This window comes from Microbacterium sp. NPDC090007 (assembly GCF_044748345.1).
In the GTDB taxonomy this organism is placed as follows: Bacteria; Actinomycetota; Actinomycetes; order Actinomycetales; family Microbacteriaceae; genus Microbacterium.
In genome coordinates this window covers 403,797-519,139 of record NZ_JBIVFV010000001.1, presented here as the reverse complement: position 1 = coordinate 519,139, position 115,343 = coordinate 403,797, and the positions used below count along the sequence as shown (strand labels likewise).

Below are 115,343 nucleotides of genomic sequence, written 5' to 3'. Positions count from 1 at the left end.
ACCGGCACGGAGCGCGCGCTCCGCGCGTGGCAGAAAGCGGTCGGGTACCCCGTCACCGGGATCGTGTCCGTCGGGGACATCATCTTCGTTCCCGAGCTCCCCAGCCGGGTCGTCATCGACTCGAAGCTCGTGCAGCGTGGCAGTGTCCTCAGCGGTGGGGAGAACGTGCTCAGCACCCTCTCCCCCGCACCGACGTTCGCGTTGCCGATCACCGCCGCCCAGGCTGATCTGGTACCCGACGGCACACGAGTCGAACTCACTGCACCCGACGGGCTGACCTGGACCGGTCAGGCGCAGGGACGGCGCTCCGACCCCGCCCAACCCGATACCGTCACCGTGCTCCTAGCCTCGGCCAACGACTCCCCCATCTGCGCCGAGGCCTGCGCGAGCCTGAGCGCCACCGAGCAGTCCATCCTCCCCGCCCGCGTTGTCACCGTCCCCGCGGCCGAGGGGCTCACCGTGCCCACGAGCGCATTGTCGACGCAGCCGGACGGATCGACCCAGCTCATTCTCGACACCGGCCAGCACGTCACCGTCACCGTGCTGTCCGCCGCGAGAGGTGTGTCGCTGATCGAGGGCGTCGCCGAAGGGACGCTTGTACGTCTCCCCACGGTGGAGGACTGACGTGCTGGAGGCGCGCGGACTCACCTTCGGCTATGTCCGCGGCGCGGCTCTGCTCGACGGGTGGTCTGCCGCATTCGAGACTGGTTCGCTGACGGCTCTGACCGGACCGTCCGGACGAGGAAAATCGACCCTCCTCTACCTCCTCGGCCTTATGCTCACCCCACGTGCAGGCGACATCCTCGTGCACGGGCGTTCGACACGCCGGGCCACCGACCAGGAGCGAGCGCGGCTGCGGGCGGAGCAATTCGGTTTCGTGTTCCAGGACGCCGCCCTCGACGCCACTCGCAGCGTGCTCGACAACATCACAGAAGCCTCGCTCTACAGGGGCACGTCCCGCAGAGCCGCTGCCCACCGCGCGAGGGAACTGATGGACGAGTTCGGCGTGAACGTGACGCCGGAGCGTCGCCCAGGCCAGGTGTCCGGCGGGCAGGCACAACGCATCTCGCTGTGCCGGGCGTTGCTTGGGAATCCCGCCGTGATCCTCGCCGACGAGCCGACGGGGAACCTCGACCCCGCCAGCAGCGATGTCGTCGTTGCCGCGCTGCGCGCGCAAGCCCGTCGCGGGTGCACCGTAGTGGTGGTCACGCACTCCTCGGCGGTAGCGGATGAATGCGACGAGGTCGTGCAGCTGTGAACCGCGTCCTGCCGCTAGCGCGGGAGGCGCTCGCGTCGGCCCGGGCGCAGCCTGTTTCCTCAGTGCTGACGGCACTCATCGTCGCGGGGATGCTCCTCGCTGTCATGTTCACCACAGGTAGAACCGTCGGTGCTGAACAGCGGGTTCTCGCGACCCTGGACTCCGCGCAGACGCGGACGATACTCATCCGCGCCGATGATGGAGCGGGAGTCCGCACCGACGTTCTGAAGCGCATAGCCGCCCTGCAGCAGGTCGAATGGGCGGGAGCATTTGGTCGTGCGACCGACGGGGTGAACGCCGACCTGCCATCAGGCGAACGGGTTCCGGTCCGAGCCGTGTACACCGAGGACCTCGGTGCCCTGGGAATCCCGACGGCGCGCTCCACGAGCGGGACCCCGGACGTGTGGCTCTCCGCGGACGCAGCCCGCGAGCTCGGCTTGAGCGCATACGCGGGTGCGGTGCAGGTCGGCAAAGCCACCTGGGGGGTGGGCGGTGAGCTGGATGCCCCGACCTACTTGGACATCTTCGAGCCCCTCGCGCTGGCCCCGTCCGAGGACGGGAATGCGGACATCAGCGTGCTACTCATCGTCGCGACGGAGTCCCGGTACGTCAGCGCAGTCGCCGCGACGGTGTCGAGCCTTCTCGCGCCCGAGGACCCCGGGAAGGTCTCGCTTGAGACATCGTCCGGGCTGACACAGTTGAAGGAGGTCGTCCAAGGTCAGTTGGGGACCTTCTCACGGGGCCTGGTGCTCGCGCTGCTGGCCGTGACCGCCGTGCTCATCGGATCGGTGGTCTATGGTCTTGTGACTCTGCGGCGCCGCGACTTCGGACGACGACGTGCCCTGGGTGCCAGCCGGGCAGTCGTGGTGTGGTTGATCCTGGGCCAGACTTTCGCCCTGTCCCTGCTCGGCGCTGCGATAGGGACCGCGCTGGCGTGGATTCTGCTGACGGTGTTGAGAGACCCGCTCCCGGACTGGTCCTTCACCGTCGCCGTGTCGGTGCTGCTGGTGTTGGCGGCGACGCTGTCCAGTCTGCTGCCAGCCGTCGTCGCCAGCAGGCGCGACCCGGTACGCGAGCTCCGGGTGCCCTGACACGCCAAGACGGTCATCCTCGACATCCCTGACATAGCGTCTACAGCCGGCGGCGGCACTCAGGTCATGAACAGGTGCCCGGGCCGCATGACGGCTGGCCGCTCGCGGAGCCGACATGCGGGCCGCACGCCAGTTGGGAACCCGCCAGCGACGTCCGATCTTCGACACTCGGAGCCGCTCGGTCGCGGTCGTCTGATCGGATGAAAAGGCGGATGTGTTCTCCGGGCGCAAACCCGGGATCAGAGCCCTCCCGGGCCGCCGCAGGGTGACGGGCGAACGCCTTCGCGAACGGAGCAGGAATGAACCGGTGCGGCGGGCGGGAAGAGGTCGTCGTGTGTCCAAGCAGTCATGACCACGCTATGCGGCTGGTGGCACTGAGCTCTCGCGCAAGCCGCGGCGCGGCGCAATACAAAGGTCGCGCCGCCGCGACGCCCCAGCCTGATCCCCCGCTGGTGCAGATGCAGACGAGGCAGGAAGGCGCCGCGAGCGTTCGGGCATTCCGATAGCCTCCCTGGGCGCGCCGGCGGGGAAACGGAAGATCCTCGGCTTGACCAAGCACACTCGCGACGGCGGTGACCCGACATCAGCCACAACTCGGAAGGACCGACACCATGATCAGCTCCCCCTCTCCCGGAGTCGGAGGCGCCCACTCTGAGGACATCGCCGGACGCCGGCCGGATTCGCGAAGGTGACGTGGTCGGCGCGGCGTACGCCACCGAAGCCAGCGGTGTCGCCGAGCACCTGCTCCTCAGCGGAGAGAACCCCTCTGCCGCTCATGGGTTCTTCAGCCTCGAGGCAATCGCCGTGCACCCCTCCTTGCGCCGCTCCGGTCTCGGCACGCAGCTGCTCGCCTCCGTCGCAGAGCACTCTCGCCGCGACAACGCCGCGAGACTCCTCCTCGCACGTATCGAGAAGGGCGACGCCGACCTCATCGAGTGGTACCGCGCCCGAGGGTTCGTCATCTGCGAGCCCGACCAAGTCCTTCGCATTGGCCCGGTGCAGATCACGCCGTCGGAGGGTCATCGCGACTCCTGGATGGACCTCGGCCGTCTCCAAGCCTGACGCGTGACCGCCACCCGCTGCTGACTGCGTAGAGGTGATGCTCTGGACCGCCGCGCGCGGGGAGCGGCACATAACCCACCTGCGCTTCGCTGGGCGGCGCTCACCCCGTCCGAGCCGACGAAACGTCCCATTTCGGCAGGGGACCATCCGCTGTCCGCCGTGGCAGGATGACTCCAAACCTGGAGGTTCCGTGAATGGTCGAGCTGACGGCGACAGAGCTGGCGACCCGCTTCGGCGTCTCGCGCCGTCACGCTATTGAGCTTCTCGCCGACGGGGCCATCACTGGCAGGCAGCTTTCCTCCAGTGCTTGGCTTGCCCATTCCGACTCGGTGCTCCTCTACGAAGCGTCAGCGCAACGGGGCAGTGGTGGCCGGCTATCTGTCTCGACTGCCTGGGGCCTGCTGTAGGAATTGAGCGGCCTTCCCACCCCCTGGCTCTCCGCTTCGACGCTGTGGTGCGTGCGCCGGAGATTGGGGACGACGAACGCTGAGGAGATCGCACGTGCGGTCTCACACAGAACGCGACTCCACCGCTATCGGGCGGCCAATCCGAGCAGGGCCAGCACGGGTCTCATATCCACCGGGCGAGCGTCTGCGAGCCTGCTGGGGTCGGCCTGATGGACGACACCCGTCAGGTGTGCGGCTATCTTCCTCGAGACGTGGACGCTGAGGACTACGCGGCTTCTCATTTCCTGGTGGCCGACCCCGCCGGGCCCGACAGTCTCTACGAGAACACCCTGCCGGTGCACTGCGAGGGCGACGTCATACCCACGTCCGTCATCGCCGCGGACCTTGCGGTCAGCTCGAACACCCGGGAAAGGAGCGGGGGTCTGCGCGCGTTAGAGGACCTGCGTCAGCGGTGGCTTGCGGGTGTCGACTGATTGACGCCGCGACGGTGCCGCGAAGTCGTGGCGTGTGTTCGAGACGTGCAGCTCGGGTTCCAACGGCGGTGCGCGGAGGCAGTGGGTTGCTCGTGGGTCTGTGCGAGTCCCAAGGCGAGGGCGCCAGATACGACTTCCCGCGCTCTGGGCCCGTCACATCGCATCTTTGAGGCCGCGGACGTATATCGGCACCAGCACCACCCATCCCGCGGCCAGCAGCCCGGTGGCGACGAACATCGCGGCTCTCAGATCGAATAGACCCACTAGGGCCGAACTCAAGAGGCCGCCTAGAGCGAGCGCGCCGTAGGCGAACATCCGGTAGGCGGCGCCCGTCTTACCTTGAGCGTTCACCGGCATGTTCCGCTGTCTCATCGAGATGGCCTCGACGTTGTACGCAGTCAGTCCCGCCCCGTAGAAAAAGAAGACCGCCAGAGAGATGCTCACCGTCGCCAGGTTGTTCTGTTGTAGCCAGGCGAGGGTCATCGGCGCTACTGCCGAGATTCCGGAGTATACGACCAGGCGGGATATTGGTGTCCGCCGTCCTCTCGCCATTCGGCTAGCGACCGCAGCACCCACAACCGCTCCGATTGCACCTCCTCCGAGAACGAGCGCTACGTCTGTCGAATCGAGGCCGACTTCTCGGACGGCGAAGACGAGGAAGGTTGTCATGAACGCCTGCTCGAACGTGTTGAACCATGTACTGCTCATCAGTAGTGTGCGAAGAACTCGACTACGGAACGCGATTCGCACACCCTCGGTCAGGCGCGACACAAATGGAAGGGCCTGGCGCGGTTGCACGATCTCGACGGCACGGTTGCGCAATAGGAGCATCGCAGCGAAAAGGAAGCCCGCGGCAAAGAGCGCTGTAGTCGGCCACGGGGTGCCAATGGCGATCAGACCCGCCCCCAGCAAAGGGCCGAGCACCTGTGCGAATGAGAGAGATCCTTGGATGCGCGCATTCGCCCAGGTAAGACCGTCGCGGGGGACGGTGTTGGGAACGAATGTCTGTATGGCGACATCAAACGCCGCGGTGAACAACCCCGCGCACAGCACCAGCATCATGAGGGTGGTCGTTGACATCGCTCCTACAGCGAAGATGGCTGTGGCGACAATGAAGACCAGGCTACGTCCGAGATGTGCGCCCACCATGAGGGGGCGACGCCGCACCCCGTCAATGTAGGCCCCGAGAAGCGGCGTGATGACCAGCACGGGCGCGTACTGGAGTGCCGATAAAAATCCAACCTGATCCGACGGCGTCTCGAGGTAGGTGATCGCGAGCAGCGGCACCGTGACCGTGATCGCCTGTGTGACGATCTGACTCGCGGACTGACTCACCCAAAACCGGTTGAACTCACGGCGCCAGTCAAGCGCAACGCCAGTCATCATGCGTGCCATTCATGGAGCGTGCCCGAGCCAGGCTCCAATCCGAGCTCCATTGCCCTCCGCTCATTGTGGGCAGTCACGGATCCTCGATGAACGGCGACACCCTGCGGTGGTCTGAGCAGAGACCATCGAGGTTCGACTTCAGCGCCGCGGTGTCTCTTGTAGGTGCTATTGCCAGCGCCGACACTGATGTGCCGCAGACCATGTTCAGCCGCATACGAAACAGGCCCGTAAACGAGCACTCCCGGGTACCGGCCCGAGGTGTCGCCGGCCGGACCGTAGTCAAGACCGACGAGGCGCACCCAGAGACGCCCAGCTTCGACAAGCGCAAGCGAAAAGGCGACCGGATTCGCTCGCGGACCGTAGTAGAAAATGATGGAGGCGTCCGCGGCCGACACGCATCTGGTCAGATACCGCAGCATCCCTTCCACTGTGCTGGACGCACCATGCCGCGATTGTGTTTGAACCGCGAGAGGCGCGCAGGCCGCAAGCAAATCAGCGCTTCCCTCGTCGACCATCTCCCACGCCGGCATTCCCTCCGACTGTCGTAGATCACGACGGACGCCGTACCGGAGCTTGCTGCTGAGACCACCCAGGTAACCGTCGAAGTCGTCGAAGTGAACGGGAATCGAGCAATCCAGCTCCGACAGGACGGGAATGAATGCGTCATCCGATCCGATGACCAGCTCAGCCGTTTGCGTATCCGCGTACAGCCATGCCATGGACGACGACTCAATCTGCCGGAGGCTCGCGAAAAGTGATTCCAGTGCTCTCACATCGCGTCTCGGCAGGTTTGCCGGGTTGTACTGGCCGTTTCGAGCACCCACCAGCAGTTGGGGGTACCACATCTCGGGGGCGCCCTCTGCCAGGTCGCCCATAATGCTCGGCGCGTCATACACGGCGTTCGAGGTACGGTGCGACAGCAGATGCGAGATAACCCACCCTTCCACTTCGTGATAGTTCTCGGAAACGTGGAGCGTCGCGTGGCCGTTTGGCTCAGCGAATGCGTTATTCCAGCGAAGACTCGAGTACAGGCTTTCGCTCACGAAGGTGTTTTCGCCGGCGGGGTGCGGAAGTGGAACCCGTGTAGTGACCCACTCAGACATCTCCCACCGCCAGCAACGGGGGGATCAAGGATTCCGCGGCGGCTCGTGCGGCTGTGGCGGATAGTGAGGGGGTGGGTGCGAGCGCGCGGACATGGGCGACCGAACCTCGAAAATCCGCGGCGGGCGCAAGGATCGCGCCAGCGTGTACGCCGCCGACCATGTCCACCAACCAGGGGTAGGCCCGAGCCTCATCGACGCGTGACGACTCGAGGGCGCGGCCGCGCATCGGCGCATAGGACACGTACCCGGATGAGAATTTACCGTTGAGGGCGGGGGCCGCAATAGGTAGCCCGACAGCAGAATCGTGGAGCATTTCGTAGAGGTCGCCGTTCAAACAGTCGCGCAGCATGGGAACGAAGAATCCGCCGGGAAGACGTGCATTGACCTCCACGAGGTGCGACGTTCCAGGCCTGAGAATGAACTCTGTATGGAGGAACCCCTGGGGTATATCGAGTGCCCGAACTATCTCGCGCACAGCATGCTGCATGGCGTCGCGGTGCGCAGCGGTGACTTCTGTCGGGAAGGTGTAGCCCACCTCGGCCATGACAGGCGGGGCGGTCAGCTGACGGTCCGTGACGCCCAGAAAGATCGGTCGCCCCTCGGTGACGAGGGTCTCCATGCTGACGAGAGGCCCCGCGACGAACTCCTCCATCATAAGATCACCATCCAGCCAGCGGGGCCGGGAGGACATCTCTTCCCACGCCGCCGCCGCAGTGGCCGCTGTCTGGGCGAACGCAACGTCCATGCTCCCGCTACCGGCGACGTTCTTGATGATGACCGGTCCCCCGACCGTTTCCGCGAACTCCTTGGCCTCTGCGACGCTACGTGGGGACGCCCAGCGCACGTGGCCGACGTTCAGTTCGTCGAAGAGCTCACGAGCGCGTCGCTTATCCCGTAGCCGCGCCACCGCCTGCACGCTGAGGAAGGGAGCCCCGAGAGCTTGCGCCAGGTGTGCGGTGTAAGGCAGGTACTTATCGGAAGACGAGATAACCCCGTGCGAGCGCGCTGGGGACGGCAGCCACGACGGGACACTCCAAGACGTTGTGTCTGCCACATGCAACCGCCCCCGTGCGGAGAGCTCAGCGATGACATGGCTTCCGGGGCTTGTCGCGTAACGGTCCGGGAGGTTTGTGACGAATGCGACGTCCCGCCCTGCATCGTGGAGGGCAGCAAGCAACGTCAGGCCAGCGCCGGTGGTGGCGGCCTCAACGAAGAACAGCATCGACCTGGCCCCCTTCCCGAAGCACGCCCACGCGATCCGAGAGCAGCCGCTGCACGATGCGGTTAGAGAGCAAGCCCAGGCAGCTGAGATTCGCAAACCCCGGCCCTTGGGCAAGCGTGGCCAGGGCCGGTACGAAAAGCGGCTGCGGGAGGCCGGCAGGAGAAAGGTCATGACCAACCGCGTGAGTCAGCCCCTCCGCCGTGAGGGGTACACCAGCTGATCCCGTGACATACGCGAAGGCGTTGGAGTCGAAGAGACCGCGTAGTTGGCTGACCGTATCGAACCCACTGCAGTTCACTACAACGTCCGCAATCAACTTCTGAGCCCGCGGACCGAACGATACTTCGAAGGCTGAATCGCTGGTGCGCGTGACTTCGCTGACTTTGCCTCTAACGAAGGTGACACGTTCGTCTGAAGTGAGGGTTTCCAACATGGTCGGGCTCATCACGCCCCGGTCAGTGCGTTTGATGAACGCAGCGCGTTCGGCAAACGTCATGCTCGTCCACCCGGCTGCCGTCGGATCTGTGTACACAGCGTTATCGAGGAAGGTCTCGGACCGCTCCCGCGGATGGGTGGGGGCTATGAGCGATACGTGACCCGATGCTCCCAGGCGCCCGAGAACGGTGATGGCTGCGCTTGCGGCGCTTTCACCTCCACCGACGACGACGACGTGGGCGTCGTCTGTCACCACAGACGCGGCAAGATCATTGCGGGTGGAAGCGGCGGTAAGAATCTCCCCCATCGCGTTGCCCGGCACCTCTCGCGGTGAGCCCGGTCCGGTAATCAGCAACGAACGTCCCAGAGCTGTGTGCGTTGCGCCTCCCGGTTCAGTGAACTCCACCTCCCAGAACGGCTCGTCCCGGCCTATTCGCGTGATCTGCCCGAGGGAGGACGCGACTCCGTTTGTCGCCTGCGCGTGAACCCATGCCAGGTACCGACCGAAGCGGTGGTGTGTAACCGCCGGGGCACCGCGATCCACCCATCGCGCGTACTCGCCCTCGGCCCGCAAGTACGCAGACCAGGAGAAGCGTTGCATCTCCCGTTCAACGCTCCCCAGATGTTCAGGGAACGCAGCGTCGCTCGCGTACGGGTAGCCAACATCCTTCTCCGGCCGGGTGCCCAGTCGTTCTGTACCCGACGTGAAGCCATCGTCGCCCAGCCAATGCGAGGCCGGCTGCTGCTTCTCCAGAATGAGTGCGGTAAGGAGCCGCCGGCCGCTGACTTCGTTCACGGCGTGGATCTTCGCTGCGACTGCTGCAGCTTTAGCCCCTGCGCCGAGGACGATGATGTCGTAGATCACTGTGCCCTCCCTGCAGTTTCGGGGACGACGCTCGCCTTACGAAGGAGGGCTACGGCGTCTTCGGCCAATGCCGGCGCCAGCCTGATGCCTGAGCCGTGTGTGGCCGTGATTAGGACGACTCGTTGGTTCCCCGCTGCGACAACATGGGGCGTCGAGTCCGGGGTGTAGGTGTCCACGTGGACGCGGGGCCGAATGTCCGACAGCCCGCCCCACGTCGTCAAACGGCGGACAGCGTCCACACCTTTATCGCGCACCTCGCGAGGTAGATCACCCGGCCCCGCGTCGACGTCCCACTCCGCGTGCCGAATGCTCATCGCGATCTCGTCTCGGCGCGTGGTGGGCAGGATGAAAATGGCCTGTTCAGCATCGGCGAAAGCCGACGTCCCGCGTCTACCGGGCTCAACCTGCGCGCGAAGGCCGAACACACGTTTGGTTCGAAGACCGAGGGCGCGCGCGGCGGAGGCCCAGCTGTTATCGGCGGCTGTGATCCAGGGCCCGACCGCGACGATCACCCCATCCGCCTGGATGTCACTGCCGTCGTCCAGCCGCACCAACACTCCCCCGCGCGTGGGGATGGTGTCGGCCGCTTCTCCAATGATCTCAGTGAACCGTGGGTCCCGTCTGAGATCGCGCAGCAAAGACGCGCCATGCGCTAGAGGCGAAATGCGATATGCCCAGGATGCGGTGATCTGCGGCAGCACGTCCGGGTTCACATCACGCCGCAGCGGCGCGCTCAGGTCCGAAGGCGCTTGGCTCATCGGAACCGTGCCACCCCAGACAGAGATCGACTCGTCGGCGTCGAATCCGTTCCAGGCAACGGGATGCCGCGTCCGCCCATCGGAGCTGCTGCGTCCGAGGTGGTGGCTCCAGGACCGTTCGATGAGGTCGCGGTGACGCTCGGACCAGAAGATCGGCAGGTCGCCAGCGCCGGCTTGGCCGCTGATGCCGGCCAGTGGCGCGGTCTTCTCCACCAGAATGACCCGGGCGACGTCGTCGTCTTTCAACAGGTGCATCGCACTCGTGAGCCCAAGGATGCCCCCGCCGATCACCACGTATTTGACGCCGCTCATTTCTGGTCCTTCCACCAGAAGCTGAGGATCACGAGCTCCTCCGCGTCTGCGAACACTCGATGGTGGGCATCAGGGGTGATGACGAGCGGAACCTCCGAGGGGACCAAGTCGTAACGGATGCCGTCGATCAGCACGTGTCCAGTCCCAGCCCTGACAATCCAGAGCTCGCGACTTGGATGAGAATGACCGCCGGTGCTGGCGTTCGGGGGAACCGCGAAAATCATGCTCCCCGACGTCGTCGCGCGAGCGCTGAACTCAGTTTCCGCAACTACGGTGCTCATCGGTTGCTGGCCTTCCCTGAGTCTGCCGGTATCCGGTCCAGATCTAGTTCGAATACGACGGAATCCCGGAGGCTTCCGTCAGCGCGCTTCATGTCGGCGTGACGCGTTTCCACCAGGCGCGCTCCCAACTTCCGGATGGCGCTTTGAGACCGAGTGTTCCGTTCATCGGTCTGCAAGATGACCCTTTCGACTCCGATATGGTCCCGGGCCACTTTAAGAAGGGCTTGCTTGACTTCGCTGTTCGCGCCGCTGCCCCATCTGGACGGAGTCATCATCGTCGAACCGATCTCCACCGAGCTGGGGTTCAAATTGATGAGAGAGGTTGTGCCGATGACCTCCCCTGCTTTGTCCATGATCGTGAACTGAACTCGGTCCGGGTCGAGGGCGCGGAGCTCCAGCCGCTGCCGCAGAGCACGGGCATCTGTGGGACGGCCGCTCGGTATGTGCGTCCAGACCTCGCTGTGGTCGAGGGCGCGGAAAAGAACCTCTGCGTCCTGCTCGGCATCGAGCAAGCGGATGGTGAAGCCGCCGGTATCCACTGCAAAGTCTTGCTTCTCTGACACCTGCCGCCAGCGGTTGGCACGTATCTGGATCGTCGGGAGCACTTGTGAGGCGTGTAGAACGTTCCGGAATTCAGGCATAACGGGGGACAAAGCTGTCTCTGCGAGCCGAAGCGCCCTCAATTGGAGCACCCAGCGCCCCGCGTCGCTAGCACCCGACGCGACAGACCTCCGGGCGGCATCGAGCGCAGCATCTACGACTGCCAGTCCTTCCAATGCCAGCAACCGGGGGTTGAAGGTGCGCGCGCTTGAGTATCGCCCGATCCTGGTCGCCGCGACCTCCAGAGACTCCTGCAGGTGGTCACGTTCTGCTTCAGAACCCCCGCCGATACTCGTGCTCGCGACATCGAGCGTCAGCAACCGCAACCACTCGTCGAAGTTGCCCCGCGTACGCTCGCTCGCTTGTTCAAGCTCGCGCACCGTGAAATTCGTTCGCTCGATCTCAGGCCGGGTGACGCTCACATACAGGCGGATGTCGTCGAGGGCGTGGTCTTCGAGAAGGTCGTCTCCCCAGACGACATGGTTCCGAGATGTGGAGAACTTCTCACCGTCGAGGTTGTAGAACTCATTGCTGAGATACGTCAACGGCGCAGACAGACCGTGGTCCTCCAGGGCGAGAAGCATCGCGGTGAAGACAACGGCGCGAAGGTAGGCGTTATCGAACCCGAACAACACGACCAGATCCGCGCCAGCATGCAGCCGCAGCTCCTCCCGCCACCCTCGTCCATGTTTCTCCGCCACCGCGTCGATGGCCGTGACGTATCGACCGACCAGCTCGAAGCCGGAGTAGAGAACATGCTGACCCGCACCAGGGGTGGGCACGGGCACGCCATCGGTACCCGGGATGCTGACGGGGAAGTCGGGCAGGACGCGGTCGAGAACCGCCCCCAAGTACCGACGTAGCGTCGGTGTGGACTGCGCTACGTCGTGATGCGTCCGGAGTCTTTCACGCAGCGATTCAAGGCGCAGCATCCAACGCTCGATGGCGACGAGCTCCGTTTCACTGCTGCACACGGAGCAACGCGCGTCGACGAGAGCCGCTTCGTCGTAAGGGAGCGCACACTGCTCGCACTCAATACCCGCAGTCTGCGTGGACGAGCAATGCGGACAACGGCCGGTGAGGAAAGCCTCGAAGCGGGGTACCGCGCACCGCGGGCAATGGTGCGTGGGGACGGCGAGATACTCCACATACCCGGCGTCCAGGAGAAGATCGAACACCTCGCGGCTGAGGGCGGGATACTTCGGGTTCCGGGGCTGCACGAATACCGCCGGCTCAATGCCAAAGCGTTCGAGAGTGCCACGAATAAGCGTGGTGTTGCTGTCCGCCTCCTCGTAGAACGTTCGATTGGCGAGACGTGCCGCCGCGGCGACCTGACTTTGGTGCCCCACCGTTCCCATCAGCAGCTGCGGGTCGCGGCCGGCATCCTGCAACGCGCGCCGAAGGACATCGGCGGCGATGAACGGTCCAGCGAGGTGGCCCACGTGCAGACCACCGTTCGGTGTCGGGAACGAGGGGAGGATCCACACCCTCCGCTCCTGCGCTTTCATCTCGTCCGTGCTCATCGGCAACTCCTCGGGGCTGACCTCCCCGGCGAGGTGGGGAGCAGACCCGACTACAGCACACGTCCAAGATGAAGCCCGCTCACACAAGCGCAGGCGAGGAGTCCGCCGTGTCGCCCTCTCCCCCGTCATTCCGGGCCTGCGGGGATCGTCGCACTGCAGCGGGCGGACGGTAATTCATCAAAATGGACGAGAGCAGCTGGGAGCGCCGTCCGACCCTCAGATCGGGCACACAGAGTGCCTAGACCCTCGCTGCGCCTCAGCGAGTGACATCTCCGTGAAGCAGTGCAGACAGAGCTTTCCGTGCTTCTTCTCACAGCCGCATGCCCCGCAATCGGGGCAGATGTACTCTCCGCACCTGTCGCAAAACGTCGCGTCGGCGCGTGCAAAAGCGCTATCGCAGGTGGCCGACACGCACGAGACCATGTCGCGATCCCATTGCGCGCTGCCGAAGCGGTAAGTCGGCCGAGCAACAACGAAGATGTTCACTCCTGGCGCGTCCCACCCCCAGTCATAGGTGACGTCCGACCGAGCCGACCCAGTGCCGTAGACGAGCCCCTCCGTCGCACCGACTGACTGTTGCTGACGGGACGTCAGTGTTCGCAGGTCAGGTTGCACGCTTCCTTTCGGCGGACGCGCGAGCGCGGAGTGCTCGTCGCTCACGCTTGAGAAGACGACGCCGCTTATCGGGTCTGCGACGATGACGACCGCGTGTGGGTCCTCGACCGCCGCGTACGCGGACGCCCTCATCGATGCTGCCTGTCTCGATACCTTGCCGCCTTGGGTGAGGGCGAGTATGAAACCCGGGGTCAGCCGACCGCACCATGCCGACTCAACGACGTGGTCGGGCATGAGGACTTTCACCGCAACCCGATTGCTGACGGCTTCCTCAACGTGCTGCGAGACGGTGGGGTGATCCCGGCGTGAAGGTGCAAGGACGTCGAGAGCCCACTCTGGATCGGAATACTGCAGATGATGACCGAATTCGTGCGCGGCCGTGAAGTTCGCTCGGGCCGTGCCCTGTTCTCGCGAAACGCGAATTCGTGCGGGCCTTCGCTGATACGTGCCATGCAGCTCGCAGACCGTGCCTTCGGGTGCGCCCCATTCGAATTCCAGGTCGCTCGAGTCGGTGAGAGCCCTCGTGATGTCCGCCTCGACAGCTGCTCGAGGCTGATCGAAAGTCATGTTCGAGAGCAGATGCTCAGCTACAGCCTCAACCGTCGGCGGGTGCAGCCATTCCCCGATCCCTCGAACCTCAGGAAGCACTTGAGTCCGCAATCAGGGTGCGGATGGCGTCGGCCGCTCGGGAAGCTCGGCGGGCGGTGACGCTATCCGTGCGCGCCGCGAGGGCGTATGCGTCGCGTGCGGCGTTGCGCGCTTCCCTCTCCGAGATACCGCGCGTTGCGCATAGCTCAAGGACGAGTCCTTTCACCTCAGGCGACGTCAGTTCTCGAGTCGGTAGGTCCACCACCTCCGTCGTCCACGCGTCTGCGTTTTCCCCCAGCGCCTGACGCTCCTCCGGAGTGAGGATCAGACCGCTCCACAACTCGAGGATTCGCCCCGGTTCCCATCCGGTGTGTTCCTGGAATTGGCGTGGCGTCATCTCTGTCGCCGCGATGTCGAGGGTGCTTTCCTCGGCGGATGGCCATTCGATGAAACAGCGCCGTTGGAAGTCCCTTACAAGGTGGTCCACAGTGGATGAATCCTCCTCGCCGTCGCCGGGAGCGAAGGTGGCGAGGTCGCCGCGCCCGTGAGCCCATAAACGCAATTCGCGAATCCGGTCGTCGCTCAGCACGGTTCCCAGCCGGCGATGAAGGAGAAAACGTCCCAGTCCCGTCTCGAGGCGCGGCCAGACGGTGATGGACGACCCTGCGAGAGGCACGACAACATTTGCGGGCCCCGCTGGTCCGGCCGTAACCGGCATTCCGAGAACGTAATCATCGCGAACGACGGCGACGACGACGATGCCCTCATGAAGGCCATTCCAGGACAGTTCCCACACGTCGCCCGACGCAGGAGTAGATGCGGGATCGTCGAATCCCGCTGCCCACTCAGGGGTGTTTTGTACGGCCACGTCCATGATCCCTTTCTGAAGCAAAGTTTGCCAGCCTAGCGGACGACTCAGCTATGCGCGGTGCCGTCAGAAACCCAGCATTCGGTCCCAGAATCGGCGCAGGTTCATCGTCTCGCTTTCACTCAGCGTTCCGTAGAACTCGCAGTCGTTTTCGTTCGCGAAATGCGCCCTGAAAATGCTGTGCTGGAAGCGCGTGCTGAACATGCCGGGAAGGTCGAGTCGACACGAGTCGTCCCTGGCGCTGAGCACGCAATCCTCCTCGGAGTACGACTGCGTTTGCTTCGTTCTCCCAAGGACAGTCACCACGTCAATCCGGGGGTGCACGACCACGTTTCGACGGGGTGTGTCGTGGGCGTCAGGGACGACGTGAACGCCGACCCCGTAGATGTCAGCGAAGTCGGGATCCTTGCCGGGCATGGACGGATATTAGCGGCGAGGTTCGATCCGACCGTGATGCGCGAATTCCTTTGGTCTTCGGCGCGTGTCCATTGAATAAGCGATCCGCGGCGCTCACCCCGACCTCGTTCCGCCACAGCAGGGAAGCTGGTGACGGAAAAGACCTCGCGCGTTGTCAGAGCCGGCGCTGTTGAGCACGTCAATGAATCATCCAATCGGACGAACCTCGACACCCGTTGCCTAAGCGCACGACGATTGTGCCGTCATGCTGCGCTCTGAGCCGGTGACCGCCGAGTCAGTTGGAAGTTGACTTGGTCGCCAGCTTCGGAGAGACCACCTCGTCACACCATTCGTGGTCGGATTCACGTGAGGCTCGCACCCCATCGTCGACGGGCACCAGAAGCAGGTCGAGCCGCGCGGTGTCGACATTGTCCTCACCCCAGCGCACCGTCCTGAACGCCTCGTGAGGCACCTGACCGCCGTCGAGCAGTGGCGCAGCGATTGCGGCCGGTCAGGGGGGGGACTGGTCGTGACGCTGAGCCAGCCTTGTCGCATAGAAGAAGGTTTGAAAAATGTCTTCACGGCTCAGGCGATGCTTGCCGCTGGGTTCGTCCCCTCCGCTCGCGTAGACCGGTTTGAATTTGCTGTCGATGACACGCACGGGGACCCCACCGTCGTAAACAAGGTCCGGCCGAATGGAACGGTAGGTGCGCCCAAGACCGTCGACGAGTGCCTGGCCCTCCGAAGTCTGTCGAGTGACCTGCAAGCCGCGGCGCTTGTACGCGAGCGCCGCGATGTCTTCGACGAGTGTCTCGAACAGCAGCGCGAGGTCGAAGGTCGGAGCGTCAATGCCCACGTCTGCACGATCCGGCTCGAAGTTCAGTCCGAACAGAAGCGCTCGAGCTAAAGCCAGGACAGGTCTGTACGCCTCGGTTAGACGGTTTAAGCGGCTCATCGCTCTGTCGAAATCGTGTTGAGCAGGGACGACCGGCTCCGCCAGGGATCTCCACACAAACTCTTGCGTCCGCAGCTGCACCGCACCGGGAAGCCACCGTTGCGCGCCTGCGATACCCGCGAGGACAAGCCGGTTCTCTAAGACGTCCGTCGTCTTCTCGTCGAAGCGCGTCAAGACCGTCCCGTCCTGGGGTCGACCACCTTATCGGTGCCACAACGGACGACCGCGTACCACTCCGAGGCGTTCGGTGCGTTGCGCGTAGGACTGAGCAATGTGGGCGGCGGCGAGCCTTTCCGCCTCACGGCCCATCAATAACGCCAGCACCGTCATGATGCTGCGATGTCCTCGGTCGTGTCCGGATGTTGCGAGCTCATACGCGCTGTCCGCTAACTCGGGGAGTCCACTGCGTCGAAGTAGCAGGTAAAGAAAAGCTGCTGCGCTGAACGGAGGCTCGATCCACAGCGTGAGCGAGCTTGTCGCGCTGGGCCCTAACGATTCGCCAGCGAGGTCACAGTGCCTCACCCCACCCGTTCGGACGAAAACGAACGCGACTTCATCCTTCGACGCTCGCGCGTAAGCGGCGCCACCGTTGGCCGGGAGCCGATCACGCAACCGCTCATCGCTCTCGACAGGACTCCACACACGTGGCGGACCCCGCAAAATCGTCACATGAAGGCCGACACTGCGCACACTTTACGTCCACCCATCGCGACGATCTATCAGAACTCAGACCAGGTCGCCGGGATCCTGCAACAGATCGTTCGCCAACCGCTGCTCACCGAAGAGTCACGCGAGATGAACACCTTCGTTGTCGACGATACGAACGCCACAGGTAAAGCGACAGGGGCCGCCGAGGCCAGAGCTCGAATGCCCATTCTCGGAAACGCGTCCGCAAGAGGCGAGGTGACGGCGGGGTTGTCGTCGAGTTGGACACAGAGCAGCGGAACAGCGTCACGCCAACAGTTCGTCTACTCGCAGGCTTACAACCTGCACCTCGTCCGGGAATACCTCCAAGCCGGAGGGCACCTGACGCAGATGGCCTCTATGGAGGACGCGGCGGCTCTCGCTCCCGGAGCTTTTGTGGAATTCACCACAACATTCGACCCCGTCGAACTGACGCTCGCCCTCGATGTCATCTCCCCCCAACTCGTGGAGGCGGTGACGCGCTTTCAGGTGAGACAGAGCTACAAGGACCAATTCCCCACCGATGGAGGGCACGAGGCGCGCGTTCGACACGCTGAGCGGATGCGCATGGAGGAGGAGACGAAAGGTTCCCTCGCCCGCGCGATTACCGACGCCGTTCGTGCCGACGCGCGCCAGGAGACGACCAGGGAATACTACGCACGGGTCGCGGGCGCGCCCCCGCTCACGGCCATCACCATCTGCGACCTCGCTCACTTCATCGTGGACGACCCCGACAGGCTGTTGGACGGGACGTTCACGGTGCTGGGGAAGGTGATCTCCGCTGTCGAGCACGACGTGCCGACGTTCGCGCGCAACAAGCTCCTTCGCAACCTCGCTCCGAGTGCGCTCGATGTCGGTGTGGCGAAGCTCGAGGAGATGCTCCAGCACGCCCCCGAGATGGGAGGGGTCTCGGCATCGACCTACATCGACCTGAAGCTGAGTTCTCGCGTTGACGGTGCGTCTGTGCGCGTGATGCCTCTCGCCATCTTCTCCTGACGGAGCCCCGCGGCGCCGGTCGTGGTCGGCGACGGAACGGTCACCCGAGCAGGGCGAGAACCTGAGGGATCTGTGAGGCGAGGTGACCGCCCAGCGCTCCCGTCGCCGTATCTGCGAGGAATACTCCGATGGCGTTCAGGGCTCGACGAACTCGAGATGAATCGCCGGCAACCGTTGCGTCATGGGCCTCCCCGATGAGAGGCGCGAGTGCCCCTTTCGACCCCTCCGGCAGAGCTGGCACTGCATCGGCGAGGACATCGAGCAGCCGTGCGACCTCCACTCCCCATTCCGTGCTCGCCGTGAGGGACTGTGTGAGGTGGGAGCCCCCGACGTTCACGTTCGTGCCTCCCGTGACGATAGCGGTGACGTTGTTCACTCGCGCCTCGCGTACGATTTCTCGTACAGACCGGTTGTTCTCAACGGCATTCATCCCCGCCGATGTCACCGCGGACGCTCCCTCTTCCATCAAGCCGCTGGCGAGCAAGCGCGCGGCTGCCCGGGCGAGTTCGGTGAGCGTGTAGTCGACACCGAGATAGCCCGCGCCGGTTGCCAAGAACGCATCGATGCTCGGGGTGAGGCCCTCAGTCTCGGAACGGATATACGCCCACCTGAGAAGCTCATCCTGCAGGGCGAGCAGACGTCGAATGGGGTCGATTCGTTCCCGCTCGAAATCGGCGATGGCGTCTTTGCCCGCAGGTTTGATGAACACGGCCGAGAGTCCACCCATCGTGAACGCGCCTTTCACGAGACCGCGCTGATCTAGAAGGTGCACATGGTCTTCGAGCGTGTGCTGCGTGATCCCGAGATCTTCCGGAACAGACCTGAGGAGAACGGCACCGCTGACGCTGTCCGTCGACTGCTGTTCGGTCAGCTCGACGATCTTGGACAGAATGCGCAGACGTGTTACCAGTTCAGGTTGCATCGAAACCGCTTTTCGGTGGGACGGGGGCGGGCAGAGTCGCGGACCCGTCGATGACGGAAATTGGTGGCCGCGTCGACGTCAGCCGGGTGCACGAAATCGGCGGCCCGACTGACGTCGAGGCGTCACCGGCAGAACTGAACGGACGTCGTGCTGAAGCACTGGAAGTTGCTCACGGTGCTGGCGAACATCTGCTTCTGCTGGCCGTCACGCTGCTCGAGCGCCTGCAAAGAAAGAATGTGACCCATCTCTCTCACCTCCCCTCGTTATCTGTGGTCGGTTCGATCACCGACACAACCGACCGGGGGGAGGACAGAAAAGGCAGAAAGACGGGGTGCGTCTTGGGCTCTGCCTGAGTACAGCTTCGAAGGGCGACAAGGGCGGAAAGAACACCAGCGCTACCCGTCGCCAGGTCGGCCGATAAACGCAGCAAACCCTTACCGGGAAAGGAGATCCCTTCTGGGCGCTCGACCGCATGGAGTCCGAAAAGTCCAGCATGGTTGTCGAGTAGGGCGTCCACGTCACTCGTGTGTGCGGCGCGGGCGGCGAGAAGGAAGTGGACGAGGCCAGCCCGTCCCTCCAGGAGACCGGAGTAGGCCACGAACGCGGGAGAAGCAGCCCGAACTATCCCGCGCAGGAGGGTCGCATGCCTCGCGTCGTGCCGAAGGGTGAGAAGTTCGGCGAGGACCACACCCACACCGGCGGAGCCGCTACCCAGGTAGGGCATGAGACGCCACCCTTCGTCCACCTGAAGCGAACCGTCATTCGCGAACCGGCAGACGGCGATATCACGTTCGACAGCGTCCACGGCCAACTTCAGGTGTTCCGGCGCTTGGGTTCTCGCATAGAGACGGAGTGCGAAAAGTGACGCGCCTGACCAGCCGTTCATGAATCCCGCTTGACCCGTCGCGGCTGTGTTACGTCTCACCTCGGTAGTGAACAGCTGCTCTTGCAGGTCCTCCGCGACCCGCAGGCAGGCCCTGATGGCAACCGGGGTGTCGCCCATCTCGAGCAATGTCAGGCCGAGCCCCGGGCTCCCTTGGTACAGGCCTGGGCCCAACCCGGAGAGGTCGGCTGCGTACAGCCGTTCCAATGCCCGCGACGCTCCGGCCGCGTCTCCCAGGACGTGACGCGCCCAGGCGACACCTGCGACGCCGTCCATCAGTCCCAGCGCCGGGTGATCCGAGTAGAGGAGGCTCTCGGCGGCGGCGTGAAACCACTCCGTAGCGCCGTCGGGCGCGGTGATGTCAGCCATGCGCAGGGCGAGTAGCACGCCACCGGCGCCGTGCGCGAGTGAGGCGGGGGACTCTGCGAATTGCGCTGGGTCGCCCGGCCACGCTCGGTCGAGGCGTTCCAACGACACGTCCGCGCACACTCCCGCGCCGATCTCATCGACGTCGGGGACAGCAGGTGACGTGGGGACCGGCCGTCGATCCCTGCGCGTCTCGACCGCCGGCGTCTCGTAGGAAAGCTCACGAGTCACTTCGTCCACCCAGCTGGGGCCGAGTTCGAAAACCTCGTCCGCCCACCGCGCGAGGCTCGCTGCCTTTGCGCCATCCAGGTTGATGAGGGAAGTGAGGGGGGCAAAGAGGAACACTCGCAGGCACGCCAGCGCCCACCGGTCCAGCGCGACGCCTGTACGTCCGTCCGGCGGAAGGAACCCGGGGGCACCCAACAGCGCCGGGGCTTCGTCTTCGACGGGTCGCGCCATCTCGAAGTCGAGCAGCACGACGGTCTCGTCGTCGAGGACCATGATGTTTCGCGGGTGGAAATCACCATGGGTGTAGCCGGCCGTGTGAACGCGTTCGAGGGCGTCCGTCACGCGGGCGACGACGCTGACCACCCAGTCGCGGTAGGACTCCAACGCGGTGGGCGTCGGGTCGGCCGTGATGAGTGGATAGCGTTCGAAAGCTATTTCATGCAGGGAGCGTCCTGGGATGCGGTCCATGACGAGGAATTCGTGCCCGTGAGCGCTGAAGCTTCGCCGGGCGGTGACCACGCAGTCGAGGTGCTCGAGCTTTTCAAGAACTTGAATCTCGCGGCGCAAACGTGTTGCTGCGTCCGCACCGTCGGGTGTGAGACCCGCGTACGGGCGAGCCTCTTTCACGACAACGCGTGTTCCATCGGGCTCAACTGCTTCATAGATCCCTCCCGCGTTGGAGTGATGAATAGCCGCAGTCACATCGGGGAAGGCATCGGGGACAGGTTCGGCGGACAGTGCGGCGGCTTGCTCGCTGATGAACCCGGGCGGGACGACCCAGTCCGGAATGACGAAGGCGGGTGAGCGAACGTCAGGCACCAACTCCCCTGTGGAGTTGCGTATGGCGAGTTCCTCAACCCCGTCGACACGTATCGTGCGGGCGATGAAACTGCCGTATCGGACGTAGAGCGGACCGTTCCTCCATCGAAGATCCGATAGGACGTAGGGTCCCGGTTCGCCTGCGAGCTGCTCGTCCAGGGCCAGAAGCGTGGAGTGGAGCCGCGACTCGTTCTCCGGGTAGATGGTAAGGAATTTCCCCGACGCTGCCCGGTCTGCATCTTTGCTGTTCGCGAGTTGGAGGGTGGCGGCGCTCACGAGGTGTTTGAACGTCAACGCATGCTGGTTGCAGTAACTCGCCACCCGCTTGAGGACGGTTTCGGCGTTGTCCTGCGTGGCGCTGACATGGATCTTCCACCCCTGCTCGGGGAGCGTCGTTCGCGGTGGCATCCAGCCAGCCCAGTGCCCGTCATCCGACTCGGACCATGGGGACCAGTCGAGGTCGGCGGGCAGAGTGAACCGCAGCCCTGCGCTTCGCGCATCACGGGCGGGCACGTCATAAAAGAGCGGGTGCGCGCGCGCGTAGAGAGGGTAGATCGGATCCACGGCCCCCGCGTTCTTCCCGAGCCCCCAGTGATGGGCTGCCGGGCCATCTTGAACGCAGCGAACGAAGGGTGAGACGAGGCGGCGGGCCGAACTTGCGCCTACGCAGGTACTGCGTTGCGCGCGTGAGAGCCGGGAATCCGCCCATTTTCACCGCGCCGAACGGCCCGGACGCGGGTGAGGAGAGGACTCCCAGTTGAGGGGTTTTCATCCGAAAGGACTACTCCTGAGTCTCACCGAAACCATTGCGGTGACCCCAGAGGGCCAGCTGCGTCCGATCCGAGAGACCGAGCTTACGCATGGCTGACGCCGCGTGCGTGCGAACGGTGTTCACGCTCAAGGTGAGCTCTCTTGCAATGTCCTCGTTGCTCGTGACTCCGCGACTGAGCTGCTCGACAACTCTCACCTCAGCGCGCGAGAGAAGCCTGCGGTCAGCACCCGCCGGCGGTGAGGTCGAGCTTCGACTCGCCAGCTCTCTGAGAATTCGGGGTGTCATGCGCGATGAGATGGTGGCATCTCCTCGGGCGACACCTCGAATGACCTCAACGAGCTGGTCGCTGTCGTGATTTTTGAGGAGATACCCGGAGGCGCCAGCACTCAGTGCGTCGAGCACGAAGGCGTCGGACGCTTCACTGGTGATGAGGATGACCTTCACCGTTGAGCCACTCGCGGACAGCAGTGCGCGCGTGGTCTCGATCCCATTCATTCCCGGCATATGCAGGTCGACGAGAGCGACGTCTGTTTTTTCCGCCGAGGCGACCATGAGGGCGTCCCGTCCAGACCCAGCCTCTCCGACGACGGTGATGCCAGGTGCGTGCTGCAGGCGCATGCGCAGTCCTCGCCGGACGACCTTGTTGTCGTCAACGATGAGCACTCGGAGGGTCTCGAGCGAGCTAGTCACGGAATGTGATGTCCGACGAGCTGATCATGCAGCGGTATGGAGAACTTCATTAACCAACCCCCCTCGGGTGTTGCGAAGGCGGTGAGCGAGCCATTCAACATGCGCAGCCGGTCCTGCAGACCGTCCAGGCCCCAGCCGAGACTCAGGACGTCCGCCGACGGTTCCGTTGCAACCCGGGCCGGTCCGTTCACGATGGTTGCTCGAAGCGTGGCCGCTGTAACGACGACATCGACGGCGACAGCTGCACCGGCGGCGTGTTTGGCGCAGTTGGTGAGGGCCTCTTGCACAGCGCGGTACGAGGCAGTGGAGACTGCGGCGGGGAGGCCGTCAACGTCACCGCACACCTGCGTCCTCAGTCGCATGCCGCGTTTGGTCCAGTACGACTCCAGTTCGGGGAGGCTTCGAACATCCGGGGTGCGTTCAACGGCGCTATGGTCCACCGCATCGAGGTCGCGCAGGGCCGCGTACAAGCTGGCTGAGGCGAATTTACCTTCGCTGCGCATGTCTTCGATGAGCTCCACGGCTTGACGGGTGTCGCGAATCTCGATCTCCACAGCCGCGTCCGCAAGCGAAAGCATCCCAGCCAGGTGCTGACCGGCGACGTCGTGAAGCTCCCGAGCGATTCGGCCGCGCTCGTGGACGCGAGCGTTTTCGACGCGCTCATCCACTTCCCGTGCGCTCGCCTCAGCAGCATCGTGGACGGCTCGCACGCGCGCGGAACGTCTTTCCCACCAGATTCCGAGGGCGGTGGCCCCCGCGACCGGGGCTGCAAAGGAGACGATGCTTTGGAGAAGGAAAGCCCAGATGACACCGAGCGAGGCTCCGGTGGAGAGAGACCACCCAAAGAGACCGACAGCGGCGATGAGAACGACAAGACCGAAGGTGCTCAACGCGACACCGGCTCGCTTTCGTGCCGCTTGGAGGAACATGGCCACGGCAACAACGAGCGGCATCGCCGCGACCCACGTAGGTACTTCGAAGACTGCGGCGACGGCGACGTACGCAAGAACTGCTACGACCGCCGCGAGTCCGGGCCGGGTTCCGCTCAGCAGGAGCGCGGCGGCCTGCACCGCGCAGGCGAGCACGCACCCGATGGTGACAACGGCGAGTGGGATGGGGTACTGCCACGGCGTCTCATCGATGAGGACTGCAAGCGGGTTCGAAAGGACCTGGACGGTCGTTGCCAGGAACACGATGACAGCAAGGCTGACTCGCGCTCGACCGCTGGCAAGCACCTCCCCCAGCTGCGGCGCGGGAGCTGACCCCGCGGCGCCCTGCCGGCGGTCGGGGCGCACTTCGAGCCCACTGTTCTGCATGTCCATCACTCCACATTCGATCATCGACGGTGAAGGCGCCCCTGCGGGATGCCCATCTGGCGGGCTTCATCCACCCGCCCCGTCAATCGCTGACACTCGATGCCCCCATGGCCTCAGCTGGTTTACGTCTCAGACAGTTTCGCCGATTCGGGCAGCAGTTCGTGCGGCCGGACGCCGAAGGCGTCGGCTATGCGATAGATCGTGGTCATCCGAGGATTAGATGCCGGGCCGTCGGCCTTCGAACTGTTACGGCCGGCTTCGAGAAGCTGAACGTGGTTCTTGGTGAGGCCGACGAGGTGGGCGAGCTGCTCTTGAGTGAGCTCACTCTGAGCGCGCAATTTCCTGACGCGAGCGCCAAACTCCTGGGCCTCAGGCCGACTCCACACCACTTCTATATGGTCTGCATCCGTGTCCGGCGCGTCGACCATACATATAGGGATTGTTGTGCGGGGTCCTTATCGGACTACTCGGCGTGCAGGCGCTATAGACAACATCACCAGGAGCAGGTTGGGAAGCGATATCCCCCTGGCCGCCATCTCGGATACCTGATTCGAAGGATCAGGCAAGGACTGAAAGGTGGGGCAGAATGCATATATGGCAATCCGGCGCATTACCCAACTTGTCGACGATTTGGACGGCTCCGTCCTGGAGGATGGGGAAGCCAAGCGACTCACATTCTCCATTGACGGTCGCGCCTACGAAATGGACGTCTCGTCCGAGAGTTATCAGAAGTTCAACGACGCCGTCGCGCCTTTTGTCAGCGCGGCACGTCGCACGGGCACCCACACTTCCTCGCCGCGACGCCGCGCGAACCAGAAGGCCCTGGATTTGAGTGCTGTGCGAGCCTGGGCCCGTGAGCACGGTCACGCGGTCAGCGACCGTGGACGCGTCCCCGCGTCCTTGCTAGACGAGTACCGCGCAGCGACAAGCTGACGCTCGCTATAGTCGGATCGCGGACCTCTTCTTAGTCGCTACCGCCTGCCGTCGAAGACCTTTTCGCTTGCCTCGCAGAGTCCTTCGTGAAGCACTGGCGGGCCCGTCCGGGATAGGCCTCAGTCGAAGCCGCTGACAGATACGCTGACGCCATGTCGGCACCCTCGCAATATGAGCAGGACGCATGGTCCGCTGTTCGAAAGCACCCGGGCAGACCCCTTTCGCGAACGCTCTGGAAAATTAGCGATAGCGCCGCCAAAGGCGTGGCGGCCGCTGGGCAAAAGGCGGCGGAGTACATCGAAAGCCACCCCGCGGCTGACTCCGCGGTGGAGCGGGTGAAAGTCTTCGCCGCAAAAGGCGCGACCGCGGTGAGCGCGGCGACCAAGAAGGCGGCTGACACTGTCCCCGCCGGTGTCGGCGACTGGACAGGTGCAGCGCTCGACTCGGTGAAACGCACGGCGGCCCGCGCTTCCCGAGTCGGACTATCCGCCAAGAGGGTTGTCGAACTTCACCGCAAGAAGGGTCACCCCGTGAGCGAGCTCGCGGATGTGCGACGCCTGGACCTCCAACAGGTGGACCGTGTGGGCCGCCGAGGCTCGGACATCTACTACCCAAGCATCGCCGCCCTCACGGGGGCCGGCAGTGGACTCATCATCTCGGGCGGCCAGCTCGCTACAGCGGCGACCGCGGGCGCTGCCGCGGCCCCCACGACCGGCGCCGTGCTGGGAGCTTTCGCCGCAGATGCCGCAGCGGTGCTGACACTCGCCACGCGCGCTGTAGGTCACGTGGCCCTCCTGTACGGATACGACCCCGAGGATCCGAGCGAGAAGATTTTCGCGCTCTCCGTCGTCAACGCAGGAACAGCTGTGTCCGCCAGCGCTAAGACCGCCGCGATGGCCGACGTCTCACGGCTCACGCAGGCGCTCATTCGAGGGAAGACCTGGGACATTCTCAACCACAGCGTGTCGTCGAAAGTGACAGGTCAGTTCGCGAAGGCGTTCGGTGTTCGCCTGACCAAGAAAGGCTTGGGCAAAGTCGTCCCCCTCGTGGGCATAATCCTGGGCGGGGCATTCAACTGGGCGACCCTCGAGGGCATCTTCGACGCCGCGAACACCGCGTATCGACGGCGGTTCCTGCTGGAGAAGTACCCCCAGCTCGAAGCGGATCTCGAGTCGGACATCGACTCTGATCCGGATTTCCCCGATGAACCGGACGAGCGAATCAGTGTGCTGGATGAGCTCGCGGAGGCGGGCGGACCGGACCTGCGGGATAACCCCGGTCAATGGGCCTGAAAGCAGGCGAGCGGCTCTCGATTCACGACGCCACCGGCACGGCAAGACCTTGCAAGTAGCCCCACCACGTCACCTGAAATGCCGTGAAGCGCTCGACCTGCTGGTCTCGAACCCAGGACCCCACGTCGAGAGGGACGGTTGCATCATCTCTTGTCGGCCAGGTGCGGGTCTGGCGGAGGTGCCGTTGCAGAGCGAGGGCTGAGTCGCACCACTGTCGTCGCCGACCACAGCGACCCAATCCGAGTATCGCGTCATCGAATGCCGCCAGCCACCGGCGCGTCTCCGCTTCCGCCGGGGTCAGGGTCGATTCCGCTTTAAGCCAGATGTGGTCGAACTGTCGGTACCAGAGCATCTCCATGCAGTTCGCCATGCGCGGGCGCCCAGGGATGCTTGTATGCGCCCGCACGCCCATAACGCTGTCCGTTGAACGTGGTGCTCATTGCACGTACGCGTCACCGCGCCCACGCCCACGCGGTGTGCCTTGCTTCCAGCTTGGTCGACTCGAACGCCCCCGCCCACAGGTCGTCGATGTGCCGACCCGCACTGTCCGTCTCGACGTTGAGCCACTGCGCCCACGTCCACGGATCGTTGATGCCACCCCTCAGGGTCTCCAGGATGGGACGAAGTTGCGGGACGATCTCCCCATCGCGAACTTGAAACGACGGCAGGAGCTCGACGCCGTCCAGCGTCATCAGCACGAGCACTCGTAGTTCGGCAGCCGCAGCCCTGACTTCCTGTTTGGTCGTACCCGTCGCTCGGGCAAACGATGCGACCGAATAGCAAGGTCCGACAATCTCCGCCCACGGGCTCCGTTCCTCGACCACGATGTCCTCCTCCATCGACGGCAGGTCCTTCTCACTGGGGCACCGACGGCTTCTCGCAGTGTCTACGGGCGCCCGGGGCGGTCTCCGCGTCATCGACCAGGTACATATGGTTTCTACGCTCTTGTGCCACGTCGAGCAAGGGGATGCATCTCACGCCAGCGCTGGAAGTGACACCGCGCTCCAACGTTGGATCCTCATCGGGAACCCACGTGCCTAGGAAGCGCGCTCGTCCAAACGGATGAGAACCGTTCCACAAAATCGTCCCGCTCGGGCCAACTGGGTTATCCACAGCATGGGCCCCGTTCAAGACAAACGGGTTCGACGGCGTCCTCGGTGACGGCCAGCCGTGCCGACTCGTTGGCATACCTCGCGCCAGAAACCCCGGATCCCAGGTGTCGAGCGGGTTCCAGCCGTAACCGTGGCCCCTGTTGTGCGAGTTATCCACAGGACTATCCCGTTTTAAATCGACCCCGGTAATCCGGCCGCTCCGCGGCGCCGAGGCCTTGATATACAAGGGGAGTTCTATTTAAACGAAACGAGGACTGCCGGTGCTGGAGCGAACCGACGACGAACGCTACATCGATGACTTCCTCGCTCAGGTCGAGAATCGAGACCTCGAGTTCAAACGAGCCGAGAACAGCTTCGACTGGAACAAGGCACTGGCGTACTGCGCCGGCATCGCCAACAGCGGCGGCGGCTATCTCATCCTCGGCGTGACTGACGACCGCACCGTGCACGGCACCGCGGCCTTCTCGGACCCCAGACAACTCGAGCTACGCGTCCACGAGAAGCTCAGCCTCGCCATCGCCATCCGCGAGTTCCTGTACGAAGGCAAGCGAGTCCTCGTCATTCAGATCCCCAAACGCCGACGGGGCACTCCGGTGAGCTTCGACGGCCGCTACTACCTGCGTGTGGGAGAGAGTCTCGTCGACATGAGCGCACATCAACTCGGTGCGATATTCGACGAGCTACGCGAACGCGCGGGGCTGATCGTCGTCACTGACCACCTCACGGCGGCTGAAGTGGAGGGCCTCCTTCACCTCGACACCTATTTCCGCCTGTTGGAAGTCCCCCGCCCGGCCCAGTTGGTCGACGCCCTGGCTGTGCTGACCGCCAAACACCTTCTTGTGTGCAACGACAGTGGGACATACGGCATCACCGCAACCGGGGCGCTCTTCCTGGCACACGATCTCGCCCGGCATGGACTCTCGTGGCGTCGGATCCGACTCATTCGGTACGCCGCGACTGACCGGGTCAACGCGGTCTTCGAGCACCTGGATTCCCGGGGCTACGGGCTGTGCTTCGAGGACATCCTCGACTTGGTACGAGCACACGTACCGGTGGTGGAGATCATCGAGGACGGACTCCGACAAGTCCAGCCGATCTATCCGGGCACTGCGATCCGTGAGTTCCTGGCGAACGCACTCGTGCACCAGGACCTCGATGAGCAGGGTGTGCAGATCACGGTTGAGATCTTCGAAGATCGTGTTGAGATTCGAAACCCCGGCAAGCCGCTCATCGACGTCAAGAGGTTCGTTGACGAAACGCGGTCACGAAACCCTGAGCTTGCGGAGATCCTCCGGCTCGCAAACATCTGCGAAGTGCGCGGCAGCGGAGTAGACCGAGCTCTCATCGCCATCGAAGATCTCATCCGACCGGCACCAAACTTCACAGCCGGTGAGAGCGCGACGACCATCGTCCTGCACAAGGAGCGCGGCTTCGACGAGATGAACCTCGACGAGCGGGTCTGGGCGGCGTTCCTTCACGCCTCGGTTCGGCATGCCGGCAGCAGCAGCCTCACCAACTCGTCCCTACGCGCCCGATTCGGGTTGCCCGATTCGAAGGCGGCTGTGGTGTCTCAGGCCATCGCCGCGGCGGTGGAGTACAACCTGCTCAAATTGGACCCACGCTCCGGGGCGTCCCGGCGTCACGCTCGCTACCTGCCGTACTTCGCCTAAGCGCCGGGGCGGGCCTGGCCTGTCCTTAGACATGTCCAACGGCGCGTCCTCGAGGAGATCGTCAAAAATCCCGGTAGACATGGAATTTCGCGCGCGCTAACTTCAGCGCATGGACGAGCGCGGAGGCCGGTCGAGCGGGCTTCGCGCGCCGGGGTCATGTAGGGCCCCTAAAGCCGGGTGCCACGATGTGACGTACCGGGTGAGCGCCAGGGCGACGGTCGGAAAATGGCCCGCCCAGTAAGCGATGTCGGCGAACTGCGCCATCGTCTCGCCCCGCAGCAAACGCTGCTGGCGATCCGCGCTCAGGCCCTCGGCCCCATTCGCGTGCTCGATGTGAGCGTTGACAGTAGTGCCGTTCATAACCACCGCCTCACGAACGGCGTTCGCCAAAAGGTGTTGCAGCATCGCCGCACGGTATCGCGGACTGGTTGGGTCGACCCCCTCGGCGGGCTCGATGGGAATCCCTACCTTGCCGAATGCGGCGCGCTCTTTCACAAGTGCTCGTGGCTCGAAGACAGCCCCAAGGCCTGCTGGTACTCGCCCCAAAAGTCTCGACCCCCACAAAATGCACCGGCTTGGTGCGTGATTAGACCGCGGCAGCTGGCTCGAGATCGTATTGAGCCCGCACCGACTCCGCTGGAGTGCATAGCCCCACCACTATGCCCCAACCTGACATCTTCTATCTGCGCATCCAGAAGCTGGGACCGACCGACGTCGCCCGCACGCACGCGGCGACCCTGCGCCCCCTCCTCGGACGCTTCCGCACCCACACGCACCCCAAACGCACCGAGCGGCTGCTCGCAAAGTGCAGTTACGCGTCCCTCCCGCCCGAGGCACGTGCGATGACTGAGACCTGGCGCCCCGCCGAGGGCTTTGGCCTGGGCCCGGAGGGGGAGGCGTTCGTCCGCGACGCGGTGTCCATCGCAGCCCCTCACACCGCCTACAGCGCGAAGCTCTGCATCAACTACACAGCCCGGTACGTCCACTGGTGCCGCATGCGCGGGTACCCGCTCACCGCAGAGAGCATCTGGTCGCCCATCTCCATCGACCTGTACTCCACCACCGCGAACCTCGACCGAACGGAAGGCACCCGACGCAATTACCGCGCCGTGCTGATGCGCATCAGTGAAACGCTGCTGCCGGAAGCTCATCCGGATAAGGTCACGGCCCTGTCAAAAAAGGCGACCATCGAGCCGTACACAGCGGAGGAGATGGCCGGGTTCCGCGACTGGGCTGGGATGCAGCTCACGCCGCTGAAGTCGCACCGCGCGCTTCTCATCCTCGTGTTGTGCGCCGGGGCGGGTGTCCGGACCTCTGAGCTCGCGCAGCTGCGCGCCGAACATATCGTCCGAGACCATGCCGGAACGCTCGTGGACATTCCCGGTGACCGCGCCCGCGTGGTCCCCCTCCTCACCGAATGGGAGGAGTGGGTAACCCCGATGCTTGAGCGGCGGCCGAACACTGAGCTGTTGTGGGGGAACATCGCGCGCCGCGACACCAACAACATCGTCTCCGCGTTCACTCAGTACTCCAACGGCACCCCACCACGCTCGGACCGCCTCCGCAACACCTGGATGGCGACGCATCTGGTTGCGGGCACGCCGGTGAAGATGCTGATGCGCGCGGCCGGGGTCGAAACTCTCAACCACATCAACCTGCTGCTCAAGCACCTGCCGGATATCGACGAAGCGCAATACCTCCGCGCCCTCCGAGGGGAGTCGCAGCGATGACCCCCAAAGAGGAAGCCGCCATCAGCCTCTTCGAGAGCCGCATGCTCGAGGCCACGGGGTACACGTCGGAGGAGTATGGGAAGGTCCGCGGCGTCGGTCCTACCTCGCTCGCGCACGTACAGCTGTACGGCAAGCTCATCGACGAATCCGGCGTCGTCACCCTGCTGGAAAAGTGGTTCGCCGAAACTCGCCGCTCCAGTGCCGGGCGGAAGCCCATCATCCCGTTCCGCGCTGCGCTGATACTTCACCTGATGCACTCGGGCAAAGGCAATATCCGCTACCACGACATCGCCCGCACCCTCTACGCGCAGCTGCCTCCGACCGCGTTCGAATACCTCGGCATCACGACCACCGTCGGGGACCACGAAGAGTGGTACATGCGATTCTGGAAGGCGCTCAACCGCATCCTCGCTCTCCTCAGCCCGTGGGACGTGCCCCGCAACACCTTCCTCTCCGCCGAGGCGTACCGCCGTGCGCATGAGACGTACTCGAAGGAGCGTCGCGACCGGATGGACATCATCATGAACGCACTCGCCCACACTTCCGCCCGCCGGCTCCCAGAGGCCATCCGAAAGGACTACAAGGGCAACGTCGCCCTCGACGCAACCGCTGTGTATCTGACGGGCCGCCCGAATCCCCGCATCTACAATCTCGATAGCCCCCGCTACAACCTCGACGCGATGAGCGGGCCATATACGCGTGAGGGGGCGCACGAAGGTGACGGTCGCCGGTCTGACAGCCCGGCGTGGGAGGTGGAGACCGTCGTTACCGTTCCGAACACGCCGGGCGATACCGAGAGCTTCCCGTTCCTCACCACCGGTATCACCATGCACGCACCCGGCAAGGTGAAGCACGGTCCGCTCATCGCAGTGAGGTTCCACACTGAGCTCTTCGACGAGCGCGGGTTCATCCTGGTGGACCGCAACTACAACAACCTCAAGTCGCACCGCTTCCAGAACCCGACCCGCATGATGGGGTTCCGCCACGTCTACAACTTCAAGGACAAAAAGCGCGAGGCCGTCGAAGGCGCCATCGGCGATGTCATCGCTGTCGACGGATGCCTCTACGTGAAGTGGATGCCCATCGACCTCATCAACGCGACCTACAACTTTCACCACGAGGACCCTGAGCAGCGCATCGACGAGTCGACCTACCGCGAGCACCTTCGCTCCCGGACGGCATACCGGTTGAAGAACCTCGGGTACCCGGACGCCGAGGGACGCCAGCGCTTCATCTTCCCCGACCTGTCGAAAGTCGCTTGCTTCGACACCGTCATCCGAAATAAGCCTGTCCGGCCAAAGCTCACCCAGCGCACCTTCACCCTGGCTCCCGACTCGGACGAGGCCATGCGCATCATCAAGCACCTGATGCACTTCGAATACCGCAGCCCCGAATGGTTCAAGTGGGCCGGGCAGCGCTCGCATGTCGAAGCCAACAACCAATACCTGAAGCGCGAAGGTGGCAGTGACCTCGGCGACCCCCGCCGGCGGCGGCCCCGCGGATACGCCTTTCAGGCCCTGGCCATCGCCGCGGCCACCGCAGTCAGCAACATGAGCCGCATCGTCACATTCCTCGAAGCGGCAGTGAACCGTGTCGTCTCAGCGACCGACAGGCGGCGAGTACGGCGCCGACGCGACGAGCACGGCAACCGGCTGGAGCACCCGACGCGTATATAGAGGACGCGCGCGCCCGAACAGAACACGACTCGAACGACCCCGCCCCGGAAGGGGCTATTGGTGTTGGTGCGGCGGATTTGCGCTGTGCTCGGGCGGGCTGTGCGCGGGGTGTTGGTGGCGGGAACGACGAAGCCGGCCAGGAAAACTACTCCTGACCGGCTTCGTTTTTCGATTTGTAAAGAACAGTCCTATCGAAAGATAAAGACCGCCTGTTGTGCGCGAGGGGGGACTTGAACCCCCACGCCCTTGCGGGCACTGGCACCTGAAGCCAGCGCGTCTACCTATTCCGCCACTCGCGCGAGTCACGGCACGGATGCCACGAACTCAACTTCCCGAGAATATCACGGCCGCGACCACCTCACGAAACGCGGCCGCGAAAGTCCGCTTCCATGACCTGTCCAGCCGTGCTGACTACGATGTGCCTACTGGTCTGCCTGCCTGAAGGAGTCTCGTGGGGCTACTCGACAGTTTCGAGAAGGGTCTCGAACGCGCCGTCAACGGTGCGTTCGCGAAGACCTTCCGCAGCGGCATCCAGCCGGTGGAGATCGCCTCTGCGCTGCGCAGTGAGCTCGACAAGAAGGCCGTGGTCGTCACGCGCGACCGCATCCTCGCGCCCAACACGTTCAGCGTGCGCCTCTCCCCCGTCGACGACGACAAGATGAGTGCGCTCGGGTCGACCCTGGTGTCCGAGCTCGACACGCTCGTCAAGAAGCACGCTCGCACGCAGGGCTACTCGTTCGCGGGTCCCGTCGCGATCTCGATCGAACGGGATCCGTCGCTGTCGACCGGAACGCTGCGCGTCGATTCGCAGACCACCGAGGGGCGCATCGCGTGGCGCGGGGTCGTCGACATCGACGGCACGCGGCATCCCCTCACCGGAGCGCGCACGGTCATCGGGCGCGGCAGCGACGCCGACATCACCATTCCCGACGCCGGCACCAGCCGCAAGCACGTCGAGATCCTGTGGGACGGGGAACGTGCGATGGTCCGCGACCTCGGCTCGACGAACGGCACCACCCTCAACGGTCGCAAGGTCTCCGAGGCCGCTCTGCCGCCCGATTCGACGATCTCGATCGGCCGCACCAATATCGTGTTCCGTGTGGTGGCGCAGGCGCAGCCGCCGCGGCGCCCGTCGGCGTCCGACGCCACGCGCATCTTCGACGCACGGGAACGGGGACCCCTGTCATGAGTCCGTTGACTCTCCTTCTTCTGCAGGGCGGCTTCCTCGTCCTGCTGTGGTTCTTCGTATTCGGTGTGGTGTACTCGCTGCGCGCCGACCTGTTCGGCGTCAAGGTGCGCAAACTCCCCGAGCCCGCGGCATCCCCCGCTCCGATGGCGGCCGCCCCGACGGCGGCGCCCGACGCGGTGACCACCCAGGTCAAGCGGCCCGCGCCTCCCGCGCCCGCTCCGGCGGGCGGTCTCGCGACCACGTCGGCCGTCTCGCGCATCGTCATCACGAGCGGTCCGAAGGCGGGCCTCGAGCTGCCGCTCGGCACCGAGCCGCTCACCATCGGTCGCTCGAGCGAGTCCGGCCTGGTCATCCGCGACGACTACACCTCCAGCCACCACGCGCGTCTCGTGCTGTGGGGCGATCAGTGGATGCTGCAGGACCTCGACTCCACCAACGGCACCTCCCATGACGGCGTCCGCGTCGCCGCTCCCGTGCAGGTGAAGGTGGGTGCACCCATCAAGGTCGGCGCGACCACGTTCGAGTTGAGGAAGTAACGCTCCTCCATGGTCTTCCAGGGCTCGAGCGCCGCCATCTCCCACACGGGCAAGGTGCGCTCCAACAACCAGGACTCCGGCTACGCCGGGTCCAATCTCTTCGTGGTCGCCGACGGCATGGGCGGTCACGCCGGGGGTGACGTCGCCTCGAGCCTGGCGATCGGCCGTCTCACCGAGCTCGACCAGCCGTTCTCGACGCCCGCTCAAGCCGAGCACGCCATCCGCGACGCCCTGGCCGACACCGCGGCCGAGCTGATCGACACCGTCGCGCGTCGTCCCGAACTCGCGGGCATGGGAACGACCGTCAGCGCCCTGGTGATGGTCGACGACTACGCGGTGATCGGCCACATCGGCGACTCGCGCATCTACCTCTACCGCGACGAGACACTGACCCAGATCACCGCCGATCACACGTTCGTGCAGCGCCTGGTCGACTCGGGTCGCATCACCCCCGAAGAGGCGCGGTACCACCCCCGCCGTTCGGTGCTGATGCGCGTGCTCGGCGACATGGATCCCGACCCCGAGGTCGACAGCTTCATCATGCCGACGCAGGACGGCGACCGCTGGCTGCTGTGCTCGGACGGACTTTCCGGCGTCGTCGACGACGATCACACCGCCAAGACCCTCGCCCTCGGTATGCCCCCGGCGCGCACGGCCGACGCCCTGCTCAAGCAGGCGCTCGACGGCGGCGCACCCGACAACGTCACCGTCGTCCTGGTCGACGTGGGCGGTCAGCATCCCGTGTTCATCGGCACACCGACCATCGTCGGATCCGCGTCGAACCCGAGCGGGGTCGTGGTCCCGGCAGCGCGTCCCGGTCGGTCGAACTGGCTGCACCACGCGCGACAGGTCGCCAACGAGCCCACGCATTTCGAACCCGCCGCCGAGTTCCTCGAGGAGCTCATCGAAGAGGACCGCCGACGTGCGCGACGGCGTCGTCTGGGGTGGCTCGCGGCGCTGCTGGTCGTGCTGATCGGCATCGGCGCCGGTCTGTTCGCGGGGTACAACTGGACGCAGACGCGGTACTACGTCGGTGCCGACGACGACTCGGTCGTGATCTACCGCGGCATCCAGCAGTCCATCGGTCCGATCTCGCTGTCGACCTCGTACGAGGACACCGACATCGTGCTCGCCGACCTTTCGGCGTTCGACCGCCAGACGGTCGAGGCCACCATCTCGGCGCGCTCTCTCAGCGATGCCGAACAGATCGTCGATCGGCTGCGGCCGGCGGCGGAGGAAAGCGGATGACCGACCAGAAGCTGACCCGATCCACGGATGCCGTGTCCACCGACACGGCGGTGATGCGCGCGCTGAAGAAGATCCGCGTCCCCGCCAAGCAGCGCAACCGCGAGTTCGGCCTGCTCGTCTTCGCGATCGCCGTCTACGGCGCGGCGGTGGTGCTCGTACAGCTCGGAGCCACGGGAGCGGTCGAGACCGGCTTCCTCGTACTGGCGGCGGTCCCGGCGGTCCTCGCGCTCGTGACGCACATCGTTCTGCGCCTGCGCGCCCGCGACGCCGACCCGTTCGTCCTCCCCATCGCCACCGTCCTCACGGGCCTGGGCATCGCGATGATCTACCGCATCGACCTGGCCGGGCAGGTGAGCGGGTGGGATGCCACGGGCCACCGCCAGATCGCCTGGGCCGCCATCGCAATGGTCGCGGCCCTGGTCGTGCTGGTCTTCGTCCGCAACTACCGCGTGCTGTTCCGCTACACCTACCTCTTCGGCCTGGTCGGCATCCTGCTGCTGCTGCTGCCGTTCGTGCCGGGCCTGGGCACCGATCAGAACGCCGACGTGTGGGTGTCGCTGGGATTCGTGTCGTTCCAACCCGGAGAGCTGGCCAAGATCTGCCTCGCGATCTTCTTCGCCGGCTATCTCGTCCGGACGCGCGAGAGTCTCACCTCGACGGGCACGCGCTTCCTCTTCATGACGTGGCCGCGAGCGCGCGAGCTGGGTCCGGTGCTCATCATCTGGCTCGTCTCGCTCGGGATCATCGTGCTCCAGCGCGACCTCGGTACGGGACTGCTCATCTTCGGCATGTTCGTCGCGATGCTGTACGTGGCGACCGGCAAGACCAGCTGGGTGCTGATCGGCCTGGTGCTGGTCGCGAGCGGTGCGTTCCTGGCATCCCGCGTTCTTCCCTACGTCAACGGCCGGTTCGCGAACTGGCTCAACGCCTTCGATCCCGAGGTGATCGACCGCGACGGCGGAAGCTATCAGCTGGTGCAGGGCATCTTCGGCCTGTCGCACGGGGGCCTGTTCGGCACCGGACTCGGACAGGGCCGGCCGTACATCACCCCCCTGTCGCAGAGCGACTACATCGTCCCGAGCCTGGGCGAGGAGCTCGGCCTCGTGGGGATCTTCGCGATCCTCGCCCTCTACATGGTGTTCACCAGCCGTGGCATCCGCGTCGGCCTGGCCGGACAGGACGACTTCGGCAAGCTGTTGGCGACGGGCTTCTCGTTCACGATCGCGTTGCAGGTGTTCATCATGGTCGGCGGTGTGACCCGCGTCATCCCGCTGACCGGCCTCACCACCCCGTTCCTGGCCGCGGGCGGCTCGTCGCTCATCGCCAACTGGATCATCGTGGCCTTCCTGCTGCGGATCTCGGATGCCGTCCGCAGCCGGCCCCGGGTGGTGATCGGCTGATGATCCCCCCGTCCGCACCCGTCGTCATCCCTATCCGCGAGGAGGCACCGTGACCAAAGAGCTCCGACGCCTCAGCATCGTCATGCTGGCGATGTTCCTGGCCCTGTTCGCCTCGACGAGCATCATCCAGGTCGTCCAGGCCAACGCCCTGACCAACACCTCCGGCAACACCCGTGCGCTCTACGACTCGTACGAGGTGCAGCGCGGCTCCATCATCGCCAGCGGCACCCCCATCGCGCAGTCGGTCCCCTCCGACGACGTCTACAGCTGGCAGCGTCAATACACGGATGCCGCGATGTGGGCGCCCGTGACCGGCTACGTGAACCCCGTGCTCGACTCGCGCACGGCGATCGAGCAGGCCGAGAACAGCGTGCTGAGCGGTCAGGATTCCAACCAGTTCTTCTCGCGGATCGACCGGGCCATCACCGGACAGGCCCCGCGCGGTTCCAACGTCGAGCTCTCGGTCGACGCCACCGTGCAGAAGGCGGCGTGGGACGCCCTGGGCGACCAGCAGGGCGCGGTCGTCGCGATCGAGCCGTCGACGGGACGGATCCTGGCGATGGTGTCCACGCCGAGCTTCGACACGAACGCCCTCGCCTCGCACGACACAGCGAGCGTCGACGCCGCGTACGAACAGCTGGTCGCCGACGCGTCGAAGCCCCTCGACAATCGCGCGATCGCGGGCGACCTCAACCCGCCCGGGTCGACCTTCAAGTTGGTCGTCGCCTCGGCGGCGCTGGCCTCGGGCCGCTACACGCCCGAGTCAACGTTCCCCAACCTCGCCGCCTACACGCTTCCGCAGTCGACGAACGTCGTCCGCAACGCCGGCGGCGGCGCCTGCGGCGAGGGCGACACCGTGACCATCGCGACCGCGCTGCGCCTCAGCTGCAACATCCCCTTCGCCGAGTTGGCGGTCGAGCTCGGCGACGACGCCATCCGCGCCGAGGCCGAGAAGTACGGCTTCGGCTCCTCGTTCACGATGCCGCTGCAGTCCACGGCATCCACCTACCCCGCCTCGCCCAACGCCCCGCAGACCGCGCTGAGCGGTTTCGGTCAGGGCGACGTGCGCGCGACGCCGCTGCAGATGGCGATGGTCTCGGCGGGTATCGCGAACGGCGGGGTGGTGATGAACCCGCGCATGGTCGACCGGGTGATCAACCCCGACCTGTCGGTGTCGTCCGAGGGGACCGACAGTGAGTTCGGCCGAGCACTCGACACCGACGTCGCCACGCAGATGGTGACGATGATGACGGCGAACGTCCAGGACGGCGCGGCATCGAATGCAACAATAGACGGGGTCCGGGTGGCGGGTAAAACCGGCACCGCGGAGAACGATTCCCGTCCCTACACTCTCTGGTTCACCGGCTTCGCACCGGCGGACGACCCCCGGGTCGCCGTCGCCGTCGTGGTCGAAGACGGCGGAGGCCGGGGGCAGAACGGGAGCGGCAACGAGATCGCCGCCCCGATAGCGAAGAAGGTCATGGAGGCGGTGCTGAGCAAATGAGACCGACGCAGGGTGTGACCTTCGGAGGACGCTACGAGCTGGATTCGCGGATCGCGATCGGCGGGATGGGCGAGGTCTGGGAAGCGACCGACCACGTCATCGGACGTACCGTCGCGATCAAGATCCTCAAAGACGAGTACATGGGCGACCCGGGCTTCCTCGAGCGCTTCCGCGCCGAGGCCCGCCACGCCGCACTGGTCAACCACGAGGGCATCGCCAGCGTGTTCGACTACGGCGAGGAGGACGGCAGCGCCTTCCTCGTGATGGAGCTCGTCCCCGGCGAGGCCCTGTCCACGATCCTCGAGCGCGAGGGCTCGCTGTCGACGGACAAGACGCTCGACGTCGTCGCGCAGACGGCTGCGGCACTGCAGGCCGCCCACGCGGCCGGTCTCGTGCACCGCGACATCAAGCCCGGCAACCTGCTCATCACCCCCGACGGCCGGGTGAAGATCACCGACTTCGGTATCGCCCGCATCGCCGACCAGGTTCCGCTCACCGCGACCGGCCAGGTCATGGGGACGGTCCAGTACCTCTCGCCCGAGCAGGCTTCGGGTCACCCCGCCTCGCCCGCCACAGACACCTACTCGTTGGGGATCGTGGCGTACGAGAGCCTCGCCGGCAAGCGTCCCTTCACGGGCGAGTCGCAGGTCGCCATCGCGATGGCGCAGATCAACGAGCAGCCCGCTCCGCTTCCTCCCACGGTCGCGGTGCCGGTGCAGAACCTCGTCATGGCGATGATCGCCAAGAAGCCCGAGGACCGTCCCGCCTCGTCGGCGGCCGTCTCGCGCGCAGCCACGGCGCTGCGTCGCGGCGACCTCGCCGCTGCGGCCGCCGCCGTCCCCGCGGTCGCGGCCGGTGCCGCCGCGGCCGACGACGCGACGCAGCTGCTCACCGCAGGTCAGACCTCGGCGACGACGCGGCTCATGCCCGCGGCTGCCGCCACCTCGCTCCTAACCGAGGAGCACACCGAAGAAGACCCGGCCCCGCAGAAGAAGAAGCGCAGCCCCTGGACGTGGCCGCTCGTCGCACTGATCGTCCTGCTCGCGCTCGTGCTGGGTGGCACCCTCTTCACTCTCCTGGGCAACCAGGGAGAGCCGGATGCCGCGCCCACCAGCGCGACGCCGACCGCGGCGACACCGAGCGCGGCACCGTCCTCGCCGTCGCCGACGCCCACGCAGACGTCGCAGCGTGTCGAGGTCGCCTCGCTGGGCCTGCAGGGCAGGACCTGCGACGAAGCGCGCGCGATCCTGGATGAGAACGATCTCGTCGCCGACTGCCGCGTCGGCAACGCCGCCACGTCGGCGAACGACGTGGGTCTCATCTACGACGTGAACCCGACCGGTCGCGTCGACGAGGGAACGACCATCACGGTCACCACCTATGCCGACCAGACCGAGCTGCCCACCCCCGGCACGCCCACTCTCCCGGGTGCGTCGGTCTCGGCCGGCAGCACCGTCCAGGTCTCGTGGCAGCAGTACACCTGCCCGAGCGGGACCGGTCAGGTCACCTCGTACAATTTCACGGCGACCAACGGCACCTTCGCGACCAACGGCCAGTCCACGGCGTCCTTCGCCCCCGACGCCCGCAACGCGCAGTTGCAGGTGAGCAACTCCGTGGGGCAGACGCTGCGGGTCACCTATACCGTCAGCTGCTCGGGTACGGGCGACCGTCAGGCCGGCCCGTCCGGCGAGGCGTCCGCGACGATCGCCGGGGGCAGCACGCCGTCGCCGTCGACGACGGGGAACGGCGCCGCCGCCACCCCCGTCCGACCCTGATCCCACGACCCCGACGCCAGGAGTTCCCTCTCGTGACCACTGAGACGCGCGTCCTTTCCGGGCGCTACCGTGTCGACGACCTCATCGGTCGCGGCGGCATGGCGAGCGTCTACCGCGGCTACGACGAGACCCTCGGGCGCACCGTGGCCATCAAGATCCTCAAGAGCGATCTCGCCGGCGACGCCGCCTTCCGTACGCGCTTCCGCCTCGAGGCGCAGGCGGCGTCGCGCATGGCCCACCCGACGATCGTGCGCGTCTTCGACGCGGGCGAGGATGCCGAGACCGGACGCGACGGCGTCCAGCGGCCGGTGCCCTACATCGTCATGGAACTCGTGCACGGTCGCCTCCTCAAGGACGTCATCGCCGAGGGCCCCGTCCCCACCGACGATGCGCTGCGCTACACCGACGGCATCCTGGAGGCCCTGGAGTACTCGCACCGCGCCGGTGTCGTGCACCGCGACATCAAGCCCGGCAACGTGATGATCACCGACAGCGGGCGTGTGAAGGTCATGGACTTCGGGATCGCTCGCGCGGTGTCCGACTCGTCGTCGACCGTCGCCGAGACCACGGCGATCGTCGGCACCGCGGCCTACTTCTCGCCCGAGCAGGCGAAGGGTGAAACGGTCGACGCCCGCGCCGACCTGTACTCCACCGGCGTCGTGCTGTATGAACTGCTCACCGGTCGTCCCCCCTTCCGCGGCGACACCCCGGTGGCCGTCGCTTATCAGCACGTCAGCGAGGCGCCCGTCCCGCCGAGCGAGATCGACGAGAAGATCCCCCGCGCCCTGGATGCCATCGTCCTGCGCGCCCTGGCGAAAGACCCGTTCCAGCGCCCGCAGGATGCCGCGAGCTTCCGCGAGTCCCTGGACGAGACGATCGACGGCAAGGCGCCGACCAAGCGTCAGATGTCGGCGCTGTCCAACGAGCTCTACGGACCCAACCCCCGCCAGGCCGCCGAGACGGCGAGGTCGCTGCGTCAACTCAGCACCGACACCACCATGCGGCGTACGCAGCCCGGTCCGCCTGTCGCGTGGATCTGGGGCGGGGTCAGCGTCCTCGCGGTGCTGCTCGTCGCCGTGTTCGTCTGGGTCACGCAGATCCAGCCGTCCGCCGACGTGCCCACGGCATCCCTCGCCGTTCCCAATGTCGTCGACATGTCGTACGAACGTGCCGTCGAGACCCTCGAGGCCGAGCAGCTGACCGCGAGCCGTGTGAACGAGTCCGACGAGACGATCGCCGCCGGCAACGTCGTCGAGACGGTTCCCGCGGCGGGGACCAGTGTCGCGGCGGGGCAGAAGGTCACCGTCTACGTGTCCACCGGTCCCGACACCGCGACGGTCCCCACGCTCGAGGGCATCACCGAGAGCGAAGCGCGCACCGCGATCGACGAGGCGGAGCTGTCCCTGGGATCGATTCGCCGGCAGGACGACCCCGCGCTGGCCGCGGGCACGGTCATCTCGGCGACCCTCGAGGCGGGCACGAGCGTCGCAAAGGGCACCACCGTCAATCTCGTCGTCGCGAGCGGTCAGGTCGTCATCGTCGATTACACCGGTTACACCCTCGACGGAGCCCGGCGCGAGCTGGAGTCCGAGGCGAAGCAGCTGACCGTGCAGACGCAGGAGGATCCCGGATGCCGGGCGGCCACGCCTCCCACGGTGACGACGCAGTCCCTCGCCCCGGGCGAGGTGCCCGTCTTCAGTGAGATCACGCTGACGGTCTGCTCGGGGACCTGAGTCCGCGCGGGTGCAGCTCGCCTCCCCGCGCGGCGGCGCCGGGCAGGCCGGCATCCTGCAGCCATCGGCCGAGGAGCGCGTGCCCGCCCTCGGTGAGGACGCTCTCGGGGTGGAACTGCACACCCTGGATCGGCGACCGGCGGTGTCGGATCCCCATCACCACACCGGTGTCCGTCCACGCCGTGACCTCGAGCTCGGCGGGGAGGGTCTCGGCGATCACCGACAGCGAGTGATAGCGCGTGGCCACGAAGCCGTCCGGCAGATCGCGGAACACCCCCGCGCCGTCGTGATGGATGACGCTGGTGATGCCGTGCAGCAGCTCCGGTGCATGGTCGACCCGCGCACCGAAGGCGGTGGCGATCGCCTGGTGGCCCAGGCAGACGCCGAGCAGCGGCATCCCTTCGTCATGCGCTCGGCGGATGACGCGCACCGACTCCCCCGCGTCGTCGGGGTGTCCCGGGCCGGGTGAGACCAGGATGGCGTCGGCCGCGGAACCCACCCGTTCGGGCACCGTCGGGTCATCCGCCGACAGCATGACCGTGTCGGCTCCCAGGTCGCGCAGGTAGCCCGCAAGGGTGTGGACGAAGCTGTCGCGGTTGTCGACGACGGCGACGCGCCACGCGGTCACTCGACCGTGACCTCCGACGGGTAGACCAGGTCGCTGACCCAGGGGAAGACGTAGAAGAACAGTCCGTACAGCACCGCGGCCAGCAGCACGAGGACGATCAGCAGGCGTACCCACCACGGACCGGGGAGGATGCGCCAGAGGGCTCCGTACATCAGGCTGCTCCAGAGGTGAGGGACATCGGCGGACCGGCTTCCGTCCGCGGGGTGTAGGACTCGAAGACGCCGTACGCGATCGCGCGCTCGGAGAAGCCGTAGCGCGGGCTGCAGGTGGTCATGGTGATGACGCGGTCCGTCGCCTCGACCTCAGGCTGCTGCGGCAGGGGCAGCAGCACATCGACGCCGTCGGGCCGGACGTATTCGAGGTTGCGGTAGCGGTAGGTGTACCAGCCGTCCTGGGTCTCGACCACCACCGCGTCGCCGACGCGCAGCGACGGCAGATCGGCGAACGGAGCACCGTGACTGCCCCGGTGGCCGGCGATGGCGAAGTTGCCCACCTGACCGGGCATCGCGGTGTCCGGATAGTGACCGAGACCGATCGGGTCCAGCGTGCGGGACGAACTGACGCCGCCCGCGAGCGGGAACTGGTAGTCGGCGCCGAATCGGGGGATGTGGACCACTCCGAAGCGCTCCGCATCGCCCGGCTGCGGAAGGGCCGGGGGATCGGCGATGGGAGGGACCGCGGGCTGCACGGGGTCGGCGGTCGTCGTCGGGGCAGGGGGGAGGGGGTCCGTCGCCCATTGCTGGCTGAGGCTCTTGCCCTCGTCCTTGAACTGCGCGCCGATGATGGCGTCGCCGATCCACAACTGCCACACCACGAACAGCAGCACGAGCACGCCGGCGGTGACGAGCAGATCGCCGATGATCCCGACGATCGAGATGCGGCGACGCGGCGCGGGAGCGGGTCGGTGACCTCGACGGGTCTGCGGCTGCGTGTCGGACTGCACGGGGCCGAGTCTAGTTCCGTGGGTTCACGGGCGCCTGAGCATTAGACTGTGCGGCATGGCTCGAACTGGCAAAGGCGAAGACCCGATCGCCGAGCGCAACGACGCAAACGCAGCTCCCAACCCGGTGTGGTTCCTGCCGATCATGATCGGCCTCATGCTGGTGGGCCTGGTCTGGGTGCTGGTGTTCTACCTCAGCGGCTCGCAGTTCCCGATTCCCGGCATCGGCGCGTGGAACCTGGTCATCGGGTTTGGCATCGCCTTCGTCGGCTTCCTCATGACCACCCGGTGGCGCTGAGTTACACGCGTGTAATTCATCCCCACCTGTGGATGGGGCTGTGGATAACTGTCAGAAGTAGGCGATTGCCGGCACGGCGAGCAGCGCGATGAGCGCCGCGGTGAAGGCGATCATCAAGCCGGTCTGCAGGCGGCGCTGCGACGCGGCACGCGTCCGGGAGTAGATCAGCCCGACGACCGCGCCCGTCAGCAGTCCGCCCAGGTGCGCCTGCCACGAGATGCCGATCGCCGCGAGCGAGCCGGCGAAATCGCCCGAACCGATCGCGTTGAAACCGGCGAGCACGAACGGCCACGCGAAGTTGATCGCGATCAGGATGCCGATGACCCGGATGTCGGCGCCGATGTGGCGTCCGATCACGAGGAGCGCCCCGAAGAGCGCGAAGATCGCCCCCGAGGCACCGACCGTCCACACGCCCGGAGCGAGCAGCGCGACGGCCACCGAGCCGCCGACGGCCCCGAGGATGTACAGCGCCAAGAACCGCCAGCGACCCAGGAGCGGCTCGAGGCTGCGGCCGATGAACCACAGAGCCAGCATGTTCAGGCCCACGTGGAAGAACCCGTCGTGCACGAGAGCAACGGTCACGAGCCGCCACGGCTGGATGAAACCCGCTTGCGGCAGCAGGAAGATGCTGTTGAAGGCGAGCAGGCTGCTCAGCACACCTCCCACCCCCGGGATGATGCCGATGATGTAGGCCAGCCCGGTGACGGCGATGATGCCGAGCGTCATCCGGGGGCGGTCGCCGGACACGACGGCCATGGGCCGCGATGCCCAGCGGCGCTCCGCCTTCTTCTGTGCGGGGGTCTGCGCGGCTCTCTGCTCGGCCATGCACTCCGGGCAGATGACGCCGACGGCGGCGGGGGTTCGGCACTCCGAACAGACGGTGCGCATGCACCGCTGGCACAGCACGAAGCTCTGCCGGTCAGGATGCCGGTAGCAGAAGTTGTCGCTGTTGCGACGGAACTCCTCGGTGGAAGACACCCGCCGCCGTCCGCAGGGTCAGACCGAGACGACGTCGACCGACTGGAGCACGACGGGCTCGATCGGGCGGTCGCCGGCGGCGGTGGGGACGGCGGCGATCTTGTCGACGACGGCCTTCGAGGCGTCATCGGCGACCTCGCCGAAGATGGTGTGCTTGCCCTGCAGCCACGGAGTGGGGTCGGTGGTGATGAAGAACTGCGACCCGTTCGTGCCCTCGGCCTGACCGGTGATCGCGTTGCGGCGCAGACCGGCGTTCGCCATGGCGAGCTTGTAGGGGGCGGTGAAGTCCAGTTCGGGGTGGATCTCGTCGTTGAAGTTGTAGCCGGGTCCGCCGATGCCCTGACCGAGGGGGTCGCCACCCTGGATCATGAAGTTGGGGATGATGCGGTGGAAGATCACGTCCGTGTACAGGGGACCTTCACCCTTGGCGCCGGTTGCCGGGTTCGTCCACTCTTGCGTTCCATCGGAGAGACCGACGAAGTTGCGGACGGTACGCGGCGCGTGATCGCCGAACAGGTTGACGACGATGTCGCCGTGGTTGGTGTGCAGGGTCGCGACGGCGGTGTGGTTGGCCATGGGTACATTCTCTCAGAGTTATCTGCAAGGGTCGGCGGCGTCGACGGCCCGTTCTGGCAAGATGAGGGCAACGTACATCCCATCGATAGGGAGGATGAGCCGTGGGCCTCAGCCGCAAGAGCAAGAAGGAACTGCGCAAGCTCCAGAAGCACGCCGCCAAGGTGTGGGAGTCGCAGCAGGTGCTGCTGGGCGAGAGTGGGAAGGTCGCTCGCGAAGCAGGCCACCAGCTCGGTCGCTTCAGCCGCGAAGATCTCGTCCCCGCCGTTCAGGACGGCTACAGCAAGTACGCCGCGCCGTACGTCGACAAGGGCGTGAAGGGCACGAACCGCTTCCTCAGCCACAAGGTCGTCCCCGCGGCGGGCGCCGTGGTCGGCGGAGCGATGTCGGTGTGGGATGCGGCGGGCGACACCCGTGACCGTCTCGCGAAAGGCCGTGGGTTCGAGCTCGACACCCACAAGTACGCCAAGCGCGCCGAGAAGTACGGCAAGCAGGCCACCAAGCGTCTGAGCAAGAAGCTCCCCTCGCAGCACGACGGCATCGGAGCCGGTGGCGTCATCGCCATCATTCTCGGCGTGGTCGCGGCCGCCGGCGTGGCGTACGCCGCATGGCAGACGTTGCGTGCCGACGACGAGCTGTGGGTGGCCGACGACCCGCTGCGCGCGCCGGACGCGTGAGCGACCCCACCATCAGAGTCAGAGAGGCCGCGCATGAGCGCGGCCTCTCTGTCGATGTCCGCGAGCGTCCCGCCGCTGCCAGCCTGGACGAGGCGGCCGAGCTGCTCGGCATCCCGCCGGCATCCATCGTCAAGACCCTGGTGGTCAAACGCTCCGACGACACGTACCTCTTCGCGCTGGTGCCGGGCGACCGTGCCATCTCGTGGCCGCGATTGCGGGCGGTCGTCGGTGCGAACAAGCTCCGCCTGCCCGAACCCGACCTGGCCCTCGCCGCCACCGGGTACGAGCGGGGCACGATCGTGCCGATCGGCAGCTCGACCGCCTGGCCCGTGTACGCCGACGAGCGCATCGTGGGTACGCGCATCGCGATGGGTGCGGGAGCGCACGGCGACAGCCTCTTCGTGGAGGCGGACGACCTGATCGCGGCGTACGACGCCGTGGTGGCCGACATCACCGTCGAGCGCGCCTGACACCGGTCAGCCGCGGGGCAGTCCCGCCATGCGGAACGCGACGTCGACGAGCTGCACACGGCGGAGCCGGCGTGCCGCCGCCATGGTGAACCACTCCGCGCGATCGGTCGATCCGTCCCTCTCGTAGCGCAGTCGACCACCGACGACCCGGGCGCGGTACACGATGCGCAGGGCGTGCAGCGGGTCGGTCGCTCCGTCGGCCAGGCGTGCCTCGGCCGGGATGACACGCGAATGGATGCCGAGGAGATCGCCCACCTCGACGCGGAACCCCGTCTCTTCTCGCACCTCGCGGCGGACCGCGTGCACGGGATCCTCGCCGGCCTCGAGACCGCCGCCGGGCAGAGTCCACGCGGCGCGACGCCCCTCGACCCAGTGGGCGAGCAGCACGCGGTCGTCGTCATCGGTGATGACGGCGTACGCGGCGACCCGCATGTCCATGACCAGACTCTAGCGACCCGCATCCGCCGCACCCGGCCGTCGACGTGCGGGTGAACGCGAAGAGCCGGCCCGTAGGCCGGCTCTTCGTCACGATCGTGGAGCCTAGGAGATTCGAACTCCTGACATCCTGCTTGCAAAGCAGGCGCTCTACCAGCTGAGCTAAGGCCCCGGGAAGGGAAGGGGTGGGGCTACCAGGACTTGAACCTGGGACCTCTTCATTATCAGTGAAGCGCTCTAACCGCCTGAGCTATAGCCCCGTCTCGCTGACGTGATGTCAACCTCGAAGACTTTACCGGAATCTCGAGGTTTTGACGAATCGACGTCAGTTCGAGGTGAATCCGACGAGCAGACCGCCCGTCACCTTGACCGCGAGGTTGTAGATGCCCGCCATGACGGCGCCCATCACCGTGACGATCACCAGATTGAGGATGGCCACGATCGCGGCGAACGCCATGACCTGCGGCAGTCCCACGTACTGCGACAACGTCGCCCCCCCGTCGGTGAAGCTGGTGAAGAACTCGTCGAGCCTCGTCAGCAGCGTCGCAGACACCACGAGATAGATGAGGAAGTACGACACCACCGTCACGATCGAGACGGCCACCGCCACCAGGAACGACAGCTTCACCGCCGACCAGAAATCGATGTACACCAGCCGCAGACGCACCTGCTTGGCAGGGGTCTTGTGAGTCGACTTCTTGGCGAGTTTGTCGGCTACCGTGCTCATGCGTCAGTACTTTCCTCGGGGGTCTCGGGAGTGGAGGCGGTGGCCTCGTCCGCGTCATCCGCGGCGGGCTCCCTGGTCGTCTCCGTCGTCTCGGCCAGGTTGCGCTCCGCGTTACGGGCGATCGCGATGATCCTGTCGTCGCCTCCTGCGCGGGCGAAAACGACACCCATCGTGTCGCGTCCCTTCGCGGGCACCTCGGCCACGGAGGAGCGTACCACCTTGCCGCTGGCAAGAACCACAAGGACCTCATCGGTCTCGGACACCATCATTCCGCCCGCGAGCACCCCGCGATCGTCGGTCAGACGAGCCACCTTGATGCCGAGTCCGCCGCGGTTCTGCATGCGGTATTCGGTGACGGCCGTGCGCTTGGCGTAGCCGCCCTCGGTGACGACGAAGACGAACTCGTCGTCGCGGGCCACGGATGCCGAGAGCAGACTGTCGCCCTCTCGGAAATCCATCCCCTTCACACCCGACGTCGACCGACCCATCGGGCGCAGCGCGTTGTCGGTGGCGGAGAAGCGCAGGGACATGCCCAGGCGGCTGATGAGGAGGATGTCATCGCCCTCGTCGACCAGCATCGCGCTGACCAGCTCGTCGGCCCCGCCCTGCTCGGTGTCGTCGGCGTCGTCAGAGACCTGGCCGCGCAACTTGATCGCGATCACTCCGCCCTGGCGGTTCGTGTCGTACTCATCGAGCCGCGTCTTCTTCACCAGACCGCCGCGCGTGGCCAGCACCAGGTAGGTCGCGACCTGGTAGTCGCGGATGTCGAGGATCTGGGCGATCTCTTCGTCGGGCTGCAGCGCGAGCAGGTTCGCGACGTGCTGGCCCTTGGCATCCCGCCCCGCCTCGGGGACCTCGTATGCCTTGGACCGGTAGACGCGTCCCTTGTTCGTGAAGAACAGCAGCCAGTGGTGGGTCGTGGTGACGAAGAAGTGCTCGACGACGTCGTCGGCGCGCAGCTGCGCACCCTTGACGCCCTTGCCGCCCCGGTGCTGCGAGCGGTAGTTGTCGCTGCGCGTGCGCTTGATGTAGCCGTCGCGGGTGACGGTGACGACCATCTCCTCTTCGGCGATGAGGTCCTCGATCGACACGTCGCCGTCGAAGCCGTGCAGGATCTCGGTGCGGCGATCGTCGCCGAAGCGGTCGACGATGGCCGTCAGCTCGTCGCGGATGATCGTGCGCTGACGACCCGGGGTCGCCAGGATGTCGTTGTAGTCGGCGATGCGGGCCTCGAGCTCGGTGGCCTCGTCGACGATCTTCTGACGCTCCAGGGCCGCCAGTCGACGCAGCTGCATGTCGAGGATGGCCTGGGCCTGGATGTCGTCGATGTCGAGGAGCTTCTGCAGGCCCTCGTTGGCATCCTGAGCCGTCGGCGAGCGACGGATGAGCGCGATGACCTCGTCGAGGGCGTCGAGTGCCTTGAGGTATCCGCGCAGGATGTGCATGCGCTCTTCGGCCTTGCGCAGGCGGTAGCGCGTGCGCCGCACGATGACCTCGACCTGGTGGTCGATCCACAGACTGATGAACCCGTCCAGCGACAGGGTACGCGGCACACCGTCCACGATGGCCAGCATGTTCGCGCCGAAATTCTCCTGCAGCTGGGTGTGCTTGTACAGGTTGTTCAGCACGACCTTGGCCACCGCGTCGCGCTTGAGCACGACCACGAGACGCTGGCCGGTGCGACCCGAGCTCTCGTCGCGGATGTCGGCGACGCCGGTGATCTTGCCCTCGCGCGCCAGATCGCCGATCTTGACCGCGACGTTGTCGGGGTTGACCTGGTAGGGCAGCTCGGTGATCACGAGGCACGTGCGGCCCTGGATCTCTTCGATGTTGACCACGGCGCGCATCGTGATCGAGCCGCGACCGGTGCGGTAGGCGTCCTTGATGCCGCGGGTGCCCAGGATCTGCGCCCGGGTGGGGAAGTCGGGCCCCGGGATGCGCTGCATGAGCGCCTCGAGCAGCTCATCGCGCGTCGCATCGGGATTCTCGAGCGCCCAGAGGGCTCCCGCGGCCACCTCGCGCAGGTTGTGCGGGGGGATGTTGGTCGCCATACCGACGGCGATGCCGACCGAGCCGTTGACCAGCAGGTTCGGGAAGCGCGACGGCAGCACCGTCGGCTCCTGCGTCTGACCGTCGTAGTTGTCCTGGAAGTCGACGGTCTCTTCTTCGATGTCGCGCACCATCTCGAGTGCGAGCGGCGCCATCTTCGTCTCGGTGTACCGCGGGGCGGCGGCGCCCTGGTTGCCCGGGGAGCCGAAGTTGCCCTGGCCGAGGGCCAGCGGATACCGCAGCGACCAGGGCTGCACCAGCCGGACGAGGGCGTCGTAGATGGGGGCATCACCGTGCGGGTGGTAATGGCCCATGACCTCGCCGACGACGCGGGCGCACTTCGAGAACGACTTGTCGGGGCGGAACCCGCCGTCGTACATGCCGTAGATCACGCGGCGGTGCACGGGCTTGAGGCCGTCACGGACGTCGGGCAGGGCGCGCCCGACGATGACGCTCATGGCGTAGTCGAGGTAGCTCCGCTGCATCTCGAGCTGCAGGTCGACCTGGTCGATCTTGCCGTGGTCGTGAACCGGCTCGCCGCGGACTTCTTCGGGTTCGGGCGTGGTGTCGTCAGCCATGTGTTCTCAGTTCCGTAGTGCGTGCGTCGTCGGTCGGCGCCGTGCGTCGGCGCTCCGGGTCAGATGTCGAGGAAGCGGACGTCTTTGGCGTTGCGCTGGATGAAGCTGCGCCGCGACTCGACGTCTTCGCCCATCAGGACCGAGAAGATCTCGTCGGCCGCGGCCGCATCGTCGATCGTGACCTGCTTGAGCGTGCGGGTCTGGGGGTCCATGGTGGTCTCCCAGAGTTCGTGGTCGTTCATCTCGCCCAGACCCTTGTAACGCTGGATGCCGTTGTCTTTGGGGATGCGGCGACCGGAGGCCTGACCGTCGACGAGCAGTCCGTCGCGCTCCCGGTCGCTGAAGGCGTACTCGTGGGGGTGGTTCGACCACTTCAGTCGGTACAGCGGGGGCTGGGCGAGGTAGACGTAACCGGCCTCGATGAGCCCGCGCATGTAGCGGAAGAGCAGCGTCAGCAGCAGCGTCGTGATGTGCTGGCCGTCCACATCGGCGTCGGCCATGAGGACGATCTTGTGATAGCGGGCCTTCGCCATGTCGAAGTCCTCACCGATCCCGGTGCCGAAGGCCTGGATCATCGCCTGGACCTCTTTGTTGCCCAGCGCACGATCGAGACGGGCGCGCTCGACGTTGAGGATCTTTCCGCGCAGGGCCAGGATCGCCTGCGTGTGAGGGTCGCGGCCCTGCACGGCGGAACCGCCGGCCGAGTCACCCTCGACCAGGAAGATCTCGCTGATCGAGGGGTCTTTCGAGGTGCAGTCCTTGAGTTTGTCGGGCATGGCGGCCGACTCGAAGACGCTCTTGCGGCGAGCGGTCTCTCGGGCCTTGCGGGCGGCCAGACGGGCGGTGGCGGCGTCGATCGCCTTGCGGATGATGTTCTTGGCCTGCGCGGGATTGCGGTCGAACCAGTCGCCGAGCTTGTCGCCGACGACCTTCTGCACGTAGGCGCGCGCTTCGGTGTTGCCGAGCTTGGTCTTGGTCTGCCCCTCGAACTGCGGCTCGGACAGCTTGACCGAGATGACCGCGGTGAGGCCCTCGCGGATGTCGTCGCCCGTGAGGTTGTCGTCCTTCTCTTTGAGGAGGTTGTTGGCCCGCGCGTAGCGGTTGACGAGCGTGGTCAGCGCTGCGCGGAAACCTTCTTCGTGCGTCCCGCCCTCGTGGGTGTTGATCGTGTTGGCGTAGGTGAAGACGTTCTCGGTGTACGCCGTCGTCCACTGCATCGCCAGCTCGAGCGCGATCTTGCGCTCGGTGTCCTCGGACTCGACCTCGATGATCTCGTCGTTGACGACGTCGGCCTTGCGGACGCGATTGAGGTGCTCGACGTAGTCGACCAGCCCCCGCTCGTACAGGAACGAGTCGTGCCGGGCCTCGGTCACCTCTTCGCCGGGGTCGCCCTCGGTGATGAGCGACTGCGGCCGTTCGTCGCGCAGGCTGATCCGCAGCCCCTTGTTCAGAAAGGCCATCTGCTGGAAGCGCGTGCGCAGCGTGTCGTAATCGAAGTCGACGGTGTCGAAGATCGTGGCATCCGGCCAGAAAGTGATCGCCGTTCCGGTCTTGTCGCTCTTTTCGCCCTTCTCGAGCGGAGCGAGCGGGACGCCACCGGTGCGGAACGACTGTCGCCACACGTGCCCCTGACGCTGCACCTCGACCTCGAGACGCGTGGACAGCGCATTGACGACGGAGGAGCCCACGCCGTGCAGACCGCCCGAAACCGCGTATCCGCCGCCACCGAACTTTCCACCCGCGTGCAGCACCGTGAGGACGACCTCGACGGTCGACTTGCCCTCGGTGCGGTGCATGTCGACCGGGATGCCGCGACCGTTGTCGACCACGCGAACGGCCCCGTCGCTGAGGATCGTGACATCGATGGTGTCGCAGTAGCCGGCGAGGGCCTCGTCGACGGAGTTGTCGACGATCTCTTGCACGAGGTGGTGCAGGCCGCGCTCCCCCGTCGAACCGATGTACATGCCGGGACGCTTGCGGACCGCCTCGAGTCCCTCGAGCACCTGGATGGCGTCTGCCCCGTACTCGTTGGGAACCTTCGCGGAGGTGGTCGCTTCGGGTTCCTCGGAAACGGTGTCGGGGTTCTCGGACGTCATGAGTGAACGCGCTCCAGATCGATTCGTTAGAAATCCCATCCTATCGCGCGAGGCATCGTCGCACGGCGTGTACGCCCCGGAGCGGGGATAAATCACGTCTGACCGTGACCGACCATGGATCAGCCGTAGGTATCGCGCGGACCGCGGCCTGGAACGGCTCTAGGCCCCCATTTCCACGAGGGGACGTCCGGGCCCACGAAACGGATCGCTTCGACGCCCGCCTCGGGAAAGCGACGGGTGATCTCGGAAAGGATGTGCGCGCGCATCAGCTGGAGCTGCTTGGCCCATGCCGTCGAGTCGGCCTGAACGGTGAGAGTGCCGGCCTCCAGGGCCACGGGGCGGGTGTGCGCGGCGGTGTCCGCCCCGGCCACCTCGTCCCACGTACGCACCAGATCCTCGCGCGACAGCTGGGCCTCCCAGCCGGCCGACCGCGTCAGCGCCGAAAGGACGTCCCCGAGGCCGCGAGGATCGCGCCCGGGCGAGAAGGGGGCGTTCTCGCCGTCATCCGCCCGGCGCCGCTTCTTCTTCTTGCGGTACGGCGACGGCTCGAGACCCCGCAGGCGCAGATAGGTCGAGAGGGTCTCGGGCAGATCGGGCTCGTCAGTCATCGCCCGCCCCGGTGATCTGCCCGGCCTCTACACGGACGACGCGGGCCCGCAGGCCCTCGGGGATGTCCTCTTCGACAGCGGAGGTGACGATGACCTGCTCGTATCCGCCGGCGAGATCGGCCAGGCGCGCCCGCCGGCCCGCATCGAGCTCGGCGAACACGTCGTCGAGGATGAGTACCGGATCACCCAGACGGGACTCCGCCCGCAGCAGCTCCGCGGATGCCAGTCGCAACGACAGGGCGACGGACCACGACTCTCCGTGCGAGGCATAGCCCTTCACCGGCAGACCGCGCACCTTCAAGACCAGATCGTCACGGTGCGGCCCCACCAGGGTCAGACCACGCTCGATTTCGGCGGAGCGGCGGGCGGCCAGAGCTGCGCGGAACTGCTCCGCGAGGGGCGCCGACGATCGGACGCCGTCCACGGCTTCGCCCTCTTCGGGATCGCCGCCACCCACCGACAACGCCCACGCCAGGCGCGGGTCGTGATCCGCGCCGGCGATGGCCGCATACGCGCGGGCGACGGGCGCGGAGAGGTCGGATGCCAATGCGAGGCGCGCCTCGATCACCTCGGTGCCGAGGGTGACGAGCTTGTCGTCCCACACGTCGAGGGTGCTGAGGGCATCGCCGCGGACGCCGCGCGCCCGCGCGGACTTGAGCAGGGCGCTGCGCTGACGCAGCACGCGGTCGTAGTCGGCGAGCACCGCGGACATGCGCGGTGTGCGCTGCACGATGAGCTGATCGGCGAAACGACGGCGGGACGACGGGTCTCCGCGGACGATCTGCAGGTCTTCGGGGGCGAACAGCACCACCTGCGCGTACCGAGGCAGCTCGGTGGTGCGGACGTTGACGCCGTTCACGCGCGCTTTGTTCGCCCCTTGACGGTTGAGCTGCAGCTCCAGCAGCACCCGGCGCTCACCGTGGGCCAGACGGGCGCGGACGATCGCGGCATCCGTCCCGTCGCGCACCAGGGGGGCGTCGGCGGAGACGCGATGCGAACCGAGAGTGGCAAGGTAGGCGACGGCTTCGACGAGGTTGGTCTTGCCCTGACCGTTACGACCGACGAACACATTGGCCCCGGCGGAGAGCGTGACGTCGGCACCCGCGTAATTGCGGAAGTCCTTCAGTCCGAGCTGCTCCACGATCACCGAGTCAGACTACCCGCCGCCTCCGACACGGTGAGCGGCCGAGCCGCTCAGCGCAGCAGCAGGTTGGGCTGCAGCAGGTACTTGAACGAGCCTTCGCCGCCCTTGTCGACCGAGGTCTGCGGGGTGACCAGGACGGGGCTGAGCTTGTTGGCGTTGTCGCTCGAGGTGAACGTGATGCGTGCGAACTCGCTGCGCACCGCTCCCAGCGATTCGAGCAGGTACTGGGGGTTGAGACCGAGGGTCACCTCGTCGCCCAGAAGCGTGGCGTCGACCGACTCGGTCGCGCGCGCCTGCTCCGTGCCGGACGCGTCCATCGAGACCCCGTCCGGGCCGAACGTGAAGCGCAGCGGCGCCGACCGGTCGAGCACCAGCGCGACGCGGCGCACGGCCTCGGCGAGCTCGGCGGTGTTGACCACGCTGTGGTGCTCGGTCTGAGCGGGGAAGAGCCGGCGCACAGGCGGGAAGTTGCCCTTGATCAGCAACGAGGTCACCGTCTTGTTCCCCGACGAGAACGCGATGATCTCGCGATCGCCGGAGCCGGAGAACGCGATCGAGATGTCGCCGCCGTGCGCGAACGTCTTGCCGACCTCTTGCAGGGTGCGTGCGGGCACCAGGGCGGTGGTGGGCTCCTCGGATGCCGCGGCCCCGCCGTCCCACGGGATCTCGCGCAGCGCGACGCGGTAGCGGTCGGTCGCGACCAGGCTCAGCCGCGTCCCCGAGGCCTCGAGCTGCACGCCGGTCAGGACCGGGGTGACGTCGTCGCGCGACGCGGCGAACGCCACCTGCGCGATGGCGGTGGCGAACTCGTCGGCGGGCACCAGACCGGACTCCCCGGTGACCTCGGGGATCGCCGGGTATTCCTGTACGGGCATGGAGGCCAGGGTGAAGCGTGCCGAACCGCAGGTCAGCAGGATGCCGCCGTCGTCGTCGACGGCGATCTGGATGGGCGCGTTGGGCAGGCGGCTCGCGATGTCGCTGAGCAGGCGCCCGTGGACGAGGATCGTGCCCGGCTCATCGACGGTGGCCTCGATGGTGGTCCGCGCGGAGGCTTCATAGTCGAACGCCGCGAGCGTGAGTCCCTGCTCACCGGCCTCGATGAGGACGCCGGCCAGGATCGGTTGCGGGTTGCGCTGAGGCAGGAGCTTGACCACGAACGAGACGGCTTCGCTGAACACATCGCGATTGACGTGGAACTTCACGGGTGCTCCCTTGACGGCGGGTATGGCTTACCCATGCTAGTGCCCCCTTCCGGCGGACTCTGCCGAGGGGTCTGCGCACCACGAGGTCATCGAATCTCTTAACAATGATTTGGGATCTTCATCTTGTTAACAGCTGTGGACAGTGTGGATAACTTCCGCCTCGCCTGTTAACTGCAGGGAACACGGGGGTTGTTAACTGTGGACGGGTTGCGGAGAGCCTGGGCACTTAACGCGTCGGCGCCGTGGTTGGCTTCGACCCTCCTCCACAGGGTTAACAGCTCCGTGCACATGTCATCCGCAGTAAATTCGAGTTATCCACAGGTTTTCCACACTGTGTAGAACTCCTCCGAAAAGACCTCGTGAGGCGCCGCCAGAGCCCGAATCGGGCGGGAAAATGCGAAAAGGGCCCGTCCGCGATCGCGGACGGGCCCTGCAGTCAGACGGGCGCTCAGCGCATTCGGCCGAGCTGACTGGTGATCTCGGAGACCTGGTTGAAGATCGAGCGGCGCTCCTTCATCAGGTCGCTGATCTTCTTGTAGGCGTACATCACCGTCGTGTGATCGCGGTTGCCGAAGAGCTGACCGATCTTGGGCAACGACAGGCTGGTGCGTTCCCGGCACAGGTACATCGCGATCTGCCGCGCGGTGGCGACGGCCTGTGAACGGCTGGAGCCGTACAGGTCGTCGACCGACAGCTTGAAGTACTGCGCGGTGGCGGTGATGATGTCGGTGGGCGAGATGACGTTCGCGTCGTCCTGATCGATGATGTCGCGCAGCACCGTCTGCGCGAGGGACATGTCGAGCGTGGACCGGTTGAGGCTGGCGAATGCCGAGACGCGGATGAGCGCGCCCTCGAGCTCGCGAATGTTCGACGACACCACGGTGGCGATGTACTCGAGGACGTCATCCGGGATCAGCAGTCGCTCGCTCTGGGCCTTCTTGCGCAGGATCGCGATGCGGGTCTCGAGGTCGGGTGCCTGGACGTCGGTGATCAGGCCCCACTCGAAGCGGCTGCGCATGCGGTCTTCGAAGCCGGTGAGCTGCTTCGGCGGCAGGTCGCTGGTGATGACGACCTGCTTGTCGTGGTCGTGCAGCGTGTTGAACGTGTGGAAGAAGGCTTCCTGCGTCTCGGCGCGACCCTGCAGGAACTGGATGTCGTCGATCAACAGGATGTCGACGTCGCGGTAACGCGCCTGGAACGCGGATCCGCGGTTGTTGGCGATCGAGTTGATGAAGTCGTTCGTGAACTCTTCGCTCGAGACGTATCGCACGCGGATGCCGGCGTACATGCTCGCGGCGTAATCGCCGATGGCGTGGAGGAGGTGCGTCTTGCCGAGACCCGAGTCGCCGTAGATGAAGAGCGGGTTGTAGGCCTTGGCCGGCGCTTCGGCCACCGCGACGGCGGCGGCGTGGGCGAAGCGGTTGGACTGCCCGATGACGAAGTTGTCGAACGTGTACTTCGGGTTCAGCCGGGTGTCGCTGCGCGAGGCCGGAGTGATCGGCTCGGGCGCCTGCTCGGTGATGCTGCTCGAGGCGGCGGGCGCCGATGAGCGCTCGGTGCTCGCCACCGGCACGGGGGCGGAGTCGCGGTGGGACTCGACGAGGTCGGGATTGACCACGACGCGGAAGGTGCCCACCTCGGGGTCGCTGCCCTGCACCTGGGCGAGGGCCTCGAGGATCGACGCACGCATGCGCTTGTTGAACTGCGCAGCCGTCAGATCGTTCGGCACGTCGAGGTAGAGCGTGCCGCCCATGACACCCTGCGGGACGGCGAGGTTGAGGAACCCGTGCAGCTGAGGGGTGACACGGTCATCGGTGAGAAGATGGTCCAGCACAGCCGACCAGACGGGGACATCCGGTACTTCGTACAGAGACATGTCCCCTCCGGGATCTTGACGCGACGGAGATCGACGAAGTCGCGTCGAACCTGTGGATAACTTCCGGGGCCACGCTAGTTCGCGGCTCTCGCGGAGCAAAATCCACTGTAGGACCCGGCCGCGTGTCTTTGCCACGCTTGTGGACAACGCCTGGGGATAATGAGCGGTCGGCCGCTCGGTTTGAGTTAACGCCGGACTCGACGTAGCCTTAGTCGGTTGACTTATGCCTATACGGCAGTCCCGACCCCGTCCCCGGCAGAAGAGCATCGGGCGACACCACCTCCGGAGTGACCCATGAGCAAGCGCACCTTCCAGCCCAACAACCGTCGTCGCGCCAAGAAGCACGGCTTCCGTGCCCGCATGCGTACGCGTGCCGGCCGCGGCATCCTCGCGGCGCGTCGCGCCAAGGGCCGCACCGAGCTCTCGGCCTGACAGACCCGGTGCTCGCGAAGCCGAACCGACTCACCCGCGGATCGGACTACAAAGCCACAGTCCGACGGGGTTCTCGGTGTGCCGCAGCGCACACCGTGACCTACGTCGGATCGTCGGCCGAGACCGAGACGCCACGCTTCGGCTTCATCGTGAGCCGACAGGTCGGCTCCGCAGTCACCCGCAACACCATCCGCCGCCGCCTCAAAGCGGTGTGCGCCGAGGCGCTCCCGTCGATTCGCGGGGGCGCCTCGATCGTCATCCGCGCACTTCCCTCTGCGGCGACCGTCGACTACGCCACTCTGCGCGCCGAGGTCGTGCGGTGTCTCGAGCGAAAAGCATCGGCATGAGCGTTTCCACACTTCCGACGTCGTCCACCGGATCCGGTCGGTTCACGGCGGACGGGGTTCTGGCATCCGTGCCCCTGCTCCCCCGTAACGCGGGACTCGCGCTCCTGCACGCGTATCGGGCGACGATCTCTCACGTCTACGGCGACGTGTGCAAGTACTACCCGTCCTGCTCCGCCTATTCGGTGGGCGCCGTGCAGCAGCATGGACTCGTGAAGGGCATCGCGTTCACCGCGGCCCGTCTCGCCCGCTGCCATCCCTGGGCTCAGGGTGGCATCGACGACGTCCGTCCTCACCGGGCCTTCCGCCACGAACTCACCCGGCACGGTTTCGTCGTGCCCGCCCGAAAGGACTGATCGTGCAATTCGATCTCATTGGGACCATCCTCTGGCCGCTGAAATGGGCGGTCGAACTCGTGCTGGTGGGATGGCACGCCCTGTTCACCGCGGTGGGCCTCGCGCCCGCCGCCGGTCTGACCTGGGTGCTGTCGATCGTGGGCCTCGTGCTCGTGGTCCGCGCCGCCCTCATCCCGCTCTTCGTCAAGCAGATCAAGAGCCAGCGCAAGATGATGGAGATCGCTCCGGAGCTGCGCAAGGTCCAAGAAAAGTACAAGGGCAAGCGCGACCAGCTGTCTCGCGAGGCGATGAGCCGCGAGACCATGGCGTTGTACAAGAAGCACGGCACCACCCCGGTGTCGAGCTGCCTTCCTCTCCTCGTGCAGATGCCGATCTTCTTCGCGCTGTTCAGCGTGCTGAACGATGTGTCCAAGCACGCCAACAGCGGTCAGGGTGGTGTGGGTCTGCTCACCCCCGAGCTGACGCGCGAGTTCTACGACGCCCGGTTGTTCGACGTGGCATCCATGCACGTGAATCTCGTCACGGCCTGGGGCCAGTCCGACGGTCAGGTCACGGTCGCCATTCTGCTGACGCTCGTCGTGCTCATGATCGCGTCGCAGTTCTTCACGCAGCTGCAGATCATCTCGAAGAACCTGTCGCCCGAGGCCAAGACCGGCCAGGCGTACCAGATGCAGAAGATCATGCTGTACATCCTGCCGCTGGCGTTCATCTTCTCGGGTGTGTTCTTCCCGCTCGGTGTCGTCATCTACTGGTTCGTCAGCAACCTGTGGACCATGGTGCAGCAGTTCATCGTCATCCGTGAGATGCCGACACCCGGATCGGATGCCGCGAAGGCTCGCGAAGAGCGTCTGGCGCGCAAGGGCAAGGCGATCGACTCGTCCGGCAAGGTCGTCTCGATGGAGAAGTACGAGGCAGAGCAGCAGCGTCTGCTCGAAGAGGCCGAGCGCGCTCGAGCGGCGGCCCCCAAGCGTCAGCAGCCCGTGGGCAAGCAGCGCGCGAAGAAGCAGCAGTCCGCCAAGAACCCGAGCGCCGGTGGTGCCTCCGGTTCGTCCTCCCCCGCTTGACCCGGAGATCACGATGACGACGTCCGATCAGATCGCGCCCGAACAGAACGCCGCCACCGAGGAGCAGCTCGAGCAAGAAGGCGACATCGCCGCCGACTACCTCGAGGGGCTGCTCGACATCGCCGACATCGACGGCGATCTGGCCCTGGATGTGCGCGCGGGGCGCGCGTACGTGTCGGTCGAGGCCGACGACGCTGCGGCGCTGTCGACCCTGTCGCACCCGGAGACGGTTCAGGCGTTGCAGGAGCTCACACGACTCGCTGTCCAGAACTCTACGGGGCGGTTCTCGCGTCTCATCCTCGACATCGGCGGGTCGCGCGACGCGCGCCAGCGTCAGCTCGAGGACCTGGTCGATCGTGCCATCGCCCGACTCGACGAGGGAGCATCGCAGGCGTCGTTGCCCGCGATGTCGAGCTACGAGCGCAAACTCGTGCACGACATCGCGGCTGATCGGGGCTACTCGTCCGAGTCGTTCGGCGAAGGGGCGGATCGCCACACCGTCCTGCGTCGAGGCTGAGCGACGGATGCCGGAACAGCTCGAGTCCGAGCCGGCGGCGGCCGCGCACCTCTTCGGCGATCGGATCGAGATCGCTCGTCGCTTCACGCAGAACTTGGCGGTACACGGCGAGGAGCGGGGTCTCATCGGTCCGCTCGAGGTCCCGCGGCTGTGGACCCGGCACATCTTGAACAGTGCCATCGCCGCACCGTACTTCCACGGACGTGCGGTCGACGTCGGCTCGGGGGCCGGGCTTCCGGGCCTGGTCCTCGCCATCGCACGACCCGACGTCGAATGGACGCTCATCGAGCCGATGGAGCGACGGACGGCTTGGCTGTCGGAGCAGGTCGCCGAGCTGGGGCTCTCGAACGTCACCGTCGCCCGTATGCGCGGAGAAGAGTGGACCGAGGGCCGCGTGTTCGATGTGGCCACGGCGCGAGCGGTGAGCGCCGTGCGGACGCTCCTGCCCATCACCGCGCCCCTCGTGCGCCCCGGAGGGCGTCTGGTGTTCCTCAAGGGTGCGAACGTGGCATCCGAGATCGAGGCTGCGGCGAAAGCTGTCCGTAAACACGGACTCGTGGACATCGCCGTCGAGGTTGTCGGTGAAGGTGTCCTCGACGAGCCGACGCGCGTCTTCCTCGCGACAGTTTCTCGATGATTAGACCTCTGATCAGGTAATTTTCATTCTGCTTCGGTGAATGGCGTGGCGTTGTGCTCGAGAAGCGTTCGTTCGCGTCGCTTCCGCTTCCTCTGAGCGTCTCGGGACCCAGCCCCGGTCGTTGCGCCGGGTTGCCCGATCCGCACCCCTGGGTCGATCCTGTCGTGGGCGCCCCGTCTCTCGGCAGTGGGGGTGCTGCGGGCCGGTTCGGTGGCGGAGCGGCCCGATGTGCCGGCTGTCGCGTCGCGATCGACGCGCGGACGCGGACCGGGTAGGAGTCCCGCAGCACGCTCTGCGGACCGCGCGACTCATTTGTGCTCGAAGGTCGCCCGTTGGCGAACCGCGCGGAACGTCGGTGCATGCGGTCTGCTGCGCTTGACGTGTCGCGGGGACGAGGGTGGGTGACGCGGTCGGCCCGCGAGAATTGGCCCGCGCCGTGGGCTGCCTGCACCTCTCTGGCTCTCACGCGCGCACGGTACGCTGCCGCCGGTTCGACGGGCACACCTCCATCGATGACTGAGCGTGCCCTCCCCCGCCGATCTTCCTTGTGCGCAGGTGTGCGTGTCGTCCACGCCCGTCGGATGACCCGGCTTGTTCTGGGGGCCACACGTGATCGTCATCGAGGTCGAGCTATGCCCATCCGTCGACTCCGGGCGGCGATGCGCAACGGGCGGCGGAGTCGGCCGGACGAGCAAGACGTCGTCACTACCGTCACGCCTGAGCGGCGTTGGGCGGGCGTCGAGGAGGACGTCGATGTCGCGACGATCGGGATCTCGCGTCAGCAGCTTGCGGCGCGCGTCAGCAAATTCCACATGTTCTGCCCGCGGCCGGTACCGCAGGAGTCCGAGCCTCTCTACTCGTGGCGTTTCGGGTGAGATGCCACCGATAAATGCTCGGCCCGCGAGACAAGTGGGCTGTCCCCTGCGGGCGGGTCGATTCGAGCACGAGGCGGAAGACCTGACTCGCACAGTCATTGTCTTGAGTGGGTGCTCGACCGTGGTCTGTTTCACGTGAAACAGTGAAGGCGGCCGCACGCGCAGGAGACAGTGGGATTCAGAGGCAATCACTCCCTCTCGGGTCGGGAGAAGCCACTAGCCGGCGCGGCTGGGTGGTCGCGCCGAAACCCGGCTGACAGGCCTTCGCATCGTTCGACACGCTCGCGTGTGCGAGGGCCATTACTTTCTACGGCTGCGCGTTCGTGCCGGCACCGGGCTGGGGCGCGCTCGCATCGCTCGACACGCTCGTGTGTGCGTCTGAGCGCAGGGCGGTCATCCCCGTCATGTCGGGTATCGCGAGGCATCCTCTGTGGAGGCGACAGGCGAGGGGGGGCGCTACGGTGTGCTCCCCGACCACACCTAGCTGCGCTCGTTCGCGACTGACCGTGAGCGTCACGGGCGCCCTGAAGGCACCACGGTGTGCATGTGAGGGCGACCGTGGTTTCAGATCGGAACGCGCGTGCTCACGAGCTCCCTCTCGTTACGCAGGCGTCGTCCGATGGGGCACGAAAGCTCGGAAGGTGCGGTCTCGGCCTACACCCCCTCGCAACGCACGGTGCAACTCGAGACGATTTCGGCCAACTCACGCGAGACCCTGCTTGGACGGGTCGATCGAGGTGTGGCCTGAGCCTTGCGGCTGTATGGACTTCCCTGCCCGCCTGGAGAGGCGCCTGGGCGGCGGGTCTTCGGCGGCCTGTCTGGACGTTGAATGGCGTGCGTCCGTGTCCGAATCGGTGCGCGTCGGATGCGGTTCGATTCTGGATCAGGTCCGGCAGCTTCGGCATTCGACGCGTGGTCTTGTCTGGTGGCTCCGCTACGTCTCCGACGCGGTGTTTCACGTGAAACATCCCCGCATCCGCGGTTCCAGAACCCGGGTACTCAGGTCGCGGACGTCAGCAATTGTTGTGGGTCGGGTTCGAGGGCATCAGGACGAGACATTCCCCTCACCTCCTCTGCTCTGCGTGTTCGCTGGGTGGACTGTTCGCTTGCTCCGTTGTGCCGGTCGCGTGTCTGCGCATCGCGGAGGAGAGATTCCAGCTTGATAGGCCGCGCTCGCACGACTCCCCGGCTGAACCGGGCAGGGTGCGGTTCAACCTCCACTCCCCCTCGTTGCTCACTCAGCGAGCCGGCGTGTCCGTGTTCTACACGATGCAACTCGTGTACCGAGCCCGCACTGCCTTGCCTCGACCGCCGGTGATCGGAAGGCGGGATGAGCGTGAAAGCCGCGGGGAAGTGCAACGAGCAGGTGGCCGTCGTTGATCCGTCCAGACGCTGACAGCGGAGTCTCACGATCAGTCTGTTCGACACCAGGCTCGGCGCCCGGCGCGATCCATTGGACTGACTTTTGTGGGATTGGGGAGGACGTGTGTGACACCCGCGTGAAGTGAAGCCGCCGATGCAGCGCGAGTGCCACGTCCGTCGAGGCCCCCAAGGATGACGACGCTATCCAGTGCGGCGGATTTGGTCACTGCAGCCTGCACGGCAGCGAGATGCGTTATCCCCGATTCGTGCGCTGATTTGCGCCGTTCGTTGCACCTCAGGCGGCACACCTCGGCGTCGTCGTGGTCATCACGCCGGGCCTCATGCGCATGTGAGGAAGGAACGTGGATGATCAGCGGCGAGGGGTCATGGTGGAGTCGCGCCGATGCTGCGGCGGCGACAGGCTTCGTCGTCGGATCACATGAGGAACACCGTGAGGCAGATCGAGTGTCCCAGCGGCTCGATATGGTGTGTTTCACGTGAAACATCGGTCGCGGCATCTGCTGCCGAGTCTTTGGTGGGCGGGAGCTGGGGCCGGTCGGGTGCGCGCCTCAACTGCCCTGCGAAGACAATCCGTGCCCACGGTAGCGACTCTTTACTCACTGCTGGAAGAGCTGGGGGCATTCGCTCCTTCGAACCAGATCCCTGGGCGTGTGTTCCGATCGCCTGGATGGTGGGCTGAACGTCCTCACGAATCTCCACTCACACGGGGCATGACGTCAGGTCTTGTGTCAACGGCGCGCATCCCTCTTGCAGGCTGAGCTCCGACGCCATCTCTTAACTCATCCACGGTTGTCGGCGCAGCCGGTAAGCAGACGCGTTGCTGTGCAAGTTTCACGTGAAACATTGACGTGAACTGTTCCGTACGCGTCGTTCAGGAGTCGGATTGCCATCCCTGAACTGCATCTCTTCATGAACTCATTCGAGGTCGACTGTGTCGCGTGGGCTACATCCCCGGATCGCAACGCGCTCTGTTCGAGGCTCGTGATCTCCCCGGTGGACTCACTGCGGCCGGGACCAGACGTGACGGGGTCCCTGTGTTTCACGTGAAACACCCAGCGGGTGGGAATGCGTGGATGTACCTCGCGATGAGCGCACGACGGTCAGTCCGATTCCCCTCCTCGGTTGGCTGACACCCGGAAGACTCCCAGAATCTTGTCGCCCCAAATTGCCACGTGGCCGTAGTCGATGGGCACATCGACGCACCGAGCGATCACGTCGCGAGACACCTCGTTGTTAACTCGTATCGCGCCCCCAGAGGCGCACCGGAGTCGGCTTACCGCGGGCATCCACGCGCGTCACGACCGGGCTGGACGGAGACGATCGTACGAGTGCGATGTCGTCTGCGAGGTGCGCGCGAAACCGACGTCGGTGGCGCCGGTCGATCCTTGGGGTCCCGGGCGCGGGAGTCGGGTTCGCTTTCGCGCGCCTCGCGCGCGTAACCACTGGTGGAGCATCGTTCGAAGCCTGGCCACGAGGTCGCGGATGATTGCAGAACCTCTGCTGACCTCCCCGTGCAGTCGTGGACGCCGCCGGTTCACACTCCTCATACCGTTCTCGCGCCTCTCTGCCTCCGGGGGGTGAGCGACACCGGTGGAGGTGCGGAAGCCTCGCAGGTGCGTCCGCATGCGCCACCGGGGAAAGCGCAGGGGAGTTCCGCACGCGGATGCGCTGGGGTGGGGCCGCCGTGCGCCCGTGCCACACGAAGCTGTCGCCGCGTCGCCGCCCTCCACTCATCCTGGCGACCTGGTGATCTGACTGCCGCGTCGGCGGCAATGTCAGACCCGACGGGTAGACTGAGCGGGTTCGCGACGGTGAGAGGTGTGTTTCACGTGAAACAGTCCGATGAGACGCCCGCGTCGTCATCCTTCGACGACTCCCCCATCGCACGCGAGATCGCACACCTCTCCGCACGACGTCGCGCGCTGGAGACGAAAAGTGTCGAGCTGTCGGGTCGTACGCGCATTTTTACGGTCTCGAATCAGAAGGGTGGCGTCGGTAAGACGACGACGGCGGTGAATATCGCGGCCGCTCTCGCGTCGGTGAATGCGCGGGTTCTGGTGATCGACCTCGACCCGCAGGGCAACGCCTCGACGGCCCTGGGTGTGGCTCACAACGCTGAGACGCCGAGCATCTACGACGTGCTGATCGATGACTTCCCGCTCGCCGATATCGTGCAGCAGAGCCCCGAGTCATCGCATCTTTTCTGCGCACCCAGCACGATCCACCTCGCCGGCGCAGAGATCGAGCTGGTGTCGCAGGTCGCTCGAGAGCACCGCTTGCGCGGGGCCCTGCGGGATTACCTCGCGATCGAGGGCAATCACTTCGACTTCGTGATCATCGATTGTCCGCCGTCCCTCGGACTGCTGACCATCAACGCATTCACCGCGGCCGATGAGGTCATGATCCCCATTCAGTGCGAGTACTACGCACTCGAGGGTCTGAGTCAGTTGCTCGGCAGTGTGCAGATGATCCAGAAGCATTTGAACCCTGCTCTGCACGTGTCGACGATCCTGCTCACCATGTATGACGGGCGTACACGTCTGGCGCAGCAGGTGGCGGAAGAGGTGCGATCGCACTTCACCCACGAAGTGCTCGACACCGTCATCCCCCGTTCCGTCCGCGTGTCCGAGGCGCCGAGCTTCGGACAGACGGTGATCGCGTACGATGGCCAGTCAGCAGGGGCCATCGCCTACCGCGAAGCAGCGGTCGAGATCGTCGCACGAGACACCACGAAGAAGGATTCCTGATGGCGAAGAGGACCGGACTGGGCCGCGGTATCGGCGCCCTGATCCCTACGGCGGAACCGTCCGAGGCGCGCCCGGTCGACGTGTTCTTCCCGGATGCCGGAGCGGCGGCGAAGGAGGACGCGAAGTCCTCGGAGGCTGTGGCCGATCTGGTGAATGTCCCTGGTGCGCGGCTGATCCACGTCGACCCGAAGTCGATCGTTCCCAACCCCCGACAGCCCCGCACGCACTTCGATCCCGACGACCTGGCCGAATTGATCCACTCGGTCCGCGAATTCGGCGTGCTTCAGCCCGTGGTGGTCCGCGACAAGGGTGACGGCACGTACGAGCTGATCATGGGTGAGCGTCGTACTCGTGCGTCACGCGAAGCCGGACTCGACACCATCCCGGCGGTCGTCCGCGAGACCGACGATGAGTACCTTCTGCGCGACGCCCTGCTCGAGAACCTCCACCGGTCTCAACTGAACCCCCTCGAAGAGGCGTCGGCTTATCAGCAGCTTCTCGAGGACTTCGGGATCACGCAAGAAGAGCTGGCGACGCGCATCGGTCGCTCCCGTCCGCAGATCAGCAACACGATCCGTCTGCTCAAGTTGCCCGTCCCCGTCCAGCAGCGCGTGGCCGCCGGCGTCCTGAGCGCCGGTCACGCGCGGGCCATCCTCTCGCTTGACGATCCTCGCGAGATGCAGAAGCTCGCCGACAAGATCGTCAACGAAGATCTGTCGGTGCGTGCCGCGGAGGCGGCTGCGAAGATGCCGGGGGTCGCACCCGTCCGCCAGAAGCCGACGGCGGGTTCCCGCCGCTCCGGCCTCGACGACGTCGCCGATCGGCTCGGCGATCGCCTCGACACGAAGGTGCGGGTCTCGCTGAATGCAAAAAAAGGCCAGATCAGCATCGATTTTGCCACCATACAGGACCTGAATCGCATCTTGGCTGCGCTGGGAGAAGACAAATACACCGGCTGACGGGCAGCATCTCGCGGCCAGCGAACACCCCGCGCCCCCGTGTGTCGGTGGGTCGACGTACGCTGGAATGGTGACTGCGAACGATGACAACCTGCGCCGTCGCGCCAGCCTCGAGCTCCTGCGCGCGGAAGCCTCCGACGAGCTCGCGGTCCTCATTCACGAGCGACTGCGCGGTGGCGAAGACCCGTGGGACTTCATGGAGGATCTCCCGAGTGTCGATGAGCTGGTCGTCCTGACGCTGCGCGCTGAGAACATCGCCGAGAACGGGGGAATGCGCCCGAACCGTTCACGGAACTATCGCGTGCTCCGCCAGATCGCGCTGCAGTATCCCGCCCTGACGCGCGCTGTGTGGCGCATCCTGGGCGAAGAAGAGCCGCACCGGCGGTGGGACGCCAGCGTCCGTCTCGACGCGTCCTGACGGCGCACAGCGCCCGACTCGCGGACACGGGCGCGGAGTCACCCGTCGGCCGGCAGCAAGAGGGTGTTGCGACGCTCCGTTGGCTGGGCCGGGCCGCGGCATCCGGATATGCGAAAGACCCCGGCACCGACGTGCCGGGGTCTTTCGAGATCAGGATCAGCCGATGAACGGCGCGAGGTCCTGCTCGAGCGCGTACTTGGGCTTGGCACCGATGATGGTCGTCTTGACCTCGCCGCCCTGGAAGACCTTCATCGCCGGGATCGACGTGATCTGGTACTTCATGGCCAGGTCGGGGTTCTCGTCGACGTTGAGCTTGAGAATCGTGAGCTTGCCCGCGTTCTCGCTCTGGATCTCGTCGAGCACGGGTGCGACCATTCGACACGGTCCGCACCACTCGGCCCAGAAGTCCACGAGCACGGGTCCGTCGGCCTGCAGGACGTCCTGCTCGAAAGTCGCGGAGGTCGTCGCCTTGGCGGTCATTTCATTTCTCCTTAGATCAGATCGTCTTATGTGAAAACGCCGCTCGGGGCGAGTTTGTTCCTCAGACCACGGCCGCGTCGGGAAGACCCTCGATGGGGCTCTCCGCCACGGCGGGCTCACCGGCCTCGCCGCGGGCGGCGAGGAAGTGCTCGACGTCGAGTGCCGCGACCGTTCCACTACCGGCAGCCGTGATCGCCTGACGGTAGGTGGGGTCGATGACGTCGCCCGCGGCGAAGACACCCTCGACCGACGTGCGGGAGGAACGACCGTCTACCCAGATGGTGCCCTGGTCGGTGAGCTGCAGCTTGTCGTGCACCAGGTGCGTGCGCGGGTCGTTGCCGATCGCGACGAACAAGCCGTCGAGCGCGAGCTCGCGGAGGGAGCCGTCGACGGTGGAGCGCAGCCGCACGCCGTTGACCGCGTCGTCGCCGAGGATCTCGTCGACGGCGGTGTTCCAGACGAACTCGATCTTGGGGTTCGCGAACGCGCGCTCCTGCATGATCTTCGACGCGCGCAGCGAGTCCTTGCGGTGGATGACGTACACCTTCGAGGCGAACTTCGTGAGGAAGTTGGCCTCTTCCATCGCCGAGTCGCCGCCGCCGACGACCGCGATCGTGCGATCGCGGAAGAAGAACCCGTCGCACGTCGCGCACCACGACACGCCGCGGCCCGACAGCCGATCTTCGCCCTCGAGGCCGAGCTTGCGGTACGCCGAGCCGGTGGCGTAGATGACGCTCACGCCCTCTTCGACCTTGCCGCTGCCCAACGTGATCTTCTTGACCGGGCCGTCGAGCTCGAGCGATACGACGTCGTCGTACAGGACCTCGGCGCCGAAGCGCTCGGCCTGGGCCTGCATCTTGGCCATGAGGTCGGGACCCTGGATGCCGTCCGGGAAACCGGGGAAGTTCTCGACCTCGGTCGTGTTCATGAGGTCGCCACCGGCCTCGACGCTGCTCGCGACCACGAGGGGTGCGAGGTTGGCGCGGGCGGCGTAGATGGCGGCCGTGTAGCCGGCGGGGCCGGATCCGATGATGATGACGTGACGCACGGTAGCGCGTTCCCTTCGTTGATTCCGCCGGTTGAAACCCATGCTAGCCCCGGGGTATTCCAGGGCGCCGGGGCTAGCGCTTGGGGAGGAAGCGTCGCCCGAGAGCGAGCGCGGGAGCCAGTTCCGGCGTGCGGAACAGGGCCAGGATGCCGAGGTACACGGCGAGGACGACGGTTCCCACCAGGGCGGCGCCCAGCGCGCCCCAGATCTTGTCGGAGGCGAGCCACCCCGTCGTCCCCCCGCAGAGGAGGACCACGCCCCAGCCCGCAGCGGCGGCGGGGACGGCGGCGACGACGAAACGCAGGAGCTGCGGCATCCAATCGCCGATGCCGATGCCCCCGAGGCGACGGTCGAGGATGATCGTGGCGATCACGACCTGCACGATGCTCGAGAAGGACTGCCCCAGGGCCACGGCCGCCGCCAGCTGCGTGATCGGGATGACCCCCGCGGACGCCGCCGCGCCGGCCGCGAGGGCGGTCACGGCCACGAGAACTCCCTGGACGAGCGTGAAGAAGAACGGCGTGCGGGTGTCGTTGTAGGCGTAGAAGGTGCGCTGGATGACGAAGAGCACCGCGAGCGGCAGCAGGCAGACCAGGAAGCACAGCAGCAGCGGCGCGGCTGCGAGGGCCTCGCCGGGACTGTTCGTGAAGACGCGGGTCGCGGGGACAGCGGCGATCGCGAGGGCGGCGGTGGCGGCGACGATGAAGAGACCGAGAACCCGGATGCTCCGCACGATGTCGGCCTTGACCTCGGCGTGGCGTTCTGCGGCCGCGTGCTCGCTCAGCTGCGTGAAGTACGGCGTCCCGATCGACAGCACGATGATCGAGTACGGCAGCATGAACACCAGCCACGCGTTCTGCGACGCGATGATCGCGGGCCCGGTGCCCGAAGCACCCGAGAGCACGCGGGTCTGAACGATGCCGGCGAGCTGCCCGACGATCACCATGAGGAACGTCCACCCGGCGAGGCGACCGATGTGGCGCAGACCGACCCCGCGCCAGTGGAAGTCCGGACGCAGCTGCAGGCCGGCTCGGCGCCAGAAGATCAGCAGGACGATGGTCTGCAGGACGATACCGCCCGTGGCGACCCCGCCGAGCATGCCGATCATCGTCGGCGTCCACTGCACGACGTCGGGGCTGGGGCCGCCGAAGATCAGCAGGAACGCGCCGAAGCCGACGATCGACACGACGTTGTTGACGATGGGTGCCCAGGTGTACGGACCGAACACCTTGCGCGCGTTGAGGATCTCGCCGAGCAGCGCGTACAGACCGTAGAAGAACACTTGCGGAAGGCACCAGTAGGCGAAGGCCGTGGCGAGGGCGATCTGGTCGGGCTCCACCTTGGCGGGGTCGATGTAGACCGTCACGATGAACGGCGCCGCGATCATGGCCAGCGCGGTGGCGGCCAGCAGGATGACGGTGCCGAGGGTGAACAGCTTCGACACGAACGCCCGGCCGCCGTCGGCGTGCGCCGCGGCCTTGACGATCTGCGGAACGATCACCGCCGTGAGCACGCCGGTGGAGATGACCGTGTAGATGTTGTTCGGCAGCTGATTGGCCAGGCCGAACGCGTCGCCCGCCGCCGTCCCCACGGACCCGACGATGGCGACGAGCACGATCGTGCGGAGGAGTCCGCTCACGCGCGAGACGATGGTTCCGGCTCCGATGAGCACGCTCGCCCGTCCGATACTGCTCACGGGCGGCTCTCCTGCGGGGTTTCGGTGTCGATGGGGGTGTCGACGTCGTCGGGGTCGGCGTCGGCCCGGCCGTCGGCGTGCTGGTCCTTCAGCCCGATGCCGTCGGTGGGGGTGTCGGCATCCGGGTCCGGATCGGACGCCTCGTCGCTGCGGGTCTTGCGGCGACGGGCGACGGTGCGCACGACGCCGAGGGTCAGGAACCCCACGATCAGGGCGATGATGACGACCAGGCCGATGTTCTCCCACTCGGCGCGCACCTCGACGTCGACGGCCTGCGGGGAACCGATGACGACGCCGGTGGGGCTGAGCAGCTGGAGGTCGACATTGACCTCGCCGTTGGCGATGCGGGCCTCGACGGGGACTTCCATGCGCGTGTTCGCGGACGCCTGCGCCTCGACGGTGGTGCGCTCCTGCACCCGCAGTCGGGCGTCGTTCGTGCGCACGGCGAGCACGACGGTCACCGGCCAGGGCAGGTCGTTGCGCACCCAGGGGCGCAGCGGAGCACTCGAGCTCACGAGCCGGAAGTCGGAGGACAGGATGCCGACGGAGTCCAGGGTCGTCTGCGTGGAGGCGCGGTGGTCGGCGACCGCCTGGCGGGCGGCATCCCCCGTCCACGACACGCTCAGGACCTGCAGGACCTCGGCGCGCTCGCGACCGGTGAGCAGCTCGGGCCGGTCGAGGATCGAGGCGAAGCGGTCGATGACCTGTTCGTCCGAGAGCAGGTCGCGCACCTCACCCACGCGGGCGTCGTCGACGACGGGTGTCGCCAGCGACACCTCGGATGCCGGCTGGGCGGCCACGTCGCCCAGGGTGGTCGACGAGAATCCGGGGGCGGTGCCGAGCAGCCCGAGCGTCGCGCGCAGGCTGATGCGCGAGCGGTCGGTACCGCGGTCGACCACCGCGAGGACGGGCTGCGCACCCGCGGCGATCCGCGCGAAGGCGAGGTAGCCCTGTGCCGCGGCGAGCGAGGCTCCGCGGCGGGTGGTGTCGTTCTGACCGGCGGCGTCGGCGAGGGCGCGCGACACCTCGGCGTCGTACACCGGGGTCGACACTCCCCCGACGTTCGCCGCCGCCTGCCGACTGCCGCCGGTGACCGAGGTGGATGCCACGAGCACGTGCGCGGGATCATCGGCGGTGCCGAGGGTTCCGAGGCCGGCCACGGTGTCGGCGCCGGCGCTCGAGGTGGCGGGCCAGAACACGTTGGGCGTGGCCGTGCCGATGTCGAGGAGGGTGGCCAGCGACGGATACGCGGGCTGACCCGGGGTCGCCGAGGCCGAGGGATCGGGTGTGGACACCGCCGAGACGGCCGGAGCCGGCTGGGCGAAGTCGGCCGCCGACATGTAGTTCTGCAGCGAGGTGGGCGCGAGCGGCGCGGTCAGACCCGCCCGCAGCTGCGCGGCGATGTCGGCGTCGCCGAACTGCAGGGCGAAACGGTCGTTCGGCAGGGCGAGCAGGCGCTGGAGCCATGCGACGGCCGTCGGCGGGGCCGCCGAGCCCAGCACGCGGATCGCGGCGGGGATGGCGGGGTCGACGGCCAGAGTGGCGCTCGTGCCGTCGACGGAGTCGAGCTGGGCCGACAGGGCCCCGTCGACCGCGGTGAGTTCGGCCAGCTCGTTCGCCGAGAGCAGCCCCCGCGTCAGGGGGCCCGCGGTGACGGGCACGATGACGGCGACGGGCGTCTGGGGCGCGGCCTCGGAGGGGACGACGACCACGCTCGGCGCGCTGAGGCCCGCGCCGCTGACGAGCACCGGATACACCCCGGGAGCCCGGTTCGCGAGGGCGGGATCGGTGGCGGGCACCGAGAGGGTGGTGGTGCTCTGGGCTCCGGAGGCGGTGGCATCCACCGTTCCCGTGCCGACCTGCTGCAGCGTCACCCCGGTCGCGTCCCCGCTCAGCCAACGCTCGAGCGCGGCGTCGTCGGCGAGTCCGGCGGAACCGATCGCCAGGCCGAGCGGAAGGGCGGGGCCGGCGGCCGAGCCGGCGGTGACCGTCACGACGACCGACAGCGTGTCGCCGGGCCGCAGCACACCGTTCGCGGCGGGGGCCGCCGACAGGACCGCCGGCGAGGTCGACGCCGAGGGGGACGGGCTGGGCGTCGTGGTGGCCGAGGCGCTGGCGGGCAGGGAGACCCCGAGAGCGAGGGCCCCCGCGACCAGGGTCGCCAGCAGCCGGCGCGTGAGGGAGCGCCGCGGCACGGGTGAGCCCGAAGGCGGGGAGGTCACGGTCATACGATCGTCGGTGGGGCGAGGGGGCCTCGCACCGCCACGAGTCTAGGCCCGGCTTGCTTCGAGGCCCCCGATAGCCTCGCGCAGACGGTTGAATGGACCGGTGCTCCCCGAACCCGATCCCCAGCTGTGCCAGGCGCTCGCCGCCGACCTGCGTTCCGCCGGCTACTCCGCTGCCGCCCTGCGCGACGCCTGGGGCGCCCAGGCGGACGACGCCCTGGCGCGCGGTCTGCGCGGTCCGGCCGCGGGGGCGCTGTCCGGGCGCGATGACGCGCTGGCCGTCCTCGGACGCCTCTGGGGACTCGGGATGCCGGTCCCCCGCGTCGCCGTCGAGGCGGCGCTGCCGACCCTCGGCATCGCGGGCGCGGTCGGGCTGGGGCTGGCCACCGCCGATCACGAAGTCGTTCCGGCGGTACTCGTTCGTCCTCAGGCGTTCGGCGACGACGAGGGCGATGTGCAGTGGTGGATCGCGAGCGACCTCGACGAGGCGGCCCTGGAGGGTCCACTGCCGGAGGACCACGTGCTCGGCGTCGGGGGTGCCTCGCAGACCCTGGCGCGCCTGCAGCTCACCCGGCGCGGCGGGACCGCCCTCGACCTGGGGACGGGGTGCGGCATCCAGGCCCTGCGCCTGCGACGACTCGTCGATCGGGTCGTCGCCACCGATATCTCGGAGCGCGCTCTGCGGTTCACGCGTCTGAACGCCCTGCTGAACGGCGTCGAGGGCATCGAGACCCGGCACGGCTCGCTGTTCGAGCCCGTGGGGGGAGAGACGTTCGACCGCGTGGCATCGAATCCTCCGTTCGTGATCACCCCGCGCGTGCACGGGGTGCCGGCGTACGAGTATCGCGACGGCGGCATGGAGGGCGACGCTCTGGTGGCCGCCGTCATCGAGGGCGTCGGGACCCACCTGGCGCCCGGCGGCGTCGCGCAATCGCTCGGCAACTGGGAGTACCACGGTGAGGAGTCGGGGCTGGACCGCGTCCGCGGCTGGGTCGGCCCCTCGCTGGACGCGTGGGTGATCGAGCGCGAGGTGCTCGACCCCCTCGCCTACGCCGAGTTGTGGGTGCGCGACGGCGGGACGGTGCCGGGGACCCCGGCGTACGCGCGGCTCATCGAGGCGTGGCTCGACGATTTCGCGCGCCGCGGCGTGACCGGGGTCGGTTTCGGGTACGTCCTGCTGCGCCGTCCCCTGGCCGGAGCACCGACCCTCGCGCGTTACGAGCGCGTCACGGGAGGCGGCGAGGGCGGCTTCGGTCCGCACCTCGCCGCCTGCCTGGCCGCGCACGATCGCGCCGCGCTGCTCGACGACGCCGACCTCGCCGACAGCGTGCTGCGCGTCGCCCCGGACGTCACCGAGGCGCGCCATCACCGCCCCGGCGAGGGGGATCCCTCGGTGATCGAGCTGCGTCAGGGCGGCGGCTTCGCGCGCACGCTCGAGGTCGATCCGGCCCTGGCCGCGCTCGTGGGAGCCTGCGACGGTGATCTGCCGGTGGGGACCCTGGTCGACGCGATCGCGCAATTGATGGAGGTGGATGCCGCTCACCTGCGGGCCGACCTGCTCCCCCGTGTGCGCGAGCTGCTCGTGACGGGCTTCGTCGCTTTCGAGGACTGAGCCCCGCCGGGCGCTGTCGGCGCCCTTGGTTAGGCTCGACGCATGCTGAACATGGCCGAGGGTCTCGCGCGCCTCGATGAGCTCGCCGCGCACCCCGTCGTCGACGTCGTCGCCCGGGCCTTCTCGGCCGCCGGCCGCGACCTGGCGATCGTGGGCGGCCCCGTGCGCGACGCGCTGCTGGGGCGCACCACCCACGACTTCGACTTCACCACCGACGCCCGACCCGACGAGATTCTGGCCCTGATCAAGCCCGTCTCGTCGGTGCAGTGGGACGTCGGCCGCGCCTTCGGGACGATCGGCGCGCGGGTGAAGGGCGAGCAGGTCGAGATCACCACGTTCCGCGCCGATAGCTACGACGGAGTCACCCGCAAGCCGACCGTCGAGTTCGGCGACACCCTCGAGGCCGACCTGAGCCGCCGCGACTTCACCGTCAACGCGATGGCGTTGCGTGTTCCCGTTCGCACTCTCGTCGATCCGACGGGCGGCGTCGAAGACCTCGTCGCCGGGCGCCTGCGCACGCCGATCGATCCCGCCGTCAGCTTCGGCGACGACCCGCTGCGCATGCTCCGTGCCGCGCGTTTCTCGTCGCAGCTGGACTTCGCCGTCGACGCGTCCACCCTCGACGCGATCGCCGAGCTGCGGGCGTCGCTGTCGATCGTGAGTCCGGAGCGCGTGCAGGCCGAGCTCGTGCGCCTGTTGCAGACCGACGACCCGGTCCGCGGCATCCGTGTGCTGGTCGAGACCGGGCTCATCGAGGAGTTCCTGCCCGAGATCCCCGCGCTCAAGCTCGAGGTCGACGAGCACCACCACCACAAGGACGTCTACGAGCACTCCCTCACCGTGCTGCGTCAGGCGATCGCGCTCGAGAAGACCCGGCATCCGGATGCCGCGCCCGACGTGCCGCTGCGGCTCGCGGCTCTGCTGCACGACATCGGCAAGCCCGCCACGAGGCGCCTCGAGGCCGGCGGGGGCGTGACCTTCCACCATCACGACATCAAGGGAGCGCGGATGGCGCGAAAGCGCCTGCAGGCCCTGCGCTTCGACGCCGCGACCACGACCGTGGTGTCGCGTCTGGTCGAATTGCACCTGCGCTTCTTCGGCTACGCCGAGGGGGCATGGACGGATGCCGCAGTGCGCCGCTACGTGCGCGACGCCGGCGACGAGCTGGAACGCCTGCACATCCTCACCCGTGCCGATGTGACCACGCGCAACAAGCGCAAGGCGCAGCGCCTGGCATCCGCATACGACGACATCGAGGCGCGGATCGCGACGCTCCGCGAGCAGGAGGAGATGGACGCGATCCGCCCCGACCTCGACGGCAACCGGATCCAGGAGATCCTGGGGCTGAAGCCGGGGCGCGAGGTGGGCGAGGCCTATCGCTTCCTTCTCGAGCTGCGCCTCGACGAGGGCGTGCTCGGAGCAGAAGAGGCAGAGAAGCGGTTGCGGAAGTGGTGGGCGGAGCGGGGCTGAGTCCGCTCCGCGTCGCGCCCGAGCCGGAATGCCCGGCGCGCCGAAGGGCGGTGAATCCGGATCTCCGAGATCGAGCGATCCGGCTCCGACTCCCCGATCCGCTTCGAGCGCGTGAGGCCCTCCCCCCCACGCCGTCGTCCGACCTACACTGGTCGCACCTGCCGTCACCGCCGATGGGAGTCCCGTGCCCTCCGCCTGGTCGCGTCCCGCGATATCGCCCGAAACATCGGGACTGCTCATCGCGCGCGCGCACGACGAACTGCTCGCGGGCAACGAGGATCGTCGCCTCGCCGACGTGCGTCCGCTCGTGCAGGACTCGTGGCGGAGGTCGCTGGCATCCCTGGTCGGACCCGAGGGGTTGCCGACGCTCGAGTTCGCGAGCGATGAGCTCGAGGCCTACCGCCGAGGGCATCCGCTCGCCGGCGTCATGGACATGGTGCGCGCGCTGCTGCTGCCCGGGACGGCTGAGGAATCCGGCGTCGTGGTCGCCGTCGGCGATGCCGCGGGACGACTGCTGTGGGTCGAGGGCGACCGGCACATCCGCTCGCTCACCGGCGACATGGGGTTCGTCGCGGGGGCGAACTGGGCGGAGGATGCCGTGGGCACCTCGGCACCCGGAACAGCGCTGACCCTGGACCGGTCGGTGCAGATCCGCGGCGCCGAGCACTTCAACCGACTCGTCCAACCGTGGTCGTGCACCGCCGCACCCGTGCACGATCCCGAGACGCGGCGTCTCCTGGGCGTCATCGACGTCACCGGAGGACCCGAGGCCGTCACCCCGCAGGCGCAATTGCTCGTGGATGCCACGGCCCGTGCGATCGAGAGCCAACTGCTCGTCGCGCGGCTGCGCGCGCAGCAGACCCCTCCCCCACGACGGGCGGCGCCCTCGCGCGCCCTGCTGCAGATCCTCGGCCGGGATCGGGCGATGCTGGAGGTCGGGGGCGCGGTGCTCGAGCTCAGCGCGCGGCACGCCGAGATCCTGCTGCTGCTCGCCGTGCACCGCGAGGGTCTGTCGGCCGAGGCTTTGAGCGAGGCGGTCTACGCGCACGCGGCCGTCGAGACGCTGCGGCCCGAGATGGTGCGCCTGCGTCGGGTGCTCGCCCCCGTCGCGCCGCGCCTGGTGCCGGAGTCGCGGCCGTACCGCCTGCCGGACGGGCTCGAGACCGACGCGCAGCACGTGCTGTCGCTGCTGGACCGGGGAGCGCACCGCGTGGCGCTGGCGGCCTACACCGGCCCCGTCCTGCCCGAGTCCGAGGCGCCCGGGGTCGTCGAGGTGCGCGAGTCGGTGCGTTCGGCCCTGCGCGAGGCGCTCGTCGCCGAGGCGGGGATCGACGTGCTGCTGACCTACGCCGACTCCGTCGACGGCCGCGACGACGTCGAGGTGCTGCGCCTGTGCCTGTCGATGCTGCCCGCGCGCTCGCCGAAGCGCGCGGGGCTGGTCGCTCGGATCGAGCGGCTGGAGCGCGACTGACCCGGTCGGCCGACGCCGATGTCGGAGCCCCTCGTTACAGTGAACATATGGACGAAAAAGCGCTCGACATCTTCTCGGCAGCCCGCGCCCGTCGCGACGTGGGGCGCATCCGCGAGGCGCTCGCCGAGGTCACAGCGGGCGACGTCGCCCGCGTGATCGTCCGTTCCCCGCGGTACGGCTTGTACGCGCTCGAGGGCACCGTGCGTATCGGGGTCGGCGGTCAGCCCCTCGTCGGCGACGTCATCCTGGCGACGAGCTCCGAGATCCAGCGCATCGACCTCGGTATCGAGGCCCCACGGGCGGCCCTCGGGGCCGACGTCGTCGACCCCTCGACGCTCCCCCACGGCACCCCGGTGCGCGTGACCTTCCTCACCCCCACGCATCAGACCTTCGCCCTGACCGGCCCGATCACCGCCGGCAACGATCGCTTCCTGCTCGTCGGCAGCTGGATCGTCGCCGATGACCGCACGATCGCGCCCCGCGTGCAGAGCATCGAGCGACTCGACGACGTCGACCTGCACGAGGTCAACGTGCCACCGCTGCGGTCGGTGCTGGCCGACGCAGACGCGTAAGCGCGCTCGCTGAACGGATGCCGCGGCCCGGGGTCGTGGCATCCGTCGTTCCCCGACGGAATCGAGGCGTTCGTCCCCGACGGGGCTGAGGCGTCGCTCCCTCACGGGTCGAGGCGTTCGCCGTTGCCTCACGGCGGGCGGACGCAGCGCTCCGCGGCTCCGCAACCCGATGCAACCTCCCCCGGCGTAGCGTCGGCGCCATCGCCGCCCGGAGCCGTCGCGGCGACTCATGACCGTCGAAGGAGACACGCATGACCATCGTCGAAGAAGGCGTCTCGAGCGTCTACGCCGCCCCGGGAACCCGCGGAGCCGTCGCCGAGTACCGTTCGCGGTACGGGCACTACATCGGCGGCGAATGGGTCGAACCGCACAGCGGCGAGTACTTCGAGAACATCACCCCCGTCACCGGCAAACCCTTCTGCGAGATCGCGCGCGGCGACGCGCACGACATCGACAGGGCGGTGGATGCCGCGTGGAAGGCGTTCGCGAGCTGGAAGAAGACCACGCCGGCCGAGCGCAGCGTCATCCTGAACAAGATCGCCGACCGCATCGAAGAGAACCTCGAGAAGATCGCCGTCGCCGAGACCTGGGAGAACGGCAAGCCCGTCCGCGAGACCCTCGCGGCCGACATCCCCCTGACCGTGGACCACTTCCGCTACTTCGCGGGCGTGCTGCGGGCGCAGGAGGGCTCGCTCAGCCAGCTCGACGAGAACACCGTCGCGTACCACTTCAATGAGCCGCTCGGTGTGGTGGGCCAGATCATCCCGTGGAACTTCCCCATCCTCATGGCGGCCTGGAAGCTGGCGCCGGCGCTGGCGGCGGGCAACTGCGTGGTGATCAAGCCGGCCGAGCAGACTCCGGCATCCCTGCTGTTCCTGTTCGACATCATCGGCGACCTGCTCCCCGCGGGCGTCGTGAACATCGTCAACGGCTTCGGCATTGAGGCCGGTGCGCCGCTCGCCCAGCACAAGCGGATCCGCAAGATCGCCTTCACCGGCGAGACCACGACCGGGCGCCTGATCATGCAGTACGCCTCGCAGAACCTCATCCCGGTGACGCTCGAACTCGGCGGCAAGAGCCCCAACGTCTTCTTCGAGGACGTGGCGCGGACGACCGACGACGCCTACTACGACAAGGCGCTCGAGGGCTTCACGATGTTCGCCCTCAACCAGGGCGAGGTCTGCACGTGTCCGTCGCGGTCGCTCATCCAGCGTTCCATCTATGACCAGTTCCTCGGCGACGGCCTCGAGCGCGTGAACAAGGTGCGTCAGGGCAACCCGCTCGACCCCGAGACGATGATCGGCGCGCAGGCCTCGAACGACCAGCTCGAGAAGATCCTGTCGTACATCGACATCGGCACGCAGGGTGGGGCGAAGCTGCTCACGGGCGGGGAGCGCGTCGATCTGGGCGGCGACCTGTCGGGCGGCTACTACGTCGCGCCGACGGTGTTCGAGGGCACGAACGACATGCGGATCTTCCAGGAGGAGATCTTCGGTCCCGTCCTGTCGGTCACGTCTTTCGACGACTTCGACGATGCCATCTCGATCGCGAACGACACCCTCTACGGCCTCGGTGCCGGCGTGTGGGCCCGCAGCGGAGACACGGCGTACCGGGCGGGCCGTGCGATCGAAGCCGGTCGCGTCTGGACGAACACCTATCACCAGTACCCGGCGCACGCCGCGTTCGGCGGGTACAAGCAGTCGGGCATCGGTCGTGAGAACCACCTCAAGATGCTCGATCACTACCAGCAGACGAAGAACCTGCTCGTGTCGTACGCCGAAGGCGCGATGGGCTTCTTCTGATCGGCGGTGCCGGGGCCGCGGCGGGTGGCCCCGGTCCTCGTGACCCCCGGGCTCCGGCTCGGGGGTCACACCCTTTCCGCCGAGGTGGGGACTCGTCCCACGAATGGCGGGTCGGAGAGTCTTCGAACGACAGTTTTAGGACACGAACCGAAAGGAGTGGGACATGACGACCCAGCTCTCCCGCGTCGATGTGACGGATGCCGCGGCTGCGCTGCTGCGCGATCTCACCGCGAAGCACGGCCCGCTGATGTTCCACCAGTCGGGCGGCTGCTGCGACGGCAGCTCGCCCATGTGTTACCCCGTGGGGATGTTCCTCACCGGCCCCAGCGACGTGCGCCTCGGCGCCATCGACGTGGGGTTGGACGACCCCATCGAGGTCTACATGTCGGAGTCGCAGTTCGAGTATTGGAAGTTCACACACCTGACGATCGACGTGGTGCCGGGGCGCGGGGCGGGCTTCTCGGTCGAGGGGCCGACGGGAATGCGTTTTCTCATCCGGTCGAGGATGTTGACGGAGGAGGAGGCGGAGGCGTTCGGTCTGGGTGTTCGTTCCGAATGACGAGCCAAGCCCGAGGGGGTCGTGTGAACTCATCCTGACGACGCCTTCCCCGCGCACGTCACGGCGACCTGGCGGGCGGACATCTCCCTCGGAGGTCCGAGGGGTGCGCCTCGGGGTCTGCCCGAGACGCACCCCTGTGATTCACGTGTCTCCGGCGGCGCGTCGGGATCTTCTCCGCCGCCGGCTGTCCCGCAACACCGCCGTCACGGAAAAGCCCATGACGACGAGCGACGGCGCGAGGGTCGCGTCGGGGGCAAGAGCAGCGAAGATCAAGCCGCTGAGCAAGACGGCTCCCGCCGACCCCCATAGCGCCGAAGGACTGCCTGACTCATGACCCAGCCCTGCTCCTATCCCCACCAGGCAGGCGATCGAGGTGACGACGACGGGGACTCGGAGGAACTCGAGGATGTCGTCCATGGCTCAGCAATATGTGTGGGAGATCGCGCCTGGCAATGGGGCGACAACGATGTGCAGGCACCCCTTGGGTCGAAGGTTATTTGCGGTTGCGGCCTGCACCTGCAAATAACCCGCCCACGTCCCGCAGGCGTATGTGAGGCGCTGGTTTTTCGCGAGCGAAGCGCAGAACGCTGAGGCCGCAGCGTAGTCCTTGATGCGCGCCGTCTCCGACCGACTCAGCGTGAGACCCCAAGCGGCATTGCGCCAGCCCCACGTCGGGTCAGCGACGATCGGGTAGACCGTGTCCGCCGCGGGACTGACGATCTGAACAAGTCGATCCCCCCTCACTTCGTAGCGAGTGGGCACGGGCCCCCGGTCGCGTCCGTTGCCCAGGCTGCGGCGACGGGAACGAATGCGCCCTCGTGTCCGTCCTGGACGAAGCCGGCGTTGCCGGAAGAGTCAATTACTGCGCGAAACCCCTCCATGCCGAACGCAGCCTCGTGAGTGGCATTCCGATCCGGAATGATCGTCTGCACCCGAGTATCGCCGGATTCGAGGGTCTGGACAGCGACGCTCGCGTCGCTTCCGCTCGGGTAGACGACGGTTCCGTCTGCCGCGGCCTCTGCACCGGTGAGGTCGAGTCCGTCCGGTAGAGCGATGTTGGCCGAGATCTCGCGGCCGGCGATGTCGGTCGTCACCTGGATCGGCTGCGTGGGGTCCACGGGGATTGAGGCCGTGGCATTCGGTGTGGATGTTTCGAAGCCACTGTCCGTCGCGCTTGCATCGACGGGATCTGAACCGTCGGGTGCCACGATTGCGACAAGCGCTGCGACGGCGGAGGGGTCGGTCGTGTCGACGTTACCTTCCGCTGAGGCGGGCGTTGCCGAGAGAGCAAGAACGCAGCACGCGACGGTGGCGATACTCATCTCCGACACAAGCGCAGCCCGGCGGTGCGCGGTGAAAGTTCTCATCGGGTACACCTTTCTGCGACCTCGTCGTAGGCAGATGAAGTGACTGACATGGGTCCCGCTTGGTTGTCAGAAGGCCGCGGAAGCACCCTACAAAAGAGCGCATGTTTACATGATTAATCGCTGAAAGCCTCACTATCAGCAGTCCGAGCCGGCCAAACGGGGGACGAGGAGAATTCGCCCGGAAGGTGATTCCGCACGCGGCAGCACTTGATCGTCTTCCTCATCACCCGCGTTCGGGAGCGTCACCCTTTCAGTGGTACCTCACGTTGTCCGGCGTGCTATCTCGTCGCGTTCATACTGTCCCCCGTGAGAAGGCCGCTTCGGGATGCCGCGTGTCACGCGACTGTTCTGCTCAGCGGGTTCGTCGTCGGCGTTTGCCTGCTCGCGATAGCGCTGATGGCACTCGCCGCCATCGCCTTCACGGGCGCGGTGACGACCGGCATCCCGTTCGTCGTGATGTTCACCGGCGAACGGGACGCCGGTGGCTCCCCGGCGGTCGTCATCGACGGGTCCTTCGCCTCGGCGATGGTTCTCGTCCTGATATTCGCCGTCGGATGGTGGGCTGTTGCACGGGCGGTGGGCGACCGAAGGAGCCGCGTCAGGCCGGCTTCGACGCCCGCAGCGTGTAGCTGAGGGGAATCACCGACGGCTGCTGCGTCAGCGCGAACTCGCCGTCCGCTCGCTCCGTCATGCGGCCCGGGAGCGCCTCCCACGGAACGCTGTCGTGTTCGACCAGGGCGTCGATGCGCAGACCCCGGGCGAGCAGGGCCGTGACGATCTCGCCGAGGCCGTGGTTCCACTCGTAGGTCTTGGTCGCGGTCAGCGGCGCGGACACCTCGACGTACGTGCTGTCGTCATCCCACGCGAGAGGCGCCGTCTGCTCGAAGTAGGGGAAGGCCAGCGTCAGGCCGGGCTGCTCCTCGTCCATCGACCACAGCACCGGGTGACATTCGCGCAGGTGAAGGGTGCCCCCGGGGGCGAGCAGGTCGTTCACCACCCCGGCCCAGTCGTCGATGGACGGCAGCCAGCAGAGGGCGCCGATGCCGGTGTACACGAGGTCGAAGCTCTCTCGCGGGAGGACGGTGGCGGCATCCCGCACATCGGACTGCACGAACGCGGCCTCGACTCCCGCCTCGGCGGCGAGTCGCCGCGCCTCGGCGACGGCGTTCTCGGAGAAATCCAATCCCGTCACGTGCGCGCCCAGGCGCGCGAGCGACAGGGTGTCGGTGCCGATGTGGCACTGGAGGTGCACGGTACGCCGCCCGGCGATGTCGCCCAGCAGCGGCAGGTCGAAGCGCACCACGTCCGACAGCGCCTCGCGATCGTCCACGTATCGCTGGACGCCGTACCCCGACCCGTCGCGCGCGGCGTGCAGCGTCGCGCGCTCGTCCCAGTTGGCGCGGTTGGCGTCGATGAAGTCCGAAGTCATGGCATCCCCCTTGCGATGACAAGAGCCTATGGATGCCGTGAGCCGGTGTCGCCGCGTGACGACCGGCGAGCCGGATGTCGGCGGCTCGGGTTAGCCTGGCGACATGTCGGGCAAGGTCTATGTCATTCACGAGAACCCCCAGTGGATCCCGCCGTTCGCGGCGGCTTTCGAGGCCGAGGGGGTGGCGTTCGAGGAGTGGCTGCTCACCGACGGCTCGATCGACCTGGCCGTCGAGCCGCCCGAGGGCGTGTTCTGGTCGCGCCTGAGCGCCTCGGCGCACACCCGCGATCACGCCCACAGCAAAGAATTCGGTCGCGCCGTGCTGCGCTGGCTCGCCTCGTGGGGGCGCACCGTCATCAACGGTGCGGACGTGCTGGAGCTCGAGGTCAGCAAGGTCGCGCAGCACGCCGCCCTGCGGCACGCGGGCATCGACGTGCCGCGTACCGTCGCCGTGTTCGGCACCGAGGAGCTCGCAGCCAAGGCCGAGGAGTTCGGCGCGCCGTTCATCAGCAAGCACAACCAGGGCGGCAAGGGACTGGGCGTGCGCCGCTGGGACAGCGTCGACGAGTTCGCGACCTGGGTCGCGGGACCCGACTTCGAGCCCTCCCCCGACGGCATCACCCTGCTGCAGGAGCTTCTCGTCGCGAAGACGCCGTTCGTCACGCGCGCGGAGTTCGTCGGCGGCGAGTTCGTCTACGCGGTGCGCGTCGACACGAGCGCCGGCAGCTTCGAGCTGTGCCCGGCCGAGGCCTGCGCGGTGCCCGGCGCAGACGGCGTGGAGCCCGAGCCGCTGTTCCGTCGGCGCGACGACGTCGATCCCGGCCTGATCGACCGCTACCTGGCGTTCCTCGCGGCCGAGGGCGTCGGCATCGCGGGCATCGAGTTCATCGAAACGCGCGACGGCCGCACCGTCACCTACGACGTCAACACGAACACCAACTACAACCCCGACGTCGAGGCGACCGCGCCCCGCTCGGGACCGCGCGAGATCGCGCGGTGGCTCGGCTCACTGCTGCCGCGCGAAGTGGCGGGTGTGCGTGGCTGAGCCCTCCGCGCCGCACAGCGAGTGGGCGGGGTTCGGTTTCGCCACCCGACAGGTGCACGCCGGCGAAGAAGAGGATCTGACGCACGGCTCCCGCATCACCCCAGTGCACCTGTCGGCCGCCTATCGCTTCGCCTCGTTCCAGGAGGCGACCGATCGCTTCTCCGCCGCCGACCTCGGTCACCTCTACTCCCGCAACGCCAACCCCACGAACCAGGTGGCCGAGCGGCGCTTGGCCTCGCTCGAGGGCGGCTCCGGGGCGCTGGTGGTCGGATCGGGCCAGGCCGCGATCACCATGGCGCTGCTGGGACTCGCGGGCAGCGGAGAGCACCTCGTCTCGACCGCCAGCATCTACAGCGGCACCCGGGTGCTGTTCGACCGCACGTTCGCCCGTATGGGCGTGCATGTCGAATACGTGTGGGACCCCACCGACGACGCGGAATGGGACGCCCTCATCCGGCCCGAGACCAAGGCGATCTTCACCGAGACCCTGCCCAACCCCAAGAACGACGTCGTCGACATCGACGCCGTCGCGCGGGTGGCGCAGCGCCACGGCATCCCCCTGGTCGTCGACAACACCATCGCCACGCCCTTCCTGATCCGTCCCCTCGAGCACGGGGCCGACATCGTGGTGCACTCGGCGACCAAGTTCCTCTCGGGGCACGGCGCCAACCTGGCAGGGGCGGTCGTCGACGGCGGGCGGTTCGACTGGGCGGGATCGACGCGTTCGTACCCGGCCATCACCGACACCCCGGTCGCCACCCACCCGTCGTACCTCGACGCGTTCGGTCCCCGCGCGTTCGAGTTGTCGCTGCGGTTCGGGATCGCCAATGACACGGGTCCCGCACTCTCACCGCTCAACGGCTTCCTGCTGCAGCAGGGCATGGAGACGCTGTCGGTGCGCATGCGGCAGCACCTCGCGAGTGCGCGGACCATCGCCGAATGGCTCGCGCAGCACGACGCCGTCGAAAGCGTCGACTACGCGGGCCTGCCCTCGCATCCGCAGCACCAGATCGCCCTGCGCGACTACGACGGGTTGTCGGGGTCGGTCTTCTCGTTCACGGTCCACGGTGGCCGGGCCGGGGCCGAGCGCTTCTTCGACGCACTGCGCCTGTTCAGCCGCATGACCAACATCGGCGACACGCGCTCGATGGCCCTGCACCCCGCGACCACCACGCACCTCGGATTCACGCAAGAGACGCGCGACCGCCTCGGCATCACCGACGGCCTCATCCGCCTGTCGATCGGGCTCGAGGATGCCGACGACCTCATCGCCGATCTCGACCAGGCGCTCCGCGCGGCGCGCTGACCCGCCGCGCTCGGGTGAAGGCCCGGCGCGCTCGACGCTGAGCCACGGGGCTCGGGCCAGCACCCGGCACTCTGACCCACCGGGCCTCGGGTCTGTGCCCGCCGTGCGCTGACCCGAGCGCTCCCGGGGGCGTACGGCATCCTCCGTCCTGTCGAGTGTCCAAGACACTCCGGACCTGTCGGGAAACAACGGTGTGTCTTGGACACTCGACGGGCACCGGCGGGGCGGGGCGGGGGCGGGGGCACCGGCGGCGCGGCCGACCGCCGCGTCAGGCGTCGCGGAGCGCCTCGAGGCGCCGCACGCGCGGGATCACGTCGGCGGCGAAGCGCTGCAGCTCGGTGAGGTGCGGCGAGAACTGCAGCAGCAGCGTCGACACTCCCACGTTCGCGAACGCCACGATGCGTTCCGCGACCTGATCGGGGGTTCCGACGAGGTTCGGGCGCAGGCCCCGGTTCGAGACCGAGTACTCCTTGAGGTCGATCTGAGTGTCGAGCTTCGACTTGCTCACGAAGTCTTGGTAGGAGCCGTAGGCCGCTCCCCCGCGCACATCGCTGATGCGGTCGATCTCGGCCTGCGCCTCTTCTTCGGTGTCGCGGACGATGCCGTAGGCGGCCATGCCGAAGGCCTCGAACGGCGTCGCGCCGGCCTCGGCGCGGCGTCGGCGCATATCGGCGACCTTCGTCTCGAGCTCCTCGAGCGTGCCCCCGTGCGTGAGGTAGGCATCGGCGAAGCGCGTGATCGCGGTGCGACCCGCCTCGCTCTCACCACCCGCGTACAGGCGCGGCCGCACGCGGGGCTTCGGCTCGAGGTAGGTGCCCTCGGTGCGGTAGTACTCGCCCTCGTAGGCGAACGGCGTCTCGGACCACAGACCGCGCAGCACCTCCACCCACTCGATCGTGCGGGCGTACCGGTCGTCGTGCGCGCTGAACAGGCCGTCGTACTGCTTCGCCTCTTCGGCCCACCAGGCCGAGACGACGTTGAGCGTGAACCGGCCGCCGCTGATCTCGTCGATGGTCGCGGCCTGCTTCGCCGTGTGGAACGGGTTGTGGAACCCCGGTCGAACGGCCGCGAGCAATTCGAGCTTCGATGTCACCGCGGCCAGTCCCGCCGTCACGGCCCAGGCGTCGAGCGACGGCGCGTCGACCCCCTTGATGTCGTTGAGGTTGAGCTCGGGAATGAGGGTCAGGTCGAACCCGCCCTCCTCCGCGGCCCGGGCGATCTCGGCGACGTGCGCGAACGATACGGGGGTCTGCTCGTCGTCGACGTTGCGCAGCCAGCCGCCGAAGATCGGGGTCCAGTAACCGAAACGCACGCGCTGGGGTGAGGTCATGGTTCCATCCTCACCCGGCTCGAGAGGCGCAGCGTCACGCGGCGAAACGCTCCGTCATATGTCGTTGACGCCACGCCACCCCGGTGCGACGGTATCGGGGTTCCGATCTCGCCAGGAGGACCCCATGACCGACACCACCCCCACCCACGAGCCGCTGAAGTTCGCCTACTGGGTGCCGAACGTGAGCGGTGGGCTCGTCATCAGCTCGATCGAGCAGCGCACCGATTGGGGTTACGACTACAACGTCGAGCTCGCCCGCACCGCCGAGCGGGTGGGCTTCGAATACGCCCTCAGCCAGGTCCGCTACGCCTCCAGCTACGGCGCCGCCCAGCAGCACGAGTCCACGTCGATCAGCCTCGCGCTGCTGCTGGCCACCGAGAAGCTCAAGGTCATCTCGGCCATCCACCCCGGAATCTGGCATCCTGCGGTCCTGGCGAAGTTCATCAACACGGCCGATCAGTTCTCGCACGGGCGGGCGGCGGTCAACGTCGTCAGCGGTTGGTTCAAGGACGAGTACACCGACCTGGGGCTGGAATGGCTCGAGCACGACGAGCGGTACGAGCGCGCCGCCGAGTTCATCCAGATCCTGCGGGGCCTGTGGACCGAAGAGAAGTTCTCGTTCCACGGCACGCACTACGACATCACCGACTTCACCCTGCGCCCGTTCCCGTACGAGGTGCCCGGGCGCGCCCACCCCGAGATCTTCCAGGGCGGCAATTCCACGGCAGCCCGTTTCAACGGGGGAGCGTTCTCGGATTGGTATTTCTCGAACGGAAAGGACTTCGACGGCTTCACCGAGCAATACGACGACGTCACGCGCATCGCCGCCGAGCACGGCCGGCGCACGCGTTTCGGTCTGAACGGGTTCGTCATCCAGCGTGACAGCCGCGCCGAGGCCGAGGCGCAGCTGCGCGAGATCATCGCTCACGCCGATGGCGGCGCCGTCGAGGGCTTTCGCAAGAGTGTGCAGGAGGCCGGAAATGCGACGGCCGACAAGAAGGGGATGTGGGCCGACTCCTCGTTCGACGACCTCGTGCAGTACAACGACGGGTTCCGTACGCAGTTGTTCGGCGACGCCCAGCAGATCGCCGAGCGCATCATCGAGTACAAGAAGCGGGGTGTGGACCTGTTCCTGCTGGGCTTCCTGCACTTCCAGGAGGAGCTGGAGCGTTTCGGTGAGACCGTGATCCCGATCGCGCGCGAGCTCGAGGCCGACCTGGAACGCACGGGAGACCCGATCGAGGTCGCGGTGCGTTGACCACGGCCGCGACCCCGCGAATCCGTCCTAGCCTGGAGGGAGACATTCCACGGCGGGCATAGAACGGAAAGGACCCGGCATGAGCGGCGCACGACTCGGCTTCTTCACCAGACTGCTGGATGCCGGCACCGACGGTGAGCAGTATCGCGCGGCCCTCGCGCAGGTCCGCGCCGCCGAGGAGCACGGGTTCGCGTCCGCGTGGGTGGCTCAGCACCATTTCGATCGCGACGAGGGCGGATTGCCCTCCCCCTTCCCGTTCCTGGCCGCGGCTGCGGTGCAGACCGAGCGGATCGCGCTCGGCACCGGAATCGTGACCCTGCCGATCGACGACCCGGTGCGGGTGTCGGAGGACGCCGCGTTCGTCGACGCCCTCAGCGGCGGCCGCGTGCAGCTGGGGATCGGCACGGGCGGAACCCCGCATCCTTCGCCGCGTTCGAGCGCTCGTCGGACGACCGTCGCGATCTGCAGGCCGCCCACGTCGCGGTGGTGCGCGACGCGTTCGCGGGGCGCGGCATCCGTCGCACCGATCTGCGCCTGAACCCCGCGGCGCCCCACCTGGGCGATCGACTGTGGCAGGCGACGTTCTCGGTCGACGGTGGCCGTCGTGCCGGGGCGGCCGGAGACGGCCTGTTGCTCTCTCGCACCCAACCGCGGGATCCGGGGCAGGCGCTGCACGAGGTGCAGGTGCCGATCGTCGAGGCCTACCTCGCGTCCCTTCCCGACGGGGTTCCGCCACGGATCCTCGCCTCCCGCACGGCGGTGGTGGTGGATGCCGGTCGACTCGACGAGGCGTGGCGGGGCGCCGAGGACGGTGTGCGGCGCCTGACACGTACATTCCTCAAGCGGAATGCAGACGGCGACCTGCGCGGTCTCGCCCGTCAGACCGATACGCACCTCGGAACAGTCGATCAGGTCATCGCCTCACTGGCTGCGGACGAGACCCTCGCACGGGCCACGGACGTGGCGTTCCAGGTGCACTCCGTCGACCCCGCGCACGAGATCACACTGCGTTCGATCGAGCTTCTCGCGGCCGAGGTCGCTCCCGCACTGGGGCTGCGCACGGGTGCGGAGGCGGCTGAAGAGCTACGGGCCCTCGGGACCGTCTGAGCCCCTCACCCCACCCCGTCGAGCATGGCCTGCGAGCGCGCGGTCTGCTCGCGCAGCGCTTCGGCGAGGGCGACGACGGCGGGGATCCGCATCGCGTCGGCCCGTACGACCATCCAGTAGGGCAATCGTTCGGTGACGAGCTCGGGCAGCAGACGTACGAGGTCGTCGTGCCGGTCGGCGGCGAAACACGGCAGCATGCCGATCCCCGCTCCCGCACGCGTGGCCTCGACCTGCACGAGGACGTTGGTCGAGGTCACCCCGTCGCGCATCTGCGGCACGACGCGGCGCGGGAGGTCGAGCGCCTCCACCTGCAGCATCGCGTCGACGAAGTAGACCAGGCGGTGCCGCTGCAGTTCGTCCATATCGCGCGGAACGCCGTGGGTGTCGAGGTACGACCGCGAGGCGTACATCCCGAGGGTGTACGAGCCGAGCTCGACGGTCGTCCCCCGTGACGTCTGCGGCTGCCCGACGACCACCTCGAGGTCAAGACCCGGGCGGTGCAGGGCCGCGCGGCGCTGCGCGGCGACGATCTCGACGGTGAGCTCGGGATGCCGTTGCCGCAACCGCGCGATCGCGGGAGCCGCGATGAAGGCACTGAAACCGTCGGTCGCCGACATCCGCACGACGCCGGCGACCGGGTCGGGCTCCTCTCCCCCGGCGGCCAACTGCGAGAGGGCGGCCTCGATGCGCCCGGCGGTCTCGCTCGCGTGGCGACCGAGCGCGGTCAGCTCCCATCCGCGACCGGACTGCGCGACGACACGGCCGCCGAGTGCGTCCTCGAGGGCCGAGATGCGGCGCGCCACGGTGGTGTGGTCGACCCCGCGCACCTGCGCGGCGGCGGAATAGGTGCCCGTGCGGGCGACGGCCAGCAGCATCAGCAGATCGTCGGCGCGAACCGAACCCGAGCGAAGGGAGGCGGCATCCATTGTGCAATTCTGCACACCGCGGCGGCGTAAGTGGGCATTGTCGCCTTTACAGCAGACGTTCAGACTGGGGCGCGGATGTCACCGTCGACACCGAAGGAGCAACATGGATTCCCCCACCACCGCGTCGCACACCGCAGACGCCTCCGGCTCGAACCGGATCCGCCGGGTCGTCGCCGCATCGATGGCCGGCACGGTCGTCGAATGGTACGAGTTCTTCCTCTACGCCACCGCCGCGAGCCTCGTCTTCGGCACGTTCTTCTTCCCCTCGTCGGGGTCGCCCCTCGACGGCATCATCGCCGCCTTCGTCACCTACGCCGTCGGTTTCGTCGCCCGTCCGCTCGGCGGCATCGTGTTCGGCCAGATCGGTGACCGCTTCGGTCGCAAGCCGACGCTGCAGGCGACGATCATCATCGTCGGCGTCGCGACCTTCCTCATGGGCTGCTTGCCGGGCTTCGCGAGCGTCGGCTACTGGGCCCCCGCGATGCTCGTCGCGCTGCGCTTCATCCAGGGCTTCGCCGTGGGCGGGGAGTGGGGGGGAGCGGTGCTGCTCGTCGCCGAGCAGAGCCCCGACCGCCGCCGTGCGTTCTGGTCGAGCTGGCCGCAGGCGGCCGTGCCCGTGGGCAACCTGCTCGCCACCCTGGTGCTGTTGATCACGTCGTTCGTGCTGAGCCCCGCCGCGTTCCTCGACTGGGGCTGGCGTATCGCGTTCTGGCTGTCGGCCGTGATCGTCCTCGTCGGCTTCTGGATCCGTCGGCACGTCGAAGAGGCCCCGATCTTCCTCGAGGCCAAGGCGCAGGTCGAGAAGGAGAAGGCGACTTCGTTCGGTGTCGTCGAAGTGCTGCGGCGCTACCCCAAGGGCGTCCTGCAGGCGATGGGCGTGCGTTTCGCCGAGAACATCGTCTACTACATCGTGGTCAGCTTCTCGATCGTGTACCTCAAGGTCGTGCACGGCTACGACACCAGCCAGTTGCTGCTCGCATTGCTCATCGCCCACATCGTGCATTTCGCCGTCATCCCCCCGCTCGGCCGTCTGGCCGACCGCGTGGGCCGCCGGCCCGTCTATCTGGCGGGGGCGATCCTCAGCGCCACCTGGGCGTTCTTCGCCTTCCCGATGTTCGACACGCTCAACCCGGTGATGATCGTGCTCGCCGTCACCGTGGGACTCGTCTTCCACGCCGGCATGTACGCCCCGCAGCCCGCCGTCATGGCCGAGTTGTTCCCGACCCGTATGCGCTACTCGGGCGTCTCGCTGGGCGCGCAGGTCACGGCGATCCTGGCCGGATCCCTCGCGCCGATCCTCGCGACGCAGTGGCTCCGCGACTTCGGCTCCTGGCTGCCGATCGCCGTGTACATCGTCGTGGCGTGCATCGTCACCTCGATCGCCGTGCTGTCGTTGAAGGAAACGCGGAGCATCTCGCTGCGCGACATCGACGCCGCCGATGCGGCACGCACCGCCGACCGCGCGACCGTCGGCGCGAAGGGGACTCGATGAGTATCGATCTCACCGGCCGCCGCGCCCTCGTCACGGGGGGCGCGAGCGGTATCGGCGAGGCCGTCGCCCGCTCGTTCGCGGCGGCCGGGGCCACGGTCACGGTCGCCGACGTGAACGGCGAGGCGGCGGACCGCGTCGCGGGAGAGATCGGGGGAGCGGCCTGGGCGGTCGACCTCTCCGACACGCTCGCGTTGCGGGAGCTGACGCTCGACGTCGACGTCCTCGTCAACAACGCCGGCATCCAGCACGTCAGCCCGATCGAAAACTTCGACCCCGAGCGTTTCTCGTTCATGCTGCGGCTGATGCTGGAGGCACCGTTCCTGCTCATCCGCGCGGCGCTGCCGGGCATGTACGAGCGCGGCTTCGGGCGGATCCTGAACGTCTCGAGCGTCCACGGCATCCGCGCCTCGGCCTACAAATCCGCGTACGTCACGGCGAAGCACGGCTTGGAGGGCCTGTCCAAGACCACGGCCCTCGAGGGTGGCCCGCACGGGGTCACGAGCGTGTGCATCGACCCCGGGTACGTGCGCTCGCCGCTGGTCGAGAAGCAGCTCGCCGATCAGGCGCGGGCCCACGGCATCCCCGAATCCGAGGTGCTCCACAACGTCTTGCTGCAGGATGCCGCGATCAAGCGACTCGTGGAGCCCGCCGAGGTCGCTTCGTTGGCGCTGTGGCTCGCCGGACCGGATGCCGCGATGGTGACCGGGACGAGCTACGTGATGGACGGCGGCTGGTCGGCCCACTGACCGGGGGTCGGTCCGGTCGGCGCGCCATGATGTGACGCGGATCGCTGTCGCCTCGCGACGAGACGGTGCCGCGCCGTTCGCGGCGTCGGCGGCTCACGAGCTGAGCAGGTCGAACACGATCGTCAACAGCCACCATCCGCCGATCGCGACGGCGATCAGCACGGTCACCCACGAGAAGCTGCGGCGGAGCCTGCGCCCGGGCACCGCGACGCCGGCCGGTGGGGGAGTGAGCAGCGGAACCGCCCCCGGGGAGTCGGATGCCGCCGTCCCCGGCAGACCGGATGCCGCCGCCCCGGCCGTGGGAGCCACGGTCAGGCGCTCGTCGCGCCACCGCGCCCACTGCGCGAGCTTGTCGTCGAGGGCCGCCACCGTCGACATGATCCATCGCCACGTCGCGGGGTCGAGCGTCGACAGATCCCGACGCGCGTAGAGGAACAGCCAGTCGTCGATGATCTCGACGTCGAGCTGGGCGGCGTTGTCGATGAAGCGGGCCATGACGTCGGGTGTGAACAGGTACAGCGCGTCACGCTCGTACCCCTCGGGGCAATAGAGGGCGAAGTGCCGGTCGAAGTCGCCCTCGAGGCTCAGCCGCTGCCCCCGCCCGAAGGCGACGGGCAGATTGGTTCCGCCGAACAGTCCGTTGTTGCCGACGGCATCCAGCACGATGTGCGGAAGAGGCGTGTCGAGGCGGAGCGCCGCATACCCCCAGCGGTGCGTCTGCTTGCTCTTGCCCGACCCGGTCTCGTAGGTGTAGTTGGCCACCTCGACGAACCGTGGCTCCTCTCGCCGCACCGGGTCGTGCGTGCCGCGGTCGTTTCCGATGCCGAAGATCATGCCGGGCAGCGGGGGGTTTCTGTACCCCGGATGCCACGTCATGCCGTTGGCCCGCGCGAACCGGTCGAGCCGGAAGCGGCGGACGGCCGCGCCCCCGAAGCCGCGGATGATCGCCACGGCGACCACCACGACGATCGCGGCGATCACGAGGAGGGGGAGGGCGACGACGGCGACGCCGCCGCTGCCGGAGAAGATCGAGACGATCAGTGAGAAGAGGATGGGCACGACGACGATCGCGAACGCCACCCCGATGACCGCCAGGACGACGATCGAGAGTGTGCGGCCCCGCAGCGCGCCGCGCTCACGGAGCGCGGCGGTGAACGCCGTGACCGCCCCCTTGTCGACCGGTTCGGTCAGCGGTGCCGTGTCGAGCTGTGCCGATGTCGTCATGAGTCGCCTCCCCGCCTTCGACCGTAGCGGGGCCCCGCGCCGAGAGGGAGCGGCCGGTCGGGTCCGGTGCAACTCTGCGGCTGGGGACGGACGATTCTCGCCCCGAAGTGCGGGATGCGCCCCGAACGGGGATGGCGGCCGGCCGTGGCCCGCCACCGACGGCTGAACGCCCGGACGCGGCGGTGGGGCGCGGCATCCGTTAGACTACGAAGGTTGTCCGGCGACGCCCATGCGCGTGTGAGTCCGTGACGACGTGCAACACACCCTCCTGCTGCCGGGAAATGCCCGTCAGCCGTTCTAGTCCGAAGGAGGTGGGTTAGTGACGCACCAGTACGAACTCATGGTCATCTTCGATCCCGAGGTCGACGAGCGCCAGGTCGCTCCGAAGCTCGACGGATTCCTCAAGGTCATCACGGCCGATGGAGGAACCATCGACAAGATCGACATCTGGGGCCGCCGTCGTCTCGCCTACGAGATCCGCAAGAAGAACGAGGGCATCTACGCCGTCGTCAACTTCGTCGCGACCAGCGAGGCCACGAACGAGCTCGACCGTCAGCTGAAGCTGAACGAGCAGATCATGCGCACCAAGGTCCTGCGCGCCGAAGAAGCGATCGCCCAGGTCGCCGCCGAGGCCAAGCGCTCCGAGGAGAAGGCCGCCCGCAAGGCCGCCGCACCCCGCAAGGTCGAGTCCGCCGAGAAGGCTGCGAAGTAACGACGATGGCCGGCGAAACCGTCATCACCGTTGTGGGCAACCTCACGGCCGACCCCGAGCTGCGCTACACGCAGAACGGTCTTCCGGTCGCGAACTTCACCATCGCGTCGACCCCCCGCACGTTCGACCGTCAGGCGAACGAGTGGAAGGACGGCGAGGCGCTCTTCCTGCGCGCCTCGGTGTGGCGCGAATTCGCCGAACACGTCGCCGGCTCGCTGACCAAGGGCTCCCGCGTCATCGCGACCGGGCGTCTGAAGCAGCGTTCCTACCAGGACCGCGAGGGCAACAACCGCACCTCCATCGAACTCGAAGTCGATGAGATCGGCCCCTCGCTCCGCTACGCGACCGCTCAGGTCACCCGTGCCGCCGGTGGCGGCGGGGGTGGCGGAGGCGGCCAGCGCGCGCAGGTGCAGCAGTCCAACGACGAGCCGTGGTCGACCCCCGGGTCGAACAACGGCGGCGGCGGCAACAGCGGCGCCGACGCGTGGAGCACGCCCGGTTCCTACGGCGACGACACCCCGTTCTGATCTTCGCCCCGCTCTCGAGCGAGACGACCCCCTGAAATTCCGGATGCCACGGCCCGGTCCGCGTGACCGGCTCGGCCTCCGAACCACACGAAAGAAGGAAGCATGGCTGGAAAGGCCACTGGCGACCGCCGCAAGCCGCGGAAGGGCGCGAAGAACGCAGCCCCCGCGAAGGCGATCCGCGTCGGCGTCATCGACTACAAGGACGTCGCAACCCTCCGCAAGTTCATCTCGGAGCGCGGCAAGATCCGCGCCCGTCGTATCACCGGTGTCTCCGTGCAGGAGCAGCGCCTGATCGCCCGCGCCATCAAGAACGCGCGCGAGATGGCTCTCCTGCCCTACGCCGGCGCCGGCCGCTAAGGAGCACCCGATGGCAAAGCTGATTCTCACGAATGAGGTCACCGGGCTCGGTAGCGCCGGTGATGTTGTCGAGGTCAAGAACGGGTACGCCCGTAACTACCTCATCCCGCAGGGCTTCGCCGTGGCTTGGAGCCGTGGTGGCGAGAAGCAGGTCGCGTCGATCCGCGCCGCTCGCGAGTCCCGCGCGATCCACGACCACGAAGATGCCGTGGCCCTGAAGAACTCGCTCGAGTCGAACACCGTCAAGCTGACCGTCAAGGCCGGCAACGAGGGTCGTCTCTTCGGTTCGGTCAAGCCCGCCGATGTCGCCGACGCCGTCAAGGCCGCCGGTCTGGGCGAGCTCGACAAGCGCAAGGTCCAGATCACCTCGGCGATCAAGTCGGTCGGTCAGCACGAGGCGACCGTTCGCCTGCGTGACGACGTCACCGCCGTGATCACCCTTCAGGTGGTCGCCGCGAAGTAATTCGCTGCATTCGAGAACGGCCCCGCTCCTGCTTCGGCAGGGCGGGGCCGTTCCGCGTTCCCGGGGTGGCCCCGGAGCCTGCCGAAGGGCCACTCGTGACCCCTCGACGGCCGGTCTGAAGGTGAACCGGCGGGTGCAATTCGCGCGCGGCAGTCCCGGGATGCCGCGAACTCGCCTCTCGATCACCTCGGACGCACGTAATGGTGACGCGTGCGCAGTCACCTTCTCGCGACCCTGGCGGTGGTCTCGGCCGCCCTGGCGGCATCCGTCATCCCTCTCGTTCCGACCCCCGCGGCGGCCCTCGTCCGCACGAGTGCGCCGACCGACGTGGACGGCGACACCATTCCCGACAGCATCGAGCGGGTGGTGTGCGGGTCGGCGACGTGCGCGACGGGCACCGAGGACACCGACGGTGACGGCGTCCCCGACGTGGTCGAGGTCGCGGCGTGTGGGACGACGACCTGCGCGGACCCCGGCAAGGACACCGACGGCGACGGCATCCCGGACTTCGTCGAGCGCCTGGTGTGCGGGAGCGACACCTGCGCATCCGGCCGTGAAGACGCGGACCGCGACGGTGTGCCCGACTGGGTCGAGTACCTGATCTGCGGAACGGCGACGTGCGCGACGGGCACCGAAGACCTCGACGGCGACGGTGTCGCCGACGCCTCGGCCCTGCAGGCCTACGCGACGTACCGCCAGACCCTCGCGGTGACCGGGCGCGAGGACGCGTGGGTCGCACCGGTGTTCTTCGGCGGTGGGCTCCTCGTCCTGCTGGGCTCTGCGGTTCTGGTGGTGCGAGCGCGTCGGCGCGCCGAGCGGGCGGAGGTGACGCGATGAGGGCGCGGATGCTCTGGGCGTCCACCGCGATCGCGGCAATCGTCATCGCGGGGGGCGCGGTCCCGGCCTCTGCGGCCCCCGTCGACCTGGCCGCGGTGACGCAGCAGCGAATCCTCGATCGCGTGCGGGCCGCCGCGGCCCCCGTCGCGACGTCCGAGCCGAGCGACGACGCCGCGCCGTCGGCCGAGGCGACGATCACCCCGGGTCAGTCGGCGATTCTCGATGCCGCCGACGCGGGGGTCCGTGCCGAGTTCTCGGGTCACGACATCGACGAGTCGTTGTCGGTTCGTGCCTCGCCGCTGGGTGACGCCGCGTCGGTGTCCGCGGCATCCGAGACCGGGGGCGTTGTCGCGGCCACTCCCGTGGAGATCCGCGCGCACACGGCTGACGGTGACGATCGGACGCAGTTTCCCGCGTCGTACACCCTTGAGAAGGACGCCTCGGGAATCGAGGTGGCGAAGGACATCGAGCCGGGCGTGCGGTTGCACCTGGACGTCGACGTCGACGCCGTCCGGCGGGCCGGAGTCGATGTGTCGAGTCTGCGCGTCTTCACGCGCGAGAACGCCGGCGAGCCGTGGCGGCAGCTTCCCTCGTACTTCGACGCGGATGCCGGTACCGTGGCGGCCGAGTCCGAGCACCTCTCGCAGTTCGTGGTGATCGGCACTCCGGTTCAGACGACCCCGGTGCCGCGGATCGTGCTCGACCCCGACGACGACGTGGGCTGGGCGAACTCTCCCGGGCCTCGCGTCACCGAGCTGCCGTACAACGTGCGGCTCGCCGACCAGCTCGCGGGTATGTTGCGCGACCGCTGCATCGCCGACGTCACCGTGACGCGGGGTGCCGATCAGCGTTTCGTGTCCGCGGACACCCGCCGAGCGATCGCCGCCTCGCATAACCCCGATGTCACGTTGTCGCTGGCCTTCGCGACGTTCCGCGGGAACGCCTGGGGAACAACGCGCGACGGCGGAACCCAGGTATTCGCCCGGGGCGGTGCCGACAGCGATCGCCTGCGCGATTCCTTGCGCGATGAGATGCCCGGTTACACCGGGCGACCCGCCAAGGTGCGGGCGGCGACTCTCGACTTCCCGCGTGCGGAGTACGAGGGACTCCCCGGGGCGATCGTCCACATGGAGACGCTGTTCCTGGATCACAACTTCGACCGCCCGGTCATCGATGGCGGCTGGGGATCGGTCGTCAACGGCACCTTCACGGGCCTCGGCAAGTACCTGGAATCCAAGGGGTTCTCGTGCACCAACCCGATCACCGGGGGCTGGCCCGCGCGCCCGTCGGCCGACGATCTGGCCCGGTGGTATCAGCTCGGATATCGCAACTGGCAGCACTACGGCGCCGACCCGGTGTCGTTCTCGACCGGCAATCTCGTCGAGCGTGAGCACCTCTTCTCCCTCTCGGGCACAGGGGGATCGGCCACCGACGTCTCGCTGGTCTACAACGCCCAAGACGGTCGCCTCACCCGTACCGGGGCGGGGTGGAATTTCGGTCTGGGTGGCCACGCGCAACGCTTCGACGATCACTCCGTCCTCGTGGTGCGGGGCGACGGCGCGTCCGTCATGTTCGAGCCCGATGGTGCGGGGGGATACGCCGACCCTCGGGGAGAGGGTTTGCACCTCGCCGAGGTCGGCGGCGGTATCCTGCGCCTGACGTCGCGGACTGGGGAGTCGTGGGACTTCGACGCGGCCGACCAGGATGGGATCGGTGAGCTCGTCCGCGCCGTCGACACGAACGGGCGGACGACGACCCTCACGTACGGGCCCGCCACGGGCTCCTCGCAGTTCGCTCCGCTGACCGGGATCACGGATGCCGCGGGTCAGACCGTTCGGGTGGACTCCGACGGTTCCGGCCGCATCGTCGGGTTCACCCTCCCGGATGGCCGTGCGTGGTCGCTCGGCTACGACGGCGGCGGGGACCTCGTGCGGCTGGGATCGCCGGACGGCGGGTCGAAGACGTTCACCTACGACGGCGCACATCGAATCCTGGCGATGACGGATGCCACCGGCACAACCTACCTGCGCAACGAATACGACGGGTCGGGCCGAGTCGTGCGTCAGTGGGACGCCGCCGGGTCGGAGCGGCGTTTCGACTACGGCGCCGGGCAGACGACCTACGTCGATCAAGAGGGTCGGACGCACACGTACACGTTCGACGAGCGGTCCCGCATCACGAGGATCACCGATCCGCTCGGCGGCACGCAGTCGTGGTCGTATGACGACGAGAACAACGTCACGGCGTTCACGGACGCCAACGGCCGCGCGTCGTCGTACACCTACGACGACACGGGAAATGTGACCAGTGTCACCGACGCCGCCGGAACCGTCACCCGGTACACCTACACGCAGAAGGGGGCGGTGGCCTCGCGCACCGATGCGCTGGGCCGTGTGACCAGCTATGGCTACGACGCCCACGGCACTCTGACCAGGACGGTGCTGCCCGACGGGTCTGCCGTGGGGTACGAGGTCGACGCAGCTGGCAACACCACCCGGATGACCCTGCCGTCCGGCGCGTCGTACGCATTCGACGTCGACGGGCGGGGCAATAGGACGGCGAGCACCGATCCGCTCGGGCGGGTGACGCGCTTCGCCTATGACGCCGGCAACCGTCTGGTGTCCTCCACGGATCCGCTCGGGCGGGTCACCCGGTACGAATGGGACGCGCGCGACAGGATCACGGCGGTCAGCGACCCGCTCGGTCGCACCACCCGATACGGGTACGACCTGAACGGCAACCTCGTGCGGCAGACCGACGCGGCGGGCAACGTCACGTCGTACACGTGGGACGCCCTCTTCCGTGTCGTGAGCGCGACGGATGCCGCGGGCGGAACCACCACCTACACGTACGACCGCGAGGACGGCCTGACCGGTACGACCGACGCGGCGGGGCGGCAGACGAGTTTCGTGCTCGACGCCCTCTCGAGGGTGAGCGCCGTCACCGATCCCGCGGGGCAGACATGGAAGCGTTCGTATGACGCCACCGGTGCGCCCACCGCGCAGACCGATCCGCGCGGTGCGGTGACCACGCGCGAGGTCGACGCGCTCGGTCGCACGACCGCAGTGATCGGTCCCACGGGCATCGCGCAGCACACGGATTACGACGCCGTCGGGCGGGTGACGGCGGTGACCGATGCCGCCGACAACACCACCACGTACACGTACGACGATCTCGACCGCATCACCGCGGTGACCGACGCCGCCGGATTCCGCACCGAATACCGTTACGACGTCGACGGGCAGCTCGTCGGCGTCGTGGATCGGCTCGGTCGCCCGACGCTATACGAGCGCGACGCCGCCGGCCAGGTCACGGCCGTGACGGATGCGGCCGGCACCACCGCGTACGCCTACGATCCGGCGGGCAATCTCACGTCCGTGACCGACGCGACCGGTCGCACGTCGACCTCCGTCTACGACGCCGCCGATCAACTCATCGCGACCACGGATGCCGCCGGGCATCGCTCGACGTACGAGTACGACGCGCTGGGCAACGTGACGGCGGTGACCGACCCGAACGGCCACACGACGCGCGCCACCTGGGACGCCGCCGGACGACGGACGAGCACCACGGACGCGACGGGAGCGACGAGGGAGTTCGCGTACGACACAGCGGGTCAGCTGATCGCTGAAACGGATGGTCTGGGCCACCGCACGGTCTACGCCTACGAGGGGCATGGGCAGCTGGCATCCGTCACCGATCCGCTCGGCGCCGTCACCAGGTACACCTACGACGAGCTCGGACAGCTCGCGTCGACGACCGACGCGCGGGGGATGGCCACGACGTACGAGAGGGATGCCGCCGGCCTTCCCACCGCAACGACGGATGCCGCGGGCGCGAGGACGCGCTTCGAGTACGACGAGCGGGGATTGCTGGCCCGGGTGCTCACGCCCGCCGGTGCCGCGATCAGTTACGCCTACGACCAGCGCGGTGATCGCTTGCAGCAGTCCTCGGCTTCGGATGTCGTTCGATTCGAGTACGACGCCGAGCAGCGAATGATCGCCGCCACGAACATCGCCGGTACGACGGGGTGGACGTACACGCCGTCAGGACAGCTCGCGTCGCAGATCGATCCCTCAGGTCGCGAACTGACCTACGCCTACGACGCATCCGGGGCGCTGACCGGCTTGATCGTCCCGGGTGGGCAGCAGGTCGCTTACGACCGGGATGCCGCGGGTCGCGTGTCGCGCATGGCGAGCCCGTGGGGCACCGCCGACTACGCGTACGACGACGGGGGCAACCTCACGGGCATCGCGCGCTCGAACGGCGTCGGGACGCGCTACGTCTACGACGCCGACGACCGGGTGACCGGCATCACGTCGACGACTCCGGCACCGAGCGGGGCAGTCGCCGCGCCCGCGGCCCCGGCCCCGGTGCGAACCGGTGGCCTCTGTCCGGTCATCACGTCGAAGAACGCCCCCGAACTGCGTGCGGCGAACGTCGACAAGCCGGGCTGCGTCAAGCCGTCCTCGTATCTCGCGCACCGCTCCGTGCCCTCGGACACGGGGTCGCTCGCTCAGGGCGCGTCGCTGGCTTTTGAGTATGCCTACGACGCGGCGGGCAACGTGACGGCGACGACGCGCACGGCCAGCGTCCCGACATCGGCGCTTCCGGGCGGAACGCCGCCCTTCAGCGCCGTTGTCGGGGCGTCGGACGCTACGACGACGGTGCTCGACAGACTGACGACTCTTCACACCTACGACGCGGCGGACCGCTTGACGGGGTCGACGCAGAGCACGGGTGCCGCCGATGCGTACGGGTACGACGAGGTCGGTAATCGCACGTCGTGGTCGCACACGTCCGCGACGGCATCGACGGGCGTCTTGGATCCGGTGCTTACGGTGGATGCCACCGGTGCGACCGTTCCACGTCCGCCCGCGTCGATCGCGACCGGGTCGGTGAGAGCGACGGATAACTCGTTCACGCAGTCGCAGGTGTTCAACGACCTCAATCAACTGGTCTCGATCGAGAACAGCGCGACGGGCACCCAGCGGCTCACCCATGACCCGGACGGGCACCGCCTGTCCGCTACCGGTGGTCCAGGCGGAGACGTGTCCTACTCGTGGAACGAACTCGGACAGCTCACCGGGTACACGGACGCGTCGGGTTCGACGGGCTTCGGATACGACGGGCTGGGTCGCCGGGTGTCGACGTCCACGCAGAGCTCCTTCGGAACGACGTCGACCTCGACCGTGTGGGACGGTCTGAACCCGATTCAGGACACCAGCGACAAGGCGGGGACGACGACGCTGGTGCGCGACGTCGCCGGTGAGCTGCTGCTCGAGGGGCGGTCCGCGGGGGCCTCGACGTGGGACCTGCTCGATCGGCTGGGGAGCGCGGTGGCGCAGGTGGGGGATGCGCGCGTGGGATCGACGCTGAACAACCCGGTCCAGTCAGCGCGGGATGCGCGGACGGACCGCAGCGCCCGGATCACGCAGGTCTCGACCGGGTCCGACTGGGGCACGCCATCGTTCTCGACCTCGGGGTGGAGCGCCTCGGTCGGGTACTCAGGTGAGCGGTCCGACCCGGTCGCCGGTCTCGACCTCTTCTACTCGCGCGGGTACGACGCTCGGTCAGGCTCGTGGTTGTCGAAGGACACGTGGGCAGGGTCGCAGACGGACCCGTCGTCGCTGAACGGATACGGCTTTGTCTCGGGGAATCCCATCACCCTGCGGGATGCCTTCGGGTTCCGGCCGCTCGGGCGGTACGACTTCGCGGACTCGATACCAATCGGGCGCCGTGGTCCGTCCGTGCCCACGACGCCGCGGTTCACGGCGCCCGGGGCACGCGGCTTGGCGCAACCCGACACGTTGTCGTATTCGCCGTCGAAAAACTGGAACGGCACGGTCGCCAAACCGAAGGTGGTGACGCCGAAGTCCACGTCGCAGACGACGGCGCGGCACGAGGACTGGTGGAACCCGTTCAGCTGGTCCGGTGACACGTGGCGGAAGGTCGGCGCGGTGGCGGCGGGCATTGCCACGACCATTCTCGTCACCGCGGCTGCGACCGCGGCCATCGCCGGGGTGGCGGCTTGCGCCGCCGCGACAGCCGGCCTGTGTGCGGTGGGAGCGGCGATGGTCGCGGGCGCGATCGGTGGAGCCGCGGGGAGCACCGTGCAGTACGCGCTTTCGTCGGGTGAAAAGACAGCAGAGGGCGCCTGGGGCGCGGCAGGTGCTGGGGCCCTCACGGGCGCCGTCGGCGGCGGGATCGGACAGAGCATAGCGTGGGCGGGCGCTGCGGGTTTCTCCGCCCGAGTCGCAACCCGCGATACAGGCGACCTGCTCCATCCTGTGCCCATCGGCCCGGTACCGGCGAGGGCCTGGACTACTTTGGACCGCGTCGACTCGAAGGGATCACCGCTTCCGAACTACAGAGGAGGTAAAGAATTTGAGAACGCCTGGGGCGATCTGCCAAATCTTCCAGACGGAATTTACCGGGAGTGGGATGTAGCTCCGAAGGTCAGGGGGGTGAATCGCTCTACGGATCGAGTTGTAACAGGTAGTGACGGGTCTGCTTACTGGACAAATGACCATTATGAGAGTTTTGTGACTATTCGAGGTGGATAAATGGAAGATTTCGCTCGTCTGAAAATCATCGAAAGCAAATTCAGTCCCGTACTAATGGTGGCCAACGCGCAGGACATCGGCTCCGCAGTAATCCGTTGGCTTGAAGCGGGATTCAATGCGCGTGTAGTCCGCGGGCGGAAGATGGTGTCCTTGCAAGGCTTATTCGATGAATTCGCCGCGGCGCTCCAGTTTCCCCTGTATTTCGGTGAGAACATGGACGCCTTCAACGAGTGCATTTCAGAGCTTGAGGATCTGCCGCCGGGTGAGGGATATGTGATAGTCGTGACTGACCCCCACTTAGTCCTATCATCGGGAAGTCAGAAGGACTTGGCCGCGCTGATGCATTCCCTTGCCAGAGCGACCGACGAATACTCGCGCCCGATCTGTCTGGGGGAGGTTTGGGATCGGCCAGCAGTCCCGTTCCACGTGGTTCTGGCCGCAGATGAGGGCAGCGTTTCCGACACGGTGAGGCGTTGGTCAAGCGTCGGCATCGACATCGTTCGGCTGCGCACATCGAGGTGACGGAGGCGTACTTCTTCGCGGGTGGCGTCGTAACGACCAGCAGCGCAGGCTCGTCGCCGAGATCGGCAGGCGGAACTTTTCGCGGCGGCTTCGTTGGACTCGAGCTTGTTCGTCTGCGCACATCGTAATGACGGCGCTGTGCGCAACGCCATCGCTCCGGAGATCACTGCGTGAAGCGCTCAGGTTCAGCTTCTGCTCGCGACCGGCCGGAGCAGGCCGCGCGCGAGTCTGTCCGCCCGCGCCAGCGCGTCCGGAATGCGGTTCTTTCCTGCCATTTCAGCGACGAATCTGGTATGGCACTGTTCCCTCGCCGGAGTTAACGCTCACGCAAACCATGGAGATCCCGCTGTCCGCCTGGGACTGACTGTCGCCTAACGACTGTAATCCCTTCGAGGTGGAGAAACTTCTTCGAAAACGCAAGTGTTGGATCTACCACCAAACCGCTCATCAGAAATTTGGCAACACTTCTCGGGTTGCGTCAGTCACTGGCTTACTCAGAGAATTCCAAGGAGCTTCGTGACCCAAGGCAGCCGCTGGCGTCCAGTTTCATTATGCGGCGTCATTTCGCCTCAGCTCAATCTCGCTATCACGCTGGGTACAGCGCCGACGACGGCCGTCGCGGCCAGGCGAATTCAGCAGGACGGCAGTGCCGGTGGGTGACAGCTAGGGTGATTGATCGCTGACACATCTTTCGTCTACGACGTCGCTTCGACGCGCGACCGGCGCGACGCCTTGGTCTAGGGGCTGAGATTTCGCCGTCAGTCACCCGGTCGGGCTCTGCGCACAGCGACAGTTCGGGCGAACCGTTCGTCGTAGGTTCTCGGGATGACTCCGGAACACGTAGGGCGACCATTCACCAGCACTGCAGTTTGTCTCCCCCAGCGTTGGTCGTGGTCAACGGCTGACATCGCGGGCGGCCTGGCGGGCACGCGATGATGCAGCATGCCGTCGCTGGGGGCATCAGCGGCGTACTGATCGTTGCCGTCGTTGCCATTCCGCTCGGTTTCATCATGGTTGTACTCCATCGGCGCACGGCGGCAACTCGACGCGCCATCCAGGTCGACGTTCCGCATTCGACCGTCCTCACGATGTCGGTGGAATCGAGCTCGCCAGAGGCCAAGCGATGGCTTAGGCAGCTCCCGGCATCTGACAAGGTCAGAGTGCGGCTCATCTTCCACCTGGCGGTCTCGCCGTCGGAGGTGCGTCTGTTCGGACCGCGCTTCTTCGATTTTAAAGGTGTCCGCGTGATCGTAAACGAGGATAACGCGTTTAGAACGACCGCATTTTTCGACGAAGGAGCATATTGAAATGTCGAAGTTCGATAAGGTTCTCGAATGGCCGAACAGGCGGCCGACGGTGGGGGATCTTATTGGGTCCTGGTCGGTGTACGTCTTCGAGATGGCGTCTGATATGCGGGACTTCACGTCTGAAGTAATTGGTGATTTTGGGTACCACGACTACGTCGGCGCGTTGTTTGCGAGGATATTTGTCGAGCAGGCGGTGGCCGAGGTTTCCATAACGCCGGATGACGTCGAACATCATCTGATCCGCACCATCGACGAATATTTCCGGTCCTTGACGCGTGATGACCCAGGCGGCGTAGTAATAAAATCTGAGCCAGACTTCGAAAGGTACGCCCAGGATCCCAAATACTGGTGGCTTCGCCGAATTCCGCGAGATGGCGCCCTCGGTTACGAGGTTTCTCGAGTGGCGAGGGCTCAAGCCGACCTAAAATTTTGATAATTCATGGGTCGTCGGAGAAGAGTCAGGTTTCGTGGCGCCACCATTCTGCATGGCTGGCCCATTCGTGGAACGAGCGTGTATGAAGAGGCGCTACCGACGGCCATCTGGATGTGATCGGATGACATGAGAGCCCGACTTATTTCTGCTTACTCATGGGATGTAATGGATGGTGACGCGCTCGCAGACCCAGGCTCCGAAGCAATACTTGTTGAAATGGAGATCGGACCTGTGGGGGAAGACTTCAGCGCCAGATTCAGCGTGACTGTGGGTACCACGGACTGGCTGCAGAGCTGCCTCAAGGACACAGGCCACTATGTGCCACGTCATTTGATTCTCACGGATCGCTTGCATTATGCATCCATTTTGAATCTTATTGAGAAGATTGTCTGTTCCGTGGATGGGAAGACTTGGTCCGATGTCTCTGCTGAGCTCGATAAGTACTTCGCGAGTGAGTATGACCACCCTCCCGCGCAGTGAGGCGGTTGTTCTTCGTTTCACTACGGGGAAAGATCACCGATCAGGAACGCACTACGGAGCGACCGGTGGGGCAGGGTGTGTGGTTGGTGTCGTCTCTTCGGAGAGTCGCTGATGGTCGAACGTTTTGTGGCTCCGCGGTTAGAGGATTTCGATGAACTATCCGTGACTTTTCCCTCCCCGGGGGAACCATGGGTCGTCTCTGTCGTCGAGCGTGCGCGAGACGGCGATGAAGTTCGGATGACGTGGGACGAGGTCGCCGCTTCCGTCCGGATCTTGTGGGTGACTGATGGTCGCGAGCGGCTTCGCCTGGAACGGGAGGAGATCTTTCGGGTCGAGATTGAGTGCCTCGAGGGTCGAGTCGATTTTCGGGCGAGGCTGCGTTCCAGCGGCTTGGAGGGCGCGATTTTTGTGACGATCGGTGAGACCGTGACGATCACGGACAGGCTGCTTCGCCACTGATGATGAAGGGACACGCCTGCAAAGGATTTTGATGTGGCAGCTGGTTAGTGGCGAGCTCCGAGGATGCCGCCCCAGGTTGACGATCTGCCGCCGGGTGACGGTTACGTGGTGGTCGTGACGGACCCTCACTTAGTGTTATCGGAAGGAAGCCAGAAAGAGCTGGCTGGGTTGGTTCACTGCCTGGCGAGAGCGGCCGACGAATATTCGCGACCAATCGATCTAGGGGAAGTTTGGGATCGGCCAGCAGTACCGTTCCACGTGATTCTTTCTGCAAGCGAGCAGAACATCGCCGCGACGGTGAGGCGTTGGTCCGGCGTTGAACTCGAGCTTGTTCGTCTGCGCACATCGTAATGACGGCGCTGTTCGCAATGCCATCGCTCCGGAGATCACTGCGTGAAGCGCTCAGGTTCAGCTTCTGCTCGCGGCCGGCCGGAGCAGGCAGCGCGCGAGTTTGTCCGCCCGCGCCAGCGCGTCCGGAATGCGGTTCTTTCCTGCCATCTCAGCGACGAATCTGGCCGCGTCGGAAGTCGTGAGTCCCACCGGTGTGACGTAGAGGGGGCGCGTTACGGCCCCGCGTCGCACTTCGGCGGCATGCGTCGCGGTACGAAAGAGAGTCGACGAGCGCCGCCCTCGCGCCCCGTACCGCATCTTACTGAACGTCGCCAGCGCCGAAGAGTGCGTTCTGAGTCATGGGCGAGATTCCCTCCGACCTAAGGCCCCCGTGTCGGGAGGTGGTGATTGCAACGATGTTGTCGCGAGTACTGACGCCGTTGAGGAGGTCCGGGAGCGAGCCGGACGCGTGTGACCCGTTATGCCTGTTCGACGAACCGGCGGGTGAATTCAGGATCGTGAACTCCGGTGCGATCGGCGTGGCGACAGCTCTTCCGCCAGTTGCTGACGGCCCCAACGTGGACGACTTACATAGTTTGAGTCGAAGGATGGATATCGCTGGGGTGATCAGATGGGAGTTATCCCTGGAGATCGCAGCCCCGCGAGCGGGGGTCGGGGGCGAGGAGACCACGAGATGTTCTTCGAGATGTCTGTCGACGGCGGTAGATGTGGTGTGGCCGCGTCGACGCAGATCCTTCTCGTACGCGCTGATGGAGACGACTTGAGCATGCTGATTTCGTCTTTCCGTGAGACGAAGGAGGCGATCTCGGGGGATGACGAACTCAAACGCAGAGTCGGTGCACATTTCGACGAATTATCAGACGCAATCCGTCAGCTATTCGTCATCTCAGGCGTGCTGCGACGTGTGCCGAAGGAGAAATCCAGCGTGCGTTTCGCGATCAGTGAGGGGGATCGGGAAATCCTGAAAGATGTATCCGATCCAAGCTGTTCCGCCGACGTGAAGGCAAAATGGCCACCCGGTTCTTTTCGACTACTCACGACGGTTCACACTCTTGCCACATCCTTGAGTTGCATCGGAGTGATGTTGAATTACCTCTGGGTCGAAGAGGTCCCCTTGCTTACCGGCTATGAGCTGGAGGAGGTGGAGTATTTCCGAGACTCTCTGGAATCATGCCTCGTACAGGCCAGGCCGCACGCCAGTGAGTGACGACCATCGGTTCGGGGTAGTAACCGCTGTCGATTCAACGTCTCACGGCTTGTCGACGAACGGGCTTCCATCGACTGCCCCGGGAGGCACGCAGCGATGGTGATCGTTCGTGAGTCATTCACCGAGGTGATAGGCGAGCATCGGCTCGGAAACGCCCTCAGTTTTGCGACATTCAGCCTGATCGAGAGCGGCTTCGTGGGGGAACACTGGCGTCGATTCACCTGCATCGCGGAGGTGCCGTCGTGGCCCTGGGGTTGACTCTGGCGGTCCTCTGCCCGGTCGCAACGCTGGCCATCTTCGTGAGCAAGTTGAGTGCCGAAAGGCGGGCTGCCGTCTCTCTCGATGTCGAGAACGAGGCGTATTTCTTCGCAGGTGGCGTCGTAACGACCATCGACGCAGGCTCGTCGCCGAGATCGGCGGGCGGATCTTCTCGCCGCGGCTTCATCTACCTGAGGAGCGATGGCGTGCACGTCTTCTGGAGCGCAAAGAACAGAGAGCTGATCACCTACGAACAGATCGCTCAGGTGCAATGTCTACGTCTGCGCGGCTGGCTGGGGCGCGGACCTCAGCTTCGCCTGCTTCTGCGCGGGGGCGGTCGAGCCATTTTCGCCCCGGCCTACCCGGGCCTCCGCGGAGTCCGCATCTTCGCTCTGCGCGACATACTCCGGATATGCGCGCAGATCGATTGCCGCATCAGCGCCTTCGGGGAACCCTGATCCGTCGGTTCCGCTGCCCTGAGCCGCGGCCCGGCAGAGGGCTCCGTAAGTTCGCGGCCGCACGCCACACTCCACCATGATCACCCACGGGTTACGGAGGAATCAGGTCCCGCCCAGGCGACATCTCCCGCGACCCTAGGCTGAACCCCGTGACCGACCCTCGCGCACCCGAGCGCATCGTCCGGCGCTTCGCGCGCGCGTCCAACCTCATGCTCGCCGGCCGTCCCTTCGCCGTGCGGGGCGACGGATCCGCGGCCCTGCACAATCTGCTCGTCAGACTGGGCGGCATCCCGAGTCCCGAACCGACTCCGGGGCGGGTGGAGGTCGACCTGGATGCCGACACCCTGCGCCTCGACGGCGAACCGCTGCCCGATCGCGGCGACGCCGCCAGACGCATTGCCTTCGCCCGCGCGCACATGCCCGTGTCGACCGCGATGGCCGGGCGACTGGAGCTGACCGGCCTGCGCGTGGGCGTGGCGATGGTGCTCGAACCCAAGACGGCCGTGTTGTCGCTGTTGCTGCGCGAGCGCGGGGCCGAGGTGTCGGTTTACGCGCATCCCGACGAGACCGACCCCGCGGTCGCCGACGCGCTGCGGGCACAGGGTTTCGCGGTCACGGCCGATCCGGCGCTCAGCGGCGCCGACGAGCTCGCCGCGGCCCGCGGCTTTCTGCACGCGGGCCTCGACGTGCTGCTCGACGACGGTGCGCACCTCATCCGCCTCGCGCACGACGACGACCCCGCGCTGGTCGAGGGGTGGATCGGCGCGTGCGAAGAGACCACGAGCGGGCTCACCCCGCTGCGCAGGATGCAGGATGCCGGCATCCTGCGCACCGCGGTGATGGCCGTCAACGACGCCCGCACCAAGACGATGTTCGACAACCGCTACGGCACCGGGCAGTCGTGCGTGTTCGCGATCGCCGACCTGCTCGAGGAGCGGGGGATCGCGCTGACCGACCAGCCGGCGCTCGTGCTCGGGTACGGGCCTGTCGGCCGGGGCGTCGCCGCGCACCTGCGCGCGCTCGGCGCCGAGGTGCGGGTGGCCGAGACCGATCCCGTGCGGGCGCTCGAGGCTCGGCACGACGGCTTCTCCACAGGCCCGGCGCGCGAGCTCGCTGCCGGGGCTCTTGTCGTCTCGGCGACCGGGGTGCCCGCCACGGTGACCGCCGACATCGCCGCAGCAGCGAAGATCGTCGCCGTCGCCGGGGGAGTACCCGGCGAAATCGAGACGGGGGCCGAGAACGGCGCGCTCGTGCTGGGCGGGGGAGGAGCCGTCAATATCAGCGCGGCCGAGGGCAACCCGATCGAGATCATGGACCTGTCGTTCGCCGTCCAACTCGCGGCCCTCGGCGAGCTGCTACGCCGCCGACCGGCGCCGGGCGTGCACGCGCTGGGCCCCGAGGTCGACGAACTGGTCGCCCGCGAGGCGCTCCGCGTGCGCGGGGCCGAGATCGATCCGCCACGGCCTCTCGACCCCGAGGGCCTCGACGACTGGCGCTCACCTCGCTACGCCGGGGGCGCGCGATGAGGGTGTATTCGGCATCCCTCGTTCTTCCGGTCACGGCACCGCCCATCCCGGGCGGAGCGATCGCGGTGGCGGCGGGGCGCATCCGGCACGTGGGCGACCGCGAATGGGTCGTGCACGAGCTGCGGGCGCGGGGGATCGCATTCGACGAGGTGCACTGGCCGGGGGTGCTGACCCCGGGCCTGGTCAACGCCCACTCGCACCTGCAGTACACGGGAATGGCCGAGGTGGGTCGCGGGTCGTACGCGGGCTTCGACGACTGGGACGACGCGTTCACCCCCGTCTACCGCCGCGGCCACGACTGGGCTCAGGATGCCGCCACCGGCGCCCGCGCGATGATCGCCGCCGGCACGACCGCCGTCGCCGACATCGTCACCGACGTCGAGGCGGCCTCGGCGCTGCACGACGCGCGCCTGCACGGCATCACGTACTGGGAGGTGATGAGCTGGACCAACTCGGCGTGGGCCGAGCGCGGTCGCGCCGAGGTCGAGGCTCGGCTCGACGCGCTGCCGTCTCCGCCGGGGACCGGCCTGTCGCCGCACGCGCCCTACTCGCTCGACGTCGAGCCGCTGCTCGAGATCCCCGACATCGTGCGCGAGCGGGGCAGTCGCCTGCACCTGCACCTGGGCGAGGCGGCGTTCGAGCGCGAGCACGGCGAGGCGGTGCCGTGGCAGAAGCAGCGGCCCGCGAGCTTCCGCGCCCTACGCGACGAGGGTTTCGGCACGGGCGCGACGGAGTTCGTCGACGAGCTCGGCGTGCTGGGGCCCGACTGCCACATCGCCCACGGCGTGTACATGACCGCGCGGGATCGGGCGATCCTGCGCGCGCGCGGCACGACGGTGGCGCTGTGCCCGCGCTCGAACGCGGTGATCGGACTGGACGAGCCGCCGGTGGCGGCCTACCTCGTGGAGGGCAATGCGCTCGCCGTGGGAACCGACTCCTTGGCATCCAGTCCCTCCCTCGACCTGCTCGCCGACGTCGCCGAACTGCACCGGCTCGCGCGGGCGCAGGGTTACATCAACCGCGACCTGTCGGAACTGCTGCTGCGCGCGGCGACGCTGGGCGGGGCGCACGCGATGGGACTCGACACCGGCCCCGCGCGCACGGGCTATCTGGCGGTGGGCGCCGTGGCGGATCTGGCGTTCTTCGAGCTGCCGGTGTCGGAGGTGGATGCCACCATCGAGCACCTCGTGACGGCCGGGGCCGGAACGACGGCCGCGACCTTCATCGACGGCGAGGCGCGGTTCGCCTCGGCCGCCTTCACCCGTGAGACAGGAGTGCGCGCATGACCGAACGCCCCGAGACGGCCCGGCTGCTCGACCTGGAGCCGCACCCCGAGGGCGGGTGGTTCCGCCGCATGTGGACGGGGTCGTACGCGGTCGAGACGCCCGCGGGGGCGCGGCCGGCGGCCACCTGCATCCACTACCTGCTCACCCCCGATGAGCGCAGTGCGTGGCACGTCGTGACCAGCGACGAGGTGTGGCTGTGGCACGGTCCGGGTGCGCTCGAGCTGTCGCTGGGCGGCGACGGCGAGGCCCCGGGCGAGGCGCGGACCGTCACGCTCGGTCCCGACCTCGCGGCCGGGCACGTGCTGCAGCACACCGTGCCGGCGGGGGTGTGGCAGGCGGCCCGCCCGGCCGGCGACGCCGAAGTCGTGGTGAGTTGCCTGGTGTCGCCGGGGTTCAGCTTCGACGACTGGCGCCTGGCCGACTGACGCGCCCGGCGCGTCGCGCGCCCGGCCCGTACGCCTCGACGCACGCGCGCCCGGCCCGCCGATCGCCGCGCTCCGCCGCGCGTGTCGCCAGGTTTCGTCGGCGACCGCCCCCGAAACACACCGCCGGTACGCTGTGCACATCACAGCACTCCGGGGATGACCCCGATACGTCCACGAGGAGACATCGTGACCGCTTTCGCACGCCTGCGCCGCGCCGCCGCCCTGACCGCCATGGCCGCCGCCACCGTCGTGTCGCTGACCGCCTGCGCCTTCGCCCCGACCGGTTCCGACGCCGGAGCCGCACCCGCCTCCGAGGGCGCTCTGCAGACCGTCACGGCCGGCAAGCTCACCATCGCCACGGGCGAGCCCGCGTTCTCACCCTGGGTCGAGAACGACGACCCCGCCTCGGGTGAAGGCTTTGAGGCCGCGGTGGCCGACGCCGTCGCGACGAAGCTCGGCTTCTCGAAGGACGACGTCGTGTGGGTGCGCTCCACCTTCGACAGCGCGATCGCCCCCGGCGCCAAGGACTGGGACCTCAACCTGCAGCAGTTCTCGATCACCGAGCAGCGCAAGCAGGCCGTCGACTTCTCGTCGCCGTACTACACGACCACGCAGGCGATCGTTTCGACCGGATCGTCGCCCGCCGCCTCGGCCACCACGGTCGCCGAGCTAAATAACATCCCCGTGGGCGTCATGAGCGCGACCACCAGCTACCAGGTCGCCGCCGACCAGCTCGGCACCGGCAACCTCAGCGTCTTCAACTCCAACGACGACGCCGTCGCCGCCCTGCAGGCCGGTCAGGTGGACGCGATCGTCGTCGACCTGCCCACCGCGTTCTACCTCGCCGGTGCCGTGCTCGATGACGGCAAGGTCGTCGGTCAGCTGCCCGACTCCTCGGCCGGTGGTGACGAGCTCGCGTTCGTCCTGCCGAAGGGGTCGGCGCTGACCACGCCGGTCACCGAGGCGGTCGACGGACTGCGCGAGGACGGCACGCTCGATGAGCTTCAGCAGAAGTGGCTCGGGGGCACCGACGCCGCGCCCCTGCTGAAGTAACACCCCGTGGCATCCACCCCCTCCGAGGCCGTGTGGCGCCCGAGCGAGCTCGAGCTCGGTCGTCGCGCCACGCGGCGTCAGCAGTCGACGAAGTCGGTCCTGATCGCGCTCGCCAGCTCGATCGTGTTCGTCGTTGTGGTCGGCTGGGCGATCCTGTCGAGCCCCGGGTGGGAGGACGTGCGTCGCGCGTTCTTCGACCCCGAGATCGCGCTCGCGAGCTTTCCGTCGATCCTCGCGGGGCTGTGGGTCAACATCCAGGTGCTGTTCGTCGCGGCGATCGCGGTCGCGATCCTCGGCACGACGCTCGCGGTGCTGCGCTCGCTGCGGGGGCCGGTGTTCTTTCCGCTGCGGGCGCTCGCGACGATTTACACCGACCTGTTCCGTGGCATCCCGCTGCTGATCGTGCTGTACCTGGTGGGCTTCGGTCTTCCGGCGCTCGGGGTCTTCGGGCGCGTGCCGGTGGTGCTGTGGGGGACGATCGCGATCGTGCTGACGTACTCGGCGTACATCGCCGAGGTGCTGCGCGCCGGCATGGAGGCCGTCCACCCCTCGCAGCGCGTCGCCGCCCGCTCGCTCGGCCTGAGCCACGCGCAGACCCTGCGGATCGTCGTGATCCCCCAGGGCGTGCGCAAGGTCGTGCCCGCGCTCATGAACGACTTCGTGTCGCTGCAGAAGGACGTCGGCCTGATCTCGGTCCTGGGAGCGGTGGATGCCGTGCGTGCCGCCCAGATCGCCGCAGCCGAGTACTACAACTTCACGCCGTACATCGTCGCAGCCCTGCTGTTCGTGGCGATGGCGTTGCCGATGATCCGCCTGACCGATTACGTCTCGGCCCGGTTGGCGAAGCGCGAGCAGATGGGCGGAACCGTATGACCGTGCTCGACGTCCGCAGCGTCCGCAAGGCGTTCGGCGATCACGTGGTGCTCGACGGCATCGACCTCGAGCTCGCCCAACACGAGGTGGTCGTGCTCATCGGCGCTTCGGGATCGGGAAAGTCCACGCTGCTGCGCACCATCAACCTGATCGAGCGCGTCGACGACGGGCAGATCCTGCTCAACGGAGACGACCTCACCGACCCGAAGATCGACCCCGACGCCGCTCGCGCCCGCATCGGCGTCGTGTTCCAGCACTTCAACCTGTTCCCCCACCTGCGCGTGATCGACAACGTCACGCTCGCGGCGCGCAAAGTGCACGGGATGCCGAAGCCCGAGGCCTACGCCCGCGGTACCGAGCTGCTCGAACAGCTGGGGCTGGGGGCGAAGGCGCGCGAGTTCCCCGACCGCCTGTCGGGTGGTCAGCAGCAGCGCGTCGCGATCGTGCGCGCCGTGATGACGAACCCCGAGCTGCTGCTTCTCGACGAGATCACGTCGGCGCTCGACCCGCAGCTGGTCGGCGAGGTGCTCGACCTGGTGCGGGTGCTGCGCGACCGTGGCTCAACGATGCTCATGGCGACGCACGAGATGTCGTTCGCGCGCGAGGTGGCAGACCGCATCGTGTTCATGAAGGGCGGGCGGATCGTCGAGCAGGGCACGCCCGCGCAGATCCTCGACGCCCCGCAGCATCCCGACACCGTGGCGTTCCTCGAGCGCGAGCGTCGCGGCGGCGCGCTGTAGCGCTCACCGGCTCTGCTCCTCAGCCCGTCGCGGGGCCCGGGGGTCGCTTCGGCGGGGCCCCTGCGCTGATCCGATCGGTCGGGGGTGGCTTCGACGGGCTCAGACACCGCGGAGGTCCCTGAGCCCGTCGAAGGGATCGATGCCCCCCCGCCCGCCACCTCAGTTGTAACCGAGGATGACCCCCGTGTCCTGGTCCTCGGTCGCGGCGGACGGGTAACTGTCTGATTCGATCACCGTCCGATTCTGCGCGCGACGTGAGCGGCTCACCGCGATCCTCACACTTCGCATACGACACCTGTCCCCGGGCACGCCACGACACCGGATGCCCCCCAATAATCCGGCACCCGGTGTCGCGAGACCGTGGAAGGGGTTCGCCCCCTCCACGGCGTCCTAGCCGGTCAGACGGTCACGCGGCGGCGACGCATCAGCAGCACGCCACCGAGCCCGAGGGCCAGCAGGCCCGCGATGCCGAGGCCGGCCGCCGACGCTCCGTCGGCTCCCGTCATGGCCAGCGCCTTGTCGGTGCTGCCCGAGGCGACCGGAGCCGCCGCGGCGTAGCGCACGGAGGACACGGAGGCGGCCGAGCCGATCACAGGCGTGGTGCCGTTGGTGCCGGGCGTTCCGGGCTGACCGGGCGTGCCGGGCTGACCGGGGGTGCCGGGCATCCCGGGGGTGCCGGGCATCCCGGGGGTGCCGGGCGTTCCGGGCGTTCCGGGCGTTCCGGGCTGACCGGGCGTTCCGGGCGTGCCGGGCGTGCCGGGCGTTCCGGGGGTGCCGGGCGTGCCGGGCGTTCCGGGCGTACCGGGGGTGCCGGGGGTGCCAGGCGTTCCGGGGGTGCCGGGGGTGCCGGGCGTTCCGGGGGTCCCGGGGGTGCCGGGCGTTCCGGGGGTGCCGGGCGTTCCGGGGGTCCCGGGGGTGCCGGGCGTTCCGGGGTTGCCGGGCATTCCGGGGGTCCCGGGGGTGCCGGGCGTTCCGGGGTTGCCCGGCGTGCCGGTGTTCGATCCGATGGTGGTGCTGTCGCCGATCACCGAGACGGCGTTGCCGCCGATGGTGACGGGCAGGGCGATCGGAACGATCAGCTGGTTGCCCCCGAGGATGCTGTCGCTTCCGTCGGTGGTGACGCCGCCGAGCAGGCCGCCGCCGAGCAGTCCGCCCGAGATGCCGCCGGTGGTGGTGGCATCCTTCGAGGTGCTGTCACCGATCACCGAGACGGCGTTGCCGCCGACGGTCACGGGCAGCGAGATGGGCAGAACCGCCTGGTTGCCGCCGAGGATGCTGTCGCTTCCGTTGGTGCCGACTCCGCCGACACCCGGGCCGCTGGTGCCGCCCGTGGTGGTGGCGCCGTCCGACACGCTGTCGCCGATACCCGACACGGCGTTGCCGCCGATGGTGACGGGCAGCGAGATGGGTGCGATCACCTGGTTGCCGCCGCCGATGCTGTCGGTGCCGTCGGTTTCGACGTCACCCACGCCCGCGCCGGAGCCGGTGGTGCCGCCGGTGGTGGTGGCATCCTTCGAGATGCTGTCGCCGATGCCCGATACGGCGTTGCCGCCGATCGTGACGGGCAGCGAGATGGGTGCGATCACCTGGTTGCCGCCGCCGATGCTGTCGGTGCCGTCGGTTTCGACGTCACCCACGCCCGCGCCGGAGCCGGT

106 protein-coding genes and 3 tRNA genes (1 of these 109 only partly in view) are annotated in these 115,343 nt (G+C 67.1%); 63 read left to right on the top strand and 46 right to left on the bottom strand.

What is annotated here, in order from left to right; translation table 11 throughout:
• The 5 genes from ACIPVB_RS02440 to ACIPVB_RS02420 form a co-directional block, all read left to right on the top strand.
• Positions 1-624 carry the 3' portion of a peptidoglycan-binding protein gene (locus ACIPVB_RS02440; protein WP_400366650.1) on the top strand. The gene continues 210 nt to the left of window position 1, outside the view, so the window shows 624 of its 834 coding nt (coding positions 211-834); its start codon lies off the left edge, out of view; its stop codon occupies positions 622-624.
• Between the two features lies 1 nt (position 625).
• Positions 626-1,258 carry an ABC transporter ATP-binding protein gene (locus tag ACIPVB_RS02435; RefSeq protein WP_400366648.1) on the top strand — a complete coding sequence of 211 codons (633 nt, stop codon included), beginning with the start codon at positions 626-628 and terminating at the stop codon, positions 1,256-1,258.
• Positions 1,259-1,320: 62 nt separating this feature from the next.
• Entirely contained in the window at positions 1,321-2,349 is a 1,029-nt protein-coding gene (locus ACIPVB_RS02430) for an ABC transporter permease (RefSeq protein WP_400366646.1), read from the top strand.
• A 693-nt stretch (positions 2,350-3,042) separates the two neighbouring features.
• Positions 3,043-3,411 (top strand): GNAT family N-acetyltransferase, encoded by a 369-nt coding sequence (locus ACIPVB_RS02425; protein ID WP_400366645.1) that lies wholly within the window; start codon positions 3,043-3,045, stop codon positions 3,409-3,411.
• Between the two features lie 616 nt (positions 3,412-4,027).
• Positions 4,028-4,291 (top strand): hypothetical protein, encoded by a 264-nt coding sequence (locus tag ACIPVB_RS02420; protein WP_400366643.1) that lies wholly within the window; start codon positions 4,028-4,030, stop codon positions 4,289-4,291.
• 153 nt (positions 4,292-4,444) lie between these two features.
• On the opposite strand, the gene ACIPVB_RS02415 is transcribed toward ACIPVB_RS02420, so the two are convergent.
• The 11 genes from ACIPVB_RS02415 to ACIPVB_RS02365 all read right to left on the bottom strand — a co-directional run bounded on the left by ACIPVB_RS02415 (position 4,445) and on the right by ACIPVB_RS02365 (position 16,372).
• Positions 4,445-5,686, bottom strand: coding sequence for an MFS transporter (locus ACIPVB_RS02415; protein WP_400366641.1), 1,242 nt, complete (start codon positions 5,684-5,686; stop codon positions 4,445-4,447).
• A complete protein-coding gene (locus ACIPVB_RS02410; protein WP_400366639.1) occupies positions 5,674-6,720 on the bottom strand; it encodes a GNAT family N-acetyltransferase in 1,047 nt (348 codons plus the stop codon). Before ACIPVB_RS02410 ends, ACIPVB_RS02415 begins: the two co-directional genes overlap by 13 nt.
• A gap of 52 nt (positions 6,721-6,772) precedes the next feature.
• Positions 6,773-8,002 carry an acetyl-CoA carboxylase biotin carboxylase subunit family protein gene (locus ACIPVB_RS02405; RefSeq protein WP_400366637.1) on the bottom strand — a complete coding sequence of 410 codons (1,230 nt, stop codon included), beginning with the start codon at positions 8,000-8,002 and terminating at the stop codon, positions 6,773-6,775.
• Entirely contained in the window at positions 7,986-9,302 is a 1,317-nt protein-coding gene (locus tag ACIPVB_RS02400; protein WP_400366636.1) for a SidA/IucD/PvdA family monooxygenase, read from the bottom strand. The genes ACIPVB_RS02405 and ACIPVB_RS02400 overlap by 17 nt, the downstream gene beginning before the upstream one ends.
• Positions 9,299-10,372 (bottom strand): FAD-dependent oxidoreductase, encoded by a 1,074-nt coding sequence (locus ACIPVB_RS02395; protein ID WP_400366634.1) that lies wholly within the window; start codon positions 10,370-10,372, stop codon positions 9,299-9,301. Before ACIPVB_RS02395 ends, ACIPVB_RS02400 begins: the two co-directional genes overlap by 4 nt.
• Positions 10,369-10,653, bottom strand: a complete 285-nt coding sequence (locus ACIPVB_RS02390; protein WP_400366632.1) for a cupin domain-containing protein — start codon at positions 10,651-10,653, stop codon at positions 10,369-10,371. Before ACIPVB_RS02390 ends, ACIPVB_RS02395 begins: the two co-directional genes overlap by 4 nt.
• Positions 10,650-12,776, bottom strand: a complete 2,127-nt coding sequence (locus tag ACIPVB_RS02385; RefSeq protein ID WP_400366630.1) for a GNAT family N-acetyltransferase — start codon at positions 12,774-12,776, stop codon at positions 10,650-10,652. The genes ACIPVB_RS02390 and ACIPVB_RS02385 overlap by 4 nt, the downstream gene beginning before the upstream one ends.
• Before the next feature lie 216 nt (positions 12,777-12,992).
• On the bottom strand, positions 12,993-13,958 hold the full coding sequence (locus ACIPVB_RS02380) for an ImmA/IrrE family metallo-endopeptidase (protein WP_400366628.1): 966 nt from the start codon (positions 13,956-13,958) through the stop codon (positions 12,993-12,995).
• Positions 13,959-14,028: 70 nt separating this feature from the next.
• The gene (locus ACIPVB_RS02375) at positions 14,029-14,853 is read right to left on the bottom strand and encodes a hypothetical protein (protein ID WP_400366626.1); all 825 of its coding nucleotides are present in this window, start codon (positions 14,851-14,853) and stop codon (positions 14,029-14,031) included.
• Between the two features lie 60 nt (positions 14,854-14,913).
• A complete protein-coding gene (locus ACIPVB_RS02370) occupies positions 14,914-15,264 on the bottom strand; it encodes a hypothetical protein (protein WP_400366624.1) in 351 nt (116 codons plus the stop codon).
• A gap of 490 nt (positions 15,265-15,754) precedes the next feature.
• Positions 15,755-16,372: a hypothetical protein gene (locus ACIPVB_RS02365; RefSeq protein ID WP_400366622.1), complete on the bottom strand. Its 618-nt coding sequence runs from the start codon at positions 16,370-16,372 to the stop codon at positions 15,755-15,757.
• A gap of 495 nt (positions 16,373-16,867) precedes the next feature.
• On the opposite strand from ACIPVB_RS02365, the gene ACIPVB_RS02360 reads away from it, so the two are divergent.
• On the top strand, positions 16,868-17,878 hold the full coding sequence (locus tag ACIPVB_RS02360; RefSeq protein WP_400366620.1) for a hypothetical protein: 1,011 nt from the start codon (positions 16,868-16,870) through the stop codon (positions 17,876-17,878).
• 40 nt (positions 17,879-17,918) lie between these two features.
• On the opposite strand, the gene ACIPVB_RS02355 is transcribed toward ACIPVB_RS02360, so the two are convergent.
• The 6 genes from ACIPVB_RS02355 to ACIPVB_RS02330 form a co-directional block, all read right to left on the bottom strand.
• Complete coding sequence (locus tag ACIPVB_RS02355) at positions 17,919-18,800, bottom strand: hypothetical protein (RefSeq protein ID WP_400366618.1); 882 nt, start codon at positions 18,798-18,800, stop codon at positions 17,919-17,921.
• A 122-nt stretch (positions 18,801-18,922) separates the two neighbouring features.
• On the bottom strand, positions 18,923-19,045 hold the full coding sequence (locus ACIPVB_RS02350) for a hypothetical protein (protein WP_400366617.1): 123 nt from the start codon (positions 19,043-19,045) through the stop codon (positions 18,923-18,925).
• Between the two features lie 5 nt (positions 19,046-19,050).
• On the bottom strand, positions 19,051-21,660 hold the full coding sequence (lanKC, locus tag ACIPVB_RS02345; RefSeq protein ID WP_400366615.1) for a class III lanthionine synthetase LanKC: 2,610 nt from the start codon (positions 21,658-21,660) through the stop codon (positions 19,051-19,053).
• Between the two features lie 217 nt (positions 21,661-21,877).
• Entirely contained in the window at positions 21,878-22,531 is a 654-nt protein-coding gene (locus ACIPVB_RS02340; protein ID WP_400366613.1) for a response regulator, read from the bottom strand.
• 23 nt (positions 22,532-22,554) lie between these two features.
• Entirely contained in the window at positions 22,555-23,880 is a 1,326-nt protein-coding gene (locus ACIPVB_RS02335; protein WP_400366611.1) for a sensor histidine kinase, read from the bottom strand.
• A 116-nt stretch (positions 23,881-23,996) separates the two neighbouring features.
• Positions 23,997-24,302, bottom strand: coding sequence for a helix-turn-helix transcriptional regulator (locus tag ACIPVB_RS02330; protein ID WP_400366610.1), 306 nt, complete (start codon positions 24,300-24,302; stop codon positions 23,997-23,999).
• 166 nt (positions 24,303-24,468) lie between these two features.
• Between ACIPVB_RS02330 and ACIPVB_RS02325 the strand changes: the two genes are divergently transcribed.
• A complete protein-coding gene (locus ACIPVB_RS02325; RefSeq protein ID WP_400366609.1) occupies positions 24,469-24,807 on the top strand; it encodes an Lsr2 family protein in 339 nt (112 codons plus the stop codon).
• Between the two features lie 152 nt (positions 24,808-24,959).
• The gene (locus tag ACIPVB_RS02320) at positions 24,960-26,099 is read left to right on the top strand and encodes an EcsC family protein (RefSeq protein ID WP_400366607.1); all 1,140 of its coding nucleotides are present in this window, start codon (positions 24,960-24,962) and stop codon (positions 26,097-26,099) included.
• 452 nt (positions 26,100-26,551) lie between these two features.
• Here ACIPVB_RS02320 and ACIPVB_RS02315 read toward each other — a convergent pair whose 3' ends face one another.
• Positions 26,552-26,938, bottom strand: coding sequence for a hypothetical protein (locus tag ACIPVB_RS02315; protein ID WP_400366606.1), 387 nt, complete (start codon positions 26,936-26,938; stop codon positions 26,552-26,554).
• Positions 26,939-27,471: 533 nt separating this feature from the next.
• Here ACIPVB_RS02315 and ACIPVB_RS02310 point away from each other — a divergent pair.
• Entirely contained in the window at positions 27,472-28,881 is a 1,410-nt protein-coding gene (locus tag ACIPVB_RS02310; RefSeq protein WP_400366604.1) for an ATP-binding protein, read from the top strand.
• Between the two features lie 102 nt (positions 28,882-28,983).
• On the opposite strand, the gene ACIPVB_RS02305 is transcribed toward ACIPVB_RS02310, so the two are convergent.
• A complete protein-coding gene (locus ACIPVB_RS02305; RefSeq protein ID WP_400366603.1) occupies positions 28,984-29,286 on the bottom strand; it encodes a hypothetical protein in 303 nt (100 codons plus the stop codon).
• 254 nt (positions 29,287-29,540) lie between these two features.
• Here ACIPVB_RS02305 and ACIPVB_RS02300 point away from each other — a divergent pair, with 254 nt between their 5' ends.
• Together ACIPVB_RS02300 and ACIPVB_RS02295 are read left to right on the top strand one after the other, a co-directional pair.
• The gene (locus tag ACIPVB_RS02300; protein ID WP_400366601.1) at positions 29,541-30,611 is read left to right on the top strand and encodes a tyrosine-type recombinase/integrase; all 1,071 of its coding nucleotides are present in this window, start codon (positions 29,541-29,543) and stop codon (positions 30,609-30,611) included.
• Entirely contained in the window at positions 30,608-32,287 is a 1,680-nt protein-coding gene (locus ACIPVB_RS02295; RefSeq protein WP_400366599.1) for a hypothetical protein, read from the top strand. The genes ACIPVB_RS02300 and ACIPVB_RS02295 overlap by 4 nt, the downstream gene beginning before the upstream one ends.
• Before the next feature lie 215 nt (positions 32,288-32,502).
• On the opposite strand, the gene ACIPVB_RS02290 is transcribed toward ACIPVB_RS02295, so the two are convergent.
• Positions 32,503-32,586: transfer RNA gene (locus ACIPVB_RS02290), tRNA-Leu, on the bottom strand.
• Positions 32,587-32,738: 152 nt separating this feature from the next.
• Here ACIPVB_RS02290 and ACIPVB_RS02285 point away from each other — a divergent pair.
• From ACIPVB_RS02285 to pknB, 7 genes are read left to right on the top strand one after another with little or no spacing between them, the layout of a single operon-like run.
• Positions 32,739-33,476, top strand: coding sequence for an FhaA domain-containing protein (locus ACIPVB_RS02285; RefSeq protein WP_400366598.1), 738 nt, complete (start codon positions 32,739-32,741; stop codon positions 33,474-33,476).
• Complete coding sequence (locus ACIPVB_RS02280; RefSeq protein ID WP_400366596.1) at positions 33,473-34,012, top strand: FHA domain-containing protein; 540 nt, start codon at positions 33,473-33,475, stop codon at positions 34,010-34,012. Before ACIPVB_RS02285 ends, ACIPVB_RS02280 begins: the two co-directional genes overlap by 4 nt.
• 9 nt (positions 34,013-34,021) lie before the next feature.
• Positions 34,022-35,260 carry a PP2C family protein-serine/threonine phosphatase gene (locus ACIPVB_RS02275; protein WP_400366594.1) on the top strand — a complete coding sequence of 413 codons (1,239 nt, stop codon included), beginning with the start codon at positions 34,022-34,024 and terminating at the stop codon, positions 35,258-35,260.
• On the top strand, positions 35,257-36,660 hold the full coding sequence (locus ACIPVB_RS02270) for an FtsW/RodA/SpoVE family cell cycle protein (protein ID WP_400366592.1): 1,404 nt from the start codon (positions 35,257-35,259) through the stop codon (positions 36,658-36,660). The genes ACIPVB_RS02275 and ACIPVB_RS02270 overlap by 4 nt, the downstream gene beginning before the upstream one ends.
• A 49-nt stretch (positions 36,661-36,709) precedes the next feature.
• Entirely contained in the window at positions 36,710-38,164 is a 1,455-nt protein-coding gene (locus tag ACIPVB_RS02265) for a peptidoglycan D,D-transpeptidase FtsI family protein (RefSeq protein ID WP_400366590.1), read from the top strand.
• The gene (locus ACIPVB_RS02260; protein ID WP_400366588.1) at positions 38,161-39,939 is read left to right on the top strand and encodes a serine/threonine protein kinase; all 1,779 of its coding nucleotides are present in this window, start codon (positions 38,161-38,163) and stop codon (positions 39,937-39,939) included. The genes ACIPVB_RS02265 and ACIPVB_RS02260 overlap by 4 nt, the downstream gene beginning before the upstream one ends.
• Before the next feature lie 32 nt (positions 39,940-39,971).
• On the top strand, positions 39,972-41,672 hold the full coding sequence (gene pknB / locus ACIPVB_RS02255; RefSeq protein ID WP_400366586.1) for a Stk1 family PASTA domain-containing Ser/Thr kinase: 1,701 nt from the start codon (positions 39,972-39,974) through the stop codon (positions 41,670-41,672).
• Here the strand turns inward: pknB and ACIPVB_RS02250 are convergent.
• From ACIPVB_RS02250 to ACIPVB_RS02240, 3 genes are read right to left on the bottom strand one after another with little or no spacing between them, the layout of a single operon-like run.
• A complete protein-coding gene (locus tag ACIPVB_RS02250; protein WP_400366584.1) occupies positions 41,644-42,300 on the bottom strand; it encodes an anthranilate synthase component II in 657 nt (218 codons plus the stop codon). The genes pknB and ACIPVB_RS02250 overlap by 29 nt on opposite strands.
• Positions 42,297-42,452, bottom strand: a complete 156-nt coding sequence (locus ACIPVB_RS02245; RefSeq protein ID WP_181373441.1) for a hypothetical protein — start codon at positions 42,450-42,452, stop codon at positions 42,297-42,299. The genes ACIPVB_RS02250 and ACIPVB_RS02245 overlap by 4 nt, the downstream gene beginning before the upstream one ends.
• Positions 42,452-43,243, bottom strand: a complete 792-nt coding sequence (locus ACIPVB_RS02240) for a class E sortase (protein ID WP_400366582.1) — start codon at positions 43,241-43,243, stop codon at positions 42,452-42,454. The genes ACIPVB_RS02245 and ACIPVB_RS02240 overlap by 1 nt, the downstream gene beginning before the upstream one ends.
• A 55-nt stretch (positions 43,244-43,298) precedes the next feature.
• Here ACIPVB_RS02240 and ACIPVB_RS02235 point away from each other — a divergent pair, with 55 nt between their 5' ends.
• Positions 43,299-43,538: a cell division protein CrgA gene (locus ACIPVB_RS02235; protein WP_108317377.1), complete on the top strand. Its 240-nt coding sequence runs from the start codon at positions 43,299-43,301 to the stop codon at positions 43,536-43,538.
• Positions 43,539-43,589: 51 nt separating this feature from the next.
• Here the strand turns inward: ACIPVB_RS02235 and ACIPVB_RS02230 are convergent, their stop codons facing one another.
• A complete protein-coding gene (locus ACIPVB_RS02230) occupies positions 43,590-44,516 on the bottom strand; it encodes a rhomboid family intramembrane serine protease (protein ID WP_400366580.1) in 927 nt (308 codons plus the stop codon).
• An 18-nt stretch (positions 44,517-44,534) separates the two neighbouring features.
• Positions 44,535-45,092, bottom strand: coding sequence for a peptidylprolyl isomerase (locus ACIPVB_RS02225; protein WP_400366578.1), 558 nt, complete (start codon positions 45,090-45,092; stop codon positions 44,535-44,537).
• A 101-nt stretch (positions 45,093-45,193) separates the two neighbouring features.
• On the opposite strand from ACIPVB_RS02225, the gene ACIPVB_RS02220 reads away from it, so the two are divergent.
• Positions 45,194-45,766 (top strand): DNA helicase, encoded by a 573-nt coding sequence (locus ACIPVB_RS02220; RefSeq protein ID WP_116536780.1) that lies wholly within the window; start codon positions 45,194-45,196, stop codon positions 45,764-45,766.
• Positions 45,763-46,236: an aminoacyl-tRNA deacylase gene (locus ACIPVB_RS02215; RefSeq protein WP_400366577.1), complete on the top strand. Its 474-nt coding sequence runs from the start codon at positions 45,763-45,765 to the stop codon at positions 46,234-46,236. Before ACIPVB_RS02220 ends, ACIPVB_RS02215 begins: the two co-directional genes overlap by 4 nt.
• A 6-nt stretch (positions 46,237-46,242) precedes the next feature.
• Here the strand turns inward: ACIPVB_RS02215 and ACIPVB_RS02210 are convergent, their stop codons facing one another.
• The 10 genes from ACIPVB_RS02210 to dnaA all read right to left on the bottom strand — a co-directional run bounded on the left by ACIPVB_RS02210 (position 46,243) and on the right by dnaA (position 56,828).
• The gene (locus ACIPVB_RS02210; protein WP_400366575.1) at positions 46,243-46,674 is read right to left on the bottom strand and encodes an NUDIX hydrolase; all 432 of its coding nucleotides are present in this window, start codon (positions 46,672-46,674) and stop codon (positions 46,243-46,245) included.
• Between the two features lie 96 nt (positions 46,675-46,770).
• Positions 46,771-46,843: transfer RNA gene (locus ACIPVB_RS02205), tRNA-Ala, on the bottom strand.
• Positions 46,844-46,857: 14 nt separating this feature from the next.
• Positions 46,858-46,931, bottom strand: a tRNA-Ile gene (locus ACIPVB_RS02200).
• Between the two features lie 65 nt (positions 46,932-46,996).
• Positions 46,997-47,398: a DUF3566 domain-containing protein gene (locus ACIPVB_RS02195; RefSeq protein WP_400366573.1), complete on the bottom strand. Its 402-nt coding sequence runs from the start codon at positions 47,396-47,398 to the stop codon at positions 46,997-46,999.
• Positions 47,395-50,025 (bottom strand): DNA gyrase subunit A, encoded by a 2,631-nt coding sequence (gene gyrA / locus ACIPVB_RS02190; RefSeq protein ID WP_400366572.1) that lies wholly within the window; start codon positions 50,023-50,025, stop codon positions 47,395-47,397. The genes ACIPVB_RS02195 and gyrA overlap by 4 nt, the downstream gene beginning before the upstream one ends.
• 59 nt (positions 50,026-50,084) lie before the next feature.
• The gene (gene gyrB, locus ACIPVB_RS02185) at positions 50,085-52,121 is read right to left on the bottom strand and encodes a DNA topoisomerase (ATP-hydrolyzing) subunit B (RefSeq protein WP_400366570.1); all 2,037 of its coding nucleotides are present in this window, start codon (positions 52,119-52,121) and stop codon (positions 50,085-50,087) included.
• A 119-nt stretch (positions 52,122-52,240) separates the two neighbouring features.
• Complete coding sequence (locus ACIPVB_RS02180; protein ID WP_400366569.1) at positions 52,241-52,729, bottom strand: DUF721 domain-containing protein; 489 nt, start codon at positions 52,727-52,729, stop codon at positions 52,241-52,243.
• A complete protein-coding gene (gene recF, locus ACIPVB_RS02175; RefSeq protein ID WP_400366568.1) occupies positions 52,722-53,876 on the bottom strand; it encodes a DNA replication/repair protein RecF in 1,155 nt (384 codons plus the stop codon). The genes ACIPVB_RS02180 and recF overlap by 8 nt, the downstream gene beginning before the upstream one ends.
• Before the next feature lie 47 nt (positions 53,877-53,923).
• Complete coding sequence (dnaN, locus tag ACIPVB_RS02170) at positions 53,924-55,075, bottom strand: DNA polymerase III subunit beta (RefSeq protein WP_400366566.1); 1,152 nt, start codon at positions 55,073-55,075, stop codon at positions 53,924-53,926.
• Positions 55,076-55,523: 448 nt separating this feature from the next.
• Entirely contained in the window at positions 55,524-56,828 is a 1,305-nt protein-coding gene (dnaA, locus tag ACIPVB_RS02165; protein ID WP_400368175.1) for a chromosomal replication initiator protein DnaA, read from the bottom strand.
• Between the two features lie 417 nt (positions 56,829-57,245).
• On the opposite strand from dnaA, the gene rpmH reads away from it, so the two are divergent.
• The 9 genes from rpmH to ACIPVB_RS02120 all read left to right on the top strand — a co-directional run bounded on the left by rpmH (position 57,246) and on the right by ACIPVB_RS02120 (position 66,683).
• Positions 57,246-57,383: a 50S ribosomal protein L34 gene (rpmH, locus tag ACIPVB_RS02160; RefSeq protein ID WP_013584598.1), complete on the top strand. Its 138-nt coding sequence runs from the start codon at positions 57,246-57,248 to the stop codon at positions 57,381-57,383.
• Between the two features lie 8 nt (positions 57,384-57,391).
• A complete protein-coding gene (rnpA, locus tag ACIPVB_RS02155; RefSeq protein ID WP_108319827.1) occupies positions 57,392-57,730 on the top strand; it encodes a ribonuclease P protein component in 339 nt (112 codons plus the stop codon).
• On the top strand, positions 57,727-58,083 hold the full coding sequence (gene yidD / locus ACIPVB_RS02150; RefSeq protein WP_400366563.1) for a membrane protein insertion efficiency factor YidD: 357 nt from the start codon (positions 57,727-57,729) through the stop codon (positions 58,081-58,083). The genes rnpA and yidD overlap by 4 nt, the downstream gene beginning before the upstream one ends.
• Positions 58,084-58,085: 2 nt before the next feature.
• Positions 58,086-59,147, top strand: coding sequence for a membrane protein insertase YidC (gene yidC, locus ACIPVB_RS02145; RefSeq protein WP_400366561.1), 1,062 nt, complete (start codon positions 58,086-58,088; stop codon positions 59,145-59,147).
• Positions 59,148-59,160: 13 nt separating this feature from the next.
• Positions 59,161-59,664: a protein jag gene (locus ACIPVB_RS02140; RefSeq protein WP_400366559.1), complete on the top strand. Its 504-nt coding sequence runs from the start codon at positions 59,161-59,163 to the stop codon at positions 59,662-59,664.
• A 7-nt stretch (positions 59,665-59,671) separates the two neighbouring features.
• Positions 59,672-60,301: a 16S rRNA (guanine(527)-N(7))-methyltransferase RsmG gene (gene rsmG / locus ACIPVB_RS02135; RefSeq protein WP_400366557.1), complete on the top strand. Its 630-nt coding sequence runs from the start codon at positions 59,672-59,674 to the stop codon at positions 60,299-60,301.
• Between the two features lie 4,078 nt (positions 60,302-64,379).
• Positions 64,380-65,306, top strand: coding sequence for a ParA family protein (locus tag ACIPVB_RS02130; RefSeq protein ID WP_400368174.1), 927 nt, complete (start codon positions 64,380-64,382; stop codon positions 65,304-65,306).
• Positions 65,306-66,265, top strand: a complete 960-nt coding sequence (locus tag ACIPVB_RS02125; RefSeq protein WP_400366556.1) for a ParB/RepB/Spo0J family partition protein — start codon at positions 65,306-65,308, stop codon at positions 66,263-66,265. The genes ACIPVB_RS02130 and ACIPVB_RS02125 overlap by 1 nt, the downstream gene beginning before the upstream one ends.
• A gap of 70 nt (positions 66,266-66,335) precedes the next feature.
• The gene (locus ACIPVB_RS02120) at positions 66,336-66,683 is read left to right on the top strand and encodes a tryptophan synthase subunit alpha (RefSeq protein WP_400366555.1); all 348 of its coding nucleotides are present in this window, start codon (positions 66,336-66,338) and stop codon (positions 66,681-66,683) included.
• Between the two features lie 156 nt (positions 66,684-66,839).
• Here the strand turns inward: ACIPVB_RS02120 and trxA are convergent, their stop codons facing one another.
• The 4 genes from trxA to ACIPVB_RS02100 form a co-directional block, all read right to left on the bottom strand.
• A complete protein-coding gene (gene trxA, locus ACIPVB_RS02115; protein ID WP_400366553.1) occupies positions 66,840-67,163 on the bottom strand; it encodes a thioredoxin in 324 nt (107 codons plus the stop codon).
• A 61-nt stretch (positions 67,164-67,224) separates the two neighbouring features.
• Complete coding sequence (gene trxB / locus ACIPVB_RS02110; protein WP_400366551.1) at positions 67,225-68,211, bottom strand: thioredoxin-disulfide reductase; 987 nt, start codon at positions 68,209-68,211, stop codon at positions 67,225-67,227.
• 73 nt (positions 68,212-68,284) lie between these two features.
• Positions 68,285-69,907 carry a murein biosynthesis integral membrane protein MurJ gene (gene murJ, locus ACIPVB_RS02105; RefSeq protein WP_400366549.1) on the bottom strand — a complete coding sequence of 541 codons (1,623 nt, stop codon included), beginning with the start codon at positions 69,905-69,907 and terminating at the stop codon, positions 68,285-68,287.
• On the bottom strand, positions 69,904-72,129 hold the full coding sequence (locus ACIPVB_RS02100) for a DUF6049 family protein (RefSeq protein WP_400366547.1): 2,226 nt from the start codon (positions 72,127-72,129) through the stop codon (positions 69,904-69,906). Before ACIPVB_RS02100 ends, murJ begins: the two co-directional genes overlap by 4 nt.
• Positions 72,130-72,235: 106 nt before the next feature.
• Between ACIPVB_RS02100 and ACIPVB_RS02095 the strand changes: the two genes are divergently transcribed.
• The 6 genes from ACIPVB_RS02095 (at position 72,236) to ACIPVB_RS02070 (ending at position 79,618) form a co-directional block, all read left to right on the top strand.
• Positions 72,236-73,744, top strand: coding sequence for a methyltransferase (locus ACIPVB_RS02095; protein ID WP_400366545.1), 1,509 nt, complete (start codon positions 72,236-72,238; stop codon positions 73,742-73,744).
• 42 nt (positions 73,745-73,786) lie between these two features.
• The gene (locus ACIPVB_RS02090; RefSeq protein WP_400366543.1) at positions 73,787-75,214 is read left to right on the top strand and encodes a CCA tRNA nucleotidyltransferase; all 1,428 of its coding nucleotides are present in this window, start codon (positions 73,787-73,789) and stop codon (positions 75,212-75,214) included.
• Positions 75,215-75,398: 184 nt separating this feature from the next.
• The gene (locus ACIPVB_RS02085) at positions 75,399-76,685 is read left to right on the top strand and encodes a GAF domain-containing protein (protein ID WP_400366541.1); all 1,287 of its coding nucleotides are present in this window, start codon (positions 75,399-75,401) and stop codon (positions 76,683-76,685) included.
• A gap of 47 nt (positions 76,686-76,732) precedes the next feature.
• Entirely contained in the window at positions 76,733-77,257 is a 525-nt protein-coding gene (locus ACIPVB_RS02080; RefSeq protein ID WP_400366539.1) for a hypothetical protein, read from the top strand.
• A 251-nt stretch (positions 77,258-77,508) separates the two neighbouring features.
• Positions 77,509-79,059 carry an aldehyde dehydrogenase family protein gene (locus ACIPVB_RS02075; RefSeq protein WP_400366537.1) on the top strand — a complete coding sequence of 517 codons (1,551 nt, stop codon included), beginning with the start codon at positions 77,509-77,511 and terminating at the stop codon, positions 79,057-79,059.
• Between the two features lie 163 nt (positions 79,060-79,222).
• Positions 79,223-79,618 (top strand): DUF779 domain-containing protein, encoded by a 396-nt coding sequence (locus ACIPVB_RS02070; protein WP_108318063.1) that lies wholly within the window; start codon positions 79,223-79,225, stop codon positions 79,616-79,618.
• Between the two features lie 141 nt (positions 79,619-79,759).
• Here ACIPVB_RS02070 and ACIPVB_RS02065 read toward each other — a convergent pair whose 3' ends face one another.
• Both ACIPVB_RS02065 and ACIPVB_RS02060 read right to left on the bottom strand, forming a co-directional pair.
• Entirely contained in the window at positions 79,760-80,035 is a 276-nt protein-coding gene (locus ACIPVB_RS02065) for a hypothetical protein (protein ID WP_400366535.1), read from the bottom strand.
• A gap of 323 nt (positions 80,036-80,358) precedes the next feature.
• Positions 80,359-80,985 (bottom strand): hypothetical protein, encoded by a 627-nt coding sequence (locus ACIPVB_RS02060; RefSeq protein WP_400366533.1) that lies wholly within the window; start codon positions 80,983-80,985, stop codon positions 80,359-80,361.
• A 306-nt stretch (positions 80,986-81,291) separates the two neighbouring features.
• On the opposite strand from ACIPVB_RS02060, the gene ACIPVB_RS02055 reads away from it, so the two are divergent.
• Positions 81,292-81,618: a hypothetical protein gene (locus tag ACIPVB_RS02055; RefSeq protein ID WP_400366531.1), complete on the top strand. Its 327-nt coding sequence runs from the start codon at positions 81,292-81,294 to the stop codon at positions 81,616-81,618.
• On the opposite strand, the gene ACIPVB_RS02050 is transcribed toward ACIPVB_RS02055, so the two are convergent.
• Positions 81,584-82,414, bottom strand: a complete 831-nt coding sequence (locus tag ACIPVB_RS02050) for a class I SAM-dependent methyltransferase (RefSeq protein ID WP_400366530.1) — start codon at positions 82,412-82,414, stop codon at positions 81,584-81,586. The genes ACIPVB_RS02055 and ACIPVB_RS02050 overlap by 35 nt on opposite strands.
• A gap of 103 nt (positions 82,415-82,517) precedes the next feature.
• On the opposite strand from ACIPVB_RS02050, the gene ACIPVB_RS02045 reads away from it, so the two are divergent.
• Together ACIPVB_RS02045 and ACIPVB_RS02040 are read left to right on the top strand one after the other, a co-directional pair.
• Complete coding sequence (locus ACIPVB_RS02045; RefSeq protein ID WP_400366528.1) at positions 82,518-83,459, top strand: RimK family alpha-L-glutamate ligase; 942 nt, start codon at positions 82,518-82,520, stop codon at positions 83,457-83,459.
• Positions 83,452-84,765 (top strand): O-acetylhomoserine aminocarboxypropyltransferase/cysteine synthase family protein, encoded by a 1,314-nt coding sequence (locus ACIPVB_RS02040; RefSeq protein WP_400366526.1) that lies wholly within the window; start codon positions 83,452-83,454, stop codon positions 84,763-84,765. Before ACIPVB_RS02045 ends, ACIPVB_RS02040 begins: the two co-directional genes overlap by 8 nt.
• A 268-nt stretch (positions 84,766-85,033) precedes the next feature.
• Here ACIPVB_RS02040 and ACIPVB_RS02035 read toward each other — a convergent pair whose 3' ends face one another.
• Positions 85,034-86,095: an LLM class flavin-dependent oxidoreductase gene (locus ACIPVB_RS02035; protein WP_400366524.1), complete on the bottom strand. Its 1,062-nt coding sequence runs from the start codon at positions 86,093-86,095 to the stop codon at positions 85,034-85,036.
• A 124-nt stretch (positions 86,096-86,219) separates the two neighbouring features.
• Here ACIPVB_RS02035 and sfnG point away from each other — a divergent pair, with 124 nt between their 5' ends.
• The 3 genes from sfnG to ACIPVB_RS02020 all read left to right on the top strand — a co-directional run bounded on the left by sfnG (position 86,220) and on the right by ACIPVB_RS02020 (position 88,460).
• Positions 86,220-87,353 carry a dimethylsulfone monooxygenase SfnG gene (gene sfnG / locus ACIPVB_RS02030; protein WP_400366522.1) on the top strand — a complete coding sequence of 378 codons (1,134 nt, stop codon included), beginning with the start codon at positions 86,220-86,222 and terminating at the stop codon, positions 87,351-87,353.
• Positions 87,354-87,432: 79 nt separating this feature from the next.
• Complete coding sequence (locus tag ACIPVB_RS02025) at positions 87,433-87,891, top strand: LLM class flavin-dependent oxidoreductase (protein ID WP_400366520.1); 459 nt, start codon at positions 87,433-87,435, stop codon at positions 87,889-87,891.
• Positions 87,840-88,460, top strand: coding sequence for a hypothetical protein (locus ACIPVB_RS02020; RefSeq protein WP_400366518.1), 621 nt, complete (start codon positions 87,840-87,842; stop codon positions 88,458-88,460). Before ACIPVB_RS02025 ends, ACIPVB_RS02020 begins: the two co-directional genes overlap by 52 nt.
• A 5-nt stretch (positions 88,461-88,465) precedes the next feature.
• Here ACIPVB_RS02020 and ACIPVB_RS02015 read toward each other — a convergent pair whose 3' ends face one another.
• On the bottom strand, positions 88,466-89,386 hold the full coding sequence (locus ACIPVB_RS02015; RefSeq protein WP_400366516.1) for a LysR family transcriptional regulator: 921 nt from the start codon (positions 89,384-89,386) through the stop codon (positions 88,466-88,468).
• Positions 89,387-89,489: 103 nt separating this feature from the next.
• Here ACIPVB_RS02015 and ACIPVB_RS02010 point away from each other — a divergent pair, with 103 nt between their 5' ends.
• Entirely contained in the window at positions 89,490-90,878 is a 1,389-nt protein-coding gene (locus ACIPVB_RS02010; RefSeq protein WP_400366515.1) for an MFS transporter, read from the top strand.
• Complete coding sequence (locus ACIPVB_RS02005; protein ID WP_400366513.1) at positions 90,875-91,624, top strand: 3-hydroxybutyrate dehydrogenase; 750 nt, start codon at positions 90,875-90,877, stop codon at positions 91,622-91,624. Before ACIPVB_RS02010 ends, ACIPVB_RS02005 begins: the two co-directional genes overlap by 4 nt.
• A 93-nt stretch (positions 91,625-91,717) precedes the next feature.
• On the opposite strand, the gene ACIPVB_RS02000 is transcribed toward ACIPVB_RS02005, so the two are convergent.
• On the bottom strand, positions 91,718-92,848 hold the full coding sequence (locus tag ACIPVB_RS02000) for a hypothetical protein (protein WP_400366511.1): 1,131 nt from the start codon (positions 92,846-92,848) through the stop codon (positions 91,718-91,720).
• A gap of 319 nt (positions 92,849-93,167) precedes the next feature.
• On the opposite strand from ACIPVB_RS02000, the gene rpsF reads away from it, so the two are divergent.
• The 19 genes from rpsF to ACIPVB_RS01905 all read left to right on the top strand — a co-directional run bounded on the left by rpsF (position 93,168) and on the right by ACIPVB_RS01905 (position 113,688).
• Positions 93,168-93,560, top strand: a complete 393-nt coding sequence (gene rpsF / locus ACIPVB_RS01995; RefSeq protein WP_058622540.1) for a 30S ribosomal protein S6 — start codon at positions 93,168-93,170, stop codon at positions 93,558-93,560.
• 5 nt (positions 93,561-93,565) lie between these two features.
• Positions 93,566-94,087, top strand: coding sequence for a single-stranded DNA-binding protein (locus ACIPVB_RS01990; protein ID WP_108318176.1), 522 nt, complete (start codon positions 93,566-93,568; stop codon positions 94,085-94,087).
• 102 nt (positions 94,088-94,189) lie between these two features.
• Positions 94,190-94,444, top strand: coding sequence for a 30S ribosomal protein S18 (gene rpsR / locus ACIPVB_RS01985; RefSeq protein ID WP_013584646.1), 255 nt, complete (start codon positions 94,190-94,192; stop codon positions 94,442-94,444).
• 10 nt (positions 94,445-94,454) lie between these two features.
• Entirely contained in the window at positions 94,455-94,907 is a 453-nt protein-coding gene (gene rplI, locus ACIPVB_RS01980; protein WP_400366509.1) for a 50S ribosomal protein L9, read from the top strand.
• 210 nt (positions 94,908-95,117) lie between these two features.
• Positions 95,118-95,744, top strand: a complete 627-nt coding sequence (locus tag ACIPVB_RS01975) for a hypothetical protein (protein WP_400366507.1) — start codon at positions 95,118-95,120, stop codon at positions 95,742-95,744.
• 8 nt (positions 95,745-95,752) lie between these two features.
• Positions 95,753-102,310: an RHS repeat-associated core domain-containing protein gene (locus tag ACIPVB_RS01970; protein ID WP_400366505.1), complete on the top strand. Its 6,558-nt coding sequence runs from the start codon at positions 95,753-95,755 to the stop codon at positions 102,308-102,310.
• On the top strand, positions 102,311-102,832 hold the full coding sequence (locus tag ACIPVB_RS01965) for a barstar family protein (protein ID WP_400366504.1): 522 nt from the start codon (positions 102,311-102,313) through the stop codon (positions 102,830-102,832). It begins immediately after the preceding gene.
• A gap of 932 nt (positions 102,833-103,764) precedes the next feature.
• Positions 103,765-104,139 carry a hypothetical protein gene (locus ACIPVB_RS01960; protein WP_400366502.1) on the top strand — a complete coding sequence of 125 codons (375 nt, stop codon included), beginning with the start codon at positions 103,765-103,767 and terminating at the stop codon, positions 104,137-104,139.
• Between the two features lies 1 nt (position 104,140).
• Positions 104,141-104,572 carry a hypothetical protein gene (locus ACIPVB_RS01955; protein WP_400366501.1) on the top strand — a complete coding sequence of 144 codons (432 nt, stop codon included), beginning with the start codon at positions 104,141-104,143 and terminating at the stop codon, positions 104,570-104,572.
• A gap of 126 nt (positions 104,573-104,698) precedes the next feature.
• Positions 104,699-105,052 carry an Imm8 family immunity protein gene (locus ACIPVB_RS01950; protein ID WP_400366499.1) on the top strand — a complete coding sequence of 118 codons (354 nt, stop codon included), beginning with the start codon at positions 104,699-104,701 and terminating at the stop codon, positions 105,050-105,052.
• A 237-nt stretch (positions 105,053-105,289) separates the two neighbouring features.
• Entirely contained in the window at positions 105,290-105,511 is a 222-nt protein-coding gene (locus tag ACIPVB_RS01945) for a hypothetical protein (RefSeq protein ID WP_400366497.1), read from the top strand.
• Positions 105,512-106,535: 1,024 nt separating this feature from the next.
• The gene (locus ACIPVB_RS01940; protein ID WP_400366496.1) at positions 106,536-107,069 is read left to right on the top strand and encodes a hypothetical protein; all 534 of its coding nucleotides are present in this window, start codon (positions 106,536-106,538) and stop codon (positions 107,067-107,069) included.
• Between the two features lie 242 nt (positions 107,070-107,311).
• A complete protein-coding gene (locus ACIPVB_RS01935) occupies positions 107,312-107,785 on the top strand; it encodes a hypothetical protein (protein ID WP_400366494.1) in 474 nt (157 codons plus the stop codon).
• A gap of 149 nt (positions 107,786-107,934) precedes the next feature.
• A complete protein-coding gene (locus ACIPVB_RS01930) occupies positions 107,935-109,311 on the top strand; it encodes an adenosylhomocysteinase (RefSeq protein ID WP_400366492.1) in 1,377 nt (458 codons plus the stop codon).
• Complete coding sequence (locus ACIPVB_RS01925; protein ID WP_400366490.1) at positions 109,308-110,597, top strand: amidohydrolase family protein; 1,290 nt, start codon at positions 109,308-109,310, stop codon at positions 110,595-110,597. Before ACIPVB_RS01930 ends, ACIPVB_RS01925 begins: the two co-directional genes overlap by 4 nt.
• The gene (locus tag ACIPVB_RS01920; RefSeq protein WP_400366489.1) at positions 110,594-111,022 is read left to right on the top strand and encodes a cupin domain-containing protein; all 429 of its coding nucleotides are present in this window, start codon (positions 110,594-110,596) and stop codon (positions 111,020-111,022) included. The genes ACIPVB_RS01925 and ACIPVB_RS01920 overlap by 4 nt, the downstream gene beginning before the upstream one ends.
• Before the next feature lie 186 nt (positions 111,023-111,208).
• On the top strand, positions 111,209-112,075 hold the full coding sequence (locus ACIPVB_RS01915) for an ABC transporter substrate-binding protein (RefSeq protein WP_400366487.1): 867 nt from the start codon (positions 111,209-111,211) through the stop codon (positions 112,073-112,075).
• Between the two features lie 6 nt (positions 112,076-112,081).
• On the top strand, positions 112,082-112,948 hold the full coding sequence (locus ACIPVB_RS01910) for an amino acid ABC transporter permease (RefSeq protein WP_400366485.1): 867 nt from the start codon (positions 112,082-112,084) through the stop codon (positions 112,946-112,948).
• Entirely contained in the window at positions 112,945-113,688 is a 744-nt protein-coding gene (locus tag ACIPVB_RS01905) for an amino acid ABC transporter ATP-binding protein (protein ID WP_400366483.1), read from the top strand. The genes ACIPVB_RS01910 and ACIPVB_RS01905 overlap by 4 nt, the downstream gene beginning before the upstream one ends.
• Before the next feature lie 398 nt (positions 113,689-114,086).
• On the opposite strand, the gene ACIPVB_RS01900 is transcribed toward ACIPVB_RS01905, so the two are convergent.
• Positions 114,087-115,343: hypothetical protein (locus ACIPVB_RS01900; protein ID WP_400366481.1), on the bottom strand; the 1,257-nt coding region annotated here is incomplete at its 5' end.

Excerpts from the sequence above, each read along its gene's own strand:
- ACIPVB_RS02415 (WP_400366641.1), bottom strand. The coding sequence starts at position 5,686 with ATGGCACGCATGATGACTGGCGTTGCGCTTGACTGGCGCCGTGAGTTC.
- ACIPVB_RS02260 (WP_400366588.1), top strand. The coding sequence starts at position 38,161 with ATGAGACCGACGCAGGGTGTGACCTTCGGAGGACGCTACGAGCTGGAT.
- ACIPVB_RS02065 (WP_400366535.1), bottom strand. The coding sequence starts at position 80,035 with ATGGACGACATCCTCGAGTTCCTCCGAGTCCCCGTCGTCGTCACCTCG.
- rsmG (WP_400366557.1), top strand. The coding sequence starts at position 59,672 with ATGCCGGAACAGCTCGAGTCCGAGCCGGCGGCGGCCGCGCACCTCTTC.
- ACIPVB_RS02210 (WP_400366575.1), bottom strand. The coding sequence starts at position 46,674 with ATGGACATGCGGGTCGCCGCGTACGCCGTCATCACCGATGACGACGAC.
- ACIPVB_RS02090 (WP_400366543.1), top strand. The coding sequence starts at position 73,787 with ATGCTGAACATGGCCGAGGGTCTCGCGCGCCTCGATGAGCTCGCCGCG.
- ACIPVB_RS02060 (WP_400366533.1), bottom strand. The coding sequence starts at position 80,985 with ATGAGAACTTTCACCGCGCACCGCCGGGCTGCGCTTGTGTCGGAGATG.
- ACIPVB_RS02325 (WP_400366609.1), top strand. The coding sequence starts at position 24,469 with ATGGCAATCCGGCGCATTACCCAACTTGTCGACGATTTGGACGGCTCC.
- yidD (WP_400366563.1), top strand. The coding sequence starts at position 57,727 with ATGAGCGTTTCCACACTTCCGACGTCGTCCACCGGATCCGGTCGGTTC.
- ACIPVB_RS01920 (WP_400366489.1), top strand. The coding sequence starts at position 110,594 with ATGACCGAACGCCCCGAGACGGCCCGGCTGCTCGACCTGGAGCCGCAC.
- rpmH (WP_013584598.1), top strand. The coding sequence starts at position 57,246 with ATGAGCAAGCGCACCTTCCAGCCCAACAACCGTCGTCGCGCCAAGAAG.
- ACIPVB_RS02180 (WP_400366569.1), bottom strand. The coding sequence starts at position 52,729 with ATGACTGACGAGCCCGATCTGCCCGAGACCCTCTCGACCTATCTGCGC.
- ACIPVB_RS01955 (WP_400366501.1), top strand. The coding sequence starts at position 104,141 with ATGTCGAAGTTCGATAAGGTTCTCGAATGGCCGAACAGGCGGCCGACG.
- ACIPVB_RS02005 (WP_400366513.1), top strand. The coding sequence starts at position 90,875 with ATGAGTATCGATCTCACCGGCCGCCGCGCCCTCGTCACGGGGGGCGCG.
- rplI (WP_400366509.1), top strand. The coding sequence starts at position 94,455 with ATGGCAAAGCTGATTCTCACGAATGAGGTCACCGGGCTCGGTAGCGCC.
- ACIPVB_RS02000 (WP_400366511.1), bottom strand. The coding sequence starts at position 92,848 with ATGACGACATCGGCACAGCTCGACACGGCACCGCTGACCGAACCGGTC.
- ACIPVB_RS01940 (WP_400366496.1), top strand. The coding sequence starts at position 106,536 with ATGTTCTTCGAGATGTCTGTCGACGGCGGTAGATGTGGTGTGGCCGCG.
- ACIPVB_RS02010 (WP_400366515.1), top strand. The coding sequence starts at position 89,490 with ATGGATTCCCCCACCACCGCGTCGCACACCGCAGACGCCTCCGGCTCG.
- trxA (WP_400366553.1), bottom strand. The coding sequence starts at position 67,163 with ATGACCGCCAAGGCGACGACCTCCGCGACTTTCGAGCAGGACGTCCTG.
- ACIPVB_RS02075 (WP_400366537.1), top strand. The coding sequence starts at position 77,509 with ATGACCATCGTCGAAGAAGGCGTCTCGAGCGTCTACGCCGCCCCGGGA.
- ACIPVB_RS02140 (WP_400366559.1), top strand. The coding sequence starts at position 59,161 with ATGACGACGTCCGATCAGATCGCGCCCGAACAGAACGCCGCCACCGAG.
- ACIPVB_RS01990 (WP_108318176.1), top strand. The coding sequence starts at position 93,566 with ATGGCCGGCGAAACCGTCATCACCGTTGTGGGCAACCTCACGGCCGAC.
- ACIPVB_RS02330 (WP_400366610.1), bottom strand. The coding sequence starts at position 24,302 with ATGGTCGACGCGCCGGACACGGATGCAGACCATATAGAAGTGGTGTGG.
- ACIPVB_RS02395 (WP_400366634.1), bottom strand. The coding sequence starts at position 10,372 with ATGAGCGGCGTCAAATACGTGGTGATCGGCGGGGGCATCCTTGGGCTC.
- ACIPVB_RS01965 (WP_400366504.1), top strand. The coding sequence starts at position 102,311 with ATGGAAGATTTCGCTCGTCTGAAAATCATCGAAAGCAAATTCAGTCCC.
- ACIPVB_RS02320 (WP_400366607.1), top strand. The coding sequence starts at position 24,960 with ATGTCGGCACCCTCGCAATATGAGCAGGACGCATGGTCCGCTGTTCGA.
- ACIPVB_RS02420 (WP_400366643.1), top strand. The coding sequence starts at position 4,028 with ATGGACGACACCCGTCAGGTGTGCGGCTATCTTCCTCGAGACGTGGAC.
- ACIPVB_RS02335 (WP_400366611.1), bottom strand. The coding sequence starts at position 23,880 with ATGGACATGCAGAACAGTGGGCTCGAAGTGCGCCCCGACCGCCGGCAG.
- ACIPVB_RS02245 (WP_181373441.1), bottom strand. The coding sequence starts at position 42,452 with ATGTACGGAGCCCTCTGGCGCATCCTCCCCGGTCCGTGGTGGGTACGC.
- ACIPVB_RS02305 (WP_400366603.1), bottom strand. The coding sequence starts at position 29,286 with ATGCTGCAACACCTTTTGGCGAACGCCGTTCGTGAGGCGGTGGTTATG.
- ACIPVB_RS02350 (WP_400366617.1), bottom strand. The coding sequence starts at position 19,045 with ATGGGTCACATTCTTTCTTTGCAGGCGCTCGAGCAGCGTGACGGCCAG.
- ACIPVB_RS02225 (WP_400366578.1), bottom strand. The coding sequence starts at position 45,092 with ATGGCCAACCACACCGCCGTCGCGACCCTGCACACCAACCACGGCGAC.
- ACIPVB_RS01905 (WP_400366483.1), top strand. The coding sequence starts at position 112,945 with ATGACCGTGCTCGACGTCCGCAGCGTCCGCAAGGCGTTCGGCGATCAC.
- ACIPVB_RS01950 (WP_400366499.1), top strand. The coding sequence starts at position 104,699 with ATGAGAGCCCGACTTATTTCTGCTTACTCATGGGATGTAATGGATGGT.
- ACIPVB_RS01925 (WP_400366490.1), top strand. The coding sequence starts at position 109,308 with ATGAGGGTGTATTCGGCATCCCTCGTTCTTCCGGTCACGGCACCGCCC.
- ACIPVB_RS02405 (WP_400366637.1), bottom strand. The coding sequence starts at position 8,002 with ATGCTGTTCTTCGTTGAGGCCGCCACCACCGGCGCTGGCCTGACGTTG.
- ACIPVB_RS02370 (WP_400366624.1), bottom strand. The coding sequence starts at position 15,264 with ATGCCCGGCAAGGATCCCGACTTCGCTGACATCTACGGGGTCGGCGTT.
- ACIPVB_RS02025 (WP_400366520.1), top strand. The coding sequence starts at position 87,433 with ATGAGCGGCGCACGACTCGGCTTCTTCACCAGACTGCTGGATGCCGGC.
- dnaA (WP_400368175.1), bottom strand. The coding sequence starts at position 56,828 with ATGGGCGGCACGCTCTACCTCGACGTGCCGAACGATCTGACGGCTGCG.
- ACIPVB_RS02235 (WP_108317377.1), top strand. The coding sequence starts at position 43,299 with ATGGCTCGAACTGGCAAAGGCGAAGACCCGATCGCCGAGCGCAACGAC.
- ACIPVB_RS02295 (WP_400366599.1), top strand. The coding sequence starts at position 30,608 with ATGACCCCCAAAGAGGAAGCCGCCATCAGCCTCTTCGAGAGCCGCATG.
- ACIPVB_RS02380 (WP_400366628.1), bottom strand. The coding sequence starts at position 13,958 with ATGACTTTCGATCAGCCTCGAGCAGCTGTCGAGGCGGACATCACGAGG.
- ACIPVB_RS01970 (WP_400366505.1), top strand. The coding sequence starts at position 95,753 with ATGCTCTGGGCGTCCACCGCGATCGCGGCAATCGTCATCGCGGGGGGC.
- ACIPVB_RS02390 (WP_400366632.1), bottom strand. The coding sequence starts at position 10,653 with ATGAGCACCGTAGTTGCGGAAACTGAGTTCAGCGCTCGCGCGACGACG.
- gyrA (WP_400366572.1), bottom strand. The coding sequence starts at position 50,025 with ATGGCTGACGACACCACGCCCGAACCCGAAGAAGTCCGCGGCGAGCCG.
- ACIPVB_RS02300 (WP_400366601.1), top strand. The coding sequence starts at position 29,541 with ATGCCCCAACCTGACATCTTCTATCTGCGCATCCAGAAGCTGGGACCG.
- ACIPVB_RS02375 (WP_400366626.1), bottom strand. The coding sequence starts at position 14,853 with ATGGACGTGGCCGTACAAAACACCCCTGAGTGGGCAGCGGGATTCGAC.
- rpsR (WP_013584646.1), top strand. The coding sequence starts at position 94,190 with ATGGCTGGAAAGGCCACTGGCGACCGCCGCAAGCCGCGGAAGGGCGCG.
- ACIPVB_RS02270 (WP_400366592.1), top strand. The coding sequence starts at position 35,257 with ATGACCGACCAGAAGCTGACCCGATCCACGGATGCCGTGTCCACCGAC.
- ACIPVB_RS02050 (WP_400366530.1), bottom strand. The coding sequence starts at position 82,414 with ATGACTTCGGACTTCATCGACGCCAACCGCGCCAACTGGGACGAGCGC.
- ACIPVB_RS02045 (WP_400366528.1), top strand. The coding sequence starts at position 82,518 with ATGTCGGGCAAGGTCTATGTCATTCACGAGAACCCCCAGTGGATCCCG.
- ACIPVB_RS01945 (WP_400366497.1), top strand. The coding sequence starts at position 105,290 with ATGACGTGGGACGAGGTCGCCGCTTCCGTCCGGATCTTGTGGGTGACT.
- ACIPVB_RS02035 (WP_400366524.1), bottom strand. The coding sequence starts at position 86,095 with ATGACCTCACCCCAGCGCGTGCGTTTCGGTTACTGGACCCCGATCTTC.
- ACIPVB_RS02275 (WP_400366594.1), top strand. The coding sequence starts at position 34,022 with ATGGTCTTCCAGGGCTCGAGCGCCGCCATCTCCCACACGGGCAAGGTG.
- ACIPVB_RS02385 (WP_400366630.1), bottom strand. The coding sequence starts at position 12,776 with ATGAGCACGGACGAGATGAAAGCGCAGGAGCGGAGGGTGTGGATCCTC.
- ACIPVB_RS02070 (WP_108318063.1), top strand. The coding sequence starts at position 79,223 with ATGACGACCCAGCTCTCCCGCGTCGATGTGACGGATGCCGCGGCTGCG.
- ACIPVB_RS02355 (WP_400366618.1), bottom strand. The coding sequence starts at position 18,800 with ATGCAACCTGAACTGGTAACACGTCTGCGCATTCTGTCCAAGATCGTC.
- ACIPVB_RS01960 (WP_400366502.1), top strand. The coding sequence starts at position 103,765 with ATGATGCAGCATGCCGTCGCTGGGGGCATCAGCGGCGTACTGATCGTT.
- ACIPVB_RS02015 (WP_400366516.1), bottom strand. The coding sequence starts at position 89,386 with ATGGATGCCGCCTCCCTTCGCTCGGGTTCGGTTCGCGCCGACGATCTG.
- ACIPVB_RS02195 (WP_400366573.1), bottom strand. The coding sequence starts at position 47,398 with ATGAGCACGGTAGCCGACAAACTCGCCAAGAAGTCGACTCACAAGACC.
- ACIPVB_RS02080 (WP_400366539.1), top strand. The coding sequence starts at position 76,733 with ATGGACGAAAAAGCGCTCGACATCTTCTCGGCAGCCCGCGCCCGTCGC.
- ACIPVB_RS02315 (WP_400366606.1), bottom strand. The coding sequence starts at position 26,938 with ATGGAGGAGGACATCGTGGTCGAGGAACGGAGCCCGTGGGCGGAGATT.
- ACIPVB_RS02360 (WP_400366620.1), top strand. The coding sequence starts at position 16,868 with ATGAAGGCCGACACTGCGCACACTTTACGTCCACCCATCGCGACGATC.
- ACIPVB_RS02280 (WP_400366596.1), top strand. The coding sequence starts at position 33,473 with ATGAGTCCGTTGACTCTCCTTCTTCTGCAGGGCGGCTTCCTCGTCCTG.
- sfnG (WP_400366522.1), top strand. The coding sequence starts at position 86,220 with ATGACCGACACCACCCCCACCCACGAGCCGCTGAAGTTCGCCTACTGG.
- ACIPVB_RS02125 (WP_400366556.1), top strand. The coding sequence starts at position 65,306 with ATGGCGAAGAGGACCGGACTGGGCCGCGGTATCGGCGCCCTGATCCCT.
- gyrB (WP_400366570.1), bottom strand. The coding sequence starts at position 52,121 with ATGACGTCCGAGAACCCCGACACCGTTTCCGAGGAACCCGAAGCGACC.